Origin of the sequence: Maribacter aquimarinus (genome assembly GCF_047345505.1) — a bacterium.
Taxonomy (GTDB): Bacteria; Bacteroidota; Bacteroidia; order Flavobacteriales; family Flavobacteriaceae; genus Maribacter.
The window spans coordinates 5,876-94,240 of the sequence record NZ_JBLFEO010000006.1 but is presented as its reverse complement, the minus strand read 5'-3'; the positions used below and the strand labels follow the sequence as shown (position 1 = coordinate 94,240).

Here is an 88,365-nt window from a genome sequence, read left to right as displayed (position 1 = left end):
CCACCGTCATCCGTATATTCGCCATAGACCTCGAACTCCGATAGTCCCACGTTTGCGCCGGCACCGTTGGTAATGTCCAGTTCTACCCAGGTAACGGTCTTTTCTGGGAACTCTATGAGCCTAGCTGCCCCATTGTTGTCAAGTGCGTCCACGTTTATGGTGCTTCCGTCGCTGAACCTCAGTATGGCCCCGTTTATTTGATCCACGGTGTTTGCCCTATCGAAGAGTACGATCTGGGCAGTGGTCAAGGTTCTGTTCCAGGTAAGCCTTATGGATGGGTTCTCCTCGCCGAGACTGGCCCATTCGTTGCCGTCTATCTGTCCGGTGACCCCGTCCACGGCGCCTTGACCCGGGTAGGCATCGGAGAACACTGAAGACACCGTGATGCTCTCTGCCTCTGGCGCCAGGTTGGTGCCGGAAACCGCCGGCGGTGGCGGTGGTGGTGTGACCGTGCCATTGTTGCCGACCAAAACGGTTTCGGCGATACTTGGAACTCCGTTGGCGTTCAATGCAAAAAGCATATAATACCCGGGCGTTATTATATTGGCATTTGGTACATTTAAGATATACTGGTTGCCGTTTTTTGTAAAACTGACCGGCACCCTGCGTTGCTCGTTATTGGTACTGTGCGTTGCCGAGGACATTCGTATAAAAGAAAATTCAGTAATGTCATCGGAACCGTTCACCGTGAATTGTTGACTTACACCTGCTGTCGCAGGAGCATTTAGTGTAGGGCGTTGTGCTAGGTTGCCGCTGCCATCATAGAGATATGGAGGGCTGTATATTTCCGCATCAAGATGGTTTTGATTTCCACCCCCGAAGAAAAGACCACCCCCACCAACGAAGACCCGACCATCTGTCATAAGAATGGACACACTATGGTATGTTCTCGGAATTTGCATCCCTGCCACGGTTCTCCAGCGGTTGGTCTGCGGGTTCCAGATTTCCGCTTCGAAACGGGCCCCAGCATCGGTAAAAATACTGGAAGTACTTAAACCTCCGGTAACCACTACCTCTCCGTTAGGTAGGACTACGCTGTTATGATAGGATCTGGATAATTGTAAGTTGTTGGCCGTAGGGCTTACAGTTACGTTGTTCTCGTTGTTGATATCGATTACGAAAGAGTTGTCCTTTGCGGGAAAGCCCTGCTGATAATTCAAAGCACCTCCTACCTTTAGGATTTTACCTATATCGTACATGATCGTGGTACCTGTAATGGAATAGGTATCATTCGCTCTTTTCCCGGCAAAGGTGGACGAACCATTTCCATTAAGATCAAACCAATGCATGTCTTCGCTTGGTCCGGCATGGAACACCTTCCCATTGGGACCTACCCATAACCATGCGTGGTCTGCAGGCCTTACAGGACGTCCTTGTAAATCATTTTGGTTAAAAAGCACCGATTCCGGTATTCCGGGTAGATTTCTCCAGCCTTGACCTTCAGTCCAAATTTCGGCATCTTTGGCAGAGGGCCCTCCGCTCCATTGTCCGCCAATGGTGAAGGCTCTACCATCCGGCAAGGTTACATTTCCCTGATACCCCCTGGCAACGTTCATATCGTCCGAGGTTTCCCATCTATTGGTCTGTACGTTGTAAATGGTGGTCTTTGGAGCGGAACCTCCACCGGCCACCAAAAGATTTCCGTTGGGCAGGTTATTGATGCCCGGACAGAACATGTTGTGGTTGTTGTCAGATATCTGTGTTCCCAACGCCCTGCCATTTAGACCTTGGGCGGGGTCAAATATTTCTGTAAACGTTGCTCCGTCGTTTTGGTCAAAACCGGACTCTCTAAACCTTGACGACCAGGTAAGCAGACGGCCGTCCGGTAAATTTGCCACTGCCACAGGTACAAGTCCGAATGGAATTGGTTCACTCCACTCGCCCACTTGGCTCGGGTTTTGTGCCAAAATGCTTCCCCAAAACAGGAGTAAGCTGAGCGAAAAAAGTTTGGTCATTGGGTATTTTTTTATCATTTGTGATATTTTTTGAGTGTGCGAAAAGTATTTGTTTACCTTATAAATTGAACAAAAAACCCGTTATAAGTACGGTTTTAAGGGTCGAAATATGAGACTCTTACCCTAGGTCACAAAACTAACATCCTGGATTAAGGAAAGGACTCACCTTTTGTTTGTAAGACACCTTTTGCACTGTGTAAGACTATTACTTCCAGTTGGTTAAGGCATAAGGTAGATGCGCTCCTTGTTGGTGTTTAGAACTTCCGTTGAGTGTTGCTTGACCGTTTACATAGTTGTGGTGCGAGGTTTGTTTTGAAAACCGGGGTTGGTCGCATTGACCAATCAGGAGCAGTACAATCTTAGCACGCTTTGTTCTTACATTTCCCCAGGGCCTGGACATCTGTATTTTACCCACTTGGATGTGGTTGGGCCAGGTTTATAGAATTCAAGGTTTAGATGGTGCGGTTCCACAATAATTGAAAATAGAAAGATACGGCCGCCCGGGTCAATGTTGTGCAGGGTTGCCAGCTATGGGCAACCCTAGAATTCATTTTTCCAAAATGGGGAGGATACGCCAATGCACGGCCTGTTCACCAAGTTCCATAGTTATATGTTTGGTGTTGGAAATGGACGTTGTTCAATGCTAAAAGCTGATGTAAATAGTTGTGTATGAATGCAATTATTTTACTGTTTGTATGTTAGTACTGGGCGAGCCAAGGCTAAAAATAGCTATGCGAATTATTAGTTTGATCATAAAGTATAAGATCGTAGCGGTACTCCTGGTATTTGTGTTGCTTTTTGTTGGTTTTATAACCAGCCCGTTTCACAGTTCAAATGATTTGTTTTCGGACATGAAGGTTTCTGTGGATGTGATCCCGAATCTTGGTGAAAACCAGCAAATTGTATTTACGGAATGGCAAGGGCAATCCCCACAGAACATTGAGGACCAAATCACGTATCCCTTAACAACGTATTTGTTGGGATTGCCCCAAGTGAAGACCGTTAGGAGCAGTTCTATGTTCGGGGTCTCCAGTATTTACGTGATATTTAAGGATGGGACCGATTTTTACTGGGCAAGAGCAAGATTATTGGAAAAACTCACGGCCTTGCCAAGGGGCATGTTGCCCTTGGGCGTGCAGCCCAGTCTGGGACCGGATGCCACAGCTTTAGGGCAAGTTTTTTGGTACACCCTTGAAGGGCGGGATTCATTGGGAAGGGTAACCGGCGGTTGGAGCCTACAGGATACAAGGAACATACAGGATTTTTATCTTAAGAATGCCCTGGCATCCACCAATGGTGTGGCAGAAGTGGCCTCCATAGGTGGGTATGTCAGAGAATATCAGATAGATGTAGATCCACAATTAATGCGTAGGTACAAGGTATCGTTGAAAGAGGTGGTAAAAGCGGCCCGGGAAAGTAACTTGGATATTGGTGCTGAAACCATTGAAATTAACAAAATGGAATATTTTGTCCGTGGTCTGGGTCAAATAAGTTCCTTAACGGACCTGGAAGAGGCGGTGGTTAAAGTATCCAATTTTAAGCCGATCAGAATAAAGGATGTGGCCCGTGTAACGATCGGCCCCGCAGACCGGAGAGGTATTCTGGACAAGGGCGGTGCCGAGGTCGTAGGGGGTGTGGTAACGGCCCGTTATGGGGAAAATCCTTTAAAGGTCATCGAAGATTTACGCGATAAAATAGCTGTTGTTGGCAAAGGGCTTCCATCAAAAAAACTCCGCAACGGTAGCACTTCAAAATTAACCATTGTACCCTTTTATGACAGGGGCAATTTAATAGAGGATACCTTGGGGACCCTGGAAACCACCATCACCCTGGAAATCCTTATTTCCATCATTGTGGTGCTCCTCTTGTTAAGAAGTCTCAGGGTTTCCATCATCGTATCTTCTTTAATGCCCTTGGTGGTGGTGTTCACCTTTATCATGATGAAGGTGTTCCGCGTAGATGCCAATATTGTGTCCCTCTCCGGTATTGCCATAGCTATAGGAACCGTGGTGGACATGGGTATTATAATGACAGAAAATATTATAAGACACCTAAAAGTAAAACATCCTGACCAACCCTTGGGCAAGACCATTATTTTGGCCGCTAACGAGGTGTCAGGTGCCATTCTTACGGCCGGGATAACCACCATATTGAGTTTTATACCGGTCTTTATGTTGACCGGTGCAGAAAGAAAATTGTTCTTTCCTTTGGCTTTTACAAAAACCGCCGCATTAACGGGCGCTATCCTGTTGGCGGTTACGGTAGTGCCGGCTATAATGGCCATTTTTCATTACAGGTTCCCCAAAAAAAGGAGGTTATCGCTATTCATCCAAATAATACTTGCTCTTTTTGGAATCGTTGGTGGGTTTCTATTGAGTTCAACCGCATTTCTCGTACTGCCTTTTGCAACGGTGTACCTACTTCACAGTTTTGATGTGCTTACGACGCCAAAAAGAAACGCCATCAATCGTTTTTTGGGCCTGTCCCTGATCACCTTGGTATTGGCCTATTATTGGCAACCCCTAGGCCCTACCAGTCACTTTTTGTTAAATCTGCTCTTTGTTTTATTTCTTTTGGCTTTGGTCCTGGTGCCCTTGTATTTCTTTTTAAGGCACTATACCACCCTCTTATCTTGGGTATTGGAAAATAAGCGAAAAAGTTTGGTGCTTCCCGTGGTGGTGGTGTTCTTGGGGTTTTTGGCCATGTCCAATGTACAAAAGGAATTTATGCCCAAATTAAATGAAGGGGATTTTATTCTAATGCCCACTTCCCTGCCGTATGCCGGGGTGTCTGAAATAACAAATACCCTCAAGCAACTGGACAGGGCAGTGGCCACGTTGCCAGAGGTCGCCTTTTCCGTTGGCAAGGCGGGTAGGGTGAACTCTGCCTTAGATCCGGCCCCGCTCTCCATGTATGAAAATCTTATTGCCATAAAACCGGAATACGCATTGGATGAACAAGGAAACCTAATGAGGTTTAAAACCGATGGCAAGGGGGGCTTTTTAACCGTACAGGGCGATACCGTAGCGCCGGGCTCCGGTGTTGCAACAACAACGCTTGTTCCCAATGGGGACGGTGCTTATTATAGAAATTGGAGAAAACACATCAAGGATAGGCAGGATATTTGGAGCGAAATCACTGCGGTGACAAGGCTGCCCAACATTACAACATCTCCGCAATTACAGCCCATTGAGACAAGATTGGTAATGTTGCAAACGGGTATGCGGTCCAATCTGGGCATTAAGGTCTATGGACAAGATCTACAGGCTATGGAACTTTTTTCATTGGAGCTGGAAAAAACACTCAAGGAAATACCAGGGGTGCTTCCCAATACGGTATTTGCGGAGCGAATTGTTGGTAAACCCTATCTACTTATTGAGCCCAAGCGGAAGAATATTGCCAAATTTGGTCTCTCTGTAAAAGATGTTCAGGAGACCGTAGCCATTGCCGTAGGTGGTAAAACGGTTGCCGAAACCATTGATGGTAGGCAGCGGTATGCCGTTAGAGTCCGGTATCCCAGGGAATTACGCGGGTCTCCCAGTGAAATTGGAGATATTCTGATAGATACCCCGGTAGGAAGTCCTGTGCCCTTGTCCCAATTGGCTGAGGTTTACTACGAAAAAGGACCCCAAAGCATAAAAGGGGAGGATGGCTTTTTAGTGAACTATGTCACCTTTGATAAATTGGACCAACTCTCCGAAGTTGAAATTGTAAATCGTATTGGAAGTACATTACAGAACAAAATAGCCAACAATGAACTAGCTGTTCCCGTAGGAATAAATTATGAGTTTGCGGGCAGTTATAAGGACCACTTGCGGTCAGAGCGGACCTTGAGCTTGGTCATCCCCTTGGTGTTTGCATTGATTTTGATAATTCTTTACATTCAATTTCGTTCTGTAACCACTTCATTTATGGTGTTTTCCGGTACCGCGGTAGCTTTTGCAGGTGGCTTTATCCTGGTATGGCTCTACGGACAGTCCTGGTTTTTTGATATCGGGTTGGGAGAAAACACCTTTAGGGATTTTCTCAACATACGTACCGTTAATTTAAGCGTGGCCGTTTGGATCGGTTTTATAGCACTGTTCGGGATTGCCACCGATGACGGCGTTCTCATGGCGACGTATCTAGATCAAAATTTTAAGAAAGGTACACCTAAGAATGTTCATGAGATTAGGCAAAAGGTAATAGCGGCGGGCAACAAAAGAATAAGGCCTTGTCTTATGACCACGGCCACCACAATTTTGGCACTGTTTCCGGTCTTAATGTCCACCGGAAAGGGTTCGGAGATCATGATCCCCATGGCGGTTCCATGCCTGGGCGGTATGTTAACCGCTTTGGTTACCCTGTTCATAGTGCCGTTGTTGTACAGCTGGAGGATGGAGGCCAAACTGTCCAAATCAATCATAAAAGAAGAGTAGTATGGCAAAGACAATAGTTTTGCGCTTAGGTATGGTATTGGTGGGAATGTTGCTAGGCTATCTGCTTTTCTCCGTTTTAGATGGAGGGGAGGAGTTATATGAAACCAAAAACAACAAAACGGTACAGTACTGGACGTGTTCCATGCATCCCCAAGTACAGCAGGAGGAAAACAATGCCTGTCCCTTGTGCGGGATGGATCTTGTTCTGGGTGCCGAGACCAGTGGCTATCCTTCGGAATTATTCTCCATGAGCAAGGAGGCCAGTGCCATGGCCGGTGTGGAAACGTACACTGTTGGTTCGGAGAAAAAATCGGTGTCGACCTTAAGCCTTTCAGGCGAAATCCGTACCAATGGGAATACGGATGCCGTGCAAACCAGTGTATATGCGGGCAGATTGGATTTTCTTTCCAAAAATATTCCCGGGGAAGTGGTAAGAAAAGGGGAAAGGATAGGAACGGTCTATTCCCCTGAGCTGTATTCCCCTCAAGATAAGTTGGTAACGGCCAAATCCTACAGGGAAACGCATTACGAACTGTACAGGGCCGCCAGAAACACGGATGGACTTTGGAAACTAACGGACGCGGAAGTAGAGGAGCTTTTTAAAAATGATGATCCCAAATTTAGTTTTCCGTTGGTTTCGGACTTTAATGGTATTGTTTTGGAGGTGTATGCGGAAAAGGGAAATTTTTACCAAGAAGGTGCTCCTCTGTATAAAGTTTCAAACCTTAAAACGGTGTGGGCAATGTTGGATGTTTATGAGCATCAATTGCCCTTGATCAAGGTTGGGGACAGCGTAGGCCTTAGCGGGCCAGGAATAAGCAAAAAAGGAATACGGGGCAAAATAGATATCATAACGCCAAGGGTAAAACACAACGAGAGAATTTTGAGCGCCCGTGTGGTCATCAATAACACCGAGGGTCTTCTAAAACCGGGGATGTTCGTTAATGCCCAGGTGCAAACAACCCAAGATAAAATGATCAAGATCCCCAAGACTGCCATCATCTGGACAGGGAAAAGATCATTGGTATATCGCAAGCCCATAGAGGGAGAGGATGTTTTTGAACTTGTGGAAATTGAATTGGGAACAAGTTATGATGATGCATACCAAGTGTTGGAAGGCTTGTCCAAGGGTGATGAAATTGTGTCCCATGGTACTTTTTATATCGATGCCGCAGCACAGCTCCAAGGAAAACCTTCTATGATGAACCATACGTTTCAAGGGGCTGATGATAAAGACATCCTTCCAAGGTCCAATAAGGATATGGAATCCTACGGAGGTAATATGGCCCTTAGTGGTCCTGAGGATGTGAACAAGCCTTTAGGGGAGTTGGTGCAGCATTATTTTCTCTTAAAGGACGCGATGGTTGCAGATAATTATAAGACAGCAATGACCTATGTTGAAGAATTCAACCTGAAATTTACCGCTGTTAAAAAGCAGTCCATATCAAATGGGGAAAGCTTGGATAAGGAATTGACAAAAATGAGCAATAGCACCGATTTAAAATCCCTTAGGTCAAGTTTTAAAGGTTTTAGCAAGGCGCTGATAACCATGCTAAAAGCACAAAATGAATTCCATAGTACCCTTTATGTGCAGTTTTGTCCAATGGCAGATAATAATTCCGGTGCGTTGTGGTTAAGTGCAGAAAAAGAAATAAGGAACCCTTATTTTGGTAAGCAAATGCTTCAGTGCGGTTCAATTAGGAAAATCCTAAAATAGGATGCCTCTATTTTGCGTGAACAAAAAAAATAGAGCAATCCAGCGTTAAGGAAACAAAAATTGCATAAGCTGGACTTAGTTTAAAACTACAGATATGTTGCTTAAGTTTATCGGATTCTAAACCATTGTATTTGCATTGTGTAGGGCTTTAAAACCTTCTTTTCCCTGCTGTTTGGCAGTAATTTTCCCTGTGCAGCAAGCTTTTTGACTAGTCAGTTAATGCCGTTCAAAGCGCAATGGCCCTTTTTTAGGGTGGGTTTTCCCTCCATTGGTATAATGATACCACTTCCCAATTGAAAATTGGCCGCTACATCGTTTCTTTTTACTACCTGCTTCTAAAGAAGTTGTTTAAACTTTTTGCCTTCGCCATACCCCGATGCATCAGGGGCTCTTTTTCGCCCATTATTTGTTGATTTTGAATAGGTTTTCCATTAGCGGATTGGCGTCTTGGATAGCCCAGCGGAAGGTGTTTTTCTCCAAATGAAACGGTGGGACTTAATTGGTTATGCGTTTTTAACACCATTTCCTAAAGCCTGATTTTTCTTTTTAAAAGGCCAATAACACTGTATCATTTCTTTGGCTGATTTTGAAACGGAAAGTGCTGAAACAGTTTAAGAAAGGAATGGTGCTCAAGGCAGTGCAGGTTGAAAATCACCGCTCCCGATGCTTCAAAAGCCATGTATTGTGTGCTCTTTATGGTACCCGTGCATAAGCCTGGGTTGCCCCAAAATTTAAGGTCGAATTTTACGATAATATGTTTAAAACCGATCCGGGTTTTCCATGATGTCTTGGGCTCTTTCTTTAAGCTCTTGGAGTTCAGCTTTATCTTTTTTATGCAGTAAATTCATCATCATCGCCATTCTGTTGTTGTCCTTGAAATGTTCTTTCTTGGCATCCAGAAAGTTCCAATAAAGCGCGTTGAAGGGACAGGCATCCTCACCCACCTTTTGGGTGTGCTTGTAGGCACAGCCACTGCAGTAATTGCCCATCTTGTTAATGTAGTTGGCACTGCTCACATAGGGCTTTGTGGCCACGATGCCGCCATCTGCAAATTGGCTCATGCCCCTGGTATTGGTGATCTCCACCCATTCAATGGCATCGATGTACACGCCAAGGTACCAGGCGTCCACTTGATCGGGATCTACTTGGGTGAGCAGGGCGTAATTGCCAATGACCATGAGCCGTTGTATGTGGTGGGCATAGGCATCTGTAAGGCTTTGGCCAATGGCATGCTTTAAGCAGTTCATTTTGGTGTTGCCGGTCCAGAAGAAGTCGGGTAGGGGATGGTGGTTTTCCAATTTGTTCAGGTGGGCGTATCCCGGCATTTCCTTCCAGTAAATGCCCCGCATGTATTCCCGCCAACCCAATATTTGCCTCACAAAGCCCTCTACCTGTGAAATGGCTATGTGCTCCGTATGCGCATAATAATGCTCCAGCACTTTGTCAATGACCTCTTTTGGGGATAAGATCTTTGAGTTCATGGCAAAGGAGAGGCGACTGTGAAAAAGGTATTTCTGCCGGGTGTGCATGGCGTCTTGGTAATCACCGAAATGCACCAACAGTTCCTGGCAAAAATGGTCCAGGACGGAAAGGCAATCGGCCCGGCTGGTGGGCCAAGAAAATTGATCTTCGTCAATGTGCCCAAAGGTGGTTGCCCCAGCTGTCCTTATCTCTGCCAGCAAGCTTCCCACTTCTTTCTTAAAGCCTTTCTCCTGGGGTATGCCGGGGTTGCCCTTCCATTTTTTTCTGTTGCTCTGGTCGTAGTTCCATTTACCCCCGTCCGGTTGGCCGTTCACCATCATGATGTCATGCTTTTTGCGCATCATCCTGTAAAAGGATTCCATGACCAGCTGCTTTTTCCCTTTAAAGAACTGGGCCAGTTCTTCGCGTTGGGTATAAAAATGCTCGGTGTCCACAGCCGCGGTGGGCACGGGCAATGCTGCGCAAATGGCCTTTAACTGCACATCCAACCGGTACTCGTCCGGTAGCTGGTACTCAAATTTCTCGGCTCCGATGTCCTCTAAGGTCTGGTGTATGAGCTCTTCCAGCTTTTGCGGGTTGCGATCGTTGCCAATGTCCAGGTAGATGAAACGGTGCCCCTTGCCCTCCAGATCATCCTTGAAACTGCGCATGGCCAGAAAAAAGGCGGTCACCTTTTGTATGTGGTGCTTTACGTAATCCGTTTCCTGGCGCATCTCGGCCATGAGGTAAACTGCGTTGTCATCCACCTTGTTGAACCAAGAGTGCTGCTGGTTCAGTTGATCGCCCAAAACAAGTCTAAGTGTCTTCATTTTTTTTTGCTGATGTTGGTCAGGACCCCGGGACGGCATCCTGAAATTCCTTTGGCCTTGGCCACGGGCCGTTTTCGTTTGGTTTTGCCCACGAAGGGAACCCTTAAAAAAGGGTCTCCTGTAGCCACAAACGCTGGTACTTGCCCTGTGGGTCGTACATACCGGCCTGGCGGGCAATGTTGAACTTGCGGTCCCTGGGATCGTTGCCCACGCCGCTGTTGTACATCCAGTTGCCCCAGTTGCTGTGCACGTCATAGTCCAGCAGCACACTTTCAAAGTACGCGGCCCCGTACCTCCAGTCCTGTTGCCATTCCTTGGCCCAAAAACTGGCCACGTTCTGTCTGCCCCGGTTGCTGATCCATCCCGTGGCCGCCAGTTCGCGCATGTTGGCGTTCACGAAAGCTTCTGGTGTGCTGCCATTGATCCATTGTTCCATTTTGTTTTTGGAAAAATGCCATTCATAGTCTTTTTGGAGAATGCCGCCCTGCAAGAAAATGGCGTTGCCGTGCTTTAGGGACACATACTTGAAGAAATCGCGCCAAATGAGCTCAAAGATGAGCCAGTAGGTATCCTGGTTTTTGGTCTCTTCCCTTTCAAAGCGTTTTACTTCCCAGTACACCGTTTTTGGCGATAGGCTTCCGTTGGCCAACCAGGGTGAAAGTTTGGAACTGTAGTCCGTGCCCAAGAGTCCGTTGCGGGTCTTCTTGTAATGGGCCAGCTTTTTTGTTTCCCAGAAGTAGTGGTCCATTCTGGCCCTTGCCGCAGCGGCCCCTCCATGAAACGGAAAGGCCGTTCTGGGGTCTGTCTCAAAGGCTTCCAGGCCCAGGTCTTCCAACCGGGGAATGGGGGTGTTGGGCAACCTATTGTCTTTTGGCATGGGCTGCGGTACGGTGGCCTCTGCACGCACCCGGCTGTATTTTTCGCATTTTTTCCTGAAGGCGGTGAATACCTTGGGCAGGGCCTCAAAACCGGAAAAGGGAAGGTCTTCCGGGTGAAAGAGAAACTGGTCGTAATGTGTTTTAAAGCTGATGCCGCCCCCCAGCGTTGCCTTCACTGCCTCCGTGACTTCCTTCTCCTCCCGGGTCCACTCTTCCTGGGCATAAATACGCTGGATGCCATGTGCCTTGACCAGTTCCGGGATCACATGTTCAGGTCGGTCAACATGGACCAGGAGGGTAATGTTCAGTTGCGCTAGCTCATTGCGCAGGGCGGTCACGGTCTCGATGAGGAACTGTGCCCTGAACTTTTCGGTCTTTTTGAACCCATAGGGCGAAACATCGTAGTGCCGCGGATCAAAACAATAAACGGCAATGGCCCTGTTGTCCTTACAGGCGGCGGTTACGGAGCTGTTGTCCAGCACCCTTAAATCACCTCGGAACCAGATTAACGCGTTGGCCTTGTTGTCTTCTTCCATTTCCTTTTCATTTGATTATCTCATTCTACATCTTCCCTTTCTCCTTTGCCTTGCTGTACTTTCGGTCCCAAAACTTGGACAGATGGTAGGGTAAGGGCCCTCTTTGCTTTATGCGGGACCGCCCCGCGCTCAAGGAACGGCTGTCTTTCCCTTGTTTCTACGGCAGCGTTGGCCACAGTAGATGATCTGCTCCCAATTCTTCTCCCATTTTTTGCGCCAAGCAAAGGGCCGTTGGCAAACGGGGCAGGTCTTGGTGGGCAAATGTGGTTTTTTGTGTGCCATCTAAAGAATGGACTTGGGCGCTTCGTCCGGACGGGGATAGGAAAAACGGTCCACGATCTTGGGCAGCGCGTAGGCATCCACCCCCACGGCCGAAACCGTGTCCGTGGCATCCAATTGCACCCAGCCGTCTTGGTGCACCATCCCATCTTCCAAGTAGATGTGCTCAATGGCCCCGATGATCAGCAAGCAACCGTTTTCGGCAATCTTGTACTCGTTCTTGTAGCTGCAGCCTATCTTAATGTGGCTTTCCTTTACATAGGGAGCGGCAAACCCGTCTAAATACGCCTCGGTAAAGCCCGATTTTGAAAATTCGGAAACCCCTTCATCATACTTCGCCGCCGTGGCGTGGGCCCCTTTGATCATGGGGGCATTGACCTGGTTTACAGTGAAATGGCCCGTTTCCTTGAAGTTGTTGTAGGTGTCCCGCCGCACAGTAAGGGGCCTTAGCACAAAGCCCAGCATGGCCGGGTTGCTGCCAATGTGCACCACGGAGTTGAATACGGCCAGGTTGCTGGTTCCATGGGCCGATTGGGTGGCCAGTAAATTACAGGATTTGTAACCGGTGCAGCTATTGATCATATTGGCCCGGTAGCGGGAGTTCAACAGCCCAAGGTCTTCTTTGGTATAATGCAGCATATCCTTATTTTTGTTTTACGAAAATATAAATATCTTAAACAAGAATACGGTTAAACCTTTCATAAATTTGGAAAAATTGTGATTTTTGGGGCCAGCCCACGGCATCTCGGCCCAAAGCCTTATTTTTGGCGCTAACCCTTGCGTAACGCACACTATGCAAACATCTAAGAACATTGCCATCATTGGCTCGGGTTTGGTGGGTTCCCTTTTGGCCATTTATTTAAAGCGGGGCGGCCACAAGGTCACCGTTTTTGATCGGAGGCCCGATATCCGCAACATAAAATTCTCGGGCCGCAGCATCAACCTGGCCATGAGCAACCGCGGTTGGCAGGCGCTGCGAAAAGTGGACCTGGAGGATGACATAAAAAAACTGGCCATTCCGTTGGACAAAAGGGCCATGCACGTGGTGGACCAGGAACAATACTATCAAAAATACGGGAAGCAGGGAGAGGCCATCTGGTCCATTTCCCGAGGTTTGCTCAACAAACGGATGATCGATCTGGCCGAGGGTGCCGGTGCCCAGTTTCGCTTCAATGAAAAGGTCTGGGACATTGACCTTCCGGAGGCAACCTTCTATACCGGTGCTTCGGAAAAGGGCGAATGGAGGGCGCACGCCTACGATATGGTGTTTGGCTGCGACGGTGCCTTTTCCCGGGTAAGACATAAAATGCAGCGGCGGAGCCGTTTTGATTATTCCCAGGATTTCATTGATGTGGGCTACAAGGAGCTCACCATACCCGCAAACCCGGATGGCAGCCATAAACTGGACAAGCACTCGTTCCATATCTGGCCACGGGGGAAGTTCATGCTCATAGCCATGCCCAATTTGGACGGTAGCTTTACCTGTACCCTGTTCATGCCCTTTGAAGGGGAGGTGTCTTTTGAAAAATTGACCACGGAGCAGGAGGCAAAGGTCTTTTTTGCCACCTATTTTCCGGATGTGCAGGACAATATAGAGAACCTAATGGGCGATTTTTTCAACAATCCCACCAGTGCCATGGTCACCATGAAATGCTACCCGTGGACCTATTGGGACAAGGTGGCATTGGTGGGAGACGCTGCCCACGCCGTGGTTCCCTTTTATGGACAGGGCATGAACGCCGGCTTTGAGGATATTTTTGTGCTGCAACAGCTCATAGAGGATCATGGGGACGATTGGGAGACCATTTTTTCGCGCTATCAAGAAGCCCGTAAGCCCAACGCCGATGCCATAGCGGAACTGAGCTATCGCAATTTTATGGAGATGAGCAGCAAAACCGCAGATACCGATTTCCTGCTCCAAAAGAAGATAGAACGGCATTTTGCCACCAAGCACCCGGACAAATGGATTCCCGCCTATAGCCGGGTCACTTTTTCGGAACGGCCCTATGCAGAGGCCTTGGCTTTGGGAGATGTCCAAGAGGGCATTATGGCAGAGGTCATGAAAATGCCCAATATTGACCAAATCTGGGACAGCGAGACCGTGGAAACAAAAATACTGGGCCTTTTGGAAACCTCATAAGGGATGGCGGCGCAATTGTCTTTCCCTGAAATACAGAAACAAGGGAACGCTAAAGGCCAGGGCCACAAAAAATGTCAAGGGTATAAAAATCCACCAATGCCTTAGTTTTATGCGCCTGCTTTCCCGCACCATAAAGAACAGGAAGGCCATGGCCACCACACTGATGTCTGCCGCAATGGACTTTGCCGGGATCGTGGTCACCACCTCCGCGATGAAGTGGGTTATGGAAGTGTCCCCGCCCGTTAGGTAGAACTGGGCATTAAAGTACCAGGTGCCGGCCAAACCGATAATGGCCAGGAAGAGATAGACCATCTCGGTTGTTCTCGTTTTAGGGCTCATCTTGCTTGTTTTTGTTCATTTCTGCCCTGCGCATGGGCATGGCATCGATCAGGTTAAAAATATCCTTGGGCCTTACGGGAAAGGGTCTTTCCATTTTTTTTGTCCCGTCCTTGCCAATGAGCACCACACCATCTTTGTAGCGTTCCGGTCTGCCCACGCCATCCAAGGGTTCCGGTTCCTCGCTTTCCCCATCAACGCCCAGAAAAAAGGAGCCCTCATCGGTAAGGACGTACACCACCAGGTCCCTTTTTCGCAGTTCTTTTTGTTCTTTTTGCAGGGCACGCCATTGGGCGCGCAGCGCGGCATCTTCGAGCCCATTCGATATCAGCAACAAAATCCGTTCCTTCCATAGATGTTTGCCCAGGTCCTGCGCGTTTGCCATACACCCCAGTAACAGTACTGCCCACCCCCATTTTTTCATATCACTCAGTATTATGGAACCCAGATGATGCCTTAAAAATTCCATTTCGCCCGCAAATCCTTGCCAAACCCATCGGTGTGCAAATCTTCTCCCCATCGCCTTGGCCATGGCGTTCTTCCATCGTCCAAGTCTTGGGCTTAGGGGAGGTTGCGCCCTCCTTACAAAGGACCAACACATGATCGGGGCAGAAGCTGCAATTAAAATAGTACAAAAAAGAAAGCCACCCCTGTTTAAGGATGGCTTTTTTTTATGATCTGTGGTGGGTTAGAGCTTGGCAAATAGTTTTTGCATCTTTTCCTGCTCTTCTTCCGCCAATACGGGATCTACCAAGATACGACCGCTGTGCTCGTCCGTGATGATTTTTTTTCTGGAGGCGATCTCCACCTGTACCTGTGGTGGTATGGTGAAGAAGGAACCCCCGGAGGCGCCCCTCTCAATGGGTACCACGGCCAAACCGTTTTTCACGTTTCTGCGGATACGGGCATAGGCATTCACCAAGCGCTCCTCTATCTTTTCCTGGTATTTCTCAGATTCTTCCAAGAGGGCCCTTTCCTCCTTTTCCGTTTCCGCAAGAATGGCGTTCAGCTCGTTCTTCTTGTGTTTTAGGTGGGCTTCCCTTTCTGCCAATTTATCCTTGGTCTCGGCAATGACCGCTTTTTTCTGTTCTATTTGGGCTTTGAATTCCTTGATGTTCTTATCTGCCAATTGAATCTCCAGTTCCTGGAATTCCAATTCTTTGCTAATGGAGTTGAATTCCCTGCTGTTGCGAACGTTTTTCTGCTGTTCGCCGTATTTTTTAATCAGGGCCTTGGCCTCTTCGATCAAGTTCTTTTTGGCACCGATTTCAAAGTTGATGTTGTCCAGGTCGGTCTTCAGTTTGTCCATCCTTGTTTTGAGCCCCAAGACCTCGTCTTCCAGATCTTCTACCTCCAAGGGAAGCTCACCGCGAACGTTCCTTATCTCATCTACCCTTGAATCTATCAATTGTAGGTCGTACAAGGCCCTTAACTTAGCTTCAACCGAAGACTCTTCTTTTTTTGCCATATTTAAAAATACTTGATGGGATTTGTTTTCGTTTCCGATAAATGGATTGCAAAATTAGGGATTTTTTTCTTAAGATAATCAACTAAAAGATTTTTTGTAAACTGCTCAGTTTCAAAGTGTCCTATATCTGCAATGAGCAATTGATCTTCTGCTTGGAGGAATTCATGGTATTTGATATCGGCGGTGACCAAGACATCTGCCCCCGCCATTTTGGCAGCGTGGATGGCAAAGGCGCCACTGCCGCCCAGCACGGCTATTTTTTGCACCGTTTTGTACGGCACAACGGTGTGCCTCACCACTTTTGCCCGCATCCTATCTTTCAAGAGGCTCAAAAATTCCGTGACCGGCATGGGGTGCTCCAGATCACCCACCATTCCCAAACCCTTAAAGGGATGGCGGTTTTCCAGGTGTACGATCTCATGGGCCACCACCTCGTACGGATGGCTTTTTAGCAAAGCTTGGATGAGTTTGTTTTCGAGTTGTTTTTCAAAGGTCAGGGAAAGCTGCACCTCTTCTTCCAGATGGCGCTTTCCCTTTGTTCCAAGAACCGGTTGCGCCTGTTCATTGGGCTTAAAGCTACCGGTGCCCTGAACCGTGAAACTGCATTCGCTGTAATGGCCCAAGTTTCCGCCGCCCGCCTCAAATAAGGCCTGCTGTACTTTTGCCATGTCCTTTTTGGGCACGTAGGTGGTCAATTTTGCCAAATGGTCTTTTTTGGGGATTAAAATGGAAGTGTCCCCAAGGCCTAGTACCTCGCAGATCTTTGCATTTACGCCCTCCAAGCTGTTGTCCAGGGCGGTGTGTGTGGCATAGATGCAGATGTTGTGCCGTATGGCCTTGAGCACCGTGCGTTCCACATAGTTCTTGCCCGTTATTTTTTTTAGCCCCCCAAAGATGATGGGGTGAAAGCTCACAATGAGGTTGCACCCTTTGTCAATGGCCTCGTCCACCACGGCTTCCAAAGTGTCAAGGGTAACCAGGACCCCACTGACCTGGGTATGGGGTTCGCCCACCAGGAGGCCCACATTGTCAAAATCCTCCGCATCTGCCAAAGGGGCCAATTTCTCTATGGTTTTGGTCAATTCGCTTACCGTCATTTTTTCTGTCTTTACACATTTCAAAGATAAATTATTATAATTTCGCCCGTATGGGGCCAATGAGAAAATTGCTGTTTCCGGTTTCCCTGGTGTACGCGCTGGTGGTGCGCATCAGGAACCTGTTGTACGATGTGGGGCTTTTTCGATCCACATCTTTTGAGGTGCCCACCCTCTGTGTGGGCAATCTAAGCGTTGGTGGCACCGGAAAAACGCCCATGGTGGAGCTGTTGTTGCGGGAGTTGGGCAAAGAGCGGAAATTGGCGGTGCTGAGCCGTGGCTACAAAAGGCGCTCAAAGGGATTTTTCCTGGCCGGTACGGATGCCACCGTGGCCCAGCTGGGGGATGAGCCCTACCAACTAAAGAACAAGTTCCCCGGGGTACAGGTGGCCGTGGATGCCGATCGCCGCAACGGCATTCTCCGGTTGGGGCAGACCGTGGCCCCGGATCTCATTATTTTGGACGATGCCTTCCAGCACCGCAGGGTAAGGCCCAGTTTTTCCATCTTGCTCACCACGCATGATTCCCTTTATGTGGATGATTGGTACTTGCCCACGGGAGACCTCAGGGACAGTAAGCGTGCCGCCGATCGGGCCGATGTCATTGTGGTGACCAAATGCCCCGAGGACCTCGGTGAGCGTGCCGCAAAGGCCATAAGGGAAAAGTTGCGGCCCAAGCCGCACCAGACCGTGCTCTTTGCCAAGTTGGCCTATGGCACCGATTTTTGGGGCGCCCACGGCCCGGTGGGCAAGGAAACGGTGGCCAAGGGCCGTTTTACCCTGGTAACGGGCATTGCCAAGCCCGCGCCCTTGGTCCGGTATTTGCGTGGACAAGGCCATGATTTTGAGCATTTGGCCTATCCGGACCATCATTTTTTTACCGAAAAACAATTGGATGTGCTACGGTCCAAGCCGCTTGTGGTGACCACGGAAAAAGACTTTATGCGTTTGGGGAAACAGGTGCCCCATGCCATATACCTCCCCGTGGAACACGCTTTTTTGTGGAATGGAAGGAAGGCGCTGTTGGATAAACTGGCGACATCAGGAATTTGAAGTGCTGGCCCTGTCCAATATGTTTTCCCCAATCTTTTGGTAAAAGACCTCTGGTTTAAAGGGTTTGGTTACCACGTCATCGCAGCCCGCAGCGTAGAAGCTCTCCAAACTATCGTCCAAAGAAATGGCGGTGAGGGCAATGATCGGTGTGGTTTGGTCAAACTTACGTATCTGTATGGTGGCTTCCTCCCCGCTTATGCCCGGCATATGGATGTCCATGAGAATGCCGTCGTAGTTGTTCTCCCGGGCCAAGGAGACGGCTTCCTCACCATTGTTGGCAATATCGCTGGTAATGTCTTTTTTGCCCAGCATTTTTTTGGTGATCACCTGGTTGATCTTGTTGTCTTCCACGATCAACAGGTGCAGCCCTTTAAAATTGTAGCTGCGGTGGGCCATCTCAAACGGGATGTCGTCAATAAGGTCATTGACGCTCTTCATATCGATCTCAAAGAAAAAGGAACTGCCTTGGCCCAGCTTGCTGTAGAGGTTTATCTCGGTGTCAAAGAGGCCCAAAAGGCTCTTTACAATGGTAAGGCCCAGACCAGTGCCGCCGTATTCCCGGTTGATCTGTACCGAACCTTGCTCAAAACCGTCAAATATTTTTTGTTGTTTTTCCTCCGAAATGCCAATGCCGTTGTCCTTTACCTCAAAATAAAGGGATACATCTTCCCCTTCCTTTTTAAGCATTTTGGCAATGAGACGCACCTCGCCATCCTTGGTGAACTTAATGGCGTTGCCAATGAGGTTCATAAAGATTTGGGATAGTTTCAAGGGGTCGCTCAGCAAATGCCCGGGAATGTCCTCGTCAAAATCCAAAATGATCTTGGTGTTGTTTGCCTTGGCACTTTGGTGCAGGGAATCTATGACCTCGTTCAGCACTTTTCTCAAGTTGAACTGCATGTTCAAGGGCTCCAATTTCTTGGCGTCTATTTTATTGATGTGCAAAATGTCGTTGATGAAATTCAGCAGGTATTCCCCAGAAAATTTCAATGCCTTAAGATGTTCTTTTTGGTGTTCTTGCGGATTTTCTTCCAACAGCAGGTGCGTAAGCCCGGTTACCGCGTAGAGGGGCGTGCGCAGTTCATGGCTCACTGTGGACAGAAAATTGGTCTTGGCCTCCATGGCCTGTACGGCCCCGTCCCGGGCCAATTGCAGTTCACTGTTCTTTGTCTTGAGCAGATCGTTGGTCTTAACCTTGATCTGGTTGTTGCGGTAGAGGCTCACCGCCAACAGGGAAATGATGATCAGGAATGCCGAGATGAGCATGGTGGTGATCTCCGATCTACTTTGGCTTTCGGTAAGCTGCTGTATGGTCTTTTCCTGCTTTAATATCTCTTGGGTCTTTAGGTTGTCCCTTATCTTATCTGCGGTCTGTTCTTCTGTCTTTGCTTTTTCCAGGTTGAACACGGAATCCTTTAGGCCAAGCAGGTTCTTGTTGTTTTCCAAGGCCTTGTTGTAGAGCCCCACTTTTTCATAGGCCATGGTCAAAAGGGCGTTGGCATCTTTGGCCTCCTCGAAGAAATCGTTCTCCTTGGCCATGGCCAAAGCGCTCTCACCGTTCTTTATGCTCTGTTCATAGTCCTGGGTCCTGTAGTAGAGTTCTGCCAGTCCCAGATGGGCCCGGGTGCTGAGCGATTTGCTCTCAAAGACATCCGTGTTCACCACCAGGGAGTTGAAATTCTTGGTGGCGCTGTCAAATTTTTCCAGGCTCAGGTACACATTGGCCTCTGCCAACAGGATATTGTTAAAAAAGTTACGGTCATTGTTCAGCTTCTTGGCCTCGCCCAACATAAAAAGGGCTTGGTAATCTTGTTGGCCGCGATGCAGCAGCACGGCTTCGATGTAGGTGTGTATGGCGTCGCCATAGGGGTACGCTGTCTGTTCCAAAAGAACACTGGCCCGGTCCCAAAAGAACTGGGTGTCCTTCTCCCGATCTAAACGAAGGTAGAGCAGGGCAATTTCATGATAGGCATCTATCAGGGCCTTCTCGTCCTCGAAGCGTTCTGCGGTCTCCACGGCCTTTTCAAGATGGTCCATGGCCCGATCTACATTGCCTTGGTTTCTGAGTTTTCGCGCTTCGTTGAACAGGGAGTTTACATCATTGGGCAGCGGTGCATTTTGGGCAATAACAGGTTTTACCGTTGCCAACAGGACCAACAACGGCAGTAGCCTTACCCAAAGTTTACATAATGCTGTCAAATCTAAATATAGGCTTTGCTGTTCAAGTAGGCTATGAGGTCCATGATTCGGCTGCTGTAGCCGGTCTCATTGTCGTACCATCCTATGATTTTCACCATTTTACCGATTACGGAGGTCATCTGGCTATCAAACGTACAAGAATACAAACTATTGTTTATATCAATGGATACTATGGGGTCCTCGGTGTAAAAAAGGATGTTTTTCAGTGCAGTTTTGGATGCTTTATGAAAGGCGGCGTTCACTTCTTCAATGGAGGTCCCTTGTTTTACGTTGAAGGTAATGTCCGTTAAGGATCCGTTGGGCACGGGCACCCGTATCCCGCAGCCGCCGATCACATTGGCCAGTTCGGGAAAGATCTTTGTTAGGGCCTTTGCCGCCCCGGTGGTGGTGGGCACAATGGATTGGGCCGCTGCCCTTGCCCGTCTAAGGTCGCGGTGGGGCCTGTCATGCAGGCTCTGATCGGAGGTGTAGGAGTGTACCGTGGTAATATAGGCCTGTTCAATGCCACAGTGCTCTTGCATCGTTTTGATCATGGGTGCGGCATTGTTGGTGGTGCAGGAAGCATTGGATATAATGGTGTCTCCTGCGTTAAGAATGTGCTCGTTAACGCCCATGACCACCATTTTTGTGCTGTTGTGAAGGGGTGGTGCGGAAAGGATCACTTTTTTGGCGCCGTTCTTTATATGGTGTTCCAAGGTGCGGCGGGTCTTGAATTTTCCGGAACTCTCGATCACAACATCCACTGAGTGGGATTTCCAATCCATGTCCTTGGGCTGGGCGTGGTTGGTTAAATGAACTTCCCTTCCGTTAACGATCAGGGCATTGGGCCGGTGGTTAACCGGGGTGTCCAGAACGCCGTGGATACTGTCGTACTTTAATAGGTGTGCCAAGGTCTCGGCGTTGGCCAAGTCATTGATGGCCACCACTTCCATGTCCTCTCGGTGCTGTAGGAGCCTAAAAAGGGTGCGGCCTATCCTGCCAAACCCGTTGATGCCCAATTTTATTGTTTTCACGAAGATGGTGGCGGCAATGCACTGCCTTTTTTATATGGTGCCAGTTTTGCTGGCCATTGGCGTTTTTTGGTCATGAACCTCAATGGATGTGTTTGTGCGCCTTGTACGATGAACGCACCAAGGCACCACTTTCCACGTGTCTAAAGCCCATTTCCAGGCCAATGTCCTCGTACCTTTTAAACTGCTCAGGGGTAATGAATTCCTTTACGGGCAAATGCTTTTTGGAGGGCTGTAGGTATTGGCCAATGGTGACCACGTCCACTCCAACACTTCTAAGATCGCCCATGGTGTCCACCACTTCTTCCTCCAGCTCGCCCAGGCCCAGCATGATGCCGGATTTTGTTCTGTTCACGCCGGCGTCCTTGAGGTACTTCAGTACGCCCAGGCTTCGTTCATATTTGGCCTGTATGCGCACTTCCCTTGTGAGTCTCTTCACCGTTTCCATATTGTGCGAGACCACTTCGGGCGCCACTTCCACAATGCGGTCCAGGTGCCGTTCCATTCCTTGGAAATCTGGGATCAGGGTTTCCAGGGTGGTGTTGGGGTTCATGCGCCTAATGGCCTTTACCGTCTCTGCCCAGATAATGGACCCCATATCTTTTAGGTCGTCCCGGTCCACGGAGGTGATCACGGCGTGCTTAATGCCCATGATCTTTATGGATCGCGCCACCTTTTCGGGTTCTGCCCAATCCACATTTTCCGGTCTGCCGGTCTTTACGCCGCAAAAACCACAGCTACGGGTACAGATGTTGCCCAATATCATAAAGGTGGCCGTGCCCTCGCCCCAGCATTCGCCCATATTGGGACAGCTGCCACTGGTGCAGATGGTGTGCAGATCGTATTTTTCCACAAGGCCCCGCAATTGGGTGTACTTCTTGCCCGTGGGCAATTTTACCCTGAGCCATTTTGGTTTGCCTTTTGGTGGGGCAACGCTTTCTTGTGCAACAACGGACATAGTTTCTTTTTTTTACAAATATACGAACTAAAACACGTTTCTATGGGTTTTGGCCCGGGTCTATACCCAGGGGCCGGGAAGCGGAGCTCACCTGTTTTTTATGATTTCGGACAAGAGCTTCTTTGCCCTTAGCAGTTTCACTTTGATATTGTTCACCGGCTCGTTCAAGGTCTCCGCGATAGCGGCGTAGCTAAGTTCGTTAAAGTACCTCAGGTTAATGACTTCTTGGTAATGTGGCTTCAATTTTTTAATGTCCTGCAAAAGGCTCGCCAAGTTCTGCTCCTGGATCAACCGGTCCTCCATGGAGGGCGCATTGTCCAGGGCCAATTTCATTGCCTCTTGGCTATTGGTGTTCCAGGGTGTTTTTTTTCTTTTCCGCACCAGGTCAATGTGCACGTTTTTGGAAATGGAGAGCAACCAGGTCTTGAACACGTATTGCTCATTGTAGGTGTGCAGTTTGTCAAATGCCTTGGAAAAGGTTTGTATGGTAACGTCTTCCGCATCGTTGGGGTCCTGCGTTCGCTTTAGCTGAAAACCATAGACCTGGTTCCAAAAAATGTCCACCAATTTGCTAAAGGCCATTTGCTGGCCTTCCTTCGCCTTTTCAATGATGGTCGCTACGTCTTCTTCCTCTTTCCGCAAGGGATGCTTTGTTCTAAGGTTCTGGGAGTGTTGTTCCCCTAGATGTTGTCCGGGGCCATGTCGTTTTTGCAATCCTGTTCGGAGGGCAGCTTGCCGCACATACCGCAGGCTTCGCCGTCCTTGTTAAGGTAAGGGTTTTGACTGGCGCAGGTGCCGGCGAACTTGCCGTCTTTTTTGGCCCATATCTTTATGGCAATGCCCGCAAAGGCCAAACCTAGGAGGCCAAAGGTTAACAATAGGAGCTCCATATCATCTATTTTGACACAAAGGTACAAAAATAAAGCCCCGTTCAAGGGGCTTTAAGATTACTTTGCAATCTTGGCTCAGTAGGCAATATTGGCCACAATGTTCTTTACCGTGGGATTGCTGTTGCCGCCCTTGGGTTCTATGGTAATGTAGCCATTGCCGTTCTTGGCATAGGGAAGGGCCATAAGATTGTCCTTGTCCGTGACTTTGTCCAAAACCCCAAGGTTCACCAGTTCCCCGTTAACTTCCGCCCAAAGTTGAAAGCACTGGTCTTCCGGTAATTGTGGAAGATTTTTTACGTTGATGTAAGAGAGCTTTTTCACAGGGTTGATGTAGGCCACCGCCTTGAGTTCCCTGGCCTTTTTGTTTCCGGTTACGTTGTACTTTTTGGTTTTGGGGTTGTTCAGTACAATGAACTGGTTGCGCACGTCTTCCAGCTGTTGCTTCATGTCTGCCTCCAGCAATTTTATTTTGTTGCTCACCATGGAATTCTCTTGCTGCAGGTCTTGGTTTTGCTCCCAAAAGAAATACGAGGCGCCGAGGCTCATAAGCGCCACGAGGCTTGCCGCCACCGCGTACCTGAAGAAACGCTGCCTTCCCTTTCTTTCGGACCTGATCCTGGCCACGATCTTTTCCTTGAGGCCTTCCGGACTTTCCAAAGCGTGCATTTTGGCAAAGATCTCCAGGTTTTCCTGAAGCTCGTCATAGCTTTCCCTGACTTCTGGGTACATGGCAATGTAACGCTCTACCTTTAGTTGCTCTTCTTGGTCCGTGTTTCCCAAAAGATACCGCTCCAACAGGTCGGTGTCCAAGAATGCCTTTATCTTATCTTTCATAACGTTGGTTTCGTTTTGGTGTCCGGGAGCTATTCGGGGCCATATACCTTTCTTAGTTCCCTTAACCCAATTTTTAATCTCGATTTTATGGTGCCCAATGGAATGTTGAGTTCGTCACTGGCCTCTTGTTGTGTCATTCCTTGAAAAAACAGGGCCTCCAAAACAACTTGGTATTTGTCCTCGATATTGCCCAAATGTTCTTGGACGTCCATGAACTCGGGCCTGATCCCATCCACACCTAAGCTATATACGTCAGAAACATCCATTTGGATTTCCTTGTCCGTTTTGTTGTTCACGCTCCTTAACTTATCAATGGAAGTGTTCCTTACAATGCGAAACAGCCAAGTAAAGAGCTTGGCCTTGGAAGGATCGTAGGAGTCCGCTTTTTTCCAGATTTTCACAAAGCTCTCCTGTAGCACGTCCTGGGCCATTTCCGGGTCACGCACCACTTTGTTGGCCACGCCCAGGAGGGTATCTGCATAGTGGTCATAGAGCAGTGAAATGGCTTTTTCATTTCGCTCCTGCAGCAGTTCCACAATGTGCTTTTCCAGTAATGTGCTCATAAATGGTTCATGGTGCCTAGGCTGGCCCTTGGATCGGTTAGGCTTTGTTGGGGTAAACGCTAAATTATAAAATTGATTGTTACCATGCCCCCCTATCTCTTTTTTAATCTCTTGACCCTGGCCGTGCCTATCTGCCCGCGTTAAGGTCCATTCGCTTTGGCCAATGGCGGTTACGTTCACCGTTGCACGGTTTGGAGGTCAAGGGTTCCAGACCTTGCCCGTTGGGAACTGACCAATGAGGTTCACCTCTGGGCTTATGGCAATGTTGAATTTCCTCTCTACGGCGGCCATCACCTTTTGGGCCAGGGCCAAAATGTCCTGCCCACTTGCGTTTCCGTGGTTTACCAGTACCAGCGCCTGTTTTTCATGCACGCCGGCATCGCCAAAACGCTTGCCTTTAAAACCGCATTGTTCTATGAGCCACCCGGCGGGGACCTTAAAGCTGCCGTTGTCCACTTTGTAGTGGGGGGCTTCCCCATGGTTTTCAATGAAAGTTTGAAATTCCTTTTTGTCCAATACCGGATTCTTGAAAAAACTGCCGCTGTTGCCCAATACCTTGGGGTCTGGAAGTTTACGGTTTCTAATGGCGATCACTGCTTGGCTCACGTCCTTGATGCCGGGATCGTGTATGCCGCGTGATCTCAATTCGGATTCAATGGCCCCGTAGCCGGTGGCGATACGATGGTTTTTTTTGGTAAGTTCAAAGGTAACGGCGGTGATGATGTAGGCATCTTTCTTCACGGATTTGAAAACGGAATCCCGGTACCCAAACCGGCATTCTTCCTTGGAAAATGGCACCAGCTCCAAGGTGTTTCTGTCCAAGGCCTCGCAGCCCACAAAGGTGTCCTTGAGCTCCACCCCGTAGGCGCCAATGTTCTGTATAGGCGCCGTGCCCGTATTGCCCGGAATGAGGGACAGGTTTTCCAGGCCTCCAAAATCGTGCTCCAAGGTCCAGAGGACAAAGTCATGCCAATTTTCGCCTGCCATGGCCCTTACCCATACCGTGTCTTCATCTTCGCGCACGATCTCTTTGCCCTTAATGTCCATGTGCACCACAAGGGCCTCAATATCCCTGGTAAGGAGCATGTTGCTGCCCCCGCCCAAGACCAAGATCTGTTGGTGGCGGTTGGCCTCCAGCACTTCCCGGAGTTCTTCCACACTGGAAACCGCCACATAGGCCCTGGCCTTGGCATCGATACCAAAGGTGTTGTGCGCTTTTAGGCTGTATTCTTTCAGTATTTCCATTATCCAATATAGGTGGTCAGGGCCAATTTTAAGATGTGCACCGCTCGTTTTAAACGTTCCCGATCCAATACGTAGGCAATCCTTATCTGGTTCTTGCCCATATTGGGCGTGGCATAGAAACCGCCCGCGGGGGCCACCATGACGGTTTCGTTGTTTACCCGGAAATCTTCCAGGAGCCATTGTGCAAAATCATCGGCATCTTCAATGGGCAGGGCGGCAATGCAATAGAAAGCGCCTTGGGGCCTTGCCACTTGGACCCCTTGGATTTTTTCCAGTTCTGCGACCAACAGATCGCGCCGTGCCACATATTCTTCCTTTACCTCCTCAAAATAGTGCTGTGGCGTGTCCAGGGCGGCCTCTGCCGCTATCTGGGCATAGGTGGGCGGCGATAGCCTTGCCTGTGCAAATTTTATGGCCGTGGCCATGAACTCCCTGTTCCTGGAAACCAGATAGCCAATGCGGGCCCCGCACATACTGTACCTTTTGGAAACCGAGTCCACCACAATGGCGTGCTCTTCCAGACCCTCTTCCTTGAGGATGGAACAGTGCTCCCGCCCATCATAGGCAAATTCCCTGTACACTTCATCCGCAATGAGGAAAAGATCGTGCTTTAGGGCCAGTGCGGCCAACTTTTTAATTTCTTCACGGGTGTAAAGGTATCCGGTGGGGTTGCCGGGATTGCAGATCAGGATGGCCCTGGTCCTTTCTCCGATCAATTCTTCAAACGCGGCAATGGGCGGAAGGGCAAAATTATCCTCCAGTTTGGAGACCACGGGGACCACCTTGATTCCATTTGCGGTGGCAAATCCGTTATAATTGGCATAAAAGGGTTCCGGGATAATGACCTCATCATCTGCATCGGCAATACTGCCCATGGCAAAGGCCAGTGCCTCCGATCCCCCGGTGGTCACCATAATGTCCTGGGCGCTTACCCGTATGTCATGCTGGGCGTAATACCCGGCAATTTTCTGCCTAAAGTTCTCGGAACCTTCGGTGCGGCTGTATTCCAGCACCTCCAAATTGGTATTTTTAACTGCATCCAGTGCCAATTGGGGTGTCTTTATGTCGGGCTGGCCTATGTTGAGATGAATCACCGTGGCTCCGTTCTTTTTGGCCTCTTCGGCAAAGGGCACCAGTTTTCGTATGGGCGATTGGGGCATGGAGCCCCCTTTTTGGGATACTTTTGGCATAACCTAATTTTTCACAAAAGTGCTAAATACCCATTGATCTTCCAACCTTGTTATGGTTTAATTTGCAGCGCTCTTCCCATGGGTTCCTTGCCGGCCTTTCAACCGAAGGCCAAGAGGGGAAGGCCATTCCATTTTTTGGGGATGATTATTGCCTGAAAGGTTCAGTTCCGGAACAAAAAAAGTCCGGCAGCGATGCCGGACTCCATTCCTTGTTTGCAGGGTTTCCCTTATTTGGTCCCGGCTACTTCTGCCGTTACCGTACCCTTGATCTTTAGCACCTTGGTGGGCGTGTCCGCATTGGAGATGACCGTAATGGCCTTTCTAATGGGCCCCACGCGCTTGGTGTCATATTTTACTTGTATTTCTCCGGTTTCACCCGGCATGATCGGTGCTTCCGGTTTTTTGGGGATGGTACAGCCGCAGCTGGAACTGACCTTGCTTATGATCAGCGGTGCGTTCCCGGTGTTGGTAAATTCAAACACGCGCAATCCGTCCGCCCCTTTGGCCACTTCACCATAATCGACCGTTTCCGTCTTGAACTCGATCTTGGCCGCGGTCTCCTGTGCCGTAAGGCCCATTGCCATAAGGCCAACAAATAGAAATAGTAGTGCTTTCTTCATTTTTCTTGTTTTTAAGCCGATTCCAAAAATAGTTGTTTTCATACTATCGTCAAAATCCTTTTGTTATACATACAACGTTGGTTATTTTTGTTTCGTATTTCAACGGGCGCCAAATGGGGCCGAAAAGAAGAATACACATCATCTTTTCGCCCTTGTTTTTTAGGGTGGCCCATCAACCTATACCAAAAACCGTTCCAACTATGGAAATTGCATCAAAATATGAGCCCGGCAGCGTGGAGGACCGCTGGTACAGCTATTGGACAGCGCACGGGTTCTTCCGCTCCACCCCCAATGACAAGGAGCCCTACACCATTGTGATACCGCCGCCCAATGTCACTGGGGTGCTGCACATGGGGCACATGCTAAACAATACCATACAGGATGTTTTGGTGAGACGGGCGCGCTTGCAGGGAAAAAATGCATGCTGGGTGCCGGGAATGGACCACGCCTCCATTGCCACCGAGGCCAAGGTGGTGGCCAAATTGAAGGCAGAGGGAATGCAAAAGGCCGATCTTACCCGGGAAGCGTTCTTGGAACACGCATGGGAGTGGACGGAGAAATATGGGGGCGTTATTTTGGACCAGTTGAAAAAATTGGGCTGTTCCTGTGATTGGGAGCGCACCAAGTTCACCATGGACGAGGACATGTCTGCCTCGGTCATCAAGGTTTTTGTGGACCTTTACCGCCAGGGGCTCATTTACAGGGGCTACCGTATGGTGAACTGGGACCCGGAGGCCCTGACCACGCTCTCCGATGAAGAGGTGAACTACGAGGAAAAACAGGGCCTGCTCTATTATATTGGCTATGCCATTGAAGATAGTGATGAGCGCCTCACCATTGCCACCACCAGACCGGAGACCATACTTGGAGATACCGCCATTTGCGTGAATCCCAATGATGGGCGCTATGCCCACTTAAAGGGCAAAAGGGCCATTGTGCCCATTTGCAACCGATCCGTACCCATTATAATGGACGATTATGTGGACATGGACTTTGGTACGGGTTGTTTAAAAGTGACGCCGGCCCATGACGAGAATGACAAAAAGTTGGGCGATGCCCACAATTTGGAGGTCATAGATATCCTTAACCCCAACGGGAGCCTTAACAGTTTTGGACTGCATTACGAAGGGAAGGACCGCTTTGTGGTGCGCAAGGAAATAGCCAAGGAACTCAAGGAAGGCGGTTTCTTGGTGAAGACAGAGCAGCATATGAACAAAGTGGGCACCTCTGAACGCACCAAGGCGGTCATAGAGCCGCGCTTGTCCGATCAATGGTTCTTGAAAATGGAGGACCTGGCCAAACCGGCGCTGGACGCCGTGCTCACCACCGGCGAGGTAAAGCTGTTCCCCAAGAAATTTGAAAACACCTACCGCCACTGGATGGAAAACATCAGGGACTGGAACATCTCCCGCCAATTGTGGTGGGGGCAGCAGATCCCCGCCTACTATTACGGAGATGCACCCCATGACTTTGTGGTGGCCCAAACCCCGGAAGAGGCCTTGAAACTGGCTCGTGAACAATCTGGAAGGGCAGACCTGGCGGCCTCCGACCTTAGGCAGGATCCCGATGTGCTGGATACATGGTTCAGTTCCTGGCTCTGGCCCATTAGTGTCTTCAATGGTGTTTTGGAGCCCGAAAATGAGGAAATACAGTATTATTACCCCACCAATGATCTGGTCACGGGGCCGGATATCCTGTTTTTCTGGGTGGCGCGGATGATCGTGGCGGGCTATGGCCTACGGGACCAAAGACCGTTCGAGAATGTGTACCTCACCGGATTGGTCCGTGACAAACAACGCAGGAAAATGTCCAAGTCCCTGGGCAACTCACCGGATGCCCTTAAATTGATCGAGGAATTTGGGGCGGACGGGGTCCGTGTGGGGCTCTTGCTCAGCTCTGCCGCCGGCAACGATCTTATGTTCGATGAGGCCCTTTGCCAGCAGGGCAAGAATTTTGCCAATAAGATATGGAATGCCTTTAGGTTGGTAAAGGGATGGGAAACTTCTGATGCCCCGCAGCCCGAAGCCTCCAAATTGGGACTGGCCTGGTACACGGCCAGGCTTAACAAGACCTTGGCCGAGATCGAGGACCATTTTGGCAAGTACCGCATTTCCGATGCCTTGATGGCCATTTACAAACTGGTGTGGGACGATTTCTGTTCCTGGCTACTGGAGATCGTGAAGCCCGCCTACCAGCAACCCATTGATAAAGCCACCCACGGCCAGGTCATTGCACTATTTGAGGAAAACCTGAAATTGCTGCACCCCTTTATGCCGTTCATCACGGAAGAGGTGTGGCAGCATACCAAGGCAAGGGAAGAGAAAGAATCGCTCTGCGTGGCGCAATGGCCCAAAGTCCAGCAGCCGGACCATGGCCTGATGGACCAATTCAACGAGGCTGCCGAAGTGATCTCCGGAATCCGGACCATTCGCAAGGAAAAGAACATTGCCCAAAAAGAGGTTTTGGAGCTAAAAGTGCTCCATGCCGAAGAGGCTTCCGCAGGGCTCAACCCCATTGTGCTGAAATTGGCAAATTTGGGTTCCATTGAACGGGTGCAAACGGCCCCGGAGGGAAGTTTGAGCTTTAGGGTGGGCAGCAATGAGTATTTTGTGCCCATTGCAGGTGCCATAGACGTGGAGGCCGAAAAGAAGAAGATTCAAGAAGAATTGGAATACACAGAGGGATTTTTGCGCTCCGTGGAGAAAAAACTGGGCAATGAGCGCTTTGTGAACAATGCCCCGGAACAGGTGGTGGCCAACGAACGTAAAAAAGTGGCCGATGCCCAGGCCAAGATACAGACCTTGCAAAAAAGCCTGGAGGCCTTGGGATAGGGTTTGGCCCAGCTTCGTTTTGTACTCGCTAAATTTCCCGGGAAAGTGGAGGGTTTAACCTATCCTTGTTCTTTTTTTGCCCTGTGGGTTCCTTGCTTTCCCCTGGTGAATAAACAAGGGCCCAATGGTCCTTGCGCTGTGGTGGCCGGCAAAACGGTCCATGGTGCTAAACGACCATAGGTTCCCACAGGGGCCGGCGCTGTCTTTATATAGGTTGATGGTCTCCAGACCTGAATTGGCATATCACCCTAAAAAACAATGTCTTTTTCAGCTCCAAATTACTTTACTATCTTTAGGGAAATCCAAAAATGTCATGAAACATATTCTTTTTAGTGCATTGTTGTTTTGTTCCGCATACGCATGGGGCCAGGAAACGGTTATTCTGCCGGCCAACATTCAGATAAAGACGGCCGTGCTGCCCGCGCCGGAAGCAGATAAGGCCCAAGCCATGGTCTATGGATACAACGAAAGTGGGGAAATGGTGGTGTTGCGGGAAGGCAGCAACAATCTGGTCTGCCTGGCAGACGATCCCAGGAAAAAGGGCATCAGCGTGTCATGCTATTCCAAGAAACTGGACCCGTTCATGAAACGGGGCAGGGAACTTACGGCCCAGGGCAAGGATTTTAACGAAAAACGGGAAATACGGGGCCAAGAGGTGGCCCAGGGTAAATTACCCTTGCCCATGGAGCCCAGCATGACCTATATCTACACCGGGAGCGAGGAGGCATACGATGCCCGGACCGGTACCCTTGCAGACGGGAAGTTCAGGTATGTGATCTACACGCCCTTTGCCACCACTGAAAGTACCGGCCTGCCAGACAAGCCCCACGCCCCGGGCATGCCCTGGCTTATGGATCCGGGAACCTTCAGGGCCCATATCATGGTGGGGCCATTTAATTGATGCCCCATGGAGACCTATGCCACCGCTTTGCTCTATGCCATTCCTTTCTTTATGGTCTTGATGGGTTTGGAAATGGGCTCCGGCCATTTTATTAAACAACAAAAGTACACGGTGCTGGATTCCGTGAGCAGTATCAGTTCCGGTCTTACCAACATCATCAAGGACTCCTTGGGCATTGGGGTGGTCATTGTAAGCTATCCCTACCTCCTGGAACATTTGGCGCTGATGCAGCTGCCAAGCACTTGGGCGGTGTGGCTCGTTGCGTTTGTGTGTTTGGATTTTGCCGGTTATTGGAACCACCGATTGAGCCATAGGGTCAATTTTTTTTGGAACCAGCACGTTGTTCACCACAGCAGTGAATCCTTTAATCTGGCCTGTGCCCTGAGACAGTCCATATCCAATGTCTTGGGCTATTTTCCTTTGTTGCTCGTGCCGGCTGCGCTCTTGGGCGTGCCCACTGAGGTCATTGCCATTCTGGCGCCCGTACACCTGTTTGCCCAATTTTGGTACCATACCCAGCACATTGGCAAATTGGGTTGGTTGGAGTATGTCATTGTAACCCCTTCCCAACATCGGGTGCACCACGCCATTAACCCGGAATACATAGATAAGAACTTGGGACAGGTCCTCTGTATCTGGGACAGGTGGTTCGGGACCTTCCAAGAGGAGTTGGAAGATGTGCCCCCACAATACGGGGTGTTAAAGCCCGCCCGTACTTGGAACCCCGTGCACATTAATTTTCAACATCTCTGGCAACTGGTACAAGACGCCTGGAGGACCAATAGCCTTTATGACAGGTGCCGCATTTGGTTCATGCCCCCGGGATGGAGACCCCGGGACGTGGCCCAGCGCTGGCCGGTGAAGACCATCTCCAATGTGTACGATTTTGAGCGCTATTCCACACCAACCTCAAAAACGTTCAATGCCTACATTATTTTTCAATTGTTGGCCACCGTATTTTTGCTGATGTTCCTGTTCTATAATTTTTCTGCCCTGCACACCTCTGAAATTTTGGCCTATGGAGGGCTCTTGTTCCTTTCGGTCTATGGGTACACCAGTTTAATGGACGGTGCCCCGTACGCCGTTTACGTGGAGGTGGGGCGTGCGGCCCTGGCCCTTGGCGTTGTGCTGGGCACGGGAGACTGGTTTGGTTTGGCGGCCCACCATTCCGCACTGCCCAAAATGGTCATGCTCTATTGTATAGTGACCCTGGCCGGTGCTTTGATCTTTGGCAAGGTGGCCGCCCTTGGTTATAACGATAAATCCCTTACCTGACCTGTACCCTATGATACGACCTTACATCCTTTCCGAAACCAATTGGGGGCACCTGGAGCACGGCCAAGTGGAACTGGCCATTTTGCCGTGGGGCGCCACCGAGGCCCATAATTACCATTTGCCCTATGCCACGGACAATTACCAAGCCACGGCCATAGTGGAGGAAGCCGCCGGACAAGCCTGGAAGAAGGGCAACCGGGTCATGGTGCTGCCCACCGTTCCGTACGGTGTCAATACCGGGCAGCCCGATATTTATCTGGACATGAACCTAAATCCCAGCACCCAATTGGCCATATTACGTGACCTGGTGGCCGTCCTGCACCGCCAGGGCATACACAAGTTGCTCATTTTCAATGGTCATGGGGGCAACGATTTTAAACCGATGGTACGGGAGGTGGGCCTGGAGTTTCCCGATATGTTCATAAGCCTCAGCTTCTTTCCGCAATTGGTGGAGAAGGACCTTTATTTTGAGGCCCCCGGTGATCATGCGGACGAGATGGAGACCAGTCTCATGCTCCATTTACATCCCCAGCTGGTGCTTCCCCGGGAAAAGTGGGGCAGTGGTGCGGCCAAAAAATGGAAGATCCAGGCCCTGAACGGTGCGGGAGTTTGGGCAGAGCGAAAGTGGTCTTCCGTAAGTGAAGATACCGGGGTGGGCGATCCCAAGAAGGCCACGGCGGCCAAGGGAGCCCGTTTTTTCAAGGATGTGTGCCATACATTGGCCATTATCTTTCAGGACATCTGCGAAGTGGACAAGGACGATCTCTATATGTAAGGTCAGGGCAACCTTTAAACGGGTCTCACTTCAATGACTTTAACTCGGAATTTACCAGTTTCACATAATTTTTCATGGCAGTTTCCAAACCAATGTTCTGTGCCTGGAAAAGGGCATTCGCCTTAAAGGCATTGATCAGTGGCGTTCGGCTGGCCGGATTGTCATAGTTTTTATTGGCAATCTTGTAGTAGGCGTACAGTTTTAGCAGTAGATCGGCCGGTATGGGCTGGGTATAGTTGTTCACATACGCAACTGCGGCCTCAAAATCAGCTTGTAACTTCTTCTTGCTCATTTGGGTTTATGTATGTGGCAATGCAGGTTTCCGCTCCTTTTACCTTTTGGTTCAGTTGCACGTTTATCTGGCAGTCCAAGGGGAGCAACACATCTACCCGGGATCCAAATTTAATGAAACCGGCATCGTCCCCTTGTTGCACACTTTCGCCTTTTTCGGCATAGTTCACGATGCGCCGGGCCAGTGCGCCCGCAATTTGCCTGTAGAGGATGTCCCCAAATTTTGGCGTGCGCACCACGACCGTGGTCCGCTCGTTCTCCTCACTGCTTTTGGGGTGCCAGGCCACAAGGTATTTGCCCGGATGGTATTTGGAGTACCTTACGGTTCCGCTCACCGGATAGCGGGTCACGTGAACGTTTATGGGCGACATAAATATAGAGACCTGTTTGCGCTTGCCCATAAAATATTCGTTTTCTTCCACCTCTTCGATCACCACCACCTTACCGTCCACGGGAGAGAGCACCTCATTGAAATCTTTGTTGGCTCTTCTTTTGGGATTCCGGAAAAACTGGAGAATCAGTATCAGAACAACCAACAGCAACACTTGCACCGTAAGTTTAAGCCAGGCAAGGTCAATGAGATAATGTGCCGCCAAAACCCCAATGGCCACAATGAAGAATGTGGTTAAGATTATTTTTTGACCCTCTCTATGAAACATAGCTAAAAATGTTTAAGGTTAAATAGGCAAACGGAGCGGCGAACACCAAACTGTCCAGACGATCCAGCATGCCGCCATGTCCCGGCAATATGGCACCGCTGTCCTTTACTCCGGCCACCCGTTTGAATTTGGATTCCACCAGGTCGCCCAAACTGCCCATGACAACGATCACGGTGGCCAAGACCATCCACTGCACGGGATTGATCAGGTCTTCCTTTGTGCCCATGATGTAGGCGGCCACCAGGGCAAACACGTAACCGCCCACCGTGCCCTCCACGGTCTTCTTTGGGGAAACCGCCGGGTAGAGCTTTGTCCTTCCCAAGGTTTTTCCCACCAAGTAGGCAAAGGAGTCGTTTACCCAGATCAATACGAAAATACCCATAATCAACAATTTGGCAAAGGCATCGTCCTTGTAGGGGATCATCGTGAGAAAAATACATCCGCCACCGATGTAGAAGAGCCCAATGAGAAACTTCTCCACTTTTTTGAACTCCCTTTTCTTTTTGGAGAACAAGTAAAAAAGCAAGAACACATCCACTATAATGGTGGCCACCATAAGAAGGTTAATGAGGTATTTCTCCTGAATGAGGTAAATATAGGCCCACCAAAGGGCCAAATAGGCCGCAAAAATGTGGTATCCGCGCAGTTCAACAAGGCGCTTGTACTCGTACAGACAGGCCAGGCCAAAGGTCATAAACAAAAAATCAAAGGCATCTGAGCTAAGAAATACGGCAGATAGCAATAAAATGATGTAAACCGCGCCCGTGAGCCCCCTTCTTAAGATCTCCCTCATACTACAAGTCTTCCAGGAGCAGAAGGTACAAATTTTTTGTACTGCTTCCGTAGGTCAGGAAGTCGTCGGCATTTTCTTCGGTGGCCCTAAAGTGCCTTAGGGTGGTTATGTTTGCGGGAATGGCCGCCCCGTACTTTTTCTTTATGACCTTTAGGCCCTCGCCTATGGTCTGCACAAGTTGGCTGGTGGTGGCGTACACCACGACGTTGCTGGGCAGTTCGTTCACTTTTTTATCCATTAATTGATGGTCGCACACCAAGATGCTTCCGTTTTGGGCCACCAAGTGCTCACAGGTGGTAAAGAACACCTCGCTCTCCATGGCTTCCTTGGTAAAGGAAACCTCTTTGGAAAACTTGGAGATAAGGCGATCGTCCATGGCAAAAAAAAGCGCGTCCTGCCATTGGTTTTCCAAAATGATGTTGTCAATGGCTTGGTCTATCTCTTCCGGGGAGGTGCAGTAAATGAACTTGCCCCCGTTCTTTTTGAAATAAATGGTGAATTTTTCGTCTGCGGGGAGGTTCAGATCCGGCATATGTTGGCCCCGGGTCTCCACCGTTTCTTTTGACACCTTTTTCTTACCTCCACCAAATAACAAGTCCAATAGCCCCATTACCAATTTTAAACTGTTCTAAATTTACGTTTAGTTGTCCATTGTGCAAACTTTTGGCGCATTATTTTTCTTTCGCTTCGCCATCGCTGCCTTCAATGGGAGGCACAGGTTCTTGCTCTGTTTCTTGCGTTGCTTTGGCGGCTTCTTCCTTGACATCTTTGTCAAAAGGGCGTTTGCCAAATATTTTCTCAAGGTCTTCCTTGAATATGACCTCTTTTTCCAAAAGTCGTTCTGCCAATTGGGTCAGTTTGTCCTTATGGTCGGTCAGCACTTGTATGGCACGTTGGTACTGTTCCTCGATCATTTTGGAGATCTCCTGGTCTATTTTCTTTGCGGTGTCCTCACTGTAGGGCTTGGAAAAGCCGTAGGCATCCTGTCCGGAAGAATCGTAATAGGTAAGGTTCCCGATCTCATCGTTCAGGCCATAGATGGTTACCATGGCCCTGGCCTGTTTTGTCACTTTTTCAAGGTCGCTCAGGGCACCGGTACTGATTTTGTTGAAGATGACCTTTTCCGCGGCCCTGCCGCCCATGGTGGCGCACATTTCATCCAACATCTGCTCGGGCCTAACGATGAGCCTTTCCTCGGGAAGGTACCATGCGGCGCCCAAAGACTGCCCCCTGGGCACTATGGTCACTTTTACCAAGGGTGCGGCGTGCTCCAACATCCAGCTCACCGTGGCGTGGCCGGCCTCGTGGTAGGCAATGGTCTCCTTTTCCCCGGGCGTAATGATCTTGTTTTTCTTTTCAAGACCGCCCACTATTCTGTCCACTGCGTCCAGGAAGTCTTGTTTGTTCACCGCTTTTTTCTCCTTCCGTGCGGCGATCAAGGCCGCTTCGTTGCACACATTGGCAATGTCCGCCCCGGAGAAGCCCGGGGTTTGCCTGGCCAAAAATTCCAAATCCAAGGTCTCTGCCGTCTTTATGGGCCTAAGGTGCACTTCAAAAATTTCCTTCCTTTCCCTAATGTCCGGCAGGTCCACGTAGATCTGCCTGTCAAAACGTCCGGCACGCATCAGGGCCTTGTCCAGCACATCGGCACGGTTGGTGGCTGCCAGGACTATGACATTGGTATTGGTGCCAAAACCGTCCATTTCGGTCAGCAATTGGTTCAGGGTGTTTTCGCGCTCGTCATTGGAGCCGGTGAAATTATTTTTTCCACGGGCACGGCCAATGGCATCGATCTCATCAATAAAAATGATGGACGGGGATTTGTCCTTGGCCTGCTTAAACAGATCGCGCACCCTGGATGCGCCCACACCCACGAACATTTCCACAAAGTCTGAACCGGAAAGGGAGAAAAAGGGCACTTTGGCCTCCCCCGCAACGGCTTTTGCCAACAAGGTCTTTCCTGTTCCCGGAGGCCCCACAAGGAGGGCTCCCTTGGGGATCTTGCCCCCTAAAGAGGTGTATTTGTCCGGGTTCTTCAAAAACTCAACGATTTCTTCTATTTCTTCCTTGGCTCCCTCAAGGCCGGCCACATCCTTAAAGGAGGTGCGGGTGTCTGTCTTTTCGTCGAACAATTTGGCCTTGCTCTTGCCAATGTTAAAAATTTGCCCTCCGGCGCCCCCGGCACCGCCCCCGGACATTCTGCGCATTAGGTAGATCCAGATGCCTATGATGAAGATAAAGGGCAAAAGGTTGATCAGGAAATCCAAGAAGGCCGTGGATTCCTTATCAAATTCCACAATGGTATCCAGATTGTTCTCTTTCTTGATGTCGGTTATCTCGTTCTGGAAAATCTGTAGGTCTCCATAGTCCAGTACGTATTGGGGCACACTCCCCGCGGCGGTGGGCAAAAGGCTCTTGTCCGTAACGCCCTTGTGCACATCCTTGGTCAGTGCCTCTTCGGTTAGAAAGACCTTGGCCTGGTTGGTATTGGTTATGATCAGGATCTTGTCTATATCGCCGTTTCTCAAAAACTCCTGAAGCTCTGATGTAGTGGTCTTTTCCGTACTTGCCAAATCATTGCTGCTAAAGATCTGAAAACCGATCAGCAGCACCGCCACCAGTCCATAGATCCACCATGAGCTGAATTTTGGTTTTTTGGGATTTGTATTTGTCTCTTTTGCCATTTTCTTTTTTTAATGATTTACGCTACTGGCCACCAAAGTGCTCTTTGCATCTCCCCAGAGCCCCTCGATGTCGTAGAATTCCCGTGTCTGTTTTTGGAATACGTGCACCACAACGTCCACATAGTCCATAAGTATCCATTCTGCGTTGTCTTCGCCTTCCACGTGCCACGGTTTTTCTTGTATGGCCTTGCTTACAATTTTTTGGATGGAACCCACGATGGCGTTCACGTGGGTATTGGAGGTACCGTTGCAGATAATGAAATAATCACAAACGGTGTTTTCAATTTCCCGGAGGTCAAGAAGGTTGATGTCGTGTCCTTTAACTTCTTCTATCCCCTGTATAATCAATGCAATGAGCTCATCTGCGCTTGCTTTCTTTTTTGGCATTCAACTATTTTAATTTGTGCAAAGTTATTATTTTTTTGTTCTTTTAACCCCAATGTTTAACAATTGATTAGAGAAAGTGAACAGCCTTCCGTATGCAGTTACTCAAACTTGATGCCACGCCTTCCACCAATACCTATTTAAAAGAACGTTTGGGAGACGCCGATCTGCGCAATGGCACCGTGGTCTGGGCCAGGAAACAAACCATGGGGCGCGGGCAAATGGGCAACCCGTGGATTTCGGAAGGAAATAAAAACCTGACCTTTAGTGTGTTAAGGAGATTCAAAGGGTTTTTGGCCAAAGATGCCTTTCTGCTTACCCAGGGCACCTCCCTGGCCGTGCACCATGTCCTGATGGACTTAAAAGTGCCCCAAGTGCGCATAAAATGGCCTAACGACATTATGTCAGGCAACGCCAAGATGTGCGGCATTCTCATAGAGAACACTCTGGTGGGCCCCCAGTTGGTCAATGCCATCATAGGCGTGGGCCTCAATGTGAACCAGACCGCCTTTCCCAAAGGAATCAACGCCACCTCCATCAGGGCACGGCTGGGCAGGGAAATGGATGTGGAAACGCTGCTGTACGCCATTTTGGAACAATTGGACCATTTTTTGGAGATGGCCCTGACCTTGGGTTGGGAGGGACTGTATCCCCAATATGGCCGGGCCCTATACAAAATGGGAAAGGAAAGCTCCTTCGGCGTGCCGGGTCGGGGCACGTTCAGGGGAAGCATACAAGGGGTGGCAAGGGATGGCCGCCTACAGGTAAGGACCAGCGCTGGCCAACTTCGCTCTTTTGGTTTAAAGGAATTGGAGTTCCTGGACTAGATCTTGGCGAGGTTCTCGGAAAGGGTGTTCATGAACTTGGTGATGGGCGCTTTGATCATCATGCCCATCATGGCATTGAATTCCCCATTGAAGGTTAGGCCCACCTGACTTTGGTTCTCCCCGGTGGCCTGCACGTTTGCCGTTAGGGTAAACGGGAGTTTGTCACTGGCCGCCCCGAGCACCAGTTGTTCATTCTGGGTCTGTCCTTTTCGCTCCAGAACAATTTCGGGCATTCCCTTTAGGGCAAAAAGAAATCTGTTTTCGTTGATGACTTCAAACTTTTCAATGTTCTCTGGCATCAATTGTTCAAAGTTCTTCAAGTCGGTCAGAAACGCAAAGGTATCTTGGTTGTTCCTGCTCACCTGGGCAGTGGGGCTCTCTATGTGCATCTTGTCATTTTTTCCATTGGGAGGGGTTTTTCCTCCATTCCATTAAGGTATCTCTTTGTTCCATGTTCACGTAATTGGAGTCCAAGGCCTGTTCCAGGAGAAACTCATAACTGCTCAAGGTGCTCAGCGTTACCCGCTGTGCCTCAAAGTTGTCCTTGGCCACCTCAAAACCATAGGTGAACACGGCCACCATGCCCTTTACGTTGGCCTGGCCCTCCCTGAGTGCCTTTACGGCATTGAGACTGCTCATTCCCGTACTGATCAGGTCCTCTATGACCACCACGTTGCGGTGGGGTTCCAAATGGCCCTCTATTTGGTTTTTTCTGCCGTGTGCCTTGGGTTCCGGCCTTACGTAAACAAACGGAAGCCCCATGGTGTCTGCCACCAGGGCGCCCATGCCAATGGCACCGGTGGCCACCCCGGCAATGACATCTGGCTTGCCGTAATGGGCATCTACCTGTTTGGCCATTTGCTCTTTAATGTAATTGCGTATGGCAGGGTAGGACAGCAGCACCCTGTTGTCACAATAAATGGGCGATTTCCAACCCGAGGCCCAGGAAAACGGATTTTCCGGTCTCAGTTTTATTGCATTAATTTGTAACAGTAGCTCGGCTGTTTTTTTCGCGGTATGCTTGTCTAAAACCATAGGTGCAAATGTATAAAGTTTTTGTGAACGAACTTCCCCTAATTTTAACGAACAAGCTTTCAGACACGGAGAATGGGGCGTACTTTATGTTAAACCGGGAGGCCATCGGTTTGGCAATCAAATCCTTGAAAAAAAAGAAGATCGAAAAGGCCTTCATCTACCATCCCAACCACGAGGAAATACTGAAAAAATTTACCAAGGAAATACCGCTGATCGTAGCCGCCGGCGGAGTGGTCACAAATACCGCGGGCCAGGTGCTCTTCATTTACCGAAATGACAAGTGGGACCTCCCCAAGGGAAAGTTGGACAAAGGCGAATCCATAGAGGACTGTGCCGTGCGGGAGGTCATGGAGGAAACCGGGGTCAAGGACCTGAAAATTGAGAATTTCCTGCGCACCACCTACCACATCTTTACCAATAGGGGAACACATACCCTGAAGCAAGTGCACTGGTACGCTATGAAAACGGATTATGACGGTGAGTTGAAGCCCGAAAAAAAAGAGGGCATCCATAAAGTGAAATGGAAAGGGCCCAATAAGATTCAGAAAGCCCTGCAAAATTCCTACATGAACATCAAGATCTTGTTCGAGGGCGATTGAAACGGCAACTCTTGGCCCTGTGGCATCGGTTCCGGTTTTTTTGGCTCCCTGGGGTTTAGGCACCGACCATGGTCATCGCCGCAATGTCATGCTTTTTCAGGGGTTTGTTGTTGAAGGTGACCGTATGGTGGGTGCGGTTTCTAAAGTGCTCCCATTGCTTTGTGTCCCACGGGTCTATGGATGAGGTAACGATATTGATGCGTATCTTTTCTTCAATGTGCAGCTTTATGAAGGCTTCCAAGAACTGCCAGCCGTCCATTATGGGCATGTTTATGTCCAGAAAAATAACCTGTGGCAGTGCATCGCCCCGTTGCCATCTGGCCAGGATGTCCTCGAGCGCCAATTTTCCGTTGGCAAAGGTTTGCACGGACCGGTAGGTAACGGTCTGGGCCAACATTTTTTTTATGCCGAAGATGGTGATGGGGTCATCATCCACAATACTAATGTAATCAATCATACTGCTCAAAATATACATTGAACTTGGTGCCCTTTCCCACTGTGCTCTCCACCGTTATTTTTCCGTTCATGGCCTCCACTTGGTTTTTGGTGATGTAAAGGCCAATGCCCTTGGCGTTCCCACGGTCATGGAAGGTTTTGTTCATGCCAAACAGCTTGTTCCTGTATTTGGCCAGGTCAATGCCCAGGCCATTGTCCTCGATGCTCAGTACCACAAAGCCGTTTTCTGCTTTGGATGCCAGGGAAATGATCGGGTCCCGGTCTGGATGTTTGTACTTTATGGCATTGGTGAGAAAGTTGGTGAGGATGTTTTCCACGTACTCCGGGATGCCCTTGACCCACGCTGTCTTGTGAACCTTGTTCACCAGCGTGCACTTGTTCTTTAGGAGCATGGGCTGCAATTGTTTGGATATGGCGATCGTGGTCCTGGCCAGGTTTATCTCCTGTCGCTCCATGTCCACCCTGGTGGTAATGTTAAGCGCGTCGTTTAGATGGGCCAGGCTCTCCATGAGTCCGTCAGATGAGGCGATCAACATCTCCAAGATCCGGTTTTTTTCTTCCTCATCCTTTTCCATTGCCAGAAAATCCAACAGCATGGAGAAATTGGCCGAGTGCGATCTTAGATTGTGCGATACAATGTGGGCAAAGTTCAATAATTTCTTGTTCTGCAGCGAGGTTACGTCTATGAGTTTTCGGAGTTCCTTTTCCTTTTCCTTGAGGGCGGTGATGTCAAAACTAATGCCCAACAGCCCGTAGGCTTCACCAAGATCGTTCACCAAGGGAATTTTGCTCACCAAGAAATGGTGCTCCGCGTCGTCCTTTTTATGGCTCAGGACCTCCTCTCCAATGATGGGTTCCAGGGTATTGAGCACCTTCAGGTCCTGGTCGGTGTACTTTTGTGCCGTGGCCTCTCCATAGAGGTCAAAGTTGTCCTTGCCCAACAGCTCATCTTCGGAACCTGCGCCATGGTATTCACATTCTGCCTTGTTCACCAGGATTTTTTTGGAATCAAGGTCTTTGAGATATACATTTAGGGGAAGGTGGTCTACCAAGGTTCTCAGCAATTTTTCGTTTTTACGTACTTCCAGATCGGCCCGCACCTGTTTGTCTATATCCTGGAAGGTGCCAATGAGCCTTACCAATTTGTTTTTTTCAAAAACGGCTTTTCCCGCCGCCATGACCCATTTTTCTTCACCCTTGGCCGTAATGATCTGCAGTTTGTGCCTCCATGGAAGCCCTTGTTCCTTGGCCATGAAAAAGGCCAGTGAAATGGTGTTCTTGCTGTGTCCCTCCTTATAAAAATCAATGGCCTTGCCAACCTCTGGAACATAGTCCAAGGGCACTCCGTGAATTTTTTTGGTCATGGTGCACCATTCCAGATGATCGGTAAGGACGTTGTATTCCCAAAGCCCGGTTTTGGATATTTCCGATTGTTGGCGGAGCTGCGACTCTTTTTTCTGAAGTTCAATTTCCGCCAAAACGGACTCCGTAACGTTTCGTATCTCAATGATGGCGCCCAAAATGTTCTCTTCCTCGTCATACCAGGGCGTGCAGTGCCAAGCGTGCCACTGCTCGCCGTCTTGCCCATGGCGTACGGTTCTCAACCCCAATGGATTGCCCTGACCCTTGAAACAGTCTTGCAGCACTTTTTCCCATTTTTGTTCCAGGTCTTTGCAGACGGTGAAAATGGACTGCCCGGCAACGCCTGCCCGGGAGCGCGCATTAAGGTCTAACCAAGCATTGGTGGCGTGTACCACCCTAAAGCTCCGATCCACAAAAATAAGGGGAGAGGGCAGTTGCTTCATTAAATAATCAGTGACGCTGTACTGTAAGCCTTTCAAGATTTCCTAAATTTCTTACTAAACTATAGGAAAAATATTACAAATGAGGTGTTTTGTTGTGAAGACCTCCGTTCTTGTGGTATAAGTGCTGCCCTACCTCTGTGAACTAAGGCACTGCACAGGGCCATTGTTGTGGTTGTTGTGCGGTGGGCGCTACGCTTGTCCTCTTGGTCGCCACTGCTGCACAGGCTTCATAAAACCTTCACGGATGGGGGCACCAGCCCGGTGTAATCGCCTCCGTGGCGGATCACGTCCCGGACAATGGAAGAACTTATGTACGATTTGCCCGAGGAGGTGAGCAAAAAGACCGTTTCTATTTCAGAGAGGCTGCGGTTGGTATGGGCAATGGCTTTTTCAAATTCAAAATCTGCGGGGTTGCGCAGGCCGCGCAAGATGAACTGGGCATTTATTTTTCTGCAGAAATCCACGGTAAGCCCCTCGTAGGTGAGCACCTTGATCTTGGGTTCGTTGGAAAAAGCTTCGGTGATGAAGCGCCGGCGTTGCTCCAGGCTGAACATGTATTTCTTGTCCGCATTTTCACCAATGGCAATGATCAGTTCATCGAAAAGGGTGATGCCCCTGCTTATGATGTCGTGATGGCCCAGGGTCAAAGGGTCAAACGATCCCGGAAATATGGCTCTTTTCATAGTATCTGTCTTTTGGCAAGGTACTCATTTTACCTGATAAGCGATAGGTTACGTATTTTTAGGCTTTTTGTCCCTACCGACCCGCCGGTGGCCCAAATCCTTGACAAGGTCCTGTTGGCGCCCTTTGCACCTTCCCTTTAGGACATGGCCTCCAGGATGGCGTTTTCCAAAAGGGCGGCAAAGGGTATCCCGGCGGCCTTGGCCTGCTGGGGCAAAATACTCTCTGAGGTAAGGCCCGGGGTGGTGTTCATTTCCAAAAGATAGGGTTCATTGCCCACAAAAATGAACTCGCTCCGGGAAAACCCCTTCATCTTTAAAATCTCGTATATTTTCAGGGCCACGGCGCTTACCTTTTCTTCCTGTAAGGGACTGAGCCGTGCCGGGGTGATCTCTGTGGATTTGCCCAGATACTTGGCCTCATAGTCAAAGAAATCGGTCTCCGTGACGATCTCGGTAATGGGCAGCACCTTGGTCTGGCCCTGGTAACGAACCACCCCCACGGATACTTCCACCCCGTCCAGGTACTGCTCCACGAGCACCTCGTCATCATGCTCAAACGCACTTTCAACGGCCTTGGCCAGGGCCTCTTTCTTGTACACCTTGCTAATGCCCAGGCTGCTTCCGCTTTTGTTGGCCTTTACAAAACAGGGCAGCCCCACTTTTTGCACAATGGCCTCTTGGTCCACGGCATCCCCTTTATTGATGTAGTAGGATGTGGCACAGCGGATGCCATAGGGCTTCAAACTGCTTAAAAAGTCCCTCTTGTTAAAGGTCAGTGCGGCTTGGTAAAAATTGCAGGAGGTCTGTGGCAGGCCCAACAGCTCAAAATACGCCTGCAAGAGCCCGTCTTCTCCCGGGGTGCCGTGTATGGCATTGAAAACAACATGGAAATTCAGTTTCTCTCCTTCGAGGTGCAAAGAAAAATCGTCCTTGTTCACCGGATGTTCCCGGTTGTCATCATCCAGATAAAACCATCCCCTTTCCAGGATCAATATCCTGTAACAGGCGTACCGCTCTTTGGGCAAGTGTTCATAAACCGCATTTCCGCTTTTTATGCTAATGTCGTGCTCGTTGGAAAAGCCGCCCATGACAATGGCAATTCTTTTTTTGGTCTTGGCCTCCATGTTCTCTTTAGGTGTTGGTGCTGCGCATGAAGATGTAAAAATAAATGAATTGTTTTACACCAGGTTTTTTTCCCACCTTATTTAATGCTGATTTTTTTTAGGCCCATTCCCGGTTTCTTTTTTAAAATGGGGAAAGATGCCTTGGTCCTTTGGCGGGTGCGGCCGTGCCGTGGGCGGGTGGTTTTGGGCGGGGCATTTCTTGGCCTTTTTGCCCAAAAACAGAGGTGTGCCGGGAAGATGGACATCATGGCGTTACCCGTGTACCGGCATTTCTTATATTTGTGGCCTAATCAACATCGATGAAAACTTTCTTTAAATTTTTGGTCAGCAAGACTTTTCTGATCCAACTGGGCCTGGCCCTGCTGCTCTTGGTGCTATTGGTCTTTGGGGTGCTGCAATGGTTAAAGGGCAGTACCAACCACGGCGAATTTGTGGAGGTGCCCAATTTTTCCAAGCTCTCCGTGATGGAGATGAGAAAGGCCGTGGAAGCGGCCGGGCTGCGTTATGAGGTGTTGGACTCCGCCAATTACAATCCGGACTACCCCCGGTTTTCGATCATAGATCAAAATCCCATTGCGGGCACCAAGGTAAAGACGAACAGAAAGATCTATTTTACGGTAAACCCATCGGGGTACAAAAAGGTCACGGTGCCCAAGATCATACAGGTTACCAAGCGCAATGCCACCAGCATGCTGCGGGCGGTTGGTCTGGATGTGCAGCGGGTAACCTACATAGACCAATTGGGCAAGGACATGGTGTACTACATCAAGCACAAGGGCAAGGACATAAGGCCCGGTGACAAGCTTCCCAAGACCTCAAAGATAGAATTGGTCTGCGGTAATGGGGTGATCCCGGACTCCGCCGTCATCCAATCCCAATCCGAGTAAGATGGCCGAGCACCAAAACGGGCCCGACCTGGAGGATGACGGTGAGCTCTTTGAACACCACAGGTTCGTGGCCTCCAAAGGGCAAGAACCCCTTCGGGTAGATAAGTACCTGATGAATTTTGTGGAGCACGCCACCCGGAACAAGATACAGCAGGCGGCCAGGTCCGGACACGTTTGGGTAAACGGCAACCCGGTAAAGAGCAACTACAAGGTAAAGGCCGGCGATGAGGTCAAAGTGCTTTTTGAGCATCCGCCCCACGAAAACCTTCTGGTGCCCGAGAACATTCCCCTGGACATCGTTTATGAAGACCATTCCCTTCTGGTGGTGAACAAGCCCGCCGGGATGGTGGTGCATCCCGGCCACGGCAATTACAGCGGCACCCTGATCAACGGCCTGATCCACCATTTTAAGCACTTGCCCAACAATAGCAGTGAGCGCCCCGGACTGGTGCACCGTATAGACAAGGACACCTCTGGCCTGTTGGTGGTGGCCAAAACGGAAAGGGCCATGACCCATTTGGCCAAACAGTTTTTCGACAAAAGCTCTACCCGGGAGTACCTGGCCCTGGTCTGGGGCAGTCCCAAGGAAGATGCCGGTACCATAACGGGACATATTGGGCGCAACCCCAAGAACAGGCTCCAGATGCAGGTGTTTCCGGAGGGCGATGTGGGACGGGAGGCCGTGACCCATTACCGGGTGCTGGAACGCCTGGGATACGTCTCGCTCGTTTCCTGTACCCTGGAGACCGGGCGTACCCACCAAATACGGGTGCACATGAAATATGCGGGGCACACCCTTTTTAACGATGAGCGTTACGGGGGCGATAAAATCCTGAAGGGCACCACTTTTACCAAGTACAGGCAATTTGTGGACAATGCCTTTAAGTTATTGCCTAGACAGGCCTTGCACGCCAAAACCCTTGGCTTTGTGCATCCGGAGACCCAAGAGCCCATGCAGTTCAGTTCGGAATTGCCCCAAGATATGGCCCAGTGCCTGGAAAAATGGCGCAATTACGGTGCCCAGGGCCACTGAGGTGAACCATGCCCATGGCGCCCTTGAAACTCTTTTCCGGCCACTGTAGGCCATTTCATCTTTGCTTAGTATCTTTAGGGTTGCTAAATAGTAACCCATGAAAATTGTAGTCTCTCCCGCCAAATCGCTCAACTTGGTCCGCGCCTTGCCCACGGACGATCATACCATGCCGCACTTCTTGGACAAGGCCCAAAAGTTGAACAAGGTATTGAGCAAGAAAAAGCCCAAGGACCTCTCCGAACTGATGAACATTTCCGATAGTTTGGCCCAGCTGAATTGGGAGCGCAACCAGGCCTTTTCCGTTCCCTTTACCCCCGAGAAGGCCCGCCCCGCCGTGTTTGCCTTTAACGGGGACGTGTACCAAGGGCTGGACGCCTACACCCTGTCCACGGAAAAGTTGGCCAAGCTACAGGACATGCTGCGCATTTTGTCAGGGCTCTACGGTATTTTAAAACCTTTGGACCTCATGCTGCCCTACAGGTTGGAGATGGGTACCTCCCTCAAGGTGGGCAGGAAAAAGAACCTCTATGAATTTTGGAAGGAAGAGCTTACCCGGTACCTCAATGACGAGCTGCACAAGGATGAACTTTTTGTAAACTTGGCCAGCAATGAATATTTCAGTGCCATAGACAAGAAGGCCTTGAAGGTGCCCGTGGTCACCCCCATTTTCAAGGATTGGAAAAACGACAAGCTAAAAGTGATCAGTTTTTATGCCAAACGGGCAAGAGGGGCCATGGTGCGGTATATCCTGGATGAGGACATTGATTCCCTGGAAGGACTCAGGGGATTTGATCGGGACGAGTACCAATTTAGCCAAGAGCACACCCTAAAAGAAAACGAGCCCGTTTTTGTGAGATAGAATATTTTCCATTTTTTTACGTTTTTGGTACAAAGTGCCGCTTTATGAAAAAATCCATCTTAGGGCTGTTCTTGGCCGTCTGCCTTGTGGGCGCATGCGAAGATCGGGACGATGACCTCACCACTGCCGCCCTGAGGATCGGGAACTTGGGCAATGTCAATTTCACCACTGTACAGGTGGGGACCAAAGGCCCCATTTTTGAAAATGTTCCGGCGGGGGCATATTCAGAATATGTGGAGATGCCCGCTGTGTTTCGGGAAGATACCCTCTTTGTACAGGCAGATAGCGCCCAATTTTTCTACGAGCCCACCACGGTGGGAGACACACTGCCCCTGGGATTGTACACTTATGAATTAAGGGTATCGCCGGACGGGCGTCTCGATTTCAATTTTACCGTTGGCGATTGAGCGCCTCCCCAAAGGGGTCACTTTTTCTTTTCAACCTTTATTTTTTGCTCCACGCCGGGCTTTTTCTTGATTTTCCTGGGCCGTCTGGCGCCATGGGAGTTGTTGGCTATTTTTCCCCTTCTTGTTTTTTTGTCCCCTTTCCCCATATCCTAATTTTTTTGGATGTTCATTTTTTGTTGCCAAGCTTGTGCGGTGCCATTTCCCAAAGAGAACTGGTATGCACGCCCAAGCTGTCCTAAAGATACGAAATAGCTACCTTTAGGGAAAATGCGGTTTTCCATGGCCCAAGCCTCTTCGTCTTCCCCGTTCTTGCATACGCACCCGTACCCACCCTTTCTTTTTAAAGGCATGACCAAGCTGATCGTGGGCACACTGCCACCACCAAGGTTCACCACAAAAGGTTTAAAGCCGAGAGATGTGGATTTTTGCTATGGCAGCAGGGACGGGCAATTCTGGCCCATTATGGACAGGTTGTTCCAACTGAATTTGGAGTACGCCACCACGGCAAGCGCCGTGGAGCAGCGCAAAAGGTTTTTGAGGGAGCGGGGCATCGGCATCTGTGATATTGTGGCCTCTGCAAGGCGAAAAAAAGTGGATGCCTCGGATGTGGGGATGGAGGCGGTGGTGCTCAGGGATGTTCTGGGGGCGCTTCATGAACACCCTACGGTGCACACGCTTTTGTTCACCGGAGGCAACAGCAAGAACGGACCGGAATATTTCTTTAGAAAGCATTTGGCGGAGCACGGACTTCGGTTAACGTGCTTTTCCGACAGTGTGCCCCGTATCCACGGCTTTGTGCATCCCATTACCCAAAAAGAACTGCGCACCGTTTCGCTCACCGCACCCTCAGGGGCCGCCAATAGGGCCGTGGGGAGTTTGGAGGCCTACAAGGATTGGAAGCGCAGGCACCCCAAGGGCAGCACCATAGACTATAGGGCGGTGCAGTACAAACCCTTTTTTTAACCGCCAAGGGGGCATCTACTTGGCTTTGCGCCAGGGGCACAACCAAAAAGACCCTTCTTTTGGGAAGGGCCTTTTATCGAGAACACTATATGAAAATGAAAATTCTTTTTTTAAAGAACACTTCAAATGTATGGCGCTTTAAACCACCTCACCACTTTTTGTTGGGAAACCGTTTGTTTTTGTGGTGTAGTCAGGCTATTTTGTTATTTGGCGTATGGGATGCCCCTATTTTAAAAGGTATTGACGACCTTTACACCGGGTTTCGGTTATGCCCCGTAATATAAAAAAAGCAATAAATACTATGGCGCAAAGAGAGCGAATGGCGGAGTTTAAGAAGTCTGTCCAGAACAAATTCAACGTGTACAACAGCCTGTTCCTGAGCCTGCCCTATGCCGATGTGGAAAATGTGGGCATCTTGGTGCCCCTTCTTTTGGACCAGTGTGAGAAGGGACTCAAGGCGGGCAAGAACCCGCAAAAGATCTTGGCAGATTTCTTTACCCATTTCACGGATTGCGGCACGGAACGCGAGCAGTTGGATTTTATGTTTCGCATTATCCAGTACGTAGAGCGGCAGGTGGTGCTCTATGACAGTGTGGAAGACACCGCTTTTCCCAAATTGCAGCGCTACAGCGGCTCTACCACGATCAAGGACTATTTTCAGATGGTGAACCAGACCAAGAACTGGGACAAGATCGCCAAGCAACTCTCCATTTTCAGTGCCCGTATTGTGCTCACCGCACACCCTACCCAGTTCTATTCCCCTGCCGTATTGGACATCATTTCCGATCTGCGCGCCCTGTTGGACGAGAACCGAATAGACGACATAGACATTACCATGCAGCAATTGGGGCTCACCTCATTGGTCAATGCCAAAAAGCCCACTCCGCTGGACGAGGCCAAGAACATCATCTACATCCTCAGAAACACCTATTACAATGCCGTGGGACAATTGTTCCAATATGTGAAACGGCACACGGACCACCCCGGTTTTAACAATTACAACATCATTAAACTGGGTTTTTGGCCCGGGGGCGATCGGGATGGCAACCCATTTGTTACCGCAGACATTACCAATCAGGTGGCAGATGAACTGCGCCTTACCTTGATGAAATGTTATTACAACGACCTTAAGGCGCTGCGCAAAAAACTTACCTTCAAGGATTTGCAGGAGCCCTTGGCCGCGCTCAACACCAAGCTCTACAAGGCCATGTTCCAGGAGAATTACCTTGTTGGCTACCCAGAGATCATTGAAAAACTGGAAACGGTAAAGGCCATTTTGGTGCAGAAATACCATTCCCTCTACCTCAATGAGCTGACCGAGTTCATGGACAAGGTGCATATTTTTAAAACCCACTTTGCCAGTCTGGACATAAGGCAAGACCACAGCAAGCACCATCTGGTGGTGGAGACCGTATTGAAAAGGAAGGGCCTTATAAAGAACAGTCTGGACGAACTGGGTTCCGAGGAACTGGTGCACTGTCTGTTGCAAAAGAACCTGAAACTCAACGCAGCCGATTATTCAGAGGACATTGTCTCGGACACCATTGCCAACATACAACAGCTCAAGGCCATTCAGGAAAAGAACGGTGAGGATGGTTGCAACCGGTACATCATAAGCAATTCTGAAGATATATTTTCCGTGCTGTTCGTCTTTGGGCTCTTTAGGTGGTGCGGTTGGAAGGAGGACCAGATCACTTTTGACATCATTCCCCTTTTCGAGACCATGAAAGGGATGGACGCCTCGGAGGAGGTCATGCAGGCCTTGTTCAACATACCCGCTTATCGCGCGCATTTGGAGCGAAGGGGAAATGCCCATACCATCATGCTGGGCTTCTCGGACGGCACCAAGGACGGCGGTTACCTTAAAGCGAACTGGAGCATCTTAAAGACCAAGGAAACCCTGAGCAAGGTATGTAAGAAAAATGGGGTGGTGGCCAAGTTTTTTGACGGTCGAGGTGGTCCGCCGGCAAGGGGCGGTGGCAAGACACACCGCTTTTACGCGGCACAGACCAAGGACGTGGCCAATGACGAGATACAGCTTACCATACAGGGGCAGACCATTACCAGTACCTACGGGACCAAAGAACAGTTCATTCACAATGCGGAGCAGTTGCTCACCGCAGGATTGAGCAACAATCTGTATGCCAAGGACCATACCATCAGTGCCGCCCAGCGCAAATTGATGGAAGAACTGAGCGATCGGAGCTTTGCCAAGTACGATGCCCTGAAACAGCATGAAAAGTTCATTCCCTACCTGGAAAAAAGGAGCACTTTAAAATACTACACCAAGGCCAATATTGGCAGCAGGCCCGGCAAGCGGGGCAACAAGGCACAGCTCACCCTTTCCGATCTTAGGGCCATTTCCTTTGTGGGGTCCTGGAGCCAACTGAAGCAGAACGTTCCCGGATACTTTGGCCTGGGCACCGCCATTATGGAACTAAAGGAGCAGGGACGCCTTAAGGAAGTGAAAAAACTGTACCGGGAGGTACCCTTTTTCAGGGCCCTGATGCACAACAGCATGATGTCCCTGGCCAAGACCAATTTTAACCTTACCTCCTATATGAAGGACGATCCGGAATTTGGCGCGTTTTGGGAGATCTTGTACCAAGAGTACCAGTTGTCCGAAAAAATGCTGTTGCAGATATCCGGACAGAAGATCTTGATGGAAGATGAGGCCATTTCGCGCGAGTCCGTGAACATCAGGGAAAAAATTGTATTGCCCCTGCTGGTGATCCAGCAGAACGCCCTCTTCCACATTTCACAGGGGTCCCAGTACAAGGCACTTTATGAGAAGATCGTGACGCGTTCCCTGTACGGGAACATCAATGCCAGCAGAAATTCGGCCTAATGGGGCGGCCATTTTGCCGCCCCACTACGGAAGTGGGGTGGACAATAGGTTGTAAAACGCCTTGATGCCGTAGGCTATCTGCCCAATTTTCAGGTTCTCGTTGGGGCTGTGCTGGTTGTTGTCAGGGTTTACCATGGGCACCACAAAAGCGGGGATCTTAAGCTCGTTTATAAAAGGGGCTATGGGCACGGTGCCCCCCATGATCCTAATCTGCACCACGTCCTGGCCAAAGGCATTGGCCAGGGTGTTCACCAAGAATTGGCCGTGGGGATCGTCCAGCGCTGTTCTAAAGGCATCTGTTACCGGGCCCTCGGTCACTTTTACCAGTTTTTCATGGGCCAGGCGTTCCTGCACGGTGGGGGTCTCTGTTACCATATGAAAGCCTTGGGAGGCAATATGTTCTTTTACGAGTGCCTTTAAACGGTTTCCATCGGTTTCGGGCACCAAGCGGAGGTCCAGTTCGGCGGTGGCGCTGGCGGGCACAATGGTCCGGGCTTTCTCCCCGATCCACCCGGAACCAAGTCCCCTGATGTTCAAACTGGGATATTGGAGCGCTTCTTGGTAGTACCCGCCCACTTTTTCCGGGGTTTTAAAGGCCAGTTTCTGGGCAATGCCTTCCTCATTGTCCGGAACGCTTTTCAGCACGGCTAGGGTGGCATCGTCCAGAACAATGCCATCGTAGTACCCTTCAATGGTCACCCGGCCTTCCCCGTCCTTCATTCCGGCCAACAACTGCGCCAACTGAAATCCTGGGTTCGGGGCATAGTTGCCGTAGTGGCCGCTGTGCTGTGCCTTCAAGGGCCCGTAGGTGGTAATGGACATTCGGGTAATGCCACGGCAGCCATAGATCACGGTGGGCCTTTCACTGGCATGTACCGGACCATCGGCTATCAAAAGAAAATCGGCCTCCAACAGCTCGCGGTATTGTTTCACCGCCCGGGGCAGGGGCTTGCTTCCTTTTTCTTCCTCCCCATCCAAGATCACCTTGATGTTAAAGGGCAGGGTGGCACCCTCGCTCTGCAAGAGGTCCAAAGCATTGAGCAGCATCACAATGGGCCCCTTGTCATCCGATGTGGATCGCCCAAACAAGCGCCAATTGTAATTGATGTCTTCCGTAAGGTCATCAAAGGATTTGCGCTCCCAACCCTGTGCACTGGGTGCCTTGAGCACGGTTTCGTAAGGATTCTCCTGATCCCATTTTGAGGCATCAACCGATTGTCCGTCAAAATGCATGTAGATCAGCAGGGTGGGCTTGTCGTCCTCCATGGGCAAGGCGGCAAAGAAAAGGGGAATGTTTTCCGTGGGAAGCACGCTGGTATTGAAGCCACGGGCAGAAAAATTGCTTTTTAGCCAATTGATGTTGCCGTCCATATCATCGGGGTCCAGGGCATCGTTGGGAAGGGCAACAAAATTTCGCAGTTCGTTGATCGCCTTGCCCACCTGTGTCTTTATGGCGGTGCTGTCCTGCGCCTGCAGGGACAGCGATAGCAATAGAAATAAAACCAGTGGTCTTCTCATAGTTTTCATTGTTTATGGCACAAGATAATCAATTGTCCCTTTCTTTGGGCATGCCGTTTGCGCAAAACGGGAAAGCACTGTTTTAGGGGTTTGTGGTGTGCGGGTGGGCCCTTTCCCTGCCCTACGGCAAACAGGTTGTATGGGTCTGGGAACCATGGCCCATCTCCCCTTATTTTGTGGCAAGGGACAGGATGGTCTTCCTGAGCAGCAGGATCCAGGGAAACCCGTGGAAGACCACATCCAACCAGTCTTTTAATTCCATGCCCACGGCACCTCCCGCGATCCATTTAAACTTGCCCCACAGGTGCGGTTCCGGGAAAAAGGGGGCCAGCCCCAAGGTAAGGCACAGTAAGATCAGCAATTTCCAATCGTTCAGAAATTTATTCATTGGACCTTATTTTTTGGATGAAATGCGGAATGCCCTGCACGCCGTGCTCGGTAAGGTGCTTTATAAACGCCGAGCCAATAATGGCCCCTTTGGCGGTCTTGGTGGCCTGTTGAAAGGTTTCTGCATCCTTTATGCCAAAGCCCACTACCTGTGGGTTTTTTAGGCCCATGGCCGATATTCTCTGAAAATAGGCCTCCTGTTCCGCGCCAAAGCCCGATTTGGATCCGGTGACACTGGCAGAGCTCACCATGTAGATGAACCCGTCCGAAGCTTCATCAATCTGTAAAATCCTTTTGTTGCTGGTCTGTGGTGTGATCAGAAAAATATTGATGAGCCCATATTTCTTAAAAATGGCCGCGTATTCTTCCTGGTACACATCCAAGGGAAGATCGGGCATGATGATGCCGTCAATACCGATCTCGTGGCACCTTTTGCAAAAGGCTTCCACACCGTATTGCAGCATGGGGTTAAAGTAGCCCATGGCAATGAGGGGTATGGACACGGTGTTGCGAATGTCCTTGAGCTGGTGAAAGAGCATCTCGGTGGTCATCCCATTTCTCAGGGCAGCGGTGGAACTTTGCTGTATGGTGGGGCCATCTGCCAAGGGGTCGCTAAAGGGCAGGCCAATTTCCAGCATGTCCACGCCTTGCGCTTCCAGAGCGGTGATGATGGGTACGGTATCTTCCAATTTGGGGTAGCCCGCGGTAAAATAGATGGAGAGGAGTTTTTTGTTCTCCTGCATTTTTTTGTTGATTCTGTTCATGACCAAAAAGGTTGGATGGATAAATCTAAAGGCATCTTCGGGGGACAATGCCTTTGCGCTCCCTATAGTTGAAAGTAATCGATATAGGTCTGTAGGTCCTTGTCCCCACGACCGGAGAGGCCAATGACCACCACATCTTCGGGCCCAAACCTCTTGTGCTGGAAGATGGCAAAGGCGTGTCCGGTCTCAATGGCGGGGATAATGCCCTCCAATTGGGAAAGCTCCAGGCCTGCCGTCATTGCCTCATCATCGGTGGCCGAGTAGAACTCTGCCCTTCCCGAGGTGTACAGATGGGCGTGCATGGGCCCCACACCGGGATAGTCCAAACCGGCCGAAATAGAGTAGGGCTCGGTGATCTGCCCGTCTGGCGTTTGCATTAGCAAGGTCTTGCAACCGTGAATGATCCCCACCTTGCCCAGGGCAGAGGTGGCTGCGCTCTCTCCCGTGTTTACCCCCTTGCCCGCCGCTTCCACGGCAATGATGCCCACACTGGGCTCGTTGAGAAAATGGTGGTAGGTGCCGGCGGCATTGCTGCCCCCTCCAATGCAGGCCACTACGTAGTCCGGAAGTTCACGTCCTTCCTTTTCCAGCAGCTGCCACTTGATCTCTTCAGATATGACCGATTGAAAACGGGTGACCATGTCCGGGTAGGGGTGGGGCCCAATGGCAGAACCGATGATGTAATGGGTGTTCACCGGGTTGTTGATCCAGTCCCTGATGGCTTCGTTGGTGGCATCCTTTAGAGTCCTGCTGCCGGAAAGGGCGGGACGCACCTGGGCCCCCAGCATTTTCATCCGCGCCACATTGGGGGCTTGGCGGGCAACGTCCACCTCGCCCATATAGACAATGCACTCCATGCCCATCAAGGCACAGACGGTGGCCGTTGCCACGCCGTGCTGCCCGGCGCCGGTTTCGGCAATGATGCGGGTCTTTCCCAACTTCTTGGCCATCAAGATCTGGCCAATGGTGTTGTTTACCTTGTGGGCGCCGGTATGGTTCAGGTCTTCCCGTTTTAGGTACACCTTGGTGCCGTGCTTTTGGGACAGGCGCTTGGCGAAATACAAGGGGGAGGGCCTGCCCACATAGTCCCTTAAAAGTTGTTGAAACTCCTTCTGGAAAGACTCCGTGTACATGATGTCCAAATACTGCTGCCGCAACTCCTCCACATTGGGGTAGAGCATTTCCGGGATAAAGGCCCCGCCAAAGGTGCCGTAGTACCCCCGTTGATCGGCATGGAAGCCGCCCAACATCTTTTTAGGGTCCGTAATGTTCATTTCTCTTTTCATTTTCTTTTTTCTTTTTCAATTAAGGACAATTCCCTGTTGCAGGTACCGGTTTTATCCCAAGCTTTTCTCGTGCTTCTTTTTAGATTACATTGGGCCCTCCCGGGTCGCGGTGCCCTCTTGCCAGCCCATACCAACCATAAATTGCGTTAAACGGGTCACGTTCTTTTCCCCTGGAGCGGTTTCAAATTTACTGTTCACATCAATGGCATGGCAGTATTTTGCTTCCGGCCTCTTTAGAAATTCCTTGATCTGGCCCTGCTGTTCCAGCCCTATGCCACCGCTCAAGAAGTAGGGTTTTTGGGAGGGATATTTTTCCAGCACCTTCCAATTGAAAGTATAGCCATTGCCACCGGGCAGTTTACCCTTGGCATCGAACAGAAAAAAATGCACCACTTCTTCATAGGCTTCCAGCTGGTGAAAATTGAACTGGTCCTTGATGGGGAAGGCCTTGATCAGTTGCACATGGGGCATGGCCATTTGGAGCGACCTGCACATTTCAGGGGTTTCGTTTCCGTGCAACTGCACCAACAGGAGGCCGTGCATGGCGGTGGTGCGCGTTACCGTTTCCTGGGGCGCGTTTACAAAGACCCCCACCTTTTTCACGGTATGGGGCACGGGCGGCATCTGCCCCTTAAAGTTCCGCTGGGAGCCCTCCCAAAAGATAAACCCCAGATAATCGGGTCTTAGGCCGGCCACTTGGGCGGTGTTATGGAGCATGCCGCAGACCTTTAGCTTGGGTAGGCCGCCCTTGGGGCGCAAGGCATCCGGGTTGCGGGGCGGGGTGTTGGGGTAGTTGTGGTCCATGCTCATTTCAATTGGTCAATGAAATCTTTTGCCGCTTTTCCGGGACGCCCGGTTTTCATAAAATTCTCTCCAATTAAAAAGCCTTGGTATCCGTAAGGGGCAAGGTCTTGTATGGCCTGCACCGTACTGATGCCGCTTTCGGATACCTTCACAAAATCGTCCGGAATCTTATCGGCCAAGGTCTTGCTCGTTTCCAGGCTTACGTTAAAGGTGGTCAGGTCACGGTTGTTCACGCCCAGCATGTCCAAACTGGGCATGATCGCTTTCTGTAGCTCGGCCTGGTTGTGCACTTCCAACAGCACTTCCAGACCCAAGCTTTGGGCAAATTCGGAGAGGTGCTTTATGGCGGCCCGGTCCAAGACGGCGGCTATGAGCAAGATAACATCCGCGCCGTGGGCCTTGGCCTCCAGCAATTGGTACTCGTCCACAATGAACTCTTTTCGCAACAGGGGCATGGCCACCGAGGCACGGGCCAGCAGCAGATCTTCCAGGGAACCACCAAAATACTTGATGTCCGTGAGTACGCTCATGCCACAGGCACCGGCGCTTTCATAACCCCGTGCCACTTGGCCCACATTGGTGTTTTGGTTGATGGTCTTTTTGGAGGGCGATCGCCTCTTGTGCTCTGCAATGATGCCGTTGCCCTTCTTCCTAAGGGCGGTGCTGAGGGAGGCCCCCCTTCTGTTAAAAAGCGCACTTTGCTCCCATTGGGAAGCCGGAACCACCTGTTTCTTCAAAGCAATTTCCTTATGCTTGTCCGCCACTATTTTAGCGAGTATGTCCATATCCTTGTTCGGCTTTTTGTAGCTCAGGCTTCCCTGCTCAATTCTTGCAATTTTCTAAGGGCGGCCAACCCCTTGCCGCCCAGTAGGGAAGCCTTGGCCTTTTCAAAGCCTTCCCTTGGGGTGCATTTTTCCACGGTGGCAATGGCCACACCGGCATTGGCACAGACCACGTTGTTCTGTGCCTCCGTGCCCTTTCCGTTCAATACGTTCATAAAAATCTGGGCAGATTGGGCAATGTCGTCCCCGCCCGCAATACTTTCGGCCGTTATGGGGCTTAGCCCAAAATCATCTGGTTTTAGGATACCCTCGGTTCCGTTGGATATGGTCTTGGTGTTTCCTGTAAGGCTAATTTCATCATAACCGTCCAAGGCGTGCAAGACCGTAAAATTTTTATCCGTGTTCTGGTAGAGGTAACCGTACATTCTGGCCAGCTCCAGGTTAAAGACCCCCACCATTTGGTTTTTGGGAAAAGCGGGGTTTACCATGGGCCCCAACATGTTGAAAAAGGTCTTTACGGCCAGTTCCCGCCGTATGGGCGCCACGTTCTTCATTGCCGGGTGGAACAAGGGGGCGTGGAGCACGCAAATCCCGGCCTTGTCCATACATTTCTTGAGAAAATCTGCCTTATTGCTAAAGGCAATGCCCAGAAACTCCATGACGTTGCTGCTGCCGCATTTGGAGGAAACACCGTAATTGCCGTGTTTGGTGACCTTGATGCCCGCCCCTGCGGTAACAAAGGAAGACAGGGTGGAGATATTAAAGGTATCCTTACCGTCCCCGCCGGTGCCACAGAGGTCAATGGGGTTGTAGTCCGAAAGGTCCACGGCCACACAGAGTTCCAAAAGGGCATCGCGGAATCCCTCCAGTTCGGCAATGGTGACGCTGCGCATCATGTAGACCGTGAGAAAGGCCGCGATCTGGCTGGTGTTGTAATCGCCCTTGGCAATGTTCACCAAAATGGATTTGGCATCCTGTTTTTCCAGGATTTCGTGGTTAATGAGTCTGTTCAGTGTTTCTTTCATGACATGCTGGTCTGCGGTCTTCCCCAAAGGAAAGTTTGTTGGCTTTGGTGGTTTAGTTGGTTTGTTTGTTCCTTAGCTCGAGCACCTGCCTTTCACTGGCGGGGGGCTGCAACCAATTTTTTAAGATGTGCTTGCCCTCCGGGGTCAAGACCGATTCCGGATGAAACTGTACCGCCCTTACATCATGGGTCTTATGTCGCAGGGACATGATCTGGCCGTTCTTGTCCACGGAGGTGGCTTCCAGCACCGATGGCAAATTGGGGTGCACCACCCAAGAATGATAACGGCCCACCATGATCTCGCGCGGCAGTCCGTTAAAGATGTAGTCGTTCTCCGTAATGGTAATGGCCGTGGCCACCCCATGGTACACTTGGTCCAGGTTGGTGAGGCTGCCCCCATAGACTTCGGCAATGGCCTGCTGGCCCAGGCAGACCCCAAAAATACGTTTGTGGGGGCCATAGGTTTCAATGATTTTCTTGAGCAGGCCCGCTTCTTCCGGAATTCCGGGCCCCGGGGACAGCACTATGGCCTCAAAGGCATCTACCTCTTGCAGGGTCAGTTGATCGTTTCGTTTTACGGTAACCTGGCCACCCAGCTCTTCCAGATAGTGCACCAGGTTATAGGTAAAACTGTCGTAATTGTCCAACATTAAAATGGATGCGGTCCCAATAGGTTCCTTAGTGGCGGTACGGGTCTGTTCTTGCATTTCAGTGTTCTTGCCCATTTTCTATCTGTTTAAGGCCATCTCCATAAGGGCCAATTGGGTTGTGTTGCTTTTTAAGGGCGTGGGTAGGTGTGGTTTCTTGAATGGCATGGTTCACTTTTTTTGTCAATGGGGCTAGGGCACCACGGTCTGGGCAATGTCCAGGGCCTTGTTCAGTGCCCCCAGCTTGTTGTAGGTTTCCTGTAGTTCATCTTCCGCATCGGAGGCCGCCACTAGACCGGCCCCTGCCTGGAAATGCAGGGTATGGTCCTTGCTCAGAAAGGTCCTGATCATGATGGCGTGGTTAAAATTGCCCTTAAAGTCCATAAAACCTATGGCACCGCCGTAGTAGCCACGGCTGGTCTTTTCATATTTTTCAATGAGCTGCATGGCCTTGTGCTTCGGGGCGCCGCTCAGGGTTCCGGCCGGGAAGGTGTCTGCCACCACTTTCAGGGTGTCAATGTCCGGTTTCTTGATGCCGGTTACCTTGGAGACCAAATGGATCACATGCGAAAAAAACTGGACTTCCCGGTAGGTTTCCACCTTCACCATATTGCCGTTGCGGCTAAGATCGTTCCGGGCAAGGTCCACCAGCATCACGTGTTCACTGTTCTCCTTGTGGTCTCCGGCCAATTTTTTGGCCAGTTCCGCATCCTTTTCGTCGTTGCCGGTGCGCTTGTAGGTGCCCGCAATGGGGTGGATCTCTGCCTTGTTGTCCTTCACGATGATCTGTGCTTCGGGCGAGCTCCCAAATATCTTGAAATCGCCATAATCAAAAAAGAACAGGTAGGGAGAGGGATTTATGCTGCGCAGGGCCCGGTACACATTAAACTCATCGCCCTTGAAATCTTGGGAAAACCTTCTGGAAAGTACCAATTGAAACACATCGCCGCGCTGGCAGTGCTGCTTGGCCTTGGCCACCTGCTCTTTAAATTCCCCGTCTTCCAGATTGGTCCTCACGGTGCCCTTCTTGGAGAAATTGTAGGAAGCAAAGTTACGCACCTTGAGCACTTGTTCCAGTTCCGGGATATTGTTTTCCGTGCCGTGACAGTGGGCAAAGAGGTAGGCTTCGTTTTTAAAGTGATCAATGGCTATGATGTTCTGATAGACGGCATAGTACATGTCCGGCACGGCAATGGACCCTTCCTTTTGGGCGATGTCCACATCCTCAAAATAACGAACCGCATCGTAGGCCATAAAACCAAAGAGCCCATTGGTGATGAACTTTACGTCTTGGTCTTGCACCTTAAAGGCAGCGCCAAACGCCGAAATTTCACGGATAACGTCCACCGAGCCCGTAATGGCCATAGTTTGGGTGGTGCCATCGGGATAGCTCTTTACAATGGTTTCATTGGCCACTTTTATGAAAGCGATGGGATTGCAGCAGATGTAGGAAAAGCTGTTGTCATTGGCATGGTAGTCACTGCTCTCCAGTAAAAGGCTGTTGGGAAAGCGGTCCCGGATCTTGAGGTACACGCTTACCGGGGTAATGGTGTCTGCCAGGATTTTTTTATAGTGCGTTTTCAGTTCAAAAGTCATCTGTTCGGATATGCTGGGTTTGGCGCTTTAAATAGAAAAAGGCCTGTCGTGAAGACAAGCCTTGATATGTTCATAGGGGGATGGCGTCACGAGGGCTGTCGTAATGGAATCCACCACCAAATGTTTTTTGTCGTTTTCATTGAACCAAATATAGAAAGGAATTTTTGCCCCACAAAACTTCGGCCCACAAAAATAAAAATCCCCCTAAAGGCCTAGGGGGATTTTTGGTGCTGTGCCTTCCGTTTTTGGGAGGGCGCCATCGTGCCCCATCGTTTGGCAAAAACGGTAGCCGGTCTATAGGGCCAGATCTACCACAAGGTCAAACTCGTCATAGATGGTCTTGTCCCCAAGGTTGTCAAAAAAGCTGCCCGACCCATAGCGAACGTTAAATTTGGAACGATCTATTTTAATGGAGGCGGTGGCCTTGTCCTGGAACATGGAAATTACAAAGGTCACGGGCTTGGTAATGTCCTTAATGGTCAGGTCTCCTTGAACGGTGTAGGAGTTTTTGCCAAAACTCTCGGCCGAGGTAATGACCAATTTGGCCTCGGGGTGGTTGGCCACGCCAAAGAAATCGTCAGATTTCAGGTGCCCTTCCAATTTTTCCTTGCCTTCACCGGCCTTGAGATCGGTAACGGTCAGGGAGTTCATGTCCACCACGAATTCGCCTCCCGTCAATTTCTTTCCGTCCATGACCAAATGGCCAGATTTCAAGGCCATGGTGCCCGCGTGCTCACCGGTTACCTTGTAGCCTTTCCAAGTAATGGTACTTTCCGCAGCCTTTACGGGAACTTTTTCTTCTTCGGTGTAGGTGTTGGCCGTTGCCGTAACTCCAAATACCATGGCCAAGGCCAAACTTAAAACTGTTTTTTTCATTTTTCTTCTTTTTAAATGGTTTCTGTTAAAATTAAGGGTGTTTATATATGGGTAATTAAATCCTCTTTGCGGTACCTTACCTTAGGGTAGTGCTGTGTGGCATCTTCGTGGGACCTGTAGCCCACCGCCAGCACCACGGAGGCGCTTTGGTTTTTTTCGTTCAGCCCCAGGATCTCATTGTACTTCTCGGGCTCAAAGCCCTCCATGGGGCAGGTGTCCAATTGAAGTTCGGCGGCAATGGTCATTACATTGCCCAGGGCCAGATACACTTGGTTGGAAGCCCAATGTTGCTTGTCTGCATTGCTCATGGGCATGAGCTTGGACTTCATGAAGGCCCCGTAGCCCTCAAGGCTTTCGTGGGGGGTCTGGCGAATGTCGCTCACATTTTTCAAATAATTGTCCACCAGGTCTTCCTTGAAATTGATGTGGCTGGCAAAGACAAGCAGGTGCGAGGCATCCGTTATCTGTGACTGGTTCCAGGAATGTGGTTTTAGCTGTTCTTTTATTTCTTGTTTCTCCACCACATAGACGTGATAGGGCTGTAGCCCGTAGGAAGAGGCACTTAGCCTGGCCGCTTCCAGTAGGGTGTTCAGGTGCGCCTCACTGATTTTTTTGTCACTGTCGAACTTTTTTGTGGCATAGCGCCAGTTCAATTTATCCAATACGTTGGTCATTCCGGTACTTTAAAATTTGTTTAATAATTCGTTCAGTTCCTGTAATTCACTGGCCTTGAAATTCCCTACCACCTTGTCTTCCAGGGCAAGGATGATGCCATCTATTTTTTCCAGCTCCTCCAGTCCCGAGCGGGTAATGGAAATCTCCACCTTGCGGCGGTTGTGCCGGCATATTTCTTTTTGCACCCAGCCCTTGCCCATCAACTTATCGACCAAACGGGTGGTGTTGCTCATCTTGGTCACCATGCGCTCGTTTATGGTCTGCAGGTTGGCGGGCTTTCCTTGTTGCCCCCTTAAGATACGCAGCACGTTAAATTGGGGCAGGGAAATGTCGAAAGGTTTCAAGGCCGCCATCATCTGCTCATTGATCTTGTTGTTTATGAGCGATAAATGGATGAGCGTACGCTTCTTGAGCGGAATCTCCTTGGTGGTCTTTATGGCTGCTTCAACATTCATGTAACAACAACTATTGTTGGTACAAATGTATGGTGCATTTCCATTTGTCCAAGCCACTGGGGCACTAAATTTTTGTTAAAATATGGCCCGCAACCAAAAGGGCATCGGGCCAGGGGTCGGTTTCATTGGCCGGAAGTTCCCTCCCAATGAAGCATGGGCCCCGTAAAGGGTGGTTTTGATGTGTTTTTTTCGGATGCCCGTGGCAAGCGGTCTTGCTTCATCAAAAAAGAATTATTTTTGAAGCCTAAAACGATAATTATGGCAGATTTGACACAATTGGAATGGGCCGAGCAGCTCAAAAGCGATGAAAACGCCGCCATTTTGGATGTGCGCACCGAGGAAGAACTGGAGGAGGGCCGCATTCCCAATGCGATGCACCTGGACATTTACAAGGGACAGGAATTTGTGGACGGGTTGGAAAAGTTGGACAAGTCCAAGAGCTATTACGTCTATTGCCGCAGTGGCAACCGCAGTGGACAGGCCTGTGCCATCATGGACAGTATGGGTTTCCAAAAGGCCTATAACCTAAAAGGTGGTTTTATGGAGTGGCAGGGCGAAGTGGCCCCCTGATCGGGCAATTCGTGCAAAAAAGGGTTCCAAAACCCTCATTTTTCTTATTTTTAGTGCATGCGCGAAGATCTCCTGCACTTTGTCTGGAAACACGGTAAGTTCCCCCAGGATAGCTTGGTCACCACCACGGGCGAACCCATTGAGGTGGTCTCCCTGGGAACCCACAACCATTTGAGCGGGCCTGATTTTTTCAACGCCCAATTGCGCATATCCGGGCAACTTTGGGCGGGAAACGTGGAGGTGCACATCAGGTCTTCGCACTGGTACGCCCACAAGCACGAGACCGATGCCAAGTATGCCAACGTGATCCTGCACGTGGTCTGGGAGCACGATCGGGAAATTGTGGGTGGGGACGGTAATTTCCTGCCCACCTTGCAGCTCAGGGACCATATTCCAGAAGCACTCTTGGACAGGTATGAGCGTCTTTTTAAAGGACAGCGGAAAACAGATGTCAATTGCCGGACGGACATAAGGAACGTTCCCGAATTTTTATTTCAGAATTGGCTGGATCGTTTGTACTTGGAACGCTTGGAAGGAAAGTCCACACGGGTAGAGGCCCTCTTGAAGGCCTCGCACAACAATTGGGAACAGGTGCTCTTTGTCTTGATGATGGAGCGTTTTGGTTCAAAAATAAACGGCCCCCACTTTCACCAAGTGGCCACCCACATTCCCTTTGTCCTTGTCCGTAAACTGTACGGGCAGCCGTTACAAATGGAGGCGCTGTTCATGGGGATGGCCGGCCTGTTGGAACGCGGTACCGTGGAAGATGAACACTATCTGGCCCTACAAAGGGAGTTCCGGTTCTTGAAGCACAAGTATGGACTGGAGCTTCCGGTAACCGGCCCACCGGAGTTCTTTGGGCTTAGGCCGGCCAATTTCCCCACCGTGCGCCTGGCCCAACTGGCAGCTTTCTATGCGCATCGCCAAAATGTCTTCCAAACCTTGATGGATGTTGGCAGGGCAACGCTGGCAGACTTGTTCGCCGTGCCCCTGTTGCCGTATTGGGACCACCACTACAACTTTGGGAAACCATCGCGCAAGCAAAAAAAGAGGATTTCTGCTCGTTTTTTGGACCTGCTGGTCATCAACGTACTGGCACCCTTGGGATTTTGCCATGCCCGCCACCTAAAGGGCACGGCAACACAGCCCGTTTTGGACCAAATGGAGGCCATAGCGGCAGAGCAGAACAGTATCCTTAAAAAATATGCCGATTTGGGCGTGCCCCCGGCCAATGCGAAAGAGGCACAGGCCATGCTGCAGCTCTACCAACAGTATTGCACCCAAAACAAGTGCCTGCAATGTGCGGTTGGAGCCCAATTATTGCAGGGAAAGTCGTAATTTTGTCCAAGTGAGGATGGATCACGATCCCTGATGCCGAGCAAAATGTCCATTGGCACAAGCGGGGCGTCACGGTTACCTTAAAAAGTGGTCATTGGCCATGCGAAGGATGGCTCCCGCACCCCATCATTGACCAAAAAAGTAAATTGGAACCGATGAAAACCTTTTACGAGCTTCTGCACTATCTCCAAAAAAGGGGGTTTGAGGTCTGCCGGCGCATAGCGGAGCGTATGGGCATTCGTACGCGGGTGGTTAGGACCACGTTCATCTATCTCACTTTTGCCACCCTTGGCTTTGGTTTTGCCCTTTATCTCTTTTTGGCCTTTTGGCTCAAGATCAAGGACCTCGTTTACACCAAAAGAACGTCTGTTTTTGACCTTTGAGCATCTTCGTTCGGCCTCGTGCCAAGAGCTGTTGGGTCCGCTGGGGAATTTCCCTTATGGCGGTGATGGGGGTGACGTGCTACCTGCCATATCAGGGAACACCTCCGTAAAGATGCCCTTTGTCTCAAGGCGGGCACCAAGACCACGGTGGCATTCTCCAAAACGGGGCCCGTTGGCACGGTCCGCGCCCTTCCCATAAACCGAACGGGGAGATGGGTGTGCAGCCCGGGACCAACGCGATGGTTTTTCGCAGCTCCCAGTAGATCAGCACCCTAGACGCCGTGTTTCGTTTGCCCTGACAAGTAATGTGGACATTAATTTGATTGCGTTGATTTTTTTTATGATATTGCCCTTCAAGACCAATTCAAATGCGTAAAGAACAAAGAAGAATGAAGATGTTAACCGCCGTGCTGGCCCTATTTTGCGCTGCACTGGCCTTTTCCCAGGAACTTACCGTAACGGGAAAGACCTACAACCCAAGCAACAAGATCAATGATGGGGTCATTGAGCTCAAGGTGCGCGGTGGAGCACCACCTTATATCTTTAAATGGAGCAACCAGGATACGCCCCTCACCTCCAAAAGGGCTTCCGGACTCGTGGAGGGAATATCTTACAGTGTAGTGGTCACCGATGCCAAGGGCACGGCCGTGACCAAGGTCTTTAAGGTAAAGACCGAGGCCATAACGGAGGTCTTCAACGGGGCCATGACACCCGCTGTGGGCGCCTTGGGTTCCGTGCTCTTTTGGGATCCCTTTGCCGCCCTGGGCATTTATGATCCCGTGGCCTATGCCGATGCGGAACGCATCCCCATTCCCAATTGGTCTCCCGAAATGGATAACAAATACATCCTGGATAAATGGCTTAAGGGCGAAGGCGACAAGGTGAAAAGGGGAGACGCCATTGCGATCATCTCCAGTACAAAGGAAGGCAAGCAGACCATAGCGGCAACGGCCAGCGGAAACTTGAAGCAACTTACCAAAGAGGGGAACGTCATCTATAATTCAGAAAACCAGGAACACATCATAGAACAGGGTGCCCATTATTTTGCGGAGATCAAATATGACGACCCCGAGGTGATCACCCATCCCAACGGCGACCCCGTGGAAAAAAGCATCCCGTTCATTGTGATCTGGTTGGTACTGGGTGCTACCTTTTTCACCATAAGGATGGGCTTCATCAACATCCGCGGGTTTAAACATTCCATTGACTTGGCCAAGGGCAAATACGACAATCCGGATGCTCCTGGACAAGTGACCCATTTCCAGGCCCTTGCCACTGCGGTGTCCGGTACGGTGGGCCTGGGCAACATTGCCGGGGTGGCCGTGGCCGTTTCCCTGGGTGGTGCCGGGGCCACGTTCTGGATGATCGTCTGCGGCCTCCTGGGCATGTCCTCCAAATTTGTGGAATGCACCTTGGGCGTAAAGTATCGGGACATTCTTCCGGATGGCCGTGTTTTTGGCGGCCCCATGAACTACCTCCGCTACGGTCTGGAAAAGCGCAACATGAAGGGATTTGGAAAAGTATTGGCCGGTATCTTTGCCGTCTTGGCCGTTGGCGCCTCCTTCGGTGGCGGCAACATGTTCCAGGCCAACCAGTCCTTTGAGCAATTGGCCGGTCAGTTTCCTGCCCTGGTAGGCAATGGCTTCTGGTTTGGCCTGGTCACGGCCATCCTCGTGGGCGTGGTGATCATTGGGGGCATCAATAGCATTGCCAAGGTCACAGGCCGGGTGGTGCCCATTATGGCATCCATTTATATCGTGGCCGCCTTGGCCGTCATCATTATGAACATACAGAACATCGGGCCCGCTTTTTCGGCCATTATAGACGGTGCCTTCAATCCTTCTGCCCTCAAGGGCGGCATCATCGGGGTTTTGGTGGTGGGCTTCCAGCGGGCGGCCTTTAGCAACGAGGCAGGTGTGGGCTCCGCGGCCATAGCCCATAGTACCGCTAAGACCAACCACCCGCCATCCGAGGGTTTTGTGGCCCTCTTGGAACCCTTTATAGATACCGTGGTGGTCTGTACGTTAACGGCTTTGGTGCTCATCTTTACCGGTATGCACGAGGTGGAGGGTATGGCCGGCGCACAGTTGACCTCCGATGCATTTGCCAGTCAGATTTCCTGGTTCCCCTATGTCTTGGCCCTTGCGGTGTTCCTGTTCGCCTTCAGCACCATGATCTCTTGGTCGTATTATGGCATGCGGGCTTGGACCTACCTATTTGGAAAGAGCAAAAGGACCGAGTTTGTTTACAAAATCGTCTTTCTGGTCTTTGTGGTCATCGGTGCTTCAGTGAGCTTGGGCGCCGTCCTGGACTTCTCGGACATGATGATCTTGGCCATGTCCTTCCCCAACATCATTGGGCTGTACATCATGTCCGGGGAAGTGAAAAAAGACCTGGGCGATTACCTGGTGAAGCTCAAGGCCAACAAACTGTTCAAAAAACAGCGGGAGGCTACCCCCTAAGGCCCTGTGCAATGGAAAAGTTCAAATCCCATTTTCGGTTCAACAAACAGGAACGAAATGGGATTTTTTATTTGTTGCTCATTTTGGTGTTGCTGCAACTAGGACATTACGTGCATGACCATTGGGCAAGGGGGCCGGCCGAGGTCTTTAAACCGGACAACGAGACCCAGGCCAGTGTGGACGCCCTCAAGGAACGGGCGCGCCTTGCCGATACCCTGAGGCGGTACCCTTTTAACCCCAATTATGTTTCAGACTACAAAGGTTACACCTTGGGCATGTCCGTGGAGGAGCTGGACCGCCTGCACCAATTTAGGGAAGCTGGGCGTTTTGTGAACTCCGCGGCGGAGTTCCAAGAGGTCACCGGAGTGGGAGACTCCCTGTTAAGGGCGCTTGCGCCCCTTTTTAAGTTTCCGGAGTGGACAACCTCCCGCCGCAGTTCAAAAAAAACGGGGGAAAAGCGCGCAACATCAAGGGAGGCATTGGCCAAAAGGGATTTGAACGCCGCCACTGCGGAAGAGCTCAAAGAAATCCATGGCATTGGGGACAAGCTCTCCCAGCGGATCGTCAAGTTTCGGGAACGCTTGGGGGGGTTCTTGGTGAAAGGGCAATTGTACGAGACCTACGGTTTGGACAAAGAGGTGGCCGATCGGGTTTTTGAACGTTACGGGCTGCCCAATCCGCCCAAGATCCAAAAGCTGGACGTGAATAGCGCAACGGCCCAGGAGTTGGCCCAATTGGTTTATATTGATTGGTCGTTGGCACGTGCCATTGTAGATTACAGGATAAGCAACGACAGTATCGCTTCCCTTGACGAATTATTGCGGATTAAGGATTTTCCGTCCCACAGGATTGATAGAATTAAGCTATATTTGACGGCAAAAAAATAGCGCTATGCAAAGTTTGTACTTCACTGAAGAACATCATTTATTTAGAGAGAGCCTAAAGAGTTTTTTACAGAAAGAAGTGGTGCCGCACGTGGACGTTTGGGAGGAAAACGGCACCATTGATGCCGCCATTTGGAAAAAGTTTGGGGAAATGGGCTACTTTGGCCTTGCCACGCCCGAAAGCCATGACGGATTGGGCCTTGATCTTTTCTACACGGTTATCTTCTTGGAAGAATTGCAGAAAATCAACTCTGGGGGTTTCGCCGCGGCCATGTGGGCCCATGAATACCTGGCCATGACCCATCTCAACAAAAATGCCAACGAGGACCAAAAAAGGGCCTATCTGGTGCCCAGTGTGCACGGCGAAAAAGTGGGGTGCCTTGGCGTTACCGAACCCTTTGGCGGCAGCGATGTGGCCGGGATGCGCACCACGGCACAACGCAAAGGAGACCACTACATCATCAATGGGTCCAAGACCTTTATCACCAATGGGGTGTATGGCGACTACATTATCCTGGCGGCAAAAACGGACCCCAAATTGGGCAACAAGGGCATTAGTCTGTTCATTGTGGACCTGGACAGTGAGGGCGTTACCGCAAACAAGCTGAACAAGCTTGGCTGGAGGGCGTCGGACACGGCAGAACTGGCGTTTGACAATGTTTCCGTGCCGGCGGCGAACCTGCTCGTGGAAGAAGGCAAGGGATTTACGCTCATTATGGAGGCCTTTGCCCTGGAGCGGCTCATCATGGGCATCAACGCCCATGCCCGTGCGGAGCATGCCATGGACTATACCTTGCAGTACATGTCCGAAAGGCAAACCTTTGGCAAGACCATAGACCAGTACCAGGCCCTGCGCCACCGGTTGGTGGACATGCATGCCGACCTTGAACTCTGTAAAATGTACAACTATGGGGTGGTCCAAAAGATGGAAAAAGGGGAGTATGTGGTGCGCGAGGCCACCATATCCAAATTGAAGAGCACTAAAATGGCCGACGAGGTCATTGACAATTGCCTGCAATTTCTGGGCGGTTACGGCTATATTGAAGATTATCCCTTGGCCAGGATGTTGCGAGACAGCAGGTTGGGCCGCATAGGTGGCGGAACTTCCGAAATCCTAAAGGAGATCATTGCCAAGATCGTCATTGACAAAAAGGAGTATCGCACGGCCAAATAACGGCCCCGACCTGGTGCTCTTGTTTTAGGTGGCACAAGCAAAAAGGAACAGGGCAGGGAGTTGCACTTGCCTTCCGTGGGGCAGTGAAGGGGTATGGCCGTCAACCAAGAGTTGGGGCAAGTTATAAAAAAGGGGTTGTGCATGTGAAAATTGTTTTTATCTTTGCCGGCCTAATCACTAAAGAAAGGAGGTTGTAGCCAATGTTAATAATACCGATAAAAGAAGGAGAGAACATAGATAGGGCTTTGAAGCGTTTTAAGCGTAAGTTCATCAAGACAGGAACCATGAAGCGCTTGCGAGAGCGCCAGGAGTTTACCAAACCCTCCGTGGCCCGTAGGGCACAAATTCAAAAAGCAGAATACATTCAAGAGCTTCGCGATCGTGAGAACGGTTAAGCTTTGCTCGGAATGAAAAGATAAATCCCGCCGGAAATGGCGGGATTTTTTTTGTCCAAGACAATAGCCCCGTGCTTTTGGCATTTTATGGGCCAACCCTACCAGTTTTAAAGAGGGTTTGCTACCTTTGGGTATGTCGCTAGCAAAATTTAAGGCCTATCTGGGCTTGGAAAAGCAGTATTCTTCCCACACCATAACCGCCTATGGACGGGATGTGGAAACCTTCGCCGAACATTGTGGCAAGGAACACGGCATCCAATCCCTTTCCGAGGTGTCCTATCCCATGGTTCGCCATTGGATCGTGGGGCTGGCCGAGAGCGGCATGTCCAACCGGGCGATCAACAGAAAGATGGCCTCCTTAAAAGCCTATTACAGGTTTCTTCAAAAAGCGGGCCTTTTGGAGCGCAATCCTTTGGCCAAGCACAGGTCACTCAAAGTGGAGGCCAAGGCAGAAGTGCCATTTTCCGAAAAGGAAATGGAGCGGGTGTTGCGGGCCATTGTATATCCGGAAGGTTTTGAGGGCAGCAGGGATCGCTTCATGATCAACCTAATGTACACCACCGGGGTGCGCCGTGCAGAGCTCATAAACCTCACCTTGGGCCATGTGGGCCCAGATGACCTTTCCATAAAAGTGCTCGGGAAAAGGAACAAAGAGCGGATACTTCCCTTCCTTGCGGAGACAAGGACGCTTTTTAAAGAATACATGGAGGTCCGGAACGCAAAGGGGATCGGGTTGGGAAACCATCATGTCTTCGTGACCAACAAAGGCAATAAATTTTACGAAACCCTTGTTTATAGAATAGTAAATAAGTACTTTCAGGGAGTATCCACCAAAGTGAAAAAGAGTCCCCACATACTGCGCCACACCTTTGCCACCCACTTACTGCGCGGGGGTGCCGATCTAAACTCGGTAAAAGAGCTTTTGGGGCACGGTTCCTTGGCCTCCACCCAGGTGTATGCCAGCAATGATATTGCCACCTTAAAAAAGGTGCACGCCATGGCCCATCCCAGAAATGTGAACAAATAGACAAGTTTAACCCTTCTAGCATCCCAAACGGGAGCTGGAAACAAAACCACCATGCATGAAAGTAAACGCGCAATCCGTAAATTTCAATGCCAATCCGGAACTCATTCATTTCCTACAGCACCGAATGGACAAGCTGGAGACCTTCTACGATAAGGTCATCCATTCCGATGTGTTCCTAAAGGTTGAAAACACCAGTTCAAAAGAGAATAAAATTGTGGAGATCAAAGTAAAAGTGCCCAAGGACCATTTCATGGTAAAAAAGCAATGTCGAAGCTTTGAGGAAGCCGTGGACTCTGCCTGCAATTCCTTGGAGCGGAAGCTAAAAAAGATGAAGGGAAAACACAGCCCCAGGGCCTAGTCAATTTTTTTTAAAATTTATTTTGATAAAGCAAATAAATCAATACATTTGCAGTCCGTTAGAAATAACGGGCTTTTTTATGCTTTAAAGTGTGGAAAATGCCGATGTAGCTCAGCTGGCTAGAGCAGCTGATTTGTAATCAGCAGGTCGTGGGTTCGAGTCCCTCCATCGGCTCCAAAAAAAGCATCCAAGATGCCTGTTTAAAGGAACAGGGCAGCATTGGGGCCCTGTATGAAGAGTGGGCGAAAACGTTCATAACATATTGATTTTGAAAAAACATTGGGGAGATACTCAAGCGGCCAACGAGGGCAGACCGTAGGTTTGCGTTCATGGTTTTCGCAGGTTCCCCCGAAGCCTCGGGGCTGCTCTCCCTGGACAAGGTGAAAACAAGAGCACGTTCATAACATATTGATTTTGAAAAAACATGGGGAGATACTCAAGCGGCCAACGAGGGCAGACTGTAAATCTGCTGACTATGTCTTCGCAGGTTCGAATCCTGCTCTCCCCACTTTTTCATCATTTTTTTTGCGGGAGTAGCTCAGTTGGTAGAGCGTCAGCCTTCCAAGCTGAATGTCGCCGGTTCGAACCCGGTCTCCCGCTCTAAAAAAACCTCCACAGCCTGCCCTTGGTTCGCTGTAACCGTGATCTGGACGCAACTTGGCCCAATGCCAAGGTTTGGATACGCTCTTGGCGCCCGGCCAAGCAAGATGGGTTTTTTAGGAGGGCATGCCGGTGTAGCTCAGGGGTAGAGCGTTTCCTTGGTAAGGAAGAGGTCACGGGTTCAATTCCCGTCATTGGCTCAATTAAGGTATAAATTTGTACACTAATATAAACTAAGATTAAATCAATTAAAAATGGCAAAGGAAACTTTTGATCGTTCCAAACCGCACCTTAACATAGGTACCATTGGACACGTGGATCACGGTAAAACTACATTGACTGCCGCCATCACCACCGTTTTGGCAAACGCAGGCTTATCTGAGCTAAGAAGCTTTGATTCTATTGACAATGCTCCGGAGGAGAAGGAAAGGGGTATTACCATCAATACATCTCACGTTGAGTATCAAACGGCCAACCGTCATTATGCACACGTAGATTGCCCAGGTCACGCGGATTACGTAAAGAACATGGTAACGGGTGCCGCACAGATGGACGGTGCCATTTTGGTGGTTGCCGCCACGGACGGTCCCATGCCACAGACACGCGAGCACATCCTTTTGGGCCGCCAGGTTGGCATTCCAAGAATCGTGGTCTTCTTGAACAAAGTGGACATGGTGGATGACGAGGAGCTATTGGAACTTGTTGAGATGGAGGTAAGGGAATTGCTTTCCTTCTATGAGTACGATGGAGACAATGGGCCCGTAATCTCCGGATCTGCCTTGGGCGCCCTCAACGGCGAGCAAAAGTGGGTAGATACCGTTATGGAGCTTATGGATGCCGTGGACAACTGGATCGAATTGCCAAAGCGCGATGTGGACAAGGATTTCTTGATGCCCGTTGAAGATGTGTTCACCATCACAGGTCGTGGTACCGTGGCCACTGGTAGAATAGAGACCGGTATAGCCAATACGGGAGATCCCGTTGAAATCATTGGTATGGGGGCCGAGAAGCTTACTTCCACCATCACCGGGGTAGAGATGTTCCGTAAGATTTTGGACAGGGGAGAGGCCGGTGACAACGTTGGTATCTTGCTAAGGGGTATAGAAAAATCCCAAATCAGCAGGGGTATGGTAATCTGTAAGCCAGGTTCCGTTAAGCCGCACGCCAAGTTTGAAGCTGAGGTGTATATCCTTAAGAAAGAAGAAGGTGGCCGTCACACGCCATTCCACAACAACTACCGTCCCCAGTTCTACGTTAGGACAACGGATGTAACCGGTAACATTGCCCTGCCATCCGGTGTTGAAATGGTAATGCCTGGAGACAACCTTACCATTACGGTAGACTTGATCCAACCCATCGCCTTGAGCGTAGGTCTTCGTTTCGCCATCCGTGAAGGTGGTAGAACCGTGGGTGCTGGCCAGGTGACCAAGATCTTGGATTAAAAGAATGTAAATCCTAGTTTATTGCATATTAAGGGTGTCCGTCATATTTCTTTTTGGCGGATACCTTTAAATGTAAATGGAAGTGGTCATATGGCAGATGCTGGCATGGGCCAAATACGGGTGTAGCTCAGTTGGTAGAGCACTGGTCTCCAAAACCAGGTGTCGGGAGTTCGAGTCTCTCCTCCCGTGCATTATTTGCACAAATCAGTACTGTTTGCTTTCATGCAGGGTAGCGCTTGGTTCAGGATAGGCCATGATTTCAATGACCTCCCGATGGCGATGAAACGAGACCTTTTGCAAGTTTACAGCCCCAGGGATGGGGTCATCTAAACCAGAATGAAAATGTTGACATATATCAAGGAATCTTACGAAGAGCTCAAGAACAACGTTTCGTTGCCACCACGTGCGGAATCGTACAACCTTATGGTCATTGTTGCCGTTTTCTCCATTATTTTTGCATTGGCAACCTGGGGCGTGGATACCGTTTTCAGTGAGATCATAAAACTATACTTTGAAAACGTACTAAACTAAGAAGCCAAAGCTATGTCAGAGGTATTGGAAAAGAAATGGTATGTGGTCAGGGCCGTGAGCGGTCAGGAAAACAAGATCAAGGGATACATAGAGAGCGAGGTGGAACGCCACGGCTTCTCCGATTATCTGGAAGAGGTCCTTGTGCCCATGGAGAAGGTGGTGCAGATAAGGAACGGCAAAAAGATAAACAAGGAAAAGGTGTTTTTTCCCGGATACATAATGGTCAAGGCCAATCTGGGAGGGGAAATGATACACATTATCCGGTCCATTACCAATGTCATAGGATTTTTGGGCGAGACCAAGGGAGGGGATCCCGTGCCCTTGCGCAAGAGCGAAGTAAACAGAATGTTGGGCAGGGTAGATGAATTGGCCGTGAACACCGATGCGGTGGCCATACCGTTCACCTTTGGTGAAACAGTGAAGGTGATAGACGGGCCCTTCAACGGGTTCAACGGTACCGTGGAGAAGATCAACGAGGAGAAGCGCAAGCTGGAGGTCATGGTGAAGATCTTTGGGAGAAAGACCCCCTTGGAGCTCAGTTACATGCAAGTAGAAAAGATTTAAAGATAATTGTTACACTTTTTAGACATTGTGTTGCTTCCAAGAACACAATCTCAATTTAAACAGAAACAATGGCAAAAGAAGTAGGTAAAGTAGTTAAACTACAAGTTAGGGGAGGTGCAGCGAATCCGTCGCCACCGGTTGGACCCGCCTTAGGTGCTGCCGGTGTTAACATCATGGAGTTCTGTAAGCAGTTCAATGCGAGGACACAGGACAAACCGGGCAAGGTATTGCCCGTTGTTATCACGGTATATAAAGACAAATCTTTCGATTTTGTCGTAAAGACACCGCCAGCGGCAGTTCAATTGATGGAAGCAGCTAAGATTAAAAAGGGATCTGGCGAGCCTAACCGGGTAAAGAACGGTAATGTCACTTGGGATCAGATCAAGACCATTGCCGAGGACAAAATGGTGGACCTCAATGCGTTCACCGTAGAATCCGCAATGAGTATGGTGGCGGGCACGGCAAGGTCAATGGGCCTTAAAGTGGCCGGAAAGCGACCTTTTTAAAATCTTATAAAGCAATTTAAATGGCAAAGTTGACAAAAAAGCAAAAAGAGGCCCATTCCAAATTGGAGAAGGACAAATTGTACTCCTTGGAAGAGGCCGCTGCTTTGGTGAAGGAAATCACCAAAACCAAATTTGATGCCTCCGTGGATCTGGCCGTTCGCTTGGGTGTGGATCCCAGAAAAGCGAATCAAATGGTGCGCGGGGTTGTTACCCTTCCTCACGGAACGGGCAAGGACGTCAAAGTGTTGGCCCTGGTAACCCCGGACAAGGAGGCAGAGGCCCAAGAGGCCGGGGCCGATTATGTTGGGCTGGACGAGTATCTTGAAAAAATCAAGGGAGGATGGACAGACGTGGACGTGATCATCACCATGCCCAGTGTCATGGGCAAACTGGGTCCATTGGGCCGCGTGTTGGGTCCAAGGGGCCTAATGCCCAACCCCAAGACCGGAACCGTGACCATGGATGTGGCCAAGGCCGTTGGTGAGGTAAAAGCGGGAAAAATTGATTTTAAAGTGGACAAGACAGGAATAGTGCATGCCGCCATCGGCAAGGCCTCCTTTCCCGCAGAAAAAATCAAGGACAACGCCCAAGAGCTTTTGGACACCCTGACCAAGTTGAAGCCAACCGCTGCAAAAGGAGTGTACATGAAAAGTATCTTTATGTCCAGCACCATGAGCCCCAGCATCCAGTTGGATCCAAAATCCATTTAAGACCAGGCCCAGTTAAGAAAAGCAATTATGACAAGAGAAGAAAAAGCAACAGTTATAAAAGATCTGACTGCGCAGTTGGCAGAGAGCTCCACCATTTACCTTACGGACATCTCTGGAATGAATGCCAAGTCCACCTCAGATTTGAGAAGGGCTTGCTTCAAGGCAGGCATTAAGTTGGCAGTGGTAAAGAACACCTTGCTTGCAAAAGCAATGGAAGCTTCCGAAAAGGAATTTGGCGAATTGCCAGAGGTGTTGAAGGGAAGCACCTCCCTGATGTTCTCCGAAACAGGGAACGCACCGGCAAAATTGATCAAGAACTTCAGGAAGAAAGCAGACCGCCCCATGTTGAAAGGTGCCTTTGTAGAGGAGGCCGTTTACATAGGGGACGAGAATCTGGAAGCCCTGGTGAGCATCAAGTCCAAGGAAGAGATGATCGGGGAGATCATTGGCTTGTTGCAATCACCGGCCAAGAACGTCATCTCCGGACTCAAGTCCGGTGGAGGCAAACTTGCGGGGATCCTCAAGACCTTATCAGAAAAATAAGAACGCACTTAAACTAATTTATATTTAAAATTTCATTAAACGATAGAAAATGGCAGATTTAAAAGATTTCGCAGAACAGTTGGTTAACCTTACGGTAAAAGAAGTAAACGAGTTGGCCGATATATTAAAGGATGAGTACGGTATTGAGCCCGCAGCTGCCGCAGTTGCCGTTGCCGCCGGTGGTGGTGGTGATGCCGGTGGCGAGGCCGCCGAGGAGCAGACCGAATTCGATGTTATTTTGAAAGCGGCCGGAGGCTCTAAATTGGCTGTGGTGAAATTGGTGAAAGAGTTGACAGGTCTTGGTCTCAAAGATGCCAAGGACATTGTGGACAGTGCACCGAAAGCAGTTAAGGAAGGCATTACCAAAGACGAGGCCGAAGGCATCAAAAAATCCTTGGAAGAAGCTGGAGCAGAAGTTGAGCTTAAATAACAGCAACAAACATAACCCCGGGTTTCCCGGGGTTGGTTTAGGTCTTTTTTCGCCCCGGCGAAGCTAGACCTAAACCTGTTTTTAGATTGGGCGTATAAAGGTATGCGCCACCCCGTAATACTCACGATCAAAACACCGTCCGTAGATGTTCACAAATCAGACTGAAAGAATAAGTTTCGCTTCGGCCCACAATACACCGAACTACCCCGATTTTTTGGATATACAGATCAAATCCTTTCAAGACTTTTTCCAGTTGGAAACCAAGTCGGACGAGAGGGGAAATGAAGGCTTGTACAACACCTTCATGGAAAACTTTCCCATAACAGATACCCGAAATCAATTCGTTTTGGAGTTTCTGGATTATTTCATCGATCCGCCCAGGTATTCCATCCAGGAGTGTATTGAGCGTGGATTGACCTACAGCGTACCCCTAAAGGCACGCTTAAAACTGTATTGTACCGATCCGGAGCATGAAGATTTCGAGACCATCGTACAGGACGTTTACCTGGGTACCATCCCCTACATGACGCCCAGCGGTACGTTCGTGATCAATGGGGCAGAACGTGTAGTGGTGTCACAGTTGCACCGCTCCCCGGGTGTTTTCTTTGGGCAATCTTTCCACGCCAACGGTACCAAGCTGTATTCGGCCAGGGTAATTCCTTTCAAAGGCTCTTGGATCGAGTTTGCCACGGACATCAACGGAGTCATGTACGCCTACATAGACAGGAAGAAAAAATTGCCCGTGACCACTTTGTTCCGGGCCATTGGTTTTGAACGCGATAAGGACATCCTTGAGATTTTTGACCTTTCTGAAGAGGTCAAGGTGTCCAACACCGGCCTAAAGAAGGTCTTGGGACGCAAACTGGCCGCCAGGGTCTTGAACACTTGGCACGAGGATTTTGTGGACGAGGATACCGGCGAGGTGGTTTCGATCGAACGGAACGAGATCATATTGGACCGCGACACCGTCCTGGAAAAAGAGCACATTGCCGAAATCCTTGAGGCAGACGTGAAGACCATTCTTTTGCACAAGGAGAACAATGCGCAATCAGATTATGCCATTATTCACAATACCCTGCAAAAGGACCCCACCAACTCCGAAAAAGAGGCGGTGGAGCACATCTATCGTCAACTTAGAAACGCGGAACCGCCCGATGAGGAAACGGCACGGGGCATCATAGACAAACTGTTTTTCTCCGACCAGCGCTACAACCTGGGCGAAGTGGGCCGCTACCGGATGAACAAAAAGTTGGGCCTTGATATTGGAATGGACAAGCAAGTGCTTACCAAGGAAGATATCATCACCATCATAAAATATTTGATCGAGCTCATCAATTCCAAGGCAGAGATCGATGATATCGATCACCTCTCCAACAGGCGCGTGCGCACCGTGGGAGAGCAGCTTAGCTCGCAGTTTGGTGTGGGACTGGCCAGAATGGCACGTACCATCCGTGAGCGTATGAACGTAAGGGACAACGAGGTGTTTACCCCAATTGACCTGATCAATGCCAAGACGCTTTCTTCGGTGATCAATTCATTTTTCGGTACCAACCAGCTCTCCCAGTTCATGGACCAGACCAACCCGCTGGCCGAGATTACCCATAAAAGAAGATTGTCCGCACTGGGACCGGGCGGACTTTCCCGGGAGCGCGCCGGGTTCGAGGTGCGGGACGTGCACTATACCCACTACGGCCGTCTGTGCCCCATTGAAACCCCTGAAGGGCCCAACATTGGGCTTATTTCCTCCCTATCGGTATTTGCCAAGGTAAACCCCATGGGCTTCCTGGAAACCCCCTACAGGAAAGTGGAAGATGCCAAAGTGAACACGGCAGAATACGTTTACCTCAGTGCCGAAGAGGAAGAGGGCATGAAGATCGCCCAGGCCAACATACCGCTCAAGGACAACGGACAGATAGACGCAGAAAAGGTCATTGCCCGCGAGGAAGGGGACTTCCCCGTTGTGGATCCCAATGAAATTCAGTACACGGACGTGGCACCGAACCAGATTGCCTCCATCTCGGCATCCTTGATCCCGTTCTTGGAGCATGATGACGCCAACAGGGCACTGATGGGCTCCAACATGATGCGCCAGGCCGTACCCTTGTTAAAACCCCAGTCGCCCATAGTTGGCACAGGTCTGGAGCGCCAAGTGGCCTCTGATTCCAGGGTGTTGATCAACGCGGAGGGAGACGGCGTCATCCAATATGTTGATGCGGAAAAGATCACCATAAAGTACGATCGCACCGATGAGCAGCGCCTCATTAGTTTTGATGAGGATGAAAAAACCTATTACTTGGTCAAGTTCAGAAAGACCAACCAGGGCACCAACATCAACCTTAAACCCATTGTAAAACGTGGAGACAAGGTAAAAAAGGGACAGGTGCTCTGTGAAGGGTATGCCACTGAAAAGGGCGAGCTGGCCCTGGGAAGGAACCTTACCGTGGCCTTCATGCCCTGGAAAGGATATAATTTTGAGGACGCCATCGTGATCTCTGAAAAGGTGGTTCGGGAGGACATTTTTACCTCCATCCACGTGGACGAATACTCCCTGGAGGTCAGGGACACCAAACTGGGTGCGGAAGAGCTTACCCATGACATACCCAACGTGTCCGAAGAGGCCACCAAGGACCTGGACGAGAACGGGATGATCCGCATTGGTGCGGAAGTGAAGCCCGGGGACATCCTGATCGGAAAGATCACCCCAAAAGGGGAGTCCGATCCCACTCCGGAAGAGAAATTGTTGCGGGCCATCTTTGGGGACAAGGCCGGCGATGTAAAAGATGCCTCGCTAAAAGCATCACCCTCACTGAGAGGTGTGGTGATAGACAAGAAGCTGTTCTCCAGGTCGGTTAAGGACAAAAGAAAGCGTTCCGAGGACAAAGAGGAACTTGCAAAACTGGAGCTGGAGTACGAAGTGAAGTTCCAAGAGCTCAAGGACATTCTCGTGGAAAAGCTCTTTACCTTGGTGAACGGTAAGACCTCTCAGGGCGTCCTGAACGACTTGGGCGAGGAAGTGTTGCCCAAGGGTAAAAAGTACAGCCTAAAAATGCTGAACTCCGTGGACGATTTTGCCCACTTGGTAGGCGGTAGCTGGACCACGGACAAGGACACCAACGCCTCCGTGGCCGATCTTTTGCACAACTATAAGATCAAGCTGAACGACCTTCAGGGAAATCTGAGAAGGGACAAATTTACCATATCCGTTGGCGATGAACTGCCCGCGGGCATCATGAAGTTGGCCAAGGTTTACATTGCCAAAAAGCGAAAGCTCAAGGTGGGGGACAAAATGGCGGGCCGCCACGGGAACAAGGGTATCGTTTCCAGGATCGTGCGCCAGGAAGACATGCCCTTCTTGGAAGATGGAACCCCGGTGGACATTGTGTTGAATCCATTGGGCGTGCCCTCCAGGATGAACATTGGGCAAATCTACGAGACCGTGCTGGGTTGGGCAGGCCTAAAATTGGGCAAGAAATATGCCACCCCAATTTTTGACGGTGCCTCGCTGGACGAGATCAATGCCTACACGGACGAGGCCGGTATCCCAAGGTATGGCCATACCTATCTTTATGACGGTGGCACGGGACAACGTTTTGACCAACCTGCCACGGTAGGGGTCATCTATATGTTGAAACTGGGCCATATGGTGGATGACAAGATGCACGCAAGGTCCATTGGGCCGTACTCCCTCATAACCCAGCAGCCCTTGGGCGGTAAGGCACAGTTTGGTGGCCAGCGCTTTGGAGAGATGGAGGTTTGGGCCTTGGAGGCTTACGGTGCCTCTGCCACCCTGCGCGAGATCCTTACGGTGAAATCCGATGATGTCATCGGCAGGGCCAAGACGTACGAGTCCATTGTCAAGGGCGAGACCATGCCAGAACCTGGATTGCCAGAATCTTTCAATGTACTGATGCACGAACTCAAAGGATTAGGTTTGGACATTAGGCTTGAAGAATAGAAGCGGTTCCCAGAACCTGCAAAACAACATAATTAAACTCATTATCAGCACGCTATTATGGCAAGAATTAAAGATAATAACCCAATAAAAAGGTTTAACAAGATCTCCATAGGTTTGGCTTCGCCCGAAGCCATTTTGGCAGAATCCAGGGGCGAGGTCTTGAAACCGGAGACCATTAACTACAGGACCCACAAGCCAGAAAGGGATGGATTGTTCTGTGAACGCATCTTTGGACCCGTTAAGGATTATGAGTGTGCCTGCGGCAAGTACAAGCGTATTCGCTATCGCGGCATCGTCTGCGATCGCTGTGGCGTGGAGGTCACCGAGAAGAAGGTGAGAAGGGACCGCGTGGGCCACATAAATTTGGTGGTGCCCGTGGCACATATCTGGTATTTCCGTTCCTTGCCCAATAAGATCGGCTACCTTCTGGGGCTGCCCTCCAAGAAATTGGACATGATCATCTATTACGAGCGGTATGTGGTCATACAGCCCGGTATTGCCCAAGGCCCCGAGGGAGAGGAGATCAAGAAAATGGATTTCCTTACCGAAGAGGAATACCTGAACATCTTGGAGACCATCCCGCAGGAAAATCAGTATCTGGAAGATTCCGATCCCAATAAGTTCATTGCAAAAATGGGCGCGGAATGCCTCATTGACCTTTTGGGCAGGATCAATCTTAAAGAGCTTTCCTATGAGTTGCGGCACAAGGCCAACACCGAAACCTCCAAACAGCGCAAGACCGAAGCGTTGAAACGACTTCAAGTGGTGGAGGCATTGCGCGAATCCCAAGACAACCGGGAGAACCTGCCCGAATGGATGATCATGAAAGTGATCCCCGTGATCCCGCCCGAACTGAGGCCCTTGGTACCCCTGGACGGTGGCCGTTTTGCCACTTCCGATCTCAACGATCTGTACAGAAGGGTCATCATAAGAAACAACCGTTTAAAGCGCTTGGTGGAAATCAAGGCGCCCGAGGTGATTTTGCGAAATGAGAAGCGGATGCTTCAGGAAGCGGTTGATTCCTTGTTTGACAACACCCGAAAGGCCTCTGCCGTGAAGACGGAGTCCAACAGGCCCCTAAAATCGCTATCCGATTCATTGAAGGGCAAGCAGGGACGTTTCCGCCAAAACCTATTGGGTAAGCGTGTGGATTACTCCGCGCGTTCGGTCATTGTGGTGGGCCCGGAGCTGAAGCTCTACGAGTGCGGTCTGCCCAAGGATATGGCGGCGGAGCTCTACAAGCCCTTTGTGATCCGTAAGTTGATCGAAAGAGGCATCGTAAAGACCGTAAAATCTGCCAAGAAAATCATAGACAAGAAAGAGCCCGTGGTATGGGACATCTTGGAAAATGTGTTGAAGGGACACCCTGTGTTGCTCAACCGTGCGCCAACCCTGCACCGTTTGGGCATACAGGCATTCCAGCCCAAATTGATCGAGGGTAAGGCCATTCGCCTGCACCCCTTGGTCTGTACCGCATTCAACGCGGATTTTGATGGAGATCAAATGGCCGTGCACCTTCCTTTGGGGCCAGAGGCCATTTTGGAGGCACAGCTGCTGATGCTGGCCTCGCACAACATCCTTAACCCGGCCAATGGATCGCCGATCACCGTCCCTTCCCAGGACATGGTCTTGGGCCTTTATTACATGACCAAAGAGCGGAAATCCACTCCAGAGGTCCCCGTTAAGGGAGAAGGGCTCACCTTTTATTCATACGAGGAGGTGGAAATTGCCTTCAATGAGGGAATGGTAAGTTTAAATGCCGGCATTAAGGTGCGCGCCAAGGACTTTAACGAAGAGGGCGAACTGGTGAACAAGATCATCCCCACCACGGTGGGCCGTGTGCTCTTCAATATGGAAGTCCCTGAGGCCGCGGGGTACATCAATGATGTGCTCAACAAGAAATCCTTGCGGGATATCATTGGAAAAATCCTGGCGGTCACGGATGTGCCCACAACGGCCGATTTCTTGGACAAGATTAAGACCATGGGGTACGACTTTGCCTTTAAGGGCGGTCTGTCCTTTAGCCTGGGCGATATTATCATCCCTGCCGAAAAGCACGAGATGATCGCTGAGGCCAACGGCCAGGTAGATGGCATCATGGCCAACTACAATATGGGACTGATCACCAACAATGAGCGGTACAACCAGGTCATTGACGTGTGGACCTCCACCAACGCCATGCTCACGGAACTTGCCATGAAGCGCATCCGGGAAGACCAACAAGGGTTCAACTCCGTGTACATGATGCTCGATTCAGGGGCAAGGGGCTCCAAAGAGCAGATACGCCAGCTAACGGGGATGCGCGGTCTTATGGCCAAGCCCAAAAAATCTACCGCCGGTGGCGGGGAGATCATTGAAAACCCCATCCTATCCAACTTTAAGGAAGGACTTTCCATTTTGGAATACTTTATATCCACTCACGGCGCCCGTAAGGGGCTTGCGGATACCGCACTGAAAACGGCTGATGCCGGTTACTTGACCAGGAGGCTTGTGGATGTGTCACAAGACGTGATCATTAACACGGAAGACTGTGGTACCCTTAGGGGCGTGGAGGTCGAGGCCTTGAAGAAGAACGAGGAGGTTGTGGAAACCTTGGGCGAACGTATCTTGGGACGTGTGTCCTTGAACGATGTGTACGATCCCATAAGCCAAGAGTTGCTATTGCGGGCCGGGCAGGAAATCATGGAGTCCGATGTGAAAAAAGTGGAAGCTTCCCCAGTGGAACGCATAGAAGTGCGTTCTGCCCTCACATGTGAGGCCCAAAAGGGAATCTGTGCCCAGTGCTACGGAAGAAACCTTTCCACCAACAAAATGGTACAGCGCGGGGAAGCCGTTGGGGTGGTCGCCGCACAGTCCATTGGGGAGCCGGGCACCCAGCTTACCTTGCGTACCTTCCACGTTGGGGGCATTGCAGGGAACATTTCCGAGGATAACAAACTGGAGGCCAAATTTGATGGTGTTGCAGAAATTGAGGACCTACGTACGGTAAAAGGCGAAAATGCGGAGGGCAAGCCCGCCGACATTGTCATCTCAAGAACAAGTGAGGTCAAGGTGGTAGATACCAAGACCGGCATAACCTTGAGCACCAACAACATTCCCTACGGTTCCCAAATATTCATTAAGAATGGCGCCAAGGTGTCCAAGGGAGACGTGCTCTGTACTTGGGATCCCTACAATGGTGTCATTGTTTCGGAGTTCCCCGGTAAGATCGCCTATGAGAACATAGAACAGGGCGTTACCTACCAAGTGGAGATCGATGAGCAAACCGGCTTCCAGGAAAAGGTGATCTCCGATTCCAGGAACAAAAAGCTCATCCCAACCTTGTTGATCCAGGACGGCAAAGGCGAGACATTGCGCTCCTACAACCTGCCCGTTGGTTCCCACATAATGGTGGACGATGGCGACAAGATCAAGGAGGGTAAGATTTTGGTGAAAATTCCACGGAAATCTGCCAAATCCGGGGATATCACCGGTGGTCTGCCCAGGGTCACCGAGCTCTTTGAAGCCAGGAACCCATCCAACCCGGCCGTGGTGTCCGAGATAGACGGTGTGGTCTCCTTTGGTAAGATCAAACGCGGTAACCGTGAAATCATCATCGAATCCAAACTGGGCGAGGTGAAAAAGTACTTGGTTAAGCTTTCCAATCAAATTTTGGTGCAGGAGAACGATTACGTGAGGGCGGGAATGCCGCTTTCGGACGGTTCGATCACCCCAGAGGACATCCTGGCCATTAAGGGACCATCTGCGGTGCAGCAATATTTGGTGAACGAGGTGCAGGAGGTTTATCGCCTGCAAGGTGTGAAGATCAATGACAAACATTTTGAAGTGGTGGTGCGGCAAATGATGCGCAAAGTGCGCATCGTGGATCCGGGAGACACCATTTTCTTGGAGAACCAATTGATCCACAAGGATGATTTTATCACCGAAAACGATGAGGTCTTTGGAAAAAAAGTGGTGATGGAAGCCGGGGATTCAGAGAACCTGAAACCGGGCCAGATCGTAAGTCCACGCGAGCTTCGGGATGAAAATTCCCTGTTAAAGCGCGCCGACAAGACCTTGGTGGAGGCACGGGATGCCGTGGCGGCAACCGCCACACCCATATTGCAGGGCATCACCAGGGCTTCCTTGCAGACCAAATCGTTCATTTCGGCGGCATCCTTCCAGGAGACCACCAAGGTGCTCAACGAAGCTGCCGTAAGCGGTAAAGTGGATACCCTTGAAGGTCTCAAGGAAAATGTGATCGTGGGCCATAAAATCCCCGCCGGTACCGGAATGAGGGACTACGATAGCATCATTGTGGGATCAAAGGAAGAATACGATGAGATAATGGCCAGGAAAGAGGCTTTGAAATTTTAAGTTCAAAAGCCCCCGAACGGGGGCTTTTTCTTTTTGTGAAACCAACTGTGGTCCATTTTGGGCCGGTCTGCCCTGGCACAGGAAAGGTTGCCAACAGATTCAATAAAAAAGACATGTCAGATCAAAACAAAAAACAAAAACAGATCAACATAGAGCTGGACGAAAAGACGGCCGAGGGGGTCTATTCCAATTTGGCCATCATAAACCACAGCGTCTCCGAGTTCGTGGTGGACTTTATCAGCATGATGCCCGGGGCGCCAAAGGCCAAGGTAAAGAGCCGTGTGGTGCTCACGCCCCAGCACGCCAAGAAGTTTTTAAAGGCGCTGGGCGACAATGTGCAGCGTTTTGAGAAGGCCCACGGCACCATAAAGGATTATGAGCAGCCGTCCATTCCCATGAATTTTGGTCCCACGGGAGAAGCATAGAAAACAAACAAAAACGATGGGTACATCGGTTTTTTTATGCTTCAAACTCTGATGTGAAATGGAGTTTTACATTGGGATACTTCTGTTGGGTCATTTGGAGGGAAAATTGGGAATCGGCCAGGAACACCAATTGTCCCCGCTTATCCTTGGCAAGAAACTTTTGTTTCACCCGCTTAAATTCCTTGAATTCCTCGCTTTTTACATCCTTGGTGCTCACCCAACAGGCCTTGTGCACGGGAAAGTTCTCATAACTGCACTTGGCACCGTACTCGTGTTCCAGTCGGTACTGGATTACTTCGAACTGTAAGGCCCCAACGGTCCCGATCACCTTTCTTCCATTGAGTTCCAAAGTGAACAACTGGGCAACCCCCTCGTCCATCAATTGGTCTATGCCCTTGTTCAGCTGCTTGCTCTTCATGGGATCTGCGTTGTTGATGTACCTGAAGTGTTCTGGCGAAAAACTGGGAATTCCTTTGTAGTGCAGTTCCTCGCCCTCCGTCAGGGTATCGCCGATCTTAAAATTTCCGGTATCGTGAAGCCCCACGATGTCCCCGGGGTAAGAGGTGTCCACAATCTCCTTTTTTTCGGCAAAAAAAGCATTGGGACTGGAGAATTTTAACTTTTTTCCCTGCCGTACGTGCAAGTAGGGTTTGTTGCGCTCAAAGGTGCCCGATACAATTTTTACAAAGGCCAAACGGTCCCGGTGCTTGGGGTCCATATTGGCGTGTATCTTGAAGACAAAGCCGCTCATCCCTTTTTCATTGGCCTTTACCAGCCGTTCCTCTGCTTGTTTTGATATGGGCGGTGGGGCAATTTCAATGAAGCAGTCCAATAGTTCCCGCACCCCAAAATTGTTCAGGGCAGAGCCAAAGAACACCGGTTGCTGTTCTGCCCTAAGGTATTTTTCCTTGTTGAAAGGGGGATATACCCCTTGCACCAGCTCAAGGTTGTCCCGCAAGGTGCCGGCCGCCGCTTCACCTATGATGTTTTCCAGTTCAGGGCTGGAAATATCGTCAAAAGCAATGGTTTCATCTATGTTCTTCCGGCTATCGCCACTGAATAGATTAATGTTTTTCTCGTAGATGTTGTAGATGCCCTTGAAGTCGTACCCCATCCCGATCGGGAAACTAAGTGGGGTCACGGAAAGCCCCAATTTCTGTTCCAGTTCATCCAATAGGTCAAAGGCATCGCGCCCTTCCCGGTCCAATTTATTGATAAAGACCAGTATGGGAATATTGCGCATACGGCAAACTTCCACCAGCTTTACGGTTTGTTCTTCCACACCCTTGGCCACATCAATGACCACAATGACGCTGTCCACCGCCGTCAGGGTCCTAAAGGTGTCCTCGGCAAAATCTTTATGGCCCGGGGTGTCCAGGATGTTTATTTTCTTCCCTTTGTAGATAAAGGCCAGCACCGAAGTGGCCACCGAAATGCCCCTTTGGCGCTCAATCTCCATAAAATCGCTCGTGGCACTCTTTTTGATCTTGTTGTTCTTTACAGCGCCGGCTTCTTGGATGGCTCCCCCAAAAAGCAACAATTTTTCCGTTAGGGTGGTTTTTCCTGCATCGGGATGCGAGATAATGCCAAACGTCCTTCTTCTTGCTATTTCTTCCTGAAATCCCATACCACAGATTTAATTTTCAAAAATAAAGCAATTAAAAGGTTTCAGCGATGATTTCTTATGGGAAGATTTGTCATAAAATACGGGTTCGTTGTGACAAAAGGATTAGTTTTGTGTCCAAAATGAAAGAACGTCAAAAATCCTTTTTTATGTAGAACAGACTAGTTTAGAGTAGTTTGCGGAGAATTGTTAACAAGTTATCCGAAATGTACCTGCCATATTTTTATAAAGGCTATCTTGCGTTTTCAAAGCAATCTACGGGAGTCCCAAATCCCGACCATAACCTTCCAAATGCCGTGGTGATCGTTTCAAATAAACAATCATTATGGAAAATAAGTCTAGTGTTGACACAAAGGTGACCTCAAACTTGTTTTGGGGCAAAGCCGTATATGTTATCTTGTTTTGTTGCGGTCCGTTGGTGTTTGGAAACACCCACAACACAAATTGGACATCGTTTAACGTGGATACGGATGGAGATGGCGTTTACGATCACGTGGATATGGATGATGATGGCGATGGCATTTTGGATGTCGAGGAAGATGCCAATCTGGACCATGACAATAACCATACCACCAATCCTACGGATTCGGACGGAGACGGGGTGCCCAATTATTTGGACATAGATTCGGACAATGATGGGATTTTGGACAATGTGGAAGCCCAAACATCGGAAGGCTACATCGCTCCCTGCGGTTTTGACGTTGATGGAAACGGTCTGGACGATTCCTATGAAAATAGGCCGGGATCGTGCGAGGGATTGACGCCCATTGATACGGACGGTGACTCCAGGCCCGATTATTTGGACATAGATTCCGACAATGATGGAATTTTGGACAATGTGGAGGCCCAAGCCTCCTCTGATTACGTGGCCCCTTGTGTTCTGGACACGGACGGGAACGGCCTGGACGATCATTATGAAAGCCATCCCGGTTCGGGAGAAGGCTTGGACCCCATTGATTCCGATGGCGACACGCATTCGGACTTTAGGGACATAGACAGCGACAACGATGGTATTTTAGACAATGTGGAGGCGCAGACTTCCGCAGATTTTATGGCTCCTTGTGGCCTGGACACGGACGGGAACGGCCTGGATGACCATTATGAAAGCCATCCAGGATCTGGTGATGGCCTGGACCCTGTGGATACGGACGGCGACGCCCTTCCCGATTTTAGGGATTTGGATACCGATAATGACGGGATTTTGGACAATGTGGAAGCACAATTGCCCGCTGATTATGTTGCGCCCTGCGGAATGGACCATGATGGGAACGGTCTGGACGACCATTATGAAAGTCATCCCGGATCGGGCGAGGGCTTGACCCCCATTGATACGGACGGAGATTCCAATGGTAATTTTAGGGACATAGACAGCGACAACGACGGCATCCCCGACAACGTGGAGGGGCAGACCACCGATGGCTACGTTGCCCCGAACGATGACGATGCGGCCACCTATGCGTCCAACGACGGGGTGAACAGTGC

At 50.1% G+C, this 88,365-nt stretch carries 80 protein-coding genes, 5 tRNA genes and 1 pseudogene; 41 read left to right on the top strand and 45 right to left on the bottom strand.

The window, feature by feature from the left end; translation table 11 throughout:
* Nucleotides 1-1,709 (bottom strand): DUF7402 domain-containing protein (locus ACKWCC_RS06230; RefSeq protein ID WP_413995049.1); only part of this gene is annotated, 1,709 nt, incomplete at its 3' end.
* Nucleotides 1,710-2,686: 977 nt separating this feature from the next.
* On the opposite strand from ACKWCC_RS06230, the gene ACKWCC_RS06225 reads away from it, so the two are divergent.
* Together ACKWCC_RS06225 and ACKWCC_RS06220 are read left to right on the top strand one after the other, a co-directional pair.
* Nucleotides 2,687-6,373, top strand: a complete 3,687-nt coding sequence (locus ACKWCC_RS06225) for an efflux RND transporter permease subunit (protein ID WP_413995048.1) — start codon at nt 2,687-2,689, stop codon at nt 6,371-6,373.
* 1 nt (nt 6,374) lies between these two features.
* A complete protein-coding gene (locus tag ACKWCC_RS06220) occupies nt 6,375-8,090 on the top strand; it encodes an efflux RND transporter periplasmic adaptor subunit (protein WP_413995047.1) in 1,716 nt (571 codons plus the stop codon).
* 758 nt (nt 8,091-8,848) lie between these two features.
* Here the strand turns inward: ACKWCC_RS06220 and ACKWCC_RS06215 are convergent.
* From ACKWCC_RS06215 to ACKWCC_RS06200, 4 genes are all read right to left on the bottom strand, one after another.
* Entirely contained in the window at nt 8,849-10,381 is a 1,533-nt protein-coding gene (locus ACKWCC_RS06215) for a cryptochrome/photolyase family protein (RefSeq protein ID WP_413995046.1), read from the bottom strand.
* Between the two features lie 103 nt (nt 10,382-10,484).
* Entirely contained in the window at nt 10,485-11,795 is a 1,311-nt protein-coding gene (locus tag ACKWCC_RS06210; protein WP_413995045.1) for a DASH family cryptochrome, read from the bottom strand.
* 129 nt (nt 11,796-11,924) lie between these two features.
* Nucleotides 11,925-12,077 carry a DUF2256 domain-containing protein gene (locus ACKWCC_RS06205; protein ID WP_413995044.1) on the bottom strand — a complete coding sequence of 51 codons (153 nt, stop codon included), beginning with the start codon at nt 12,075-12,077 and terminating at the stop codon, nt 11,925-11,927.
* On the bottom strand, nt 12,078-12,713 hold the full coding sequence (locus ACKWCC_RS06200) for a flavin reductase family protein (RefSeq protein ID WP_413995043.1): 636 nt from the start codon (nt 12,711-12,713) through the stop codon (nt 12,078-12,080).
* Nucleotides 12,714-12,867: 154 nt separating this feature from the next.
* Between ACKWCC_RS06200 and ACKWCC_RS06195 the strand changes: the two genes are divergently transcribed.
* A complete protein-coding gene (locus ACKWCC_RS06195) occupies nt 12,868-14,214 on the top strand; it encodes an FAD-dependent oxidoreductase (protein WP_413995042.1) in 1,347 nt (448 codons plus the stop codon).
* Here ACKWCC_RS06195 and ACKWCC_RS06190 read toward each other — a convergent pair.
* From ACKWCC_RS06190 to ACKWCC_RS06175, 4 genes are all read right to left on the bottom strand, one after another.
* Nucleotides 14,209-14,553, bottom strand: coding sequence for a DUF2834 domain-containing protein (locus ACKWCC_RS06190; protein ID WP_413995041.1), 345 nt, complete (start codon nt 14,551-14,553; stop codon nt 14,209-14,211). The genes ACKWCC_RS06195 and ACKWCC_RS06190 overlap by 6 nt on opposite strands.
* Nucleotides 14,543-14,935 (bottom strand): DUF4174 domain-containing protein, encoded by a 393-nt coding sequence (locus ACKWCC_RS06185; RefSeq protein WP_413995040.1) that lies wholly within the window; start codon nt 14,933-14,935, stop codon nt 14,543-14,545. Before ACKWCC_RS06185 ends, ACKWCC_RS06190 begins: the two co-directional genes overlap by 11 nt.
* 303 nt (nt 14,936-15,238) lie before the next feature.
* Complete coding sequence (locus ACKWCC_RS06180; protein WP_413995039.1) at nt 15,239-16,018, bottom strand: zinc ribbon domain-containing protein; 780 nt, start codon at nt 16,016-16,018, stop codon at nt 15,239-15,241.
* 2 nt (nt 16,019-16,020) lie between these two features.
* Complete coding sequence (locus tag ACKWCC_RS06175; RefSeq protein ID WP_413995038.1) at nt 16,021-17,115, bottom strand: Nif3-like dinuclear metal center hexameric protein; 1,095 nt, start codon at nt 17,113-17,115, stop codon at nt 16,021-16,023.
* A gap of 50 nt (nt 17,116-17,165) precedes the next feature.
* Between ACKWCC_RS06175 and lpxK the strand changes: the two genes are divergently transcribed.
* A complete protein-coding gene (gene lpxK / locus ACKWCC_RS06170) occupies nt 17,166-18,164 on the top strand; it encodes a tetraacyldisaccharide 4'-kinase (RefSeq protein ID WP_413995037.1) in 999 nt (332 codons plus the stop codon).
* On the opposite strand, the gene ACKWCC_RS06165 is transcribed toward lpxK, so the two are convergent.
* The 10 genes from ACKWCC_RS06165 to ACKWCC_RS06120 form a co-directional block, all read right to left on the bottom strand.
* Nucleotides 18,153-20,363, bottom strand: coding sequence for an ATP-binding protein (locus tag ACKWCC_RS06165; RefSeq protein WP_413995036.1), 2,211 nt, complete (start codon nt 20,361-20,363; stop codon nt 18,153-18,155). The genes lpxK and ACKWCC_RS06165 overlap by 12 nt on opposite strands.
* A gap of 2 nt (nt 20,364-20,365) precedes the next feature.
* Nucleotides 20,366-21,376, bottom strand: coding sequence for a type I glyceraldehyde-3-phosphate dehydrogenase (gene gap / locus ACKWCC_RS06160; RefSeq protein WP_413995035.1), 1,011 nt, complete (start codon nt 21,374-21,376; stop codon nt 20,366-20,368).
* Between the two features lie 79 nt (nt 21,377-21,455).
* Nucleotides 21,456-22,331: a lipoyl synthase gene (gene lipA, locus ACKWCC_RS06155; protein WP_413995034.1), complete on the bottom strand. Its 876-nt coding sequence runs from the start codon at nt 22,329-22,331 to the stop codon at nt 21,456-21,458.
* 87 nt (nt 22,332-22,418) lie between these two features.
* A complete protein-coding gene (locus tag ACKWCC_RS06150; protein ID WP_413995129.1) occupies nt 22,419-22,913 on the bottom strand; it encodes an RNA polymerase sigma factor in 495 nt (164 codons plus the stop codon).
* Between the two features lie 98 nt (nt 22,914-23,011).
* On the bottom strand, nt 23,012-23,221 hold the full coding sequence (locus ACKWCC_RS06145) for a membrane or secreted protein (protein WP_413995033.1): 210 nt from the start codon (nt 23,219-23,221) through the stop codon (nt 23,012-23,014).
* A 75-nt stretch (nt 23,222-23,296) separates the two neighbouring features.
* Entirely contained in the window at nt 23,297-24,055 is a 759-nt protein-coding gene (locus ACKWCC_RS06140; protein ID WP_413995032.1) for an anti-sigma factor, read from the bottom strand.
* A gap of 29 nt (nt 24,056-24,084) precedes the next feature.
* Nucleotides 24,085-24,618: an RNA polymerase sigma factor gene (locus ACKWCC_RS06135; protein ID WP_413995031.1), complete on the bottom strand. Its 534-nt coding sequence runs from the start codon at nt 24,616-24,618 to the stop codon at nt 24,085-24,087.
* A 198-nt stretch (nt 24,619-24,816) separates the two neighbouring features.
* The gene (gene murB, locus ACKWCC_RS06130) at nt 24,817-25,863 is read right to left on the bottom strand and encodes a UDP-N-acetylmuramate dehydrogenase (protein WP_413995030.1); all 1,047 of its coding nucleotides are present in this window, start codon (nt 25,861-25,863) and stop codon (nt 24,817-24,819) included.
* A complete protein-coding gene (locus tag ACKWCC_RS06125) occupies nt 25,863-27,053 on the bottom strand; it encodes a pyridoxal phosphate-dependent aminotransferase (protein ID WP_413995029.1) in 1,191 nt (396 codons plus the stop codon). Before ACKWCC_RS06125 ends, murB begins: the two co-directional genes overlap by 1 nt.
* A 227-nt stretch (nt 27,054-27,280) precedes the next feature.
* Nucleotides 27,281-27,673, bottom strand: a complete 393-nt coding sequence (locus ACKWCC_RS06120) for a DUF1573 domain-containing protein (protein ID WP_413995028.1) — start codon at nt 27,671-27,673, stop codon at nt 27,281-27,283.
* A 200-nt stretch (nt 27,674-27,873) separates the two neighbouring features.
* Here ACKWCC_RS06120 and ACKWCC_RS06115 point away from each other — a divergent pair, with 200 nt between their 5' ends.
* The 4 genes from ACKWCC_RS06115 to ACKWCC_RS06100 all read left to right on the top strand — a co-directional run bounded on the left by ACKWCC_RS06115 (nt 27,874) and on the right by ACKWCC_RS06100 (nt 33,455).
* A complete protein-coding gene (locus tag ACKWCC_RS06115; RefSeq protein WP_413995027.1) occupies nt 27,874-30,504 on the top strand; it encodes a valine--tRNA ligase in 2,631 nt (876 codons plus the stop codon).
* A gap of 313 nt (nt 30,505-30,817) precedes the next feature.
* The gene (locus tag ACKWCC_RS06110) at nt 30,818-31,405 is read left to right on the top strand and encodes a hypothetical protein (RefSeq protein WP_413995026.1); all 588 of its coding nucleotides are present in this window, start codon (nt 30,818-30,820) and stop codon (nt 31,403-31,405) included.
* Nucleotides 31,406-31,411: 6 nt separating this feature from the next.
* Nucleotides 31,412-32,680: a sterol desaturase family protein gene (locus ACKWCC_RS06105; protein ID WP_413995025.1), complete on the top strand. Its 1,269-nt coding sequence runs from the start codon at nt 31,412-31,414 to the stop codon at nt 32,678-32,680.
* 10 nt (nt 32,681-32,690) lie between these two features.
* A complete protein-coding gene (locus tag ACKWCC_RS06100; RefSeq protein WP_413995024.1) occupies nt 32,691-33,455 on the top strand; it encodes a creatininase family protein in 765 nt (254 codons plus the stop codon).
* A 25-nt stretch (nt 33,456-33,480) separates the two neighbouring features.
* Here ACKWCC_RS06100 and ACKWCC_RS06095 read toward each other — a convergent pair whose 3' ends face one another.
* The 6 genes from ACKWCC_RS06095 to rsfS all read right to left on the bottom strand — a co-directional run bounded on the left by ACKWCC_RS06095 (nt 33,481) and on the right by rsfS (nt 38,269).
* Complete coding sequence (locus ACKWCC_RS06095; RefSeq protein ID WP_413995023.1) at nt 33,481-33,747, bottom strand: acyl-CoA-binding protein; 267 nt, start codon at nt 33,745-33,747, stop codon at nt 33,481-33,483.
* Nucleotides 33,722-34,405, bottom strand: a complete 684-nt coding sequence (locus ACKWCC_RS06090; RefSeq protein WP_413995022.1) for a phosphatidylserine decarboxylase family protein — start codon at nt 34,403-34,405, stop codon at nt 33,722-33,724. Before ACKWCC_RS06090 ends, ACKWCC_RS06095 begins: the two co-directional genes overlap by 26 nt.
* Nucleotides 34,395-35,198, bottom strand: coding sequence for a phosphatidate cytidylyltransferase (locus ACKWCC_RS06085; RefSeq protein WP_413995021.1), 804 nt, complete (start codon nt 35,196-35,198; stop codon nt 34,395-34,397). The genes ACKWCC_RS06090 and ACKWCC_RS06085 overlap by 11 nt, the downstream gene beginning before the upstream one ends.
* A 1-nt stretch (nt 35,199) precedes the next feature.
* A complete protein-coding gene (locus tag ACKWCC_RS06080; protein ID WP_413995020.1) occupies nt 35,200-35,808 on the bottom strand; it encodes an LUD domain-containing protein in 609 nt (202 codons plus the stop codon).
* Between the two features lie 61 nt (nt 35,809-35,869).
* On the bottom strand, nt 35,870-37,882 hold the full coding sequence (gene ftsH, locus ACKWCC_RS06075) for an ATP-dependent zinc metalloprotease FtsH (RefSeq protein WP_413995019.1): 2,013 nt from the start codon (nt 37,880-37,882) through the stop codon (nt 35,870-35,872).
* A gap of 9 nt (nt 37,883-37,891) precedes the next feature.
* Nucleotides 37,892-38,269, bottom strand: coding sequence for a ribosome silencing factor (gene rsfS, locus ACKWCC_RS06070; RefSeq protein ID WP_413995018.1), 378 nt, complete (start codon nt 38,267-38,269; stop codon nt 37,892-37,894).
* A 92-nt stretch (nt 38,270-38,361) separates the two neighbouring features.
* On the opposite strand from rsfS, the gene ACKWCC_RS06065 reads away from it, so the two are divergent.
* Nucleotides 38,362-39,093 carry a biotin--[acetyl-CoA-carboxylase] ligase gene (locus ACKWCC_RS06065; protein WP_413995017.1) on the top strand — a complete coding sequence of 244 codons (732 nt, stop codon included), beginning with the start codon at nt 38,362-38,364 and terminating at the stop codon, nt 39,091-39,093.
* On the opposite strand, the gene ACKWCC_RS06060 is transcribed toward ACKWCC_RS06065, so the two are convergent.
* Entirely contained in the window at nt 39,090-39,482 is a 393-nt protein-coding gene (locus tag ACKWCC_RS06060; protein WP_413995016.1) for an SRPBCC family protein, read from the bottom strand. The two genes, ACKWCC_RS06065 and ACKWCC_RS06060, sit on opposite strands and share 4 nt — an antisense overlap.
* Nucleotides 39,483-39,486: 4 nt before the next feature.
* Nucleotides 39,487-40,128: an orotate phosphoribosyltransferase gene (pyrE, locus tag ACKWCC_RS06055; protein ID WP_413995015.1), complete on the bottom strand. Its 642-nt coding sequence runs from the start codon at nt 40,126-40,128 to the stop codon at nt 39,487-39,489.
* 8 nt (nt 40,129-40,136) lie between these two features.
* Here pyrE and ACKWCC_RS06050 point away from each other — a divergent pair, with 8 nt between their 5' ends.
* Nucleotides 40,137-40,727 carry an NUDIX hydrolase gene (locus ACKWCC_RS06050; RefSeq protein WP_413995014.1) on the top strand — a complete coding sequence of 197 codons (591 nt, stop codon included), beginning with the start codon at nt 40,137-40,139 and terminating at the stop codon, nt 40,725-40,727.
* A gap of 55 nt (nt 40,728-40,782) precedes the next feature.
* Here the strand turns inward: ACKWCC_RS06050 and ACKWCC_RS06045 are convergent, their stop codons facing one another.
* The 4 genes from ACKWCC_RS06045 to ACKWCC_RS06030 form a co-directional block, all read right to left on the bottom strand.
* The gene (locus ACKWCC_RS06045) at nt 40,783-41,184 is read right to left on the bottom strand and encodes a response regulator transcription factor (RefSeq protein ID WP_413995013.1); all 402 of its coding nucleotides are present in this window, start codon (nt 41,182-41,184) and stop codon (nt 40,783-40,785) included.
* A complete protein-coding gene (locus ACKWCC_RS06040) occupies nt 41,177-43,024 on the bottom strand; it encodes a PAS domain-containing sensor histidine kinase (protein ID WP_413995012.1) in 1,848 nt (615 codons plus the stop codon). Before ACKWCC_RS06040 ends, ACKWCC_RS06045 begins: the two co-directional genes overlap by 8 nt.
* A gap of 191 nt (nt 43,025-43,215) precedes the next feature.
* Nucleotides 43,216-43,671, bottom strand: coding sequence for a pantetheine-phosphate adenylyltransferase (gene coaD / locus ACKWCC_RS06035; RefSeq protein ID WP_413995011.1), 456 nt, complete (start codon nt 43,669-43,671; stop codon nt 43,216-43,218).
* A 137-nt stretch (nt 43,672-43,808) separates the two neighbouring features.
* On the bottom strand, nt 43,809-44,795 hold the full coding sequence (locus tag ACKWCC_RS06030; RefSeq protein WP_413995010.1) for a D-alanine--D-alanine ligase: 987 nt from the start codon (nt 44,793-44,795) through the stop codon (nt 43,809-43,811).
* A 299-nt stretch (nt 44,796-45,094) separates the two neighbouring features.
* On the opposite strand from ACKWCC_RS06030, the gene ACKWCC_RS06025 reads away from it, so the two are divergent.
* The 4 genes from ACKWCC_RS06025 to ACKWCC_RS06010 all read left to right on the top strand — a co-directional run bounded on the left by ACKWCC_RS06025 (nt 45,095) and on the right by ACKWCC_RS06010 (nt 47,981).
* Complete coding sequence (locus ACKWCC_RS06025) at nt 45,095-45,682, top strand: PASTA domain-containing protein (protein WP_413995009.1); 588 nt, start codon at nt 45,095-45,097, stop codon at nt 45,680-45,682.
* Nucleotide 45,683: 1 nt separating this feature from the next.
* On the top strand, nt 45,684-46,715 hold the full coding sequence (locus ACKWCC_RS06020; protein WP_413995008.1) for an RluA family pseudouridine synthase: 1,032 nt from the start codon (nt 45,684-45,686) through the stop codon (nt 46,713-46,715).
* Nucleotides 46,716-46,812: 97 nt separating this feature from the next.
* Nucleotides 46,813-47,574: a peroxide stress protein YaaA gene (yaaA, locus tag ACKWCC_RS06015; RefSeq protein WP_413995007.1), complete on the top strand. Its 762-nt coding sequence runs from the start codon at nt 46,813-46,815 to the stop codon at nt 47,572-47,574.
* Between the two features lie 44 nt (nt 47,575-47,618).
* Nucleotides 47,619-47,981 carry a hypothetical protein gene (locus tag ACKWCC_RS06010; protein WP_413995006.1) on the top strand — a complete coding sequence of 121 codons (363 nt, stop codon included), beginning with the start codon at nt 47,619-47,621 and terminating at the stop codon, nt 47,979-47,981.
* A gap of 17 nt (nt 47,982-47,998) precedes the next feature.
* Here ACKWCC_RS06010 and ACKWCC_RS06005 read toward each other — a convergent pair whose 3' ends face one another.
* On the bottom strand, nt 47,999-48,127 hold the full coding sequence (locus ACKWCC_RS06005; protein WP_413995005.1) for a 30S ribosomal protein THX: 129 nt from the start codon (nt 48,125-48,127) through the stop codon (nt 47,999-48,001).
* Between the two features lie 202 nt (nt 48,128-48,329).
* Here ACKWCC_RS06005 and ACKWCC_RS06000 point away from each other — a divergent pair, with 202 nt between their 5' ends.
* Nucleotides 48,330-48,944, top strand: a complete 615-nt coding sequence (locus ACKWCC_RS06000; protein WP_413995004.1) for a uracil-DNA glycosylase family protein — start codon at nt 48,330-48,332, stop codon at nt 48,942-48,944.
* Nucleotides 48,945-49,245: 301 nt separating this feature from the next.
* A complete protein-coding gene (locus ACKWCC_RS05995; RefSeq protein ID WP_413995003.1) occupies nt 49,246-51,792 on the top strand; it encodes a phosphoenolpyruvate carboxylase in 2,547 nt (848 codons plus the stop codon).
* A gap of 24 nt (nt 51,793-51,816) precedes the next feature.
* Here the strand turns inward: ACKWCC_RS05995 and ACKWCC_RS05990 are convergent, their stop codons facing one another.
* The 12 genes from ACKWCC_RS05990 to ACKWCC_RS05935 form a co-directional block, all read right to left on the bottom strand.
* The gene (locus ACKWCC_RS05990; RefSeq protein ID WP_413995002.1) at nt 51,817-53,310 is read right to left on the bottom strand and encodes a M20/M25/M40 family metallo-hydrolase; all 1,494 of its coding nucleotides are present in this window, start codon (nt 53,308-53,310) and stop codon (nt 51,817-51,819) included.
* Nucleotides 53,311-53,479: 169 nt separating this feature from the next.
* Nucleotides 53,480-53,698 carry a hypothetical protein gene (locus tag ACKWCC_RS05985; protein WP_413995001.1) on the bottom strand — a complete coding sequence of 73 codons (219 nt, stop codon included), beginning with the start codon at nt 53,696-53,698 and terminating at the stop codon, nt 53,480-53,482.
* Nucleotides 53,691-54,461 carry a tryptophan synthase subunit alpha gene (gene trpA, locus ACKWCC_RS05980; protein WP_413995000.1) on the bottom strand — a complete coding sequence of 257 codons (771 nt, stop codon included), beginning with the start codon at nt 54,459-54,461 and terminating at the stop codon, nt 53,691-53,693. Before trpA ends, ACKWCC_RS05985 begins: the two co-directional genes overlap by 8 nt.
* Nucleotides 54,462-54,523: 62 nt before the next feature.
* The gene (gene trpB / locus ACKWCC_RS05975) at nt 54,524-55,711 is read right to left on the bottom strand and encodes a tryptophan synthase subunit beta (RefSeq protein WP_413995128.1); all 1,188 of its coding nucleotides are present in this window, start codon (nt 55,709-55,711) and stop codon (nt 54,524-54,526) included.
* Between the two features lie 120 nt (nt 55,712-55,831).
* Nucleotides 55,832-56,557: a phosphoribosylanthranilate isomerase gene (locus ACKWCC_RS05970; RefSeq protein ID WP_413994999.1), complete on the bottom strand. Its 726-nt coding sequence runs from the start codon at nt 56,555-56,557 to the stop codon at nt 55,832-55,834.
* On the bottom strand, nt 56,554-57,336 hold the full coding sequence (trpC, locus tag ACKWCC_RS05965; RefSeq protein ID WP_413994998.1) for an indole-3-glycerol phosphate synthase TrpC: 783 nt from the start codon (nt 57,334-57,336) through the stop codon (nt 56,554-56,556). Before trpC ends, ACKWCC_RS05970 begins: the two co-directional genes overlap by 4 nt.
* 23 nt (nt 57,337-57,359) lie before the next feature.
* Complete coding sequence (trpD, locus tag ACKWCC_RS05960) at nt 57,360-58,358, bottom strand: anthranilate phosphoribosyltransferase (protein WP_413994997.1); 999 nt, start codon at nt 58,356-58,358, stop codon at nt 57,360-57,362.
* Between the two features lie 52 nt (nt 58,359-58,410).
* Complete coding sequence (locus tag ACKWCC_RS05955) at nt 58,411-59,064, bottom strand: anthranilate synthase component II (protein WP_413995127.1); 654 nt, start codon at nt 59,062-59,064, stop codon at nt 58,411-58,413.
* A gap of 132 nt (nt 59,065-59,196) precedes the next feature.
* Nucleotides 59,197-60,600, bottom strand: a complete 1,404-nt coding sequence (locus tag ACKWCC_RS05950) for an anthranilate synthase component I family protein (RefSeq protein ID WP_413994996.1) — start codon at nt 60,598-60,600, stop codon at nt 59,197-59,199.
* Nucleotides 60,601-60,894: 294 nt separating this feature from the next.
* Nucleotides 60,895-61,476, bottom strand: coding sequence for a YceI family protein (locus ACKWCC_RS05945; RefSeq protein ID WP_413994995.1), 582 nt, complete (start codon nt 61,474-61,476; stop codon nt 60,895-60,897).
* 41 nt (nt 61,477-61,517) lie between these two features.
* Complete coding sequence (locus ACKWCC_RS05940; RefSeq protein ID WP_413994994.1) at nt 61,518-62,150, bottom strand: NAD(P)H-dependent oxidoreductase; 633 nt, start codon at nt 62,148-62,150, stop codon at nt 61,518-61,520.
* Nucleotides 62,151-62,159: 9 nt separating this feature from the next.
* Complete coding sequence (locus tag ACKWCC_RS05935) at nt 62,160-62,606, bottom strand: MarR family winged helix-turn-helix transcriptional regulator (protein ID WP_413994993.1); 447 nt, start codon at nt 62,604-62,606, stop codon at nt 62,160-62,162.
* A 258-nt stretch (nt 62,607-62,864) separates the two neighbouring features.
* Here ACKWCC_RS05935 and ACKWCC_RS05930 point away from each other — a divergent pair, with 258 nt between their 5' ends.
* The 24 genes from ACKWCC_RS05930 (at nt 62,865) to ACKWCC_RS05815 (ending at nt 85,259) form a co-directional block, all read left to right on the top strand.
* Nucleotides 62,865-63,176, top strand: coding sequence for a rhodanese-like domain-containing protein (locus ACKWCC_RS05930; protein ID WP_413994992.1), 312 nt, complete (start codon nt 62,865-62,867; stop codon nt 63,174-63,176).
* Between the two features lie 57 nt (nt 63,177-63,233).
* A complete protein-coding gene (locus ACKWCC_RS05925; RefSeq protein WP_413994991.1) occupies nt 63,234-64,514 on the top strand; it encodes a DUF2851 family protein in 1,281 nt (426 codons plus the stop codon).
* Nucleotides 64,515-64,669: 155 nt separating this feature from the next.
* On the top strand, nt 64,670-64,897 hold the full coding sequence (locus ACKWCC_RS05920; protein ID WP_413994990.1) for a PspC domain-containing protein: 228 nt from the start codon (nt 64,670-64,672) through the stop codon (nt 64,895-64,897).
* A 389-nt stretch (nt 64,898-65,286) separates the two neighbouring features.
* Entirely contained in the window at nt 65,287-67,359 is a 2,073-nt protein-coding gene (locus ACKWCC_RS05915; protein WP_413994989.1) for an amino acid carrier protein, read from the top strand.
* Between the two features lie 11 nt (nt 67,360-67,370).
* Nucleotides 67,371-68,246 carry a ComEA family DNA-binding protein gene (locus tag ACKWCC_RS05910; RefSeq protein ID WP_413994988.1) on the top strand — a complete coding sequence of 292 codons (876 nt, stop codon included), beginning with the start codon at nt 67,371-67,373 and terminating at the stop codon, nt 68,244-68,246.
* A 4-nt stretch (nt 68,247-68,250) separates the two neighbouring features.
* Nucleotides 68,251-69,417, top strand: a complete 1,167-nt coding sequence (locus ACKWCC_RS05905; RefSeq protein ID WP_413994987.1) for an acyl-CoA dehydrogenase family protein — start codon at nt 68,251-68,253, stop codon at nt 69,415-69,417.
* Between the two features lie 200 nt (nt 69,418-69,617).
* The gene (gene rpsU, locus ACKWCC_RS05900) at nt 69,618-69,812 is read left to right on the top strand and encodes a 30S ribosomal protein S21 (RefSeq protein ID WP_413994986.1); all 195 of its coding nucleotides are present in this window, start codon (nt 69,618-69,620) and stop codon (nt 69,810-69,812) included.
* A 133-nt stretch (nt 69,813-69,945) separates the two neighbouring features.
* Nucleotides 69,946-70,839 (top strand): tyrosine-type recombinase/integrase, encoded by an 894-nt coding sequence (locus tag ACKWCC_RS05895; protein WP_413994985.1) that lies wholly within the window; start codon nt 69,946-69,948, stop codon nt 70,837-70,839.
* Nucleotides 70,840-70,894: 55 nt separating this feature from the next.
* On the top strand, nt 70,895-71,197 hold the full coding sequence (gene hpf, locus ACKWCC_RS05890) for a ribosome hibernation-promoting factor, HPF/YfiA family (RefSeq protein ID WP_413994984.1): 303 nt from the start codon (nt 70,895-70,897) through the stop codon (nt 71,195-71,197).
* Between the two features lie 100 nt (nt 71,198-71,297).
* Nucleotides 71,298-71,374, top strand: a tRNA-Thr gene (locus ACKWCC_RS05885).
* Nucleotides 71,375-71,623: 249 nt separating this feature from the next.
* Nucleotides 71,624-71,705: transfer RNA gene (locus tag ACKWCC_RS05880), tRNA-Tyr, on the top strand.
* A 19-nt stretch (nt 71,706-71,724) separates the two neighbouring features.
* Nucleotides 71,725-71,797: transfer RNA gene (locus ACKWCC_RS05875), tRNA-Gly, on the top strand.
* A 128-nt stretch (nt 71,798-71,925) separates the two neighbouring features.
* Nucleotides 71,926-71,997 (top strand) — tRNA-Thr (locus ACKWCC_RS05870).
* A gap of 54 nt (nt 71,998-72,051) precedes the next feature.
* Nucleotides 72,052-73,239 carry an elongation factor Tu gene (gene tuf, locus ACKWCC_RS05865; protein WP_413994983.1) on the top strand — a complete coding sequence of 396 codons (1,188 nt, stop codon included), beginning with the start codon at nt 72,052-72,054 and terminating at the stop codon, nt 73,237-73,239.
* Between the two features lie 116 nt (nt 73,240-73,355).
* A tRNA-Trp gene (locus tag ACKWCC_RS05860) sits at nt 73,356-73,428 on the top strand.
* A 153-nt stretch (nt 73,429-73,581) separates the two neighbouring features.
* On the top strand, nt 73,582-73,770 hold the full coding sequence (gene secE, locus ACKWCC_RS05855; RefSeq protein ID WP_413994982.1) for a preprotein translocase subunit SecE: 189 nt from the start codon (nt 73,582-73,584) through the stop codon (nt 73,768-73,770).
* Nucleotides 73,771-73,782: 12 nt separating this feature from the next.
* Nucleotides 73,783-74,334: a transcription termination/antitermination protein NusG gene (gene nusG / locus ACKWCC_RS05850; RefSeq protein WP_413994981.1), complete on the top strand. Its 552-nt coding sequence runs from the start codon at nt 73,783-73,785 to the stop codon at nt 74,332-74,334.
* 68 nt (nt 74,335-74,402) lie between these two features.
* Nucleotides 74,403-74,840 carry a 50S ribosomal protein L11 gene (rplK, locus tag ACKWCC_RS05845; protein WP_152576104.1) on the top strand — a complete coding sequence of 146 codons (438 nt, stop codon included), beginning with the start codon at nt 74,403-74,405 and terminating at the stop codon, nt 74,838-74,840.
* A 20-nt stretch (nt 74,841-74,860) separates the two neighbouring features.
* Nucleotides 74,861-75,550 (top strand): 50S ribosomal protein L1, encoded by a 690-nt coding sequence (gene rplA / locus ACKWCC_RS05840; protein WP_413994980.1) that lies wholly within the window; start codon nt 74,861-74,863, stop codon nt 75,548-75,550.
* Between the two features lie 27 nt (nt 75,551-75,577).
* Nucleotides 75,578-76,093 carry a 50S ribosomal protein L10 gene (gene rplJ, locus ACKWCC_RS05835; RefSeq protein ID WP_413994979.1) on the top strand — a complete coding sequence of 172 codons (516 nt, stop codon included), beginning with the start codon at nt 75,578-75,580 and terminating at the stop codon, nt 76,091-76,093.
* Nucleotides 76,094-76,142: 49 nt separating this feature from the next.
* On the top strand, nt 76,143-76,523 hold the full coding sequence (rplL, locus tag ACKWCC_RS05830; RefSeq protein WP_413994978.1) for a 50S ribosomal protein L7/L12: 381 nt from the start codon (nt 76,143-76,145) through the stop codon (nt 76,521-76,523).
* Between the two features lie 145 nt (nt 76,524-76,668).
* Entirely contained in the window at nt 76,669-80,478 is a 3,810-nt protein-coding gene (rpoB, locus tag ACKWCC_RS05825) for a DNA-directed RNA polymerase subunit beta (protein WP_413994977.1), read from the top strand.
* Nucleotides 80,479-80,535: 57 nt separating this feature from the next.
* The gene (gene rpoC / locus ACKWCC_RS05820; RefSeq protein WP_413994976.1) at nt 80,536-84,834 is read left to right on the top strand and encodes a DNA-directed RNA polymerase subunit beta'; all 4,299 of its coding nucleotides are present in this window, start codon (nt 80,536-80,538) and stop codon (nt 84,832-84,834) included.
* 113 nt (nt 84,835-84,947) lie between these two features.
* Nucleotides 84,948-85,259: a DUF3467 domain-containing protein gene (locus ACKWCC_RS05815; protein ID WP_413994975.1), complete on the top strand. Its 312-nt coding sequence runs from the start codon at nt 84,948-84,950 to the stop codon at nt 85,257-85,259.
* 34 nt (nt 85,260-85,293) lie between these two features.
* Here ACKWCC_RS05815 and ACKWCC_RS05810 read toward each other — a convergent pair whose 3' ends face one another.
* Nucleotides 85,294-86,886, bottom strand: coding sequence for a peptide chain release factor 3 (locus ACKWCC_RS05810; protein ID WP_413994974.1), 1,593 nt, complete (start codon nt 86,884-86,886; stop codon nt 85,294-85,296).
* A 457-nt stretch (nt 86,887-87,343) separates the two neighbouring features.
* Here ACKWCC_RS05810 and ACKWCC_RS05805 point away from each other — a divergent pair.
* Nucleotides 87,344-88,365 (top strand): annotated as a pseudogene (locus ACKWCC_RS05805) (hypothetical protein); the annotation flags it as partial.

Bases quoted from the DNA above. Each gene is read 5' to 3' on its own strand.
- nusG (WP_413994981.1), top strand. From the start codon at position 73,783: ATGTCAGAGGTATTGGAAAAGAAATGGTATGTGGTCAGGGCCGTGAGC.
- yaaA (WP_413995007.1), top strand. From the start codon at position 46,813: ATGAAAATTGTAGTCTCTCCCGCCAAATCGCTCAACTTGGTCCGCGCC.
- ACKWCC_RS06120 (WP_413995028.1), bottom strand. From the start codon at position 27,673: ATGAAGAAAGCACTACTATTTCTATTTGTTGGCCTTATGGCAATGGGC.
- ACKWCC_RS06105 (WP_413995025.1), top strand. From the start codon at position 31,412: ATGGAGACCTATGCCACCGCTTTGCTCTATGCCATTCCTTTCTTTATG.
- ACKWCC_RS06030 (WP_413995010.1), bottom strand. From the start codon at position 44,795: ATGGAGGCCAAGACCAAAAAAAGAATTGCCATTGTCATGGGCGGCTTT.
- ACKWCC_RS06225 (WP_413995048.1), top strand. From the start codon at position 2,687: ATGCGAATTATTAGTTTGATCATAAAGTATAAGATCGTAGCGGTACTC.
- ACKWCC_RS06090 (WP_413995022.1), bottom strand. From the start codon at position 34,405: ATGTTTCATAGAGAGGGTCAAAAAATAATCTTAACCACATTCTTCATT.
- ACKWCC_RS06010 (WP_413995006.1), top strand. From the start codon at position 47,619: ATGAAAAAATCCATCTTAGGGCTGTTCTTGGCCGTCTGCCTTGTGGGC.
- rpoC (WP_413994976.1), top strand. From the start codon at position 80,536: ATGGCAAGAATTAAAGATAATAACCCAATAAAAAGGTTTAACAAGATC.
- ACKWCC_RS05930 (WP_413994992.1), top strand. From the start codon at position 62,865: ATGGCAGATTTGACACAATTGGAATGGGCCGAGCAGCTCAAAAGCGAT.
- rplA (WP_413994980.1), top strand. From the start codon at position 74,861: ATGGCAAAGTTGACAAAAAAGCAAAAAGAGGCCCATTCCAAATTGGAG.
- ACKWCC_RS05955 (WP_413995127.1), bottom strand. From the start codon at position 59,064: ATGCAAGAACAGACCCGTACCGCCACTAAGGAACCTATTGGGACCGCA.
- ACKWCC_RS06190 (WP_413995041.1), bottom strand. From the start codon at position 14,553: ATGAGCCCTAAAACGAGAACAACCGAGATGGTCTATCTCTTCCTGGCC.
- rsfS (WP_413995018.1), bottom strand. From the start codon at position 38,269: ATGCCAAAAAAGAAAGCAAGCGCAGATGAGCTCATTGCATTGATTATA.
- ACKWCC_RS05995 (WP_413995003.1), top strand. From the start codon at position 49,246: ATGGCGCAAAGAGAGCGAATGGCGGAGTTTAAGAAGTCTGTCCAGAAC.
- murB (WP_413995030.1), bottom strand. From the start codon at position 25,863: ATGGAAATACTGAAAGAATACAGCCTAAAAGCGCACAACACCTTTGGT.
- secE (WP_413994982.1), top strand. From the start codon at position 73,582: ATGTTGACATATATCAAGGAATCTTACGAAGAGCTCAAGAACAACGTT.
- coaD (WP_413995011.1), bottom strand. From the start codon at position 43,671: ATGAAAAGAGCCATATTTCCGGGATCGTTTGACCCTTTGACCCTGGGC.
- rpsU (WP_413994986.1), top strand. From the start codon at position 69,618: ATGTTAATAATACCGATAAAAGAAGGAGAGAACATAGATAGGGCTTTG.
- ACKWCC_RS05970 (WP_413994999.1), bottom strand. From the start codon at position 56,557: ATGAGCATGGACCACAACTACCCCAACACCCCGCCCCGCAACCCGGAT.
- ACKWCC_RS06215 (WP_413995046.1), bottom strand. From the start codon at position 10,381: ATGAAGACACTTAGACTTGTTTTGGGCGATCAACTGAACCAGCAGCAC.
- ACKWCC_RS06205 (WP_413995044.1), bottom strand. From the start codon at position 12,077: ATGGCACACAAAAAACCACATTTGCCCACCAAGACCTGCCCCGTTTGC.
- ACKWCC_RS06200 (WP_413995043.1), bottom strand. From the start codon at position 12,713: ATGCTGCATTATACCAAAGAAGACCTTGGGCTGTTGAACTCCCGCTAC.
- ACKWCC_RS05895 (WP_413994985.1), top strand. From the start codon at position 69,946: ATGTCGCTAGCAAAATTTAAGGCCTATCTGGGCTTGGAAAAGCAGTAT.
- ACKWCC_RS06065 (WP_413995017.1), top strand. From the start codon at position 38,362: ATGCAGTTACTCAAACTTGATGCCACGCCTTCCACCAATACCTATTTA.
- ACKWCC_RS06135 (WP_413995031.1), bottom strand. From the start codon at position 24,618: ATGAGCACATTACTGGAAAAGCACATTGTGGAACTGCTGCAGGAGCGA.
- ACKWCC_RS06195 (WP_413995042.1), top strand. From the start codon at position 12,868: ATGCAAACATCTAAGAACATTGCCATCATTGGCTCGGGTTTGGTGGGT.
- ACKWCC_RS06220 (WP_413995047.1), top strand. From the start codon at position 6,375: ATGGCAAAGACAATAGTTTTGCGCTTAGGTATGGTATTGGTGGGAATG.
- ACKWCC_RS06210 (WP_413995045.1), bottom strand. From the start codon at position 11,795: ATGGAAGAAGACAACAAGGCCAACGCGTTAATCTGGTTCCGAGGTGAT.
- ACKWCC_RS06100 (WP_413995024.1), top strand. From the start codon at position 32,691: ATGATACGACCTTACATCCTTTCCGAAACCAATTGGGGGCACCTGGAG.
- ACKWCC_RS06125 (WP_413995029.1), bottom strand. From the start codon at position 27,053: ATGCCAAAAGTATCCCAAAAAGGGGGCTCCATGCCCCAATCGCCCATA.
- rplJ (WP_413994979.1), top strand. From the start codon at position 75,578: ATGACAAGAGAAGAAAAAGCAACAGTTATAAAAGATCTGACTGCGCAG.
- ACKWCC_RS06110 (WP_413995026.1), top strand. From the start codon at position 30,818: ATGAAACATATTCTTTTTAGTGCATTGTTGTTTTGTTCCGCATACGCA.
- ACKWCC_RS05925 (WP_413994991.1), top strand. From the start codon at position 63,234: ATGCGCGAAGATCTCCTGCACTTTGTCTGGAAACACGGTAAGTTCCCC.
- ACKWCC_RS05940 (WP_413994994.1), bottom strand. From the start codon at position 62,150: ATGACCAACGTATTGGATAAATTGAACTGGCGCTATGCCACAAAAAAG.
- hpf (WP_413994984.1), top strand. From the start codon at position 70,895: ATGAAAGTAAACGCGCAATCCGTAAATTTCAATGCCAATCCGGAACTC.
- ACKWCC_RS06080 (WP_413995020.1), bottom strand. From the start codon at position 35,808: ATGGGGCTATTGGACTTGTTATTTGGTGGAGGTAAGAAAAAGGTGTCA.
- ACKWCC_RS06060 (WP_413995016.1), bottom strand. From the start codon at position 39,482: ATGCACATAGAGAGCCCCACTGCCCAGGTGAGCAGGAACAACCAAGAT.
- ACKWCC_RS06095 (WP_413995023.1), bottom strand. From the start codon at position 33,747: ATGAGCAAGAAGAAGTTACAAGCTGATTTTGAGGCCGCAGTTGCGTAT.
- ACKWCC_RS05910 (WP_413994988.1), top strand. From the start codon at position 67,371: ATGGAAAAGTTCAAATCCCATTTTCGGTTCAACAAACAGGAACGAAAT.
- ACKWCC_RS05810 (WP_413994974.1), bottom strand. From the start codon at position 86,886: ATGGGATTTCAGGAAGAAATAGCAAGAAGAAGGACGTTTGGCATTATC.
- ACKWCC_RS06180 (WP_413995039.1), bottom strand. From the start codon at position 16,018: ATGGCAAAAAAAGAAGAGTCTTCGGTTGAAGCTAAGTTAAGGGCCTTG.
- ACKWCC_RS06175 (WP_413995038.1), bottom strand. From the start codon at position 17,115: ATGACGGTAAGCGAATTGACCAAAACCATAGAGAAATTGGCCCCTTTG.
- ACKWCC_RS06150 (WP_413995129.1), bottom strand. From the start codon at position 22,913: ATGGCCTTTAGCAAATTGGTGGACATTTTTTGGAACCAGGTCTATGGT.
- ACKWCC_RS05990 (WP_413995002.1), bottom strand. From the start codon at position 53,310: ATGAGAAGACCACTGGTTTTATTTCTATTGCTATCGCTGTCCCTGCAG.
- ACKWCC_RS06000 (WP_413995004.1), top strand. From the start codon at position 48,330: ATGACCAAGCTGATCGTGGGCACACTGCCACCACCAAGGTTCACCACA.
- rpoB (WP_413994977.1), top strand. From the start codon at position 76,669: ATGTTCACAAATCAGACTGAAAGAATAAGTTTCGCTTCGGCCCACAAT.
- trpD (WP_413994997.1), bottom strand. From the start codon at position 58,358: ATGAAAGAAACACTGAACAGACTCATTAACCACGAAATCCTGGAAAAA.
- ACKWCC_RS06185 (WP_413995040.1), bottom strand. From the start codon at position 14,935: ATGGCAAACGCGCAGGACCTGGGCAAACATCTATGGAAGGAACGGATT.
- ACKWCC_RS05945 (WP_413994995.1), bottom strand. From the start codon at position 61,476: ATGAAAAAAACAGTTTTAAGTTTGGCCTTGGCCATGGTATTTGGAGTT.
- ACKWCC_RS05915 (WP_413994989.1), top strand. From the start codon at position 65,287: ATGAAGATGTTAACCGCCGTGCTGGCCCTATTTTGCGCTGCACTGGCC.
- ACKWCC_RS06050 (WP_413995014.1), top strand. From the start codon at position 40,137: ATGTATAAAGTTTTTGTGAACGAACTTCCCCTAATTTTAACGAACAAG.
- ACKWCC_RS06025 (WP_413995009.1), top strand. From the start codon at position 45,095: ATGAAAACTTTCTTTAAATTTTTGGTCAGCAAGACTTTTCTGATCCAA.
- ACKWCC_RS05950 (WP_413994996.1), bottom strand. From the start codon at position 60,600: ATGACTTTTGAACTGAAAACGCACTATAAAAAAATCCTGGCAGACACC.
- ACKWCC_RS05920 (WP_413994990.1), top strand. From the start codon at position 64,670: ATGAAAACCTTTTACGAGCTTCTGCACTATCTCCAAAAAAGGGGGTTT.
- lipA (WP_413995034.1), bottom strand. From the start codon at position 22,331: ATGTCCGTTGTTGCACAAGAAAGCGTTGCCCCACCAAAAGGCAAACCA.
- ACKWCC_RS06140 (WP_413995032.1), bottom strand. From the start codon at position 24,055: ATGAAAGATAAGATAAAGGCATTCTTGGACACCGACCTGTTGGAGCGG.
- ftsH (WP_413995019.1), bottom strand. From the start codon at position 37,882: ATGGCAAAAGAGACAAATACAAATCCCAAAAAACCAAAATTCAGCTCA.
- trpA (WP_413995000.1), bottom strand. From the start codon at position 54,461: ATGAACAGAATCAACAAAAAAATGCAGGAGAACAAAAAACTCCTCTCC.
- ACKWCC_RS06005 (WP_413995005.1), bottom strand. From the start codon at position 48,127: ATGGGGAAAGGGGACAAAAAAACAAGAAGGGGAAAAATAGCCAACAAC.
- ACKWCC_RS06145 (WP_413995033.1), bottom strand. From the start codon at position 23,221: ATGGAGCTCCTATTGTTAACCTTTGGCCTCCTAGGTTTGGCCTTTGCG.
- trpB (WP_413995128.1), bottom strand. From the start codon at position 55,711: ATGTTGGGCGGCTTCCATGCCGATCAACGGGGGTACTACGGCACCTTT.
- rplK (WP_152576104.1), top strand. From the start codon at position 74,403: ATGGCAAAAGAAGTAGGTAAAGTAGTTAAACTACAAGTTAGGGGAGGT.
- tuf (WP_413994983.1), top strand. From the start codon at position 72,052: ATGGCAAAGGAAACTTTTGATCGTTCCAAACCGCACCTTAACATAGGT.
- ACKWCC_RS06085 (WP_413995021.1), bottom strand. From the start codon at position 35,198: ATGAGGGAGATCTTAAGAAGGGGGCTCACGGGCGCGGTTTACATCATT.
- ACKWCC_RS06045 (WP_413995013.1), bottom strand. From the start codon at position 41,184: ATGATTGATTACATTAGTATTGTGGATGATGACCCCATCACCATCTTC.
- ACKWCC_RS05905 (WP_413994987.1), top strand. From the start codon at position 68,251: ATGCAAAGTTTGTACTTCACTGAAGAACATCATTTATTTAGAGAGAGC.
- trpC (WP_413994998.1), bottom strand. From the start codon at position 57,336: ATGGACATACTCGCTAAAATAGTGGCGGACAAGCATAAGGAAATTGCT.
- ACKWCC_RS06020 (WP_413995008.1), top strand. From the start codon at position 45,684: ATGGCCGAGCACCAAAACGGGCCCGACCTGGAGGATGACGGTGAGCTC.
- ACKWCC_RS05985 (WP_413995001.1), bottom strand. From the start codon at position 53,698: ATGAATAAATTTCTGAACGATTGGAAATTGCTGATCTTACTGTGCCTT.
- ACKWCC_RS05815 (WP_413994975.1), top strand. From the start codon at position 84,948: ATGTCAGATCAAAACAAAAAACAAAAACAGATCAACATAGAGCTGGAC.
- lpxK (WP_413995037.1), top strand. From the start codon at position 17,166: ATGGGGCCAATGAGAAAATTGCTGTTTCCGGTTTCCCTGGTGTACGCG.
- ACKWCC_RS06115 (WP_413995027.1), top strand. From the start codon at position 27,874: ATGGAAATTGCATCAAAATATGAGCCCGGCAGCGTGGAGGACCGCTGG.
- rplL (WP_413994978.1), top strand. From the start codon at position 76,143: ATGGCAGATTTAAAAGATTTCGCAGAACAGTTGGTTAACCTTACGGTA.
- ACKWCC_RS05935 (WP_413994993.1), bottom strand. From the start codon at position 62,606: ATGAATGTTGAAGCAGCCATAAAGACCACCAAGGAGATTCCGCTCAAG.
- pyrE (WP_413995015.1), bottom strand. From the start codon at position 40,128: ATGGTTTTAGACAAGCATACCGCGAAAAAAACAGCCGAGCTACTGTTA.